Source organism: Bacillus sp. FSL R5-0593, assembly GCF_038603755.1.
GTDB lineage: Bacteria > Bacillota > Bacilli > Bacillales > Bacillaceae > Bacillus > Bacillus velezensis.
Genome location: NZ_CP152011.1, coordinates 2,736,981 through 2,852,323, shown reverse-complemented (window position 1 = coordinate 2,852,323; position 115,343 = coordinate 2,736,981). Strand labels below are relative to the sequence as shown.

The window sequence follows — 115,343 nt, the reverse complement described above, 5'->3', positions numbered from 1 at the left end:
TTATGATTTACGGAGATTACGATGCAGACGGCGTTACAAGCACGTCGGTGATGCTGACGGCACTGAGACAGCTGTCGGCGGACGTTGACTTTTATATTCCCGACCGTTTCACAGAAGGCTACGGCCCGAATGAACAAGCTTTCCGCTCCATAAAAGAGCGGGGATTTTCGCTGATCATTACAGTGGATACGGGAATCGCCGCCGTCCATGAAGCTGAAGTCGCAAAAGAGCTGGGCTTAGACGTCATTATTACCGACCACCATGAGCCGGGACCCGAGCTTCCTGACGTATTTGCGATCATCCACCCGAAGCAGCCGGGATGCGGCTATCCGTTTAAAGAATTGGCCGGCGTCGGTGTGGCGTTTAAGCTTGCCCACGCGCTTACGGGTTCTTTGCCGGAAGCTATGCTGGACTTGGCGGCAATCGGTACGGTTGCAGATCTGGTGCCTCTTCATGATGAAAACAGATTAATTGCGTCACTCGGAATCGAAAGGCTTCGGACGACAAATCGGCCGGGCCTCAAAGCCCTGATTAAGCTTTCCGGCGGAGATATCGGACAAGCTGATGAGGAAACGATCGGATTTCAGGTCGCGCCGAGGCTCAATGCCGTCGGAAGAATAGAACAGGCCGATCCCGCCGTCCATCTGCTGATGACCGAAGATCAGTTTGAAGCGGAGGAACTGGCTTCGGATATTGACCGGCTGAATAAAGAGCGGCAGAAAATGGTGAAAACCATGACCGAAGAGGCTGTTGAAATGGTTCAGCAGCAAGGCGGAAACCCGTCTGCCATTGTAGTGGCAAAAGCCGGCTGGAATCCGGGAGTCGTCGGTATTGTCGCATCGAAGCTGGCTGAACGTTTTTACCGTCCCGCTGTTGTGCTTGGGATAGATGAGGAGCAGGGAATCGCTAAAGGGTCGGCGCGAAGCATCAGAGGCTTCAACCTGTTTACGAGCCTTTCACAGTGCAGAGACATTCTTCCTCATTTCGGCGGGCATCCGATGGCGGCAGGAATGACATTGAAGGCTGAAGATGTGGCGGAATTAAGGGACAGGCTGAATCAAATGGCTGAAGAAACCCTTACGGAAGAGGATTTTATTCCCGTTCAGGAGGTTGATCTTGTCTGCGGCGTAGAAGACATAACCGTTGAAAGCATTACAGAATTAAATATGCTGTCGCCGTTCGGCATGCTTAACCCTAAACCGCATGTGATGGTGAAAAATGCCGTGCTTGATGATGTGCGCCTGATCGGAGCGAATAAAAATCACGTGAAAATGACGGTGAAAAGTGATTCCGCCGTCCTTGACTGCGTCGGCTTTAACAAAGGAGAGCTTGAAGCCGGAGTTGTCCCCGGATCAACGATTTCCATTGTCGGCGAGATGTCCATTAATGAATGGAACAACAGAAAGAAGCCCCAGCTGATGATTAAAGACGCTGCGGTGCCGGAATGGCAGCTTTTTGATATCAGGGGCAAGCGGACGTGGGAAGACACGGTCACCGCGCTGCCGAAGGAAAAACGGGTGCTCATCAGCTTTAACGAAAAAACCGCTCAGAAGCTCCGTGCAAAAGAGCTGTCGGGCGAGCTGGCCGGGATCACATCGGAATCCGAGGCGGAAGCTCTCCAGCTTGACGGAAAATATGCCGTTTTTCTGGATGTGCCGCCGTCAGCGGATCGCCTGCAGCATTTGCTTGACGGAAAGAAGCCGGAACGGATTTATTTTGTTTTTATCAATCATGAAGAACATTTCCTGTCCTCATTTCCATCTCGAAATGACTTCAAGTGGTTTTACGCATTTCTCTTGAAAAGGGGCGCTTTTGACTTCGGCAAGCATGGTTCAGAGCTTGCGAGACACAGAGGATGGTCAATTGACACAATCAATTTCATGACAAAGGTGTTTTTTGATCTCGGTTTTGTTAAAATAGAAGATGGTGTGCTGTCTGTCGTGAGCGGCGCGAAAAAACGCGACCTGGCAGATTCGCAAACCTATCAGGTAAAACAGCAGCTGATGGAATTAGACCAGAAGCTCAATTATTCCGCAGCCTATGAGCTGAAGGAATGGCTGAATAAGCTGATGAACCAAGGTTCAGAAGCTTATGAAAGTACGAGGAGGACATAGAACAGATGGATCTTAAAAAATACGTAACAATTGTGCCCGATTACCCGAAAGAAGGCGTACAATTTAAAGATATTACGACATTGATGGACAAAGGCGACGTATACCGTTACGCCACTGACCAAATTGTTGAATATGCAAAAGAAAAAGAAATTGATTTAGTTGTCGGGCCTGAAGCGCGCGGCTTTATTATCGGCTGTCCGGTTGCATACGCTCTCGGAGTGGGCTTTGCGCCGGTTCGGAAAGAAGGAAAACTTCCGCGTGAGGTCATTAAAGTCGATTACGGTTTGGAGTACGGAAAAGACGTACTGACGATTCATAAAGATGCGATTCTGCCGGGACAGCGCGTGCTGATTACTGATGACTTGCTTGCAACAGGCGGCACGATCGAAGCAACGATTAAGCTGGTCGAAGAACTGGGCGGCGTCGTAGCCGGTATTGCGTTCTTAATCGAGCTTTCTTACCTTGACGGCAGAGACAAGCTTGACGATTACGATATTTTAACATTAATGAAATATTAACCGCATATGGAAAAAAGCACTCGTGTCAGGGTGCTTTTTTCCTATTATTTCATCATCCTGACAGATTCTTTAGGTGTTTTGAACTTCTGCCCTTTACATCTCTCGTTTTTTTCTTGATAATAAACTAATACAGTTTACATTTAAAAAAGGTGATTCCATGGCGAACGAACAAGTATTGACTGCCGAGCAAGTAATAGATAAAGCGCGCACTTATCTGCCGGAGGAGCAGATTGCGTTTGTTGAGAAAGCTTACCTGTATGCGCAAAACGCGCATCGCGAACAGTACCGCAAATCAGGTGAGCCGTACATCATTCATCCGATTCAGGTGGCGGGGATCCTCGTCGATCTGGAAATGGACCCTTCCACAATTGCGGGCGGATTTCTGCATGACGTGGTAGAGGACACGGATGTCACCCTCGACGACCTGAAGGAAGCATTTTCTGAAGAAGTGGCGATGCTTGTCGACGGCGTGACGAAGCTCGGTAAAATTAAGTATAAATCTCAAGAGGAGCAGCAGGCGGAAAACCATCGAAAAATGTTTGTCGCTATGGCTCAGGATATCAGAGTCATATTGATCAAGCTGGCGGATCGCCTTCACAATATGCGGACGTTAAAGCATCTTCCGCAGGAAAAGCAGCGGAGAATTTCAAATGAGACGCTGGAAATTTTCGCTCCGCTGGCCCATCGGCTCGGGATTTCTAAAATCAAATGGGAGCTGGAAGACACCGCTCTCCGTTATTTGAATCCTCAGCAATATTACAGAATCGTCAACCTCATGAAGAAAAAGCGCGCGGAACGCGAACTTTATGTCGAAGAGGTTGTCAATGAAGTGAAAAAACGGGTCGAAGAAGTGAATATCAAAGCGGACTTTTCAGGACGTCCGAAGCACATCTACAGCATTTACCGCAAGATGGCGCTGCAAAATAAACAGTTCAATGAAATATATGATCTGCTCGCCGTCCGTATTCTTGTCGGAAGCATTAAAGACTGCTACGCCGTCCTCGGCATAATTCATACGTGCTGGAAGCCGATGCCGGGCAGATTCAAAGATTATATTGCGATGCCTAAGCCGAATATGTATCAGTCCCTGCATACGACCGTAATCGGGCCTAAAGGCGATCCGCTGGAAGTGCAGATCAGAACATTTGAGATGCATGAGATCGCTGAATACGGGGTGGCCGCACACTGGGCATATAAAGAAGGCAAGGCTGCAAACGAAGAAGCGACATTTGAGAAAAAACTGTCCTGGTTCCGTGAAATTCTGGAATTCCAAAACGAGTCTACCGATGCGGAAGAATTTATGGAATCGCTGAAAATCGATCTGTTTTCTGACATGGTATACGTATTTACGCCAAAAGGCGATGTCATTGAACTGCCGTCAGGCTCTGTGCCGATTGATTTTTCCTACAGGATCCACTCGGAGATCGGCAACAAAACAATCGGGGCGAAAGTGAACGGAAAAATGGTGACGCTTGACCATAAGCTCCGGACGGGCGACATCGTCGAGATTCTGACGTCCAAGCATTCATACGGTCCGAGTCAAGACTGGGTCAAACTGGCGCAGACGTCCCAGGCGAAACACAAAATCCGCCAATTCTTTAAGAAACAGCGCCGTGAAGAAAACGTCGAAAAAGGCCGTGAGCTTGTCGAGAAAGAAATTAAAAATCTTGATTTTGAAGTGAAAGATGTTTTAACACTCGAAAATCTTCAAAAAGTTGCCGACAAGTTCAATTTCTCAAATGAAGAGGATATGTACGCGGCGGTCGGGTATAACGGCATTACCGCTCTTCAGGTGGCCAACAGGCTCACCGAAAAAGAACGGAAGCTGCGTGACCAGGAAGAGCAGGAAAAAATCGTTCAGGAAGTCACTTCCGAGCCGAAACATTATCCGCAAGGGAGAAAACGGGAAGCGGGTGTGCGCGTAAAAGGCATTGACAACCTTCTCGTCCGCTTGTCGAAATGCTGCAACCCGGTGCCTGGCGACCATATTGTCGGTTTTATTACAAAAGGGCGCGGTGTATCCGTTCACCGGGATGACTGTCCGAACGTCAAAACGAATGAAGCGCAGGAACGTCTGATCCCCGTTGAATGGGAGCATGAATCACAGGTTCAAAGACGCAAAGAATATAACGTTGAGATTGAGATTTTGGGATATGACCGTCTCGGACTTTTAAATGAGGTGCTCCAAGCCGTAAATGAAACGAAAACCAACATCTCCTCTGTCTCCGGCAAATCCGACCGCAATAAAGTCGCTACGATTCATATGGCGATTTTTATTCAAAACATCAATCATCTGCACAAAGTGGTCGAGCGGATTAAGCAGATCAGAGACATCTATTCAGTCCGCCGGGTAATGAACTAAAAGGAGCGCTTGCTATGAAATTAGTTGTTCAGCGTGTAACAGAAGCGAGTGTGACGGTTGACGGCGCTGTTGCCGGCCGGATCGGACCCGGCATTATGGCGCTTGTCGGCATCACTCATGAAGATACAGAAGAAGATGCCGCTTACTTGGCGGATAAAATCGTGAATCTTCGGATTTTTGATGATGAAAGCGGCAAGATGAATTTATCGCTTTTGGATACGGGCGGGGAGATTTTATCCGTTTCACAGTTTACGCTTTACGGCGAAACGAAGAAAGGGAGACGCCCGAATTTTATGAATGCGGCTAAACCGGATCAGGCTGTGCTCCTTTATGAAAAGTGGAACGAACTCCTTCGGGAAAAAGGAGTCAAAGTGGAAACCGGAATATTCGGAGCCATGATGGATGTTCAGCTGACGAATTCCGGGCCGATTACATTGATTATGGATTCTAAACAATAAAAAAAGCTGCCGTTCGGCAGCTTTTTTTTTATGATTGAAAATAATGTTCCAATCCGCTTTCAATTCCGTCTGTCACTTTTTCCTGATAAGAGCCGCTATGTATGATTGTTTCTTCTTGCGGTTGACTGAGATAGCCGAGCTCATACAGCATGGCAGGCTGTTTATTTTCCCTCAGGACGTAATAATCGCCAAACAGAACGCCGCGATCCGGGATTGAGGAACGCTTCACTACTTCAGAATGGACGTCTGAGGCAAGCTGGCGATCCTTAGACGGACTGTAATAATAAGCCGTGCTTCCCCGTGTTGACGTATCGGCATAGCTGTCATAGTGAATGCTGATAAAGGCATCCGCATTCCGGTAATGAGAGGTTGAAACCCTAGCCTGCAGGCTGATAAAAGTATCATCCTGTCTGGTGATATACACGTTTGCACCGGCCGCCCGCAATTTTTGGGCCAGCAGCTTAGCGGTTTTAATGGTTACGTTTTTCTCAAACTTTCCGGAGTAGCCGATCGTTCCGCTGTCTTTTCCTCCGTGTCCGGGATCAACGACGATCGTTTTGTTTTTAAGTGAGCCGCTGCCGCCTGACGTGTCGGGAGAAGGTGCTTCACCTGTTTCCTCACCGCTTTTTGACGTTTGTACGACCCAGTTTGCCACATATGCGGTTTGTCCGTTTTCAAGCCGGACTTCATACCATTTGCCGCTTGAGCCGACAATCGGGTAGGCTGCGCCTTTATCTGCTCTTTTTACGATAGAAGCGGAAGTCGAGGCCGAGCTCCTTAAGTTGGTGCCGCCGTAAACAATATACGCTTTTTTCGAGGAGCCTGAGCCCGCAGAACCGTCCCCCGAGCCGGATGCGCTGTCCGATGAGTCAGAATCCTTTATGATGTAGTGGCTTGCTGCCCAGCCTTTTTGCCCGTTTGCTTCAATTTTCAGCCAGCCGTGGTCTTCACTTAAGATGGAAACCTTTGTTCCGCGTGATAATTTAGTCATAATCGCTGAATCATGTGACGCTGCACTTCTGACATTCAATGAAGAAACGCCGACAGTCCCGTTTTTTGACCCGCTTCGGGCGGAAGTGGCTTTCGTATCCGATCCGCCGCTGTCCGCGGTGACGTATTCGGAAGAAACCCATCCGGTTGTGCCTTGATAAGAAATGTTCACCCATCCGCTGTTCTTGTCCAGCACGGATGCATGTGCGCCTTGCGGAAGTTTGCCGATGACTTCATATGATGTCCCCGGGCCTTTTCTGATGCGGAGGTCAGGATCGGTGGAAGTGACCGTTCCGCTTGTTGCGGATGAATGGTCTGCTCCTCCGGCTGTTTTTGATATCAGCCAGGAAACGACCCATCCGGTTTTACCGGGGCTCAGCTGAAGCTGTACCCAGTCTCCCTCTTCTTTAGCGATCGGGTATCTTTCCCCTTTTTTTACTTCAGCCTTAATTCCGTAGCTCAGGCCGGGACCGCCTCTGACATTGATCTTGTCTGTCGCGATGACCGCTTCTCCCTCTGCGGCGATTGCGGTGTGGAATGACGGAAGAAGCGCTGTGATGATGACGCCGCATAAAATAAGAGCAAGAGTTCTCTTCTTCATGGCTGTCCTCCTTTCTGAACTAACTAAAATACATTCTTGTATAATATCGTATTTTCCTTGCTGAATGTTAAATAAAAATAAAATGGTTTGTTTATACTAGTCATAAATACAGCGAAAAGGTGTGCAAATCATGAAATATCAACCAAAAATGGGACGCGCGCTGCACGATGCGGAAGGAAATCTGCACTTCAGTGATCAGAGCGATAGAGAAAAGGCGGGTTTTCTTGAAGAGACGGCGACGGAGTTCGGTCTTTTATCGAAAGATGCGGTCGCAAGGAAAAACAGACGGAATAAAACTTGACAGGGGAGTGCAATCCCATTATTATAATAGAAATTGATGTACATAAGTCATGATAACGATTTTGAACCGATAATGGAGAAGAGTAGGTCAGAATGCATGGAGAAGAGAGGAACCGTCCCGGGCTGAAAGCGGATCCGCACTGCATCTTTCTCGAAACAACACTCCGGAGGTTCCCTGCTGAACGCTTTTGCAAGTCATTAGGCAGCGGACGTGAACCTGCGTTAAAGGTCAGAGCGGGGATGCTTCGGCATTCCAACTAGGGTGGCACCACGGGTATAACTCTCGTCCCTACTATACATGTATAGTAGGAGCGGGAGTTTTTTTATTTGAAGAAAGACATTAAGGAGGCCTGTAACATGGCATATCACATTCCAAGAGGCACACAGGACATACTGCCGGGTGAATCAGACAGATGGCAGTTCGTCGAACAAATTATGAGGGAGACGTGCCGCACTTATCAATATAAAGAAATCCGTACGCCGATTTTCGAGCATACGGAATTGTTCGCAAGAGGCGTCGGTGAGTCTACAGATATCGTGCAGAAAGAAATGTACACGTTTGAAGACCGTAAAGGGAGAAGCCTGACGCTTCGGCCGGAAGGAACAGCCGCCGCAGTCCGCGCGTTCAATGAAAATAAATTATTTGCGAACCCGGTGCAGCCGACGAAGCTTTATTATGTCGGACCGATGTTCCGTTACGAACGTCCGCAGACAGGGCGTTTCCGCCAATTCTATCAATTCGGAATTGAAGCGATCGGCTCCAAAGATCCGGCCGTGGATGCAGAAGTCATTGCGCTTGCGATGAGTATTTACCGTAAAGCCGGTTTGAAACATGTCAAGCTTGTGCTGAACAGCCTTGGTGACCAGGACAGCCGCAAATCCTACCGGGAAGCGCTCGTCAAACATTTTGAACCGCGCATCGGAGAGTTTTGCTCAGACTGCCAGTCGCGTCTGCACACAAACCCGCTCAGAATTCTTGACTGCAAGAAAGACAGAGAGCATGAACTGATGAAAACGGCTCCGTCCATTCTTGATTACTTAAATGAAGAATCAGCCGCCTATTTTGAGAAAGTAAAACAATACTTAAACGATCTCGGCATCCCGTTCGAAATAGATCCGAACCTTGTCAGAGGGCTTGATTATTATAACCATACCGCTTTTGAAATTATGAGCAATGCCGAAGGATTCGGAGCGATTACAACCCTTGCCGGCGGGGGCCGCTATGACGGGCTTGTTGAACAGATCGGCGGACCTGAAGCGCCGGGTATCGGATTTGCGATGAGCATCGAACGTCTGCTGGCAGCCATTGACGCTGAGAAAACAGAGCTTCCCGTCAATCAGGGGATTGACTGCTACATCGTGACGCTCGGAGAAAAAGCGAAGGATTATTCCGTTTCCCTCGTGTACAAACTGAGAGAAGCGGGCATCTCAAGTGAAATCGATTATGAAAATAAAAAGATGAAGGGCCAATTTAAAACAGCTGACCGTCTCGGCGCACGTTTTATTGCGATTTTAGGGGAAGATGAGCTTGCCCAAAATAAAATCAATGTAAAAGATGCGGAAACAGGAGAGCAGCGTGAAGTGGTGTTAGACGAGCTGATACAAGTGTTAAAGGCAGATCAAAAGCAGTGAAGGAGAGGAACGCTATGTTTGGAAGAACATATTATTGTGGTGAGATAACTGAAAAAGCGATTGGCGAAACCGTCAAACTGAAAGGGTGGGTGCAGAAGCGGCGCGATCTCGGCGGCTTGATTTTCATTGATTTGCGCGACCGCTCGGGTATTGTGCAAGTTGTGTTCAACCCTGACGTATCGAAGGAAGCCCTTGCCGCAGCGGAAGCAATCAGAAACGAATATGTGCTTGATATCGAAGGCACGGTTTCTGCCCGTGAAGAAGGCACGGTGAATCCCAACCTGAAAACCGGTAAAATTGAAATCAAAGCTGAAGCGGTGACGGTGCTCAGTACGGCGAAAACGCCTCCGTTTCCGATCAGTGACCAGGCGGCTGAGGTTTCTGAAGACGTCCGGTTAAAACACCGCTATTTGGATTTGCGCCGCCCGGCGATGTTTCAAACATTGCAAATGCGCCATCAAGTCACAAAATCTATCCGCCATTTCTTGGATGAAAACGGATTTCTTGATATTGAAACACCGATTTTAACAAAAAGCTCTCCCGAAGGCGCCCGTGATTACTTAGTGCCGAGCCGGGTGCATGAAGGAGAATTTTACGCCCTTCCGCAATCGCCGCAGATTTTTAAACAGCTTCTGATGGTGTCGGGCTTTGAACGGTATTATCAAGTGGCCCGCTGCTTCCGCGATGAAGACTTGCGTGCCGACCGCCAGCCGGAATTTACGCAGATTGATATCGAAATGTCCTTTATGAGTCAAGAGGACATCATGGCTCTGGCGGAAGAGATGATGGCGAAAGTCATGCTTGAAACAAAAGGTGTTGAAGTACCGCTGCCGCTTCCGCGAATGACATATGAAGAAGCGATGAACAGCTACGGTTCCGACAAGCCTGACACCCGCTTCGGCATGCTGCTGACGGACGTGTCAGACATAGTGAAAGATACTGAATTTAAGGTGTTCTCATCAGCCGTGGCAAACGGCGGCGTTGTAAAAGCGATCAATGTCAAAGGCGCTGCCGGCGACTATTCCAGAAAAGATATCGATGCGCTCGGCGTTTTTGCCGGAAATTACGGCGCGAAAGGTCTCGCTTGGGTGAAAGTTGAAGCTGACGGCGTAAAAGGCCCGATTGCGAAATTCTTTGATGAAGAGAAGCAGGCAAAACTGGCTGAAGCGCTTGATGCTTCTGAAGGCGATCTGCTCCTGTTCGGCGCTGATAAGTTTGAGGTTGTGGCTCAATCCCTCGGCGCGCTTCGCTTAAAGCTCGGCAAAGAACGCGGCCTGATTGACGAAAGCCTCTTCAACTTCCTGTGGGTTGTGGACTGGCCGTTACTGGAGCATGACGAGGAAGAAGGCCGTTTCTATGCGGCTCACCATCCGTTTACAATGCCTGTCCGTGAAGATCTTGACCTGATTGAAACGGCGCCTGAAGATATGAAAGCGCAGGCTTACGACCTTGTCTTAAACGGCTATGAACTCGGCGGAGGCTCAATCCGTATTTTTGAAAAAGACGTTCAGGAAAAAATGTTCGGGCTTCTCGGCTTTACAAAAGAAGAAGCGGAGGAGGAGTTCGGATACCTTCTGGAAGCCTTTGAATACGGCGCCCCTCCGCACGGCGGAATCGCGCTCGGCTTAGACCGGTTGGTTATGCTTCTTGCAGGCCGCACAAACTTAAGAGATACGATCGCTTTCCCGAAAACGGCAAGCGCAAGCTGCCTTCTTACGGAAGCGCCCGGCGAAGTGAGCGACGCCCAGCTTGAAGAACTTCACCTTTCTGTCAAAAGAAAAGTGAAACAGTAAAGATCAGCAGTTTGTTTCTTGAAAATCAAAATCTGCTGTGATATGATTTTGACAAGTTAAATAAAGTCCTGATGTGTTAGTTGTACACCTAGTTTTGACCGAACATTTTTTTGATTTGGGAGCCCGCATTTTTAAATGGCGTACATGCCTCTTTTCATTCGCTAAAGAGGACTTACAAGATTTAAAAAAGGGCACCCACCTGCTGAGAGCGGGTTCAAAACGAAGGAAAGCTGCAACGGCACAATTGGGACTTTATTTTTTGTGCGCTAAAACCAGCGGCTTTTTGACAAGCCGAGTTTATAAAACCAGAATGTGGAGTGAGGTTCTTGTTACATCAGTTTTCCAGAAATGAGCTAGCGATTGGAAAAGAAGGGCTGGACACGTTAAAAAACAGCACGGTGGCCGTTCTCGGCGTCGGCGGAGTCGGTTCATTCGCAGCCGAAGCATTGGCGAGGTCCGGAGTGGGGCGGATCGTGCTTGTCGATAAAGATGATGTTGACATTACAAACGTAAACCGCCAGCTGCATGCGCTCTTGTCGACGGTGGGACAGCCGAAAACAGACTTGATGAAAGCGCGGATCGCGGATATTAATCCGGATTGCGATGTCGTCGCCTTAAAAATGTTTTATACGGAAGAGACGTATGAGCAGTTCTTTGAGCATCCGCTCGATTACGTCATTGACGCGTCGGATACGATTCATTATAAAATTCATCTGATGAAAGAATGTCTGAAACGGAATGTTCCGCTGATTTCAAGCATGGGAGCGGCGAATAAAACAGACCCGACACGCTTTCAGATTGCTGATATTTCAAAAACCCATACCGATCCGATTGCCAAAGTCGTCCGCACAAGGCTTCGTAAAGAGGGCATTAAAAAAGGCGTACAGGTCATTTTTTCTGATGAAAGCCCGATCGTCATCCGTGAAGACGTCAGAAAAGAAGTCGGGAATGATGAAGCGAAAATCCGCAAAGCGCAAATGCCGCCGTCTTCCAACGCCTGGGTTCCGTCAGTGGCCGGTCTGATTATGGGCGGACATGTAGTCATGGAGCTCTTAAAGGACATCGACATTAAACGGGTTAAAGATAAATAAAAAGAAAAACAGCCTTCTTCAGGAAAGGCTGTTTTTTTATTTGAATCCGCCGTTTACACGAAAGATTTTGGCCGGTATCAAAAAAGACAAGAACACATAGGGTGTCCTTGTCCGGTTATTTTTTCTGCTTCATCAGTTTTTCATACACTTGCTTTATGGCGGCTTCAAATTTTCCCGTTTGTTTCGGTTTATAGTATTGCTTGTTTTTTAACGGATCAGGTAAATATTGCTGTTCGACCCATCCGTTCTCGAAATCATGAGGATATTGATAGCCGATCCCGCGTCCGAGCTCTTGGGCCCCTTTATAGTGGGCGTCTTTTAAATGTTTCGGCACATCGCCGATTTTACCCGTCCTGATGTCTTTGAGCGCCTCATCAACGGCTGAGATGGCGGAGTTTGATTTTGGCGAGAGGCATAATTCGATTACCGCATTGGCCAGCGGAATTCTCGCTTCCGGAAAGCCGATCCGTTCTGCGGTCTGAATCGCGCTCAGCACCCGGGGGCCTGCCTGCGGGCTTGCGAGGCCGATATCTTCATAGGCGATCACGAGAAGCCTTCTTGATATGCTTTCAAGGTCGCCGGCTTCGATCAGACGGGCCAGATAATGAAGGGCGGCGTTTGCGTCCGAGCCTCGGATCGATTTTTGGAAGGCGGATAAGACGTCATAATGCGCATCGCCGTTTTTATCATGAGTATAGCTTTTTTTCTGCAGACATTCTTCCGCCGTCTCCCGTGTAATCCGGATCGTGCCGTCGCTTGATTCCTTTGTGGAGAGCACGGCAAGCTCAAGTGCGTTCAAAGCGGAGCGGACGTCTCCTCCGCACCCTTGCGCGAAATGATCCATCGCGTCGTCGTCCACCGAAACGCTGTAGGAACCGAGCCCCCGGTGTTCATCTGTGAGCGCTCTTTCCAATGCCTGCTTGATCAGATCGGGTGTTAACGGTTCGAGCTCAAATATCTGGGTCCGGCTTCTGATGGCCGGATTAATGGCATGATAAGGATTGGCGGTCGTCGCGCCGATTAAAATAATCATGCCGTTTTCTAAATAGGGCAGCAGAAAATCCTGCTTTCCCTTATCAAGCCTGTGCACTTCGTCAAGGATTAAAATGACCTGGCCTGACATTTTCGCTTCCTGTACGACAATCTCCATGTCTTTTTTATTATGAATGACGGCATTCAATTTTCTGAATGCGATGCTTGTCGATCCTGCGATCGCTGTGGCGATGGACGTTTTTCCGATGCCCGGCGGTCCGTACAGGATCATGGATGATAAGTGCTTTGCACGCACCATTCTGCCGATGATTTTATCTTCTTTGACCAAATGTTCCTGGCCGATAATGTCTTCGATATTGGCAGGCCGCATCCGATACGCCAATGGTTTCATGAACATCTCTCCTTACATATACAGGGTAACGGAAAATGGACGATTAGAAAAGCGAATTGCGGCGGGCCCCGTGTTTCAATGAAAATTAGGATAAGTTATGTTATAATAACAGTTGGTCTATAAGATACTAAACAGATTATTCATATCCATTTACTTGTATAAATTAACAATTAGAATTGACTGGGGTGTTCATATTGAAAATATCGACAAAGGGAAGATACGGGCTCACCATTATGATTGAATTGGCGAAAAAGCACGGAGACGGTCCGACGTCGCTCAAAAGCATCGCCCAAACAAACAGCCTTTCTGAGCATTACTTGGAACAGCTTGTATCACCGCTGAGAAACGCCGGACTCGTAAAAAGCATCAGAGGCGCTTACGGGGGTTACGTGCTCGGGGGCCAGCCTGAAGAGATAACGGCCGGAGATATTATCAGAGTGCTGGAAGGGCCGATCAGCCCGGTAGAAGTGCTTGAGGATGAAGAGCCTGCCAAGCGGGAGTTATGGATCCGCATCCGCGACGCTGTAAAAGACGTGCTGGACAGCACGACGTTAGAAGACCTTGCGAGCTACACGGACGGCGAGCAGGAAGCTTATATGTTCTATATTTAAACCAGAGGTGTACAGACAATGGAACGGATTTATTTAGATCACGCCGCGACTTCCCCGATGGATGAGCGTGTGCTCGAAGAGATGAAGCCCCATTTCTTCGGCAGTTTCGGCAACCCGTCAAGCATTCATTCATTCGGGAGAGAATCCCGGAAATGGGTCGATGAAGCGAGAGCGGACATCGCGCGCGAAATCAGTGCGAAAGAACAGGAAATTATTTTCACAAGCGGCGGCACGGAGGCTGATAATTTAGCGATTTTCGGAACGGCTGCCGCCCGGAAGAATGAAGGAAAGCATATCATTACGACCGCTATTGAGCATCATGCTGTATTGCACGCCTGCGAAAAGCTGGAAGAAGACGGCTTTGAGGTGACATACCTCATCCCCGGCCCTTCAGGACGGATCAGTGCAAATCAGGTGAAAGAAGCGCTCCGTGATGATACAATCCTTGTTACCGTCATGTATGGCAATAACGAAGTCGGTACCATTCAGCCGATTGACGAAATCGGAGAGCTGTTAAGCGGGCATCAGGCCTATTTTCACACAGATGCCGTCCAGGCATTCGGTTATATGCCGATTGACGTGAAAAAAAGCAGAATTGACATGCTGTCTGTTTCCGGTCACAAGCTTAACGGGCCTAAAGGGACAGGCTTTTTATATGTAAATCAAGAGGTGAAGCTGTCACCGATTCTTCTCGGGGGAGAGCAGGAACGAAAGCGCCGCGCGGGGACGGAAAATGTACCGGGCATCGCCGGCTTAAAAGAAGCGGTCGTCCTTTCAAACCGTGAGAGGGAAGAGAAAACAGCGAAGTATAAGGAGTTTAAGAACATTATCATGAGCACGCTGGAAAAATCCGGCGTCACAGCGGAGGTGAACGGAGATGCCGAGAAATGCCTGCCTCATATTTTAAACCTTTACTTTCCCGGTGTGCCGGTGGAAGCGCTGCTGGTCAATCTTGACATGGAAGGCGTTGCCGTCTCCAGCGGATCTGCTTGTACGGCAGGATCCGTTCTTCCGTCCCATGTGCTTACGGCCATGTTCGGAAGTGAGAGCGGCAGGTTGACTTCGTCAATCCGCCTCAGCTTCGGCCTCGGCAATACGGCGGAACAAATCGAAACAGCCGCCGAAAAGCTTGCCGCCGTCGTTAAACGGCTTGCTTAAAACGGCGGACTTACGTTTTTAATGGAGTGAATGCAAATGGAAAAACGGCCGGAGGATACAAGAGTCGTAGTCGGCATGTCCGGCGGCGTGGACTCTTCCGTGGCGGCCCTTCTGCTGAAGGAGCAGGGCTACGATGTAATCGGAATCTTTATGAAAAACTGGGATGATACGGACGAAAACGGTTTTTGCACGGCGACGGAAGATTATGAAGACGTCATCCGGGTCTGCAACCAGATCGGAATTCCGTATTATGCCGTCAATTTTGAGAAGCAATATTGGGAAAAGGTATTTCAATATTTCCTTGATGAATATAAAGCCGGAAGAACCCCCAATCCGGATGTCATGTGCAATAAAGAAATTAAGTTTAAGGCTTTCTTGGATCATGCTCTGTCACTCGGCGCGGATTATCTTGCGACGGGCCATTACGCCCGCGTGGACAGAAGCGCAGGTACAGTGCGCATGCTCCGCGGTCTGGATGAAAACAAGGACCAGACTTATTTTCTGAATCAGCTCAATCAGGAACAGCTCAGCAAAGTCATGTTCCCGATCGGTGATCTGCAAAAAAGCCGCGTGCGGGAAATCGCCAAAGAAGCGAAACTTGCGACAGCTGCGAAAAAAGACAGCACGGGAATCTGCTTTATCGGCGAACGCAACTTCAAAACGTTTCTCAGCCAATATCTCCCCGCTCAGCCGGGCGATATGATGACAATGGACGGAGAAGTAAAAGGGCGTCATGACGGACTGATGTATTATACAATCGGACAGCGCCACGGTCTTGGAATCGGCGGAAGCGGCGAGCCGTGGTTCGCCGTCGGTAAAGATCTTGAAAAAAACATTCTGTATGTTGATCAAGGATTCCATAATCCGCTTCTGTATTCTGATAAGATCACGGCGACAAATGTCAGCTGGACGCGTTCCGGTCTGATGGACGGCGGCGAAATGACATGCACGGCGAAATTCCGCTACCGTCAGGAAGATCACAAAGTAACGGTGAAAATGACGGGTGATGATGAAGCGGAAGTCATTTTTGACGGGCAGGTACGCGCCGTTACGCCGGGACAAGCCGTCGTTTTTTATGACGGAGAAGAGTGCCTCGGCGGCGGAACGATAGATGACGTTTATAAAGACGGAACAAAACTGTGGTACGTATAACACATGTAAAAAACCTCAACTCGCATGTTGGGGTTTTTTAGCGAAAGGAAGTTAAAAATGGATTATAATAAAATCGGGATTGACGCCATGCAGGAGGGCGATTTTGAAAAAGCGGCAGAGGCTTTTACGAAAGCGATTGAGGAAAACGGCCAAGATCCGGTGCCGTATATCAACTTCGCAAATCTGCTTTCTTCTGTGAACGAACTCGAACGGGCGCTTGCATTCTATAACAGAGCGCTTGAATTGGACAATTCGGCGGCAGCCGCTTATTACGGTGCGGGAAACGTATATGTGATGAAAGAATCGTTTTCCGAAGCGAAGGATATGTTTGAAAAAGCGCTTCGCTCCGGAATGGAAAACGGAGATTTGTTTTATATGCTGGGGACCGTTCTCGTTAAATTAGAGCGGCCGAAGCTTGCACTGCCATATTTGCAGCGTGCCGTTGAATTAAATGAAAATGACACGGAAGCACGCTTCCAGTTCGGAATGTGCCTCGCAAACGAAGAAATGCTGGATGAAGCTCTGGCGCAGTTTGAGACGGTGATCGAGCAGGACCCAAGCCACGCGGACGCATTTTATAATGCCGGGGTCGCTTACGCGTACAAAGAAAATCGTGAAAAGGCGCTTGAGATGCTGGAAGGCGCAATCGGCATACAGCCTGATCATATGCTTGCGCTTCATGCGAAACAGCTTATCACCCAGTCATAACAAAAGGAGGGAAGGCTCGTGGATCAGCTGAACATCGAAGAACAGCCGTATGTAAAAGGCGTCATTCATACGGTCATTTATCATAATGACACCAACCTGTATACAGTGCTGAAAGTCAAGGTTGCAGAAACGTCTGAGGCGATCGAAGACAAGGTCGTATCCGTAACGGGCTACTTCCCTCTGCTGCAAGAAGATGAGACCTACACATTTTACGGAAAAACCGCCACGCATCCTAAGTTCGGCCTGCAATTTCAGGCTGAACACTTTAAAAAAGAAATTCCGACCACAAAAGAAGGGATCATTCACTATTTATCAAGTGATCTGTTTGAAGGAATCGGAAAAAAAACGGCGGAAGAAATCGTCAAAAAGCTCGGAGACGGCGCGCTCAATAAAATTCTGACGGATGCATCGGTGCTTTACGATGTGCCGAAAATGTCGAAAAAGAAAGCGGATAAGCTTGCCGGAGAGCTGCAGCGGCATCAGGGGCTTGAGCAGATTATGATCTCTCTGAACCAATACGGTTTCGGGCCCCAGCTATCCATGAAAATATATCAGGCCTACGAAACGGAAACACTGGAGAAAATTCAGGAAAATCCTTATCAGCTTGTAAAAGACGTTGAAGGCATCGGCTTTGTGAAAGCTGACGAGCTGGGCGGAAAAATGGGTCTGTCAGGAAACCACCCGGAGCGGATCAAAGCGGCTATCTTATATACAATTGAATCGACCTGTCTTTCAGAGGGCCATACGTACATAGAAACAAAGCAGCTGATAATCAATACGCAAACGCTCCTGAATCAGTCAGCTGAAGGCGGCCGCGTCACGGAAATGGATGCGGCTGACGGCATCATCGCCCTCGGGGAGAGTAAGGATATCGTCATAGAAGGAGAACGCTGCTATTTTCCGTCCTTGTATTACGCCGAACAAAATGTCGCAAAACGCGTTCTCGACATTGCGGCTCAGACGGAGTATGCCGATCAATTTCCTGAATCGGAATTTCTGCTTGCACTCGGTGAACTGGAAGAACGGATGAATGTTCAATACGCACCAAGCCAAAAGGATGCCATTCAAAAAGCGCTGTCTTCACCGATGCTTTTACTGACCGGAGGACCTGGGACGGGGAAAACGACCGTTATTAAAGGAATCGTGGAATTATACAGTGAACTGCACGGAGTATCGCTTGACCCCGGTGATTATAAAAAAGACGAGACGTTCCCGGTGCTGCTTGCCGCGCCGACGGGAAGAGCCGCAAAACGGATGAGCGAATCTACGGGTCTCCCGGCTGTTACGATACACAGGCTGCTCGGCTGGAATGGCGCTGAAGGCTTTACCTACAATGAAGATCAGCCGATAGAAGGGAAACTGATCATTATAGACGAAGCGAGTATGCTCGATATCTGGCTCGCCAGCCATTTGTTTAAGGCGCTTCCTAAGCACATTCAGCTCATTGTCGTCGGTGATGAAGACCAGCTTCCTTCAGTAGGACCGGGACAGGTGCTCAGAGACCTTTTGGCTTCTGAGGTGCTGCCGACCGTGCGCCTGACAGATATTTACCGTCAGGCTGAAGGATCATCCATTGTGGAACTTGCGCATGATATGAAAAAAGGACTGCTTCCAAAGGGGCTGACCGCGCCGACAAAGGACCGCTCATTTATCCGCTGTAATTCTTCACAGATTAAAGAAGTCGTAGATCAGGTCGTCTCGAACGCGTTAAAAAAGGGGTATACCTCCAGGGATATTCAAGTGCTGGCCCCGATGTACAGGGGAAAAGCGGGAATTAACGAGCTGAATATGCTTCTTCAAGACATCATGAATCCGCCGAAAGAAAAAAGGCGGGAGCTGAAATTCGGTGATGTCGTCTACAGGACGGGCGATAAAATATTACAGCTTGTCAACCAGCCGGAAAACAATGTGTTTAACGGCGATATCGGCGAAATCGTATCCATTTTTTATGCCAAAGAAAATACGGAAAAAGAAGACATGGTCGTCGTCTCGTTTGACGGCAATGAAATCACCTTTACGAAAAAGGATTTCAGCCAGTTTACCCACGCGTACTGCTGTTCCATTCATAAGTCGCAGGGGAGCGAATTCCCGATTGTCGTCCTGCCTGTCGTCAAAGGCTACTATCGAATGCTCAGGAGAAATCTGCTTTATACCGCCATAACAAGGGCGAAAAAATTTCTGATTCTTTGCGGAGAAGAAGAAGCGCTTGAATGGGGCGTCAAAAACAATGATGCCACCGTCAGACAGACGTCGCTTAGAAACAGGCTCACAGAGCAGACTGAAGAGATGGATGCAGAACTGGCCGCCCTGCAAAAAGAGCTGCCGTTCAGTGTATATGATGCGAACATCGGAATGGAAGGCATCACGCCGTTTGACTTTATGGAAGAAAAAGCGTAAATAAAACCCGGAGTATAAACATGCGCCGGGTTTTCGCCTGTGGAAGTCATTTCAAAGTATGCTGCCCGGCTTCTTGGCAAAACCTATACGTGTTCAACAAAAGGTGGTTGATCACACTTTGAGAACATGCCATGCAGCTGAAGGACGAACCGTATATGACGAAAACACCGGGCGCAGTCTCGGGATGATATCGGATGTATGTTTCTCTCTGGACGGCCGGTTTCTCGGTTTCGTGCTGGAGCAGAAACGCCTGTTTCACAACCGCCATCTTTTTTTAGAGGCAAGTGATATAAAAGAGATGGATCAAGAAGCCGTAGCTGCCGGTCATGCTCATTTGCAGCCTTTGCCGAAGAGCTGTTTCACCTTTGAACAGATTAAGATGCAGCCGGTGAAATCGCCTGATGGTGAAATGTTCGGTTTGCTGGAAGATGTATACTTTTGTTTGGACAGGGGCATAATCGTAGCATATGAACTCTCGGACGGCTTCTTTTCAGATCTGGCCGGCAGACGCCAAGTGCGCCGCGCCGCCGATACGCTTATTGAAGCGGGGAAAGAAGGCATCGTCCTGAACGGATAAGAGGTGTAGTCTGTGCTTGTATGTCCGAACTGCAAAAGTAAAGATATCGGCAAAATCGGCGTAAACCAATACTATTGCTGGGGCTGCTTCATTGAGCTGACGGTAGCCAAAGGCAAAATTGCGACACATCAAGTAGAGGAAGACGGCACGTTAAGCAGTCTTGATGATTTGTTTTCTGAAGACGAACGCAGTATCAATTTTTAAAGTTGAAAGGAGATACGCGCGATGGGCAGAACAATGACCTCTCTGTTGGCTTTAGGAGCTGGAGCCGTTATGTATCGTATGGCTTCTCAGTCCGATATGCTGAATAAAAAAGGTATGAAACGGATGAGAAGACGAGTCATGAAAATGTTTTAAGCAGAAAAAAGGATACTTCTCCGGAAGTATCCTTTTTACGTTTGTCTCGCTTCCAGCCGTCTGGCTGCGAGAGACAGGCTGTAATTGACCGCGAAATACATCAGGGCCGCCAGCAGAAAGATCGGGAAAAAATACCCTCCGTCAGCGCTTTGTCCGTTTAAGATCTGCGCGTTATGAATCAGTTCGGGCAGAGCGATGACGACCGCAAGTGACGTATCCTTTAATAAGGAGATAAACTGGCTCACGATCGGAGGAACCATACGCCTGAGCGCCTGCGGCATGACGACGAGAAAAAGAGTCTGCGTGTACGTCAGTCCTGAAGAACGCGCCGCTTCAATCTGTCCTTTGTCAACGGATTGCAAACCGCTTCTGATGATTTCTGACAGCATGGCCGATTCAAAAATCGTCAGCGCCGTGATGGCGGCCGCGGTAATTTCCAGCTTGATCCCGATTTCCGGAAGGGCAAAAAACGTAAAGAAAATGATTAATAACAGCGGCAGGTTGCGGATGGTTTCCACAATGGCCGCTATAATGCCCGAGACGATAGGAATTTTCGCATAGCGCAAAGTGCCGGCGGCAAGCCCGAAAATAAAACTCAGGACAATGGAGATCAGTGCAACATAAAGTGTGACCAAAAAGCCGTCCCATAAAAACAGCAGATGGTCAGGTGTATAGGCGCTGCTAAAATCCATGTTTTTCACTCTCCTTCTCTAATAACTCTTTCCGAGACGTCTTTCCAAATAGTGAACCCCGATGCTGAGCGGGATCGTTACTATCAAATAAAAAAGCGCGACGAAAATATAGACATCAAACACGACAAGAGTGCTTGAGGAAACGAGATCCGCCTGATACATCAAATCGAGTCCCGCCACCACTCCGAGTATTGATGAGTTTTTGACAAGGTTGAGAAATTGGTTTCCGAGCGGGGGAATCACGATTTTTACGGCCTGAGGAAGAATGATATATCTCATCGCCTGACTGTAGGTGAAGCCTGACGATCTGGCCGCTTCCATCTGCCCTTTGGAGACAGTCTGAATTCCGGCTCTGATGGCTTCTGCGATAAAGGCGGATGTGTAAATCGTCAGCGCAATCGTTCCCGCCTGAAAGCCGTCCAATCTCAGCCCGGCGTTCGGAAGTCCGAAATAAAAAACGAATGTGATGAGGAGAAGCGGGATGTTGCGGATAAATTCCACATACGCAGTGCCGATCCATTGAAGGGGTTTGAAAGCCGTGATTCTCATGACTGCGATCAGAACGCCCAGCGCAAAGCTGCCTGCCAGCGCGATGAAGCTCGCAAGCAATGTGTGCAGGAAACCGTCCATATACATATCGAAGTTTTCCGTTAAAATTGAAAAGTTCATCTATGTCACTCCTTATAAAACGGGGATGAGCATGCCTGCTCATCCCGCGGTCCTTTCTATTTTGCCGGTTCTTCTTTAATCCATTTTTTATAGATTTTTTCGTACCTGCCGTCGGCTTTCATTTTTTTCAAAGAGGCGTTGATTTCCTTGATGAGTTCGGATTGGCCTTTTTTGACGGCGATTCCGTAAGGTTCATCGGTGAAGGTTTCGCCTGTCAGCTGATATTGTTTATTTTCATCTGCCATGCCGTATAAAATCGCATTATCGGTTGTGAGCGCATCTCCCTGTCCCGCTTTAAGCGCAGTGAACGCTTCGGCGTAATTTTCAAATTCCAGCACTGAGGCGTCAGGCGCTTTTTCTCTGATGTTTTGTGAGGAAGTAGAGCCTTTTACCGCCAATACTTTTGAGCCTTTTCCCAGGTCTTTGGTGCTTTTGATGCTGCTTCCTTTTTTGACGAGCAGGGATTGCCCGGCTTCAAAATAAACATCTGAGAAATCAACTTCTTTTTTCCGCTCATCCGTTATCGTCATCGTGGCGGTGATAGCGTCGATATCGCCGTTTTGCAGCATCGGAATTCTCGTTTTTGACGTTACTTCTTTAAATTCCGCTTTCTTCTCATCCCCCAGAATATCTTTTGCGAGCTGTTTTGAGATATCAATATCGAAGCCTTCAATATCACCGGAGCTTGGGTTTTTCAGCCCGAATAACCTCGTGTCGGTTTTGACGCCGAAGATGATTTTGTCTCTGTCTTTAATAGAGGCTAACGTGTCTTTTCCCGTTCCTTTTGAATCTCCGGACGTTTCTTTCCCTCCGCAGGCGGCCAGCATAAAGACGGCCAGCAGTGATATCAATCCGAATGACAGCCATTTTGTTACGCGTGACATAAGCGCTCCTCCGTTTCTTTTCAGTGATTTAAAATACGGCTTAAGAATAAACGCGCCCTCTCTTCACGGGGGCTTTCGTAAAATTCAGCCGGTGCAGCTTCTTCTAAGATGGCTCCGCCGTCGATAAACACGATGCGGTCCGCCACTTCTTTTGCGAATCCCATTTCATGTGTGACGACTGCCATGGTCATGCCTTCCTTTGCGAGTGTTTTCATGACATCCAGCACTTCCCCGATCATTTCCGGATCAAGCGCAGATGTGGGTTCATCAAACAGCATAATTTCGGGCTTCATCGCAAGCCCCCTGGCGATGGCGACACGCTGCTGCTGGCCGCCGGAAAGCTGTGAAGGATAAGCGTCCGCTTTTTCCGGTATACCGACTTTTTTCAAATAGTATAAGGCCGTTTCTTTTGCTTCTTCTTTTGATTGCTTAAGTACTTTGATCGGTGCGAGCATGATGTTTTGCAGAACGGTTTTGTGCGGGTACAGATGAAAATGCTGAAACACCATGCCGATATTGCGGCGGACCTTATTTATATCCGTTTTCTTGTCATGGATGGAGACGCCGTTTACCGTTAAGGCGCCTCCATCAACTGTTTCCAGCTGATTAATGCAGCGGAGAAGCGTGCTTTTTCCCGATCCTGAAGGTCCGATGATAACGACGACTTCCCCTTTTTTAATGTGCAGATTAATGTTTTTCAGTACGTGGAAATGTCCGTAGTGCTTATTTACATCCTGAAATGAAATCATGGCCATCCTCCTTAAAAAACATGAGTCATATTGACTGGACAGTTTCTGAAATCCTTTAACATATTACAATGGTTATACAGATTTTTATGAATATTATTTAGATTATTTCGTAATTTCTGATAATTGTTTCCGTCAAGAGGTCTGCGTCATAAGGCGGAGTTTATGAAACGGGAATAATTCCGGCTTTCTGTCAAAAGATAAAGCAAGAGGTGAAACGTCATGCTTCAAAAACCGCTGCAGCTCTTAATGTGGACGGCTGTATGTCTGCTCGTTTTGTTAACAGTGTATGTCTTTTGCATGCTCGATATGTTATGGTCTCCCATTTGGCTTGTTATAAAATCTCTCTTTATTCCTATATTCATCGCAGTATTTATTGCTTATCTTTTACTTCCGATTACTGAATGGCTTCATAGAAAAGGGATGCCTAGAACTTTAAGCCTGCTTCTGATTTATTGCCTGTTTTTCGGCGGAATCGGCTGGGGGGTTTATAAAGGGGTTCCTGTTTTAATTGAACAGCTGCAGGATCTGTCTGAGAGCATTCCCGGTCTTGCCAAAAACTACAACAGCATGCTGAAGCATCTGCATAATCACACGGATCATTGGCCTGACGGCATGCACCATCGAATGGACAAAATGATTCAGCAGACAGAAACGTTTCTTGCCGGCACGATTGAAAGCACGATCAGAAGCATCCGTTTCGTGCTTGATTATATCCTGATCGCGGCGACGATTCCTTTTCTCGTGTTCTATATGGTGAAGGATATAGACGTCATGAAAAAGACAGTCTGGTATTTGACGCCGAAGTCCTGGAGAAAAAGGGGGAGTGAATTTCTGCGGGATGTGGACGACTCTCTCGGTGATTACATCCGCGGTCAGCTTCTCGTTTGTTTTTTGCTCGGGCTAATAGCCGGCGTTTCATTTTGGCTGTTCGGGCTTCCTTACCCGCTGATTTTGGGCCTTGCCATCGGGATTACGAATGTCATCCCGTATTTCGGTCCTTTTATCGGCGCTGTACCGGCGCTGCTCCTTTCGCTGGCGATTTCTGCTAAAGCTGTGATCATCGTAATCGTCACGATTTTTATTCTGCAATTTATAGAAGGAAACATTTTGAGCCCGCTTATTGTCGGGCGCAGTCTCAGAATGCACCCCGTCGTGATCATGCTGGCGCTCCTTGCCGGAGGAGAGCTCGCTGGCATTCCCGGCATGATTCTCGCTGTTCCGGCGGCAGCCGTTTTAAAAGTGACGGCCATACACTTTTTGCGGATCAGGACGGAACATTGACATTCGGGTTCTGCTTGTCTATAATTTCGAGTAGAATACATACGAATCTCGAGTGACGGATATGAGTACGCCGAAGCCCTGTTTAAGAGAGAAGCTCCGATACGCTGAAAGGAGCTTCAGCAGAAGATCGGCCGAAGCTAATCCTGAGTGCAGTTAAAGGCTGCCGCAGTCCTGCGTTACGGGATGAAAGGTGACAGGCCTTTTTCGGCCTGTAATCAGGGTGGTACCGCGAGACAGCTCTCGTCCCTGTGTGAACGCATGGTTTGCATAGGGAGAGAGCTTTTTTGCTGTCGCAAAAGAGAATTTCGGGTAGTGATAAGGAGGAATATAGATGAAACACTTAACTTCTGCTGAAGTGCGTCAAATGTTTTTAGATTTCTTTAAAGAAAAAGGCCATGCCATTGAACCGAGCGCCTCATTGGTTCCGCATGAAGATCCGTCTTTATTATGGATCAACAGCGGCGTTGCGACGCTGAAAAAATACTTTGACGGCCGCGTTGTGCCGGAGAATCCGAGAATTGTAAACGCGCAAAAATCAATCCGAACAAATGATATTGAAAATGTGGGGAAAACGGCGCGCCACCACACGTTCTTTGAGATGCTCGGAAACTTTTCCATCGGTGATTATTTTAAAGAAGAAGCGATCACATGGGCATGGGAGTTTTTAACGAGCGAAAAGTGGATCGGCTTTGATCCGGAGCTGCTGTCTGTAACGGTTCACCCTGAGGATGAAGAAGCTTATACGCTATGGGCGGAAAAAATCGGCGTTCCGGAAGAAAGAATCATCCGTCTGGAAGGGAACTTCTGGGATATCGGCGAAGGCCCGAGCGGACCGAATACGGAAATTTTCTATGACCGCGGCGAGAAATACGGCAATGACCCGTCAGATTCTGAATTGTATCCGGGCGGCGAAAATGATCGTTATCTTGAAGTATGGAACCTGGTATTCTCAGAGTTCAACCACAACCCGGACGGCACGTACACACCGCTTCCGAAGAAAAACATTGATACGGGCATGGGGCTTGAACGGATGGTCTCCGTGATTCAGGATGTCCCGACAAACTTTGACACTGATTTGTTTATGCCGATTATTGAAGCAACAGAGCGCATTTCCGGAGATGTTTACGGAAAGGATGCAGTGAAGGATACGGCCTTTAAAGTAATCGCCGATCATATCAGAACGGTCGCATTTGCGGTAAGCGACGGAGCTCTGCCGTCAAATGAAGGGCGCGGGTATGTACTGAGACGCCTCTTGCGCCGGGCAGTGCGATACGCGAAAACCGTCGGTATCAGCCGTCCGTTTATGTACGAGTTAGTACCGACTGTTGCAGGAATTATGGACGCTTTCTATCCGGAGGTGAAAGAAAAGCAAGAGTTTATTGCCAAAGTCATCAAAACGGAGGAAGAGCGCTTCCATGAAACATTGAACGAAGGTCTTGCCATTTTATCTGACGTGATAAAGAAAGAAAAGGAAAAAGGCAGCGGCATCATCTCCGGAAAAGACGTATTCAAACTGTACGATACGTACGGATTCCCGGTTGAATTGACGGGGGAATACGCGGAAGATGAGCAAATGACGGTTGACCATAAAGGCTTTGAAGCCGAAATGGAAAAACAGCGTGAACGGGCGAGAAATGCGCGCCAAGATGTAGGAAGCATGCAGGTTCAGGGCGGCGCATTGCGCGACATTACCGCAGAAAGCACATTTGTCGGCTACAGTGCCGTAAAAGCTGAAGCGAAGGTAATCGAGCTTCTTCATGACGGGCAATTAATCAGTGAGGCGCATGAAGGGGATACCGTCCAAATCCTTCTTGACAAAACGCCTTTCTATGCTGAAAGCGGCGGACAGATCGGTGACAGAGGAGTGCTGAGAAGCGAGCAGGCTGTCGTAACCATTAAAGACGTGAAAAAAGCTCCGAACGGTCAGCATGTACACGAAGGCACGGTGGCTAGCGGCACGATTCAAAAAGGCGCAAGCGTGACGGCTGAAGTTGAAGATCAAATGAGAAGCGGCGTGGTGAAAAACCATACGGCTACCCACCTTCTGCACCAGGCGCTGAAAGACGTTCTCGGCACACATGTCAACCAAGCGGGTTCACTCGTTACCGAAAACCGTCTGCGTTTTGACTTCTCTCATTTCGGTCAAGTGACGAAAGAAGAACTTGAACGCATTGAAGGAATCGTCAACGAAAAAATCTGGGAGAGCATTCCGGTAGCGATTGATTTAAAACCGATCAATGAAGCGAAAGAAATGGGCGCGATGGCCCTGTTCGGCGAGAAATACGGCGATATCGTCCGCGTCGTACAAGTCGGAGATTACAGCCTTGAGCTTTGCGGCGGATGCCATGTCACGAATACGGCTGAAATCGGCCTGTTTAAAATCGTATCCGAATCAGGGATCGGCGCAGGGACGCGAAGAATTGAAGCCGTAACAGGAAAAGGCGCTTATCAGGAAATGAACAGCCAGCTCAGCCTTCTGCAGCACGCTGCGGACGAGCTGAAATCAAACGTAAAAGACGTACCGAAGCGAATTCAGTCTCTTCAAGCGGAGCTGAAGGAAGCGCAAAGAGAAAATGAATCATTGCTCAGCAAACTCGGCAATGTGGAAGCCGGAGCCATTCTGTCTAAAGTAAAAGACATCGGCGGCGTAAAAGTGCTGGCTGAAAAAGTAAATGCGAAAGACATGAACCACCTTCGCACTATGGTGGATGATCTGAAAGCGAAGCTCGGTTCTGCAGTCATCATTCTCGGCGCCGTGCAAAATGAGAAAGTCAACCTTTCAGCAGGCGTGACGAAAGACCTGATTGAAAAAGGCCTTCACGCCGGCAAAATGGTCAAACAAGCGGCTGAAGTCTGCGGAGGCGGAGGCGGAGGCCGTCCGGACATGGCGCAGGCCGGCGGAAAGCAGCCTGAAAAATTGGAAGAGGCGCTCGCATCTGCGGAAGATTGGATAAAATCCGTTTTATAATCCTTTCAACTAGTGTAGAATGATGATAAGATGAGGACCTCAGGCTGAACTTTGCCTGCGAATTTGGGAAAGAGGTGCAAAACGGTGAGCTCGTTTGATAAAACGATGAAATTTAATTTCTCCGATGATTCTGCTGAAACAAACGTCGAAGAAGTGCTGATTACGGTATATGATGCGCTTCAGGAAAAGGGGTACAATCCTATCAACCAGATTGTCGGATACTTGCTGTCTGGAGATCCTGCATACATTCCTAGGCATCGCGACGCCCGGAACTTAATTCGCAAACTGGAACGTGACGAATTAATCGAGGAATTGGTAAAATCCTATCTAGAACAGCATAAAGAGGCGTAAATACATTCATGAGAATATTGGGACTTGATCTTGGAACGAAAACACTCGGCGTAGCTTTAAGCGATGAAATGGGCTGGACCGCTCAAGGCATTGAGACGATAAAAATAAACGAGGCTGAAGGAGATTACGGTCTGGACCGTTTATCCGAGCTGATGAAAGACTATAATGTAGAGAAGATCGTGCTCGGTTTTCCGAAAAACATGAACGGGACGATCGGTCCGAGAGGCGAAGCCAGCCAAACATTTGCGAAACTGCTTGAAACAGCGTACAATGTCCCTGTTGTGCTGTGGGACGAGCGTCTGACGACGATGGCGGCTGAAAAAATGCTGATCGCGGCTGACGTCAGCAGGCAAAAACGAAAAAAAGTCATTGATAAAATGGCGGCTGTCATGATCCTTCAAGGATATCTGGACAGTTTAAACTAAGAGGTGAAAAAAATGGAACACGGCGAAAAACACATTACAATTGTCGATGATCAAGGCAACGAACAGCTTTGCGAAGTGCTGTTCACATTTGAAAACGACACATTCAACAAATCTTACGTACTTTATTATCCGATTGATGCTCAAGACGATGATGAAATCGAAATTCACGCTTCAAGCTTCGAACCGAACGAAAACGGTGAAGACGGCGAATTGATGCCGATTGAAACCGATGAAGAGTGGGAAATGATCGAAGAAACGCTCAACACGTTTTTAGCGGAAGAAGACGAAGAATAAAATGAACGGAAAAAGCCGTAGCGCATATGCGCTTCGGCTTTTTTTTGTAATAAATTGCCGAATGCACATGAATCATGTAGTATAAGAGCTGTTGGGAGGAAAATACTTGTATGAATATCAATCAGACTAAACATTCATTTCCGCGTAAAAACAAAAAAACGACGATAATACTGTCCTCCGTGATCGCTCTGCTTATCATCATTTGCGGTGCTTTTTTCTATGGAAAATCTCTGCTGTCTCCGGTTGACAAAGGCAGCAAAACGGCAGTCAATATTAATATTCCGAGCGGTTCTTCCGTTTCGGCAATCGCTGAAATTCTTGAGGATCAGCATGTCATCAAAAGCAAAAAAGCATTTCAGCTGTATGTGAAGTATAAGGGCGCTTCCGGGTTTCAGGCGGGATTTTACCACCTGAATAAAGGAATGGATGCGGATGCGATTATCAAAAAACTGACCGCGGGATCAACGGGATATGCCTTTCAGATCTCCGTTCCTGAAGGAAAACAGCTTACACAGATTGCAGAGGCGATCGCAAAAGAAACATCATATTCTAAAGAAGAGATCATGGCGAAACTGGATGACAAAACATTCATCGGCAAACTGAAGAAACAGTTTCCTGATACGATAACGGACGCACTTTCAAACAAGAAGCTCAAGCATCCGCTCGAAGGCTATCTGTATCCGGCCACATATCCGTTTAATGATCCGGATGCATCGCTTGACACGATTTTGACGGCAATGGTTCAGGAAACAAACACCCGTATCGAAACGTATAAATCTGAACTGGAAAAAAAGAAACTTTCCGTCCATAACGCGCTGACAATGGCATCGCTAATTGAAGAAGAAGCCACCGCCAAAGCTGACCGTCACAAAATCGCCAGCGTTTTTTACAACAGGCTCGAAGAAAAAATGCCGCTGCAGACTGATCCGACGGTATTATATGCGGCCGGTAAGCATAAAAGCCGGGTCTACTACAAAGACCTGAAAATTGATTCTCCGTTTAATACGTATAAACATAAGGGGCTGCCGCCGGGACCGATTGCAAATGCCGGTGATTCATCATGGGAAGCGGCTCTCCGCCCTGACAAAACGGATTATCTCTATTTCCTTGCAAAATCAAACGGCGAGGTTGTTTTCACCAAAACATTAAAAGACCATAATAAAGCGAAGGAAAAGTATATTTCCAAAAAAGACAGCGAATAAAAGGAGGGCAAAAGCTCTCCTTTTATTCCATTCTGAAAGGTTTTATGATAAAATATATCGGGTTGTTTACTTATGGATAAAGAAGTGTCTTAAGAGAGTGTCCCCGCGGATTCGTCAGGGGCACTCCTTTTTAGAACGGAGGCTGTTTGCCGTGAATGATCGGTATGAACAAATAAACGAGTATATAAACGCGATGCTGAAGCCTCGGCCTGATAAAGTGAAAAAGCTTGAAGCCTATGCAAAAGAGCACCATGTTCCGATTATGGAAGAAGCGGGCATTGAAGTGCTGCTTCAAATGCTGTCGATTCAACAGGCGAAAAACATTTTGGAAATCGGCGCGGCAATCGGATATTCCGCCATACGGATGGCGCTTGAGCTTCCGGATGCGAATATTTACACGATTGAACGGGACGACAAACGCTATGAAGAAGCTGTGAACAATATAAAAGACTTTGAAATGGAAAACCGGATTCACGTAATGCACGGGGATGCGCTGGAACTTTCTGAGTCTGTCCGTGTCACGGCTCCTTATGATGCCATTTTTATCGACGCGGCCAAAGGCCAGTACACGAACTTTTTTGAGCTCTATGAACCGATGCTTGCGCCGGATGGAGTCATTTTTACGGACAATGTTCTGTTTAAAGGGCTGGTGGCACAAAATCACTCGGACATTGAGCCGAAAAGAAGACGGAAGCTTGTTGAAAAAATTGATCAATATAACCAATGGCTGATGGACCGGCCTGACTATCAAACGGTCATACTGCCGGTCGGAGACGGCATCGCCATCAGTAAAAAGAAGAGGTGAAGGATCATGAAAAAACCTGAACTTTTGGTGACTCCGACTTCTGTACAGGATATTCTTCCGCTCATTCAAGCGGGCGCAACGGCCCTGTTGGTCGGAGAACAGAGATACGGCCTGAGACTGGCCGGTGAATTTTCAAGAGAAGATATAAAAGAAGCCGTAAAGACAGCTCATCAGGAAGGCGCGAAAGTGTACGCCGCCGTCAATGCTATTTTTCACAACGAAAAAGTGGACGAGCTGAACGGCTATCTTGCCTTTTTGCAGGAGGCCGGCGTTGATGCGGCTGTTTTCGGTGATCCGGCCGTTTTAATGGCGGCGCGTGAAGCGGCTCCCGAGCTTAAACTGCACTGGAGCACGGAAACAACGGGAACCAACTACTATTCCTGCAATTACTGGGGACGCAAAGGCGCACGGCGGGCAGTGCTGGCTAAGGAATTAAATATGGACAGCATCATTGACATAAAAGAAAACGCCGAAGTGGAAATTGAAATTCAAATCCACGGCATGACGTGCATGTTCCAATCGAAGCGTTCTTTAGTGGGCCATTACTTCGAATACCAGGGTAAAGTCATGGACATCGAACAGAAGAAAAAAGAAGCGGGGATGTTTCTGCATGACAAGGAACGGGGCAATAAATACCCGATTTTTGAAGATGAAAACGGCACGCACATCATGAGCCCGAACGATGTGTGCATGATTGATGAACTAGAGGACCTGATGGACGCCGGCATCGATTCTTTCAAAATCGACGGAGTTTTGAAGTCTCCTGAATACTTAACTGAAGTGACCCGCATGTACAGAGAAGCAATCGATTTGTGCTTCGAAAGCCGAGAGACATACGAAGAGAAAAAAGAGAGCTGGATAGAGCGGATTGAAAGCATTCAGCCTGTGAACAGAAGCATCGACACAGGATTCTTCTTTAAAGAAACGGTCTATTAAAAAGGAGGGTGCAACGGATGACAGCCGTAAATCAAACCATTTCCAAAGTCGTAAACGGAAAACGCGTCATTACGAAAAAACCTGAACTCCTTGCTCCGGCAGGAAACCTTGAAAAATTAAAAATTGCCGTTCATTACGGAGCGGACGCGGTTTTTATCGGAGGACAGGAATACGGACTCCGCTCAAATGCGGATAACTTCTCAATAGAAGAAATCGCAGAGGGCGTAGAATTTGCCAAAAAATACGGGGCAAAAATATATGTGACAACAAACATTTTCGCCCATAATGAAAATATGGACGGTCTGGAAGAATACTTAAAAGCGTTGGGAGACGCAAAAGTTGCCGGAATTATCGTCGCTGATCCGCTGATTATTGAAACATGCCGGAGAGTGGCCCCGGACGTAGAAATTCACCTCAGCACACAGCAGTCCCTTTCCAACTGGAAAGCGGTGCAGTTCTGGAAAGAAGAAGGGCTTGACCGCGTGGTGCTTGCCCGTGAAACGAGCGGACTGGAAATTAAAGAAATGAAGGAAAAGGTGGATATTGAAATTGAAACCTTTATCCACGGCGCCATGTGTATCGCTTATTCAGGCCGATGCGTGCTGAGCAATCACATGACGGCCCGGGATTCTAACCGCGGCGGCTGCTGTCAGTCCTGCCGCTGGGATTATGACCTGTATCAGACAGACGGTGCAAACGCGGTCGCACTCTATGACGAAGAAGACGCTCCGTTTGCGATGAGCCCGAAAGATTTAAAATTGATTGAATCCATTCCGCAAATGATCGAGATGGGCATAGACAGCCTGAAAATTGAAGGCCGTATGAAATCAATTCATTACGTTGCGACGGTTGTCAGCGTGTATCGCAAAGTCATCGACGCATACTGCGCTGATCCTGAAAACTTTGTCATTCAAAAAGAATGGCTGGATGAGCTGGACAAATGTGCAAACCGGGATACCGCGCCTGCTTTCTTTGAAGGCACGCCCGGGTATGAAGAGCAGATGTTCGGTGAACACGGAAAGAAAACAACATTTGATTTTGCCGGTCTCGTGCTCGCGTATAACGAGGAAACTCAAATGGTGACGCTCCAGCAGCGCAATTTCTTTAAACGAGGTGACGAAGTGGAATTTTTCGGTCCTGAAATCGACAATTTCACATTCACAATCGGCACTATTTGGGACGAAGACGGAAACGAGCTTGATGCTGCCCGCCATCCCCTGCAAATCGTTACATTTAAAGTAGACAAAAAGATTTATCCGAGCAACATGATGAGAAAGGGGAAGTAATCACCAATGGGTAAGAGTCCTGTAGTTATAGGCATCGCAGGAGGTTCCGGATCAGGAAAAACAAGCGTCACCCGTTCCATCTATGAACAGTTTAAAGGACACTCGATTTTAATGATCCAGCAAGACCTTTATTATAAAGACCAAAGCCATCTTCCGTTTGAAGAAAGGCTGAACACAAACTATGATCACCCGCTCGCATTTGATAATGACTATTTAATTGAGCATATTCAGGAGCTTTTGAATTACCGGCCGATAGAAAAGCCGATTTATGATTATAAACTGCATACGCGTTCTGAGGAAACCATTCCGGTTGAGCCGAAGGATGTCATTATTCTGGAAGGCATTCTCGTTCTCGAAGATAAAAGACTTCGCGACCTCATGGATATGAAACTTTATGTCGACACGGACGCGGATCTCCGTATCATCAGACGGATTATGAGAGATATTAACGAAAGAGGCCGTTCAATCGATTCTGTCATTGAGCAGTATGTGTCCGTCGTCAGACCGATGCACAATCAGTTTGTTGAACCGACGAAACGCTACGCGGACATCATTATTCCGGAAGGCGGACAAAACCACGTCGCAATTGATCTGATGGTCACGAAGATTCAAACGATCCTTGAACAAAATGCAATTTTGTAATACCATAGCATAGACATAAATAACTCAGACCATATTATGTATAGGCTGGAAGGGAATGAGACAGTTCCCTTCTTTCCCTGTTTATAAACCGAAACATTTGCAGAAAACACACATTCAGTTTAAGATAAACAGTACCTATATGGGAGAGAAGAACGAGGACTGCCCTGTGTTCTCATTCTTGATTTTTTCGTTTATGCTCTCATACATAATCACACGTTATTGTTGAGGGACAACCACCAAGGAGTGAAGGAACATGGCACAAGAAAAAGTTTTTCCGATGACTCACGAAGGAAAACAAAAACTAGAACAAGAATTAGAGCAATTGAAAACGGTTAAACGTAAAGAAGTAGTAGAACGAATTAAAATCGCAAGAAGCTTCGGAGATCTGTCAGAGAACTCTGAGTATGATTCTGCAAAAGAAGAACAGGCATTTGTGGAAGGGCGCATCACGACGCTTGAAAACATGATCCGCAATGCGAAAATCATCGAGGACGACGGCGGTTCAAATGTAGTCGGTTTGGGAAAAACCGTATCATTCATCGAATTGCCGGACGGTGAAGAAGAATCTTACACGATTGTCGGAAGCGCTGAAGCCGATCCGTTTGAAGGGAAAATTTCAAACGACTCGCCAATCGCCAAAAGCCTGCTCGGCAGAAAAGTGGACGAAGAAGTGACAGTTCAGACGCCGGGCGGAGAAATGCTCGTGAAAATTGTGAAAATTTCATAAGATCCGTTTAACAATGAAACACCTCGTCCAAAATGTGGATGAGGTGTTTTTTATGATCGTATCAAAAAGGCTGAAAACGGCCGTGATTTGTTTTCTGCTTGTGTTTTTCTTTCTGCTTGCGAGGCTGGCTGAAATTCAGCTGTTTTTTACAGAATCTTTTTCAAAATCCAATATTAATCTGATTCAGGAAAGCGTCAAGCAGCGGACGGAAGAAGTCCTTATTTCAGATGGACGCGGCTCTTTTCTTGATCGGAACGGCAAAGAACTGACCGGAAAAAAGCAGCCTGCCGTCATACTGTTTCCCTTTCTCGTGACGCAGGATTGGCCGGTTGACCGGGTATCAGACATTCTCGGAATGAAACAGGGGGAGCTCAGGCAGCTGCTCACGGAAGCGAAAAAACCGGTGGTCCTGAACAGCAGAAAAATAAAACATTTGACGAAACAATCCGTGTCAAATATCAATTCTTTGAAATATCCCGGCATTTACGGCGTATATATGAAAGACAGCAAAGAAACAAACATAGCCGCTCATCTGTTGGGCGCGACAAACCAGGACCCTGAGCTTTTGAAAAAGAAATACCCCGGCAGGAAGGAACTGCCGATCACGGCAAAGATCGGGACAAGCGGGATGGAGCGGACGTTTGATGAGTTTTTACTGGCGGATCAGGACACAAAACTTTTGTATCATGTCGACGGAAGGGGAAACCCTTTATTCGGAATGGACGTCAAATATACGGCTGAAGCAAACGCGTTTTATCCGCTGCAAGTCAAAACCTCCATCGACCGCAATATTCAAAAAGCAATGGAAGATGTATTGAAAGACCGCGGGTTAAAAAAGGGGGGAGCCGTCCTTTTAGACATTGAAAAAAGCAGTGTGCTCGGAATGGTATCAAAGCCTGACGCCGACATGTCAAAGCAGCAGACACTGCAAAATTACATGCTGACGCCGATTTATCCGGGATCAGTATTTAAAACGGTGATCGCCGCAGCCGCAATAGAACAAAACGAAGTGAAGCCGGGCACATCCTTTAACTGCAATCTCAACCTGTACGGAGAGCCGGGGGATGACAAAGGCACGCTCAGTTTTGGAGAAAGCTTTGCCCAAAGCTGCAATTATACGTTTACAAGCCTTGCGGAAAAATTGATCAAAAAAGATGATTCCGTTATTGAAAACATGGCGGAAAAACTTGGTCTCACCCAGCGGGCGGGCTGGGAAGGCAAGCTGTACCGGGAAGACGGATTCAGGCAGCTGTATAATGAAAAAAGCGGGGTCATTTGGGGAGATGACAAAGACAAAACCGTAAAAAAAGCCGTCGCACAGACGGCGATCGGGCAAAAAAACGTGAAAGTCACGCCTCTTGAAGTCGCCAATATGATGGCGGCGATCGCGCGCGGCGGTGAAAAAAAACAAGTCAAAATCGCGGACAAAATTGAATACAAAAACAAAACGACGATGGCGTCATTCAAAGATCAGCCGTTAAAAGGGGAAAACATCGACAAATATACGGCGCAGCAGCTTCAAAAAATTCTCAGAGAAGTCGTCACCTCACCGAAAGGAACCGGCCGAAGGTTTCAGGATCTGCCGTATGAGATAGCAGGCAAATCGGGAACGGCCCAGACGGGAATGTTCACAAAAGAAAAACAGACGCTTTACCACAAATGGTTTGCGGGATACTTTCCCGCGGACAAGCCGAAATATGCTCTCGTGGTGCTGCACATGGACACGCCGGGGGATAAGGCTCTGACAAATACAGTGTTTTATGATATTGTTAAAAAGGTACATGAAAATGAAATAAATCAGACATAGAACAACCGCTCAGCCCATGTTAAAATATATGCTGAGCAAGAGGGATAAAGGAGTGCAGAATGATTGAGCAATAAACAATCTCGTTTTGAAAACCGTGATAAGCGCAGAAAAGCAAATATGGTGCTTAACATTTTAATTGCTATCGTATCTATTCTTATTGTCGTCGTTGCCGTCAGCCTCTTCATCAACAGTCCGTCGGGCGAAGTGAGCGAAAAAGCGGACACGAGCCAGAAGCAGGAAACACCTGCATCAGGCAAGACGAAGCAGACATCGGATGAAGACATAAAAGACAGCAAAAAAGATACGGCATCAGACGATGACAAAAAAGATAAACAGGATAAGGACACATCTGATTCATCTTCAGACTCTGACAGCAAAAAAGACGATGATTCATCGAAAAGTGATGACAGCAGCAAAAAAGACTCTGATTCAAGCGATCCTTTTAAAGGCGCAAAAATAACAGAGGGCGGCTCATCAAGCGATGTCGAGAAAACAATTGTTAACCCAAAATGGAAAGCGGTCGGCACAAAGCAGACGGGAGAACATGCGGCGACGTATGACTCAAGCTCTGAAGACTGGTCCGAAATGCTTGACGCCATCTCTTACGCAACAGGCGTGTCAAAAGATCACATGACAGTGCTGTGGCTCGGAAACAATGGAAGCCCGCAAGATGCGAAGGGGAAAGTTTTAGACAAAACGAACGGCAAAAAGTATCAGGTTACCATCACTTGGAAAGACAAAAAAGGCTGGAAGCCGACAAAAGTAGAAACCTTAAAATAACCGCAAAAAAGCAGCTGATTATTCAGCTGCTTTTTTCTGTCATACGTCAGCTGAAAAATGCACCGACGCGCTGTAAAGGATTCTGCCGTCAACGGCCGTCACCTGATGGGATACGGAACGGACGCGAAGCATAATCGCCTGGTTGTTTTCAATCTGAACGTTTATTTTCTTTTCAAGCTCCTGCAAAGATGCCGCTTCGAAAAATTCTACTTTATCTTTGATTAAATCCAATTGAAAATTCATCAGTACAGATCCTCCTGATTTTTCTTCTGAGTCAATGAAAGTATAAGCCTTTCTGCCGTAATTGCGCAATAATCCCAAAGTATTTTAGTACCCTTCCATTCTTTTTTGTGATAGGATAGGAACTGTTCCACGATTAATCCATACTATACTCATAGGAATTATAAATTATGGAGAGTGAAAAATATGGGCCGTGAATTTATTCCATTATTTGAAGATTGGGCAGCGACTTATGATGCCACAGTGCACGGGGCTGACAAACAATATGCCGCAGTTTTTAAAGGATATGACAACATTCTTGACAGCATCGTCGCACTTTCAGGTTCAAACGTTTTAGAGTTCGGACCGGGAACGGGGAATTTAACGGCGAAATTAGCCGCCGCGAACAAAAAGGTGTTTGGTGTAGAACCGTCTCCGTCAATGAGAAAACTGGCGGCTGACAAGCTTTCTGACAAAGCCGTGTTCAGTGACGGAGATTTTCTGGAGTTTCCCGCTCCGCCTTTTCAAATAGATACCATCGTCAGCTCGTACGCCTTTCATCATTTAACCGATGAAGAAAAGCGAACGGCTGTAAAGCAGTATGGCGCAATCCTTCAGAAGCATGATAAAATAGTGTTTGCCGATACAGTCTTTAAAGATCATGAAGCTTATGATGAAGCCATTAAAAAAGCAATCCGAAACGGCTATCATCAATTAGCGGATGATTTAAAGACGGAACATTATCCGACACTCGGGACAATGAAAAACATCTTTTCAGAAGAGGGATTTGCCGCGCAGTTTACGCAGCAAAATGACTTTGTCTGGATAATGGAGGCGATTAAACGGTAAATCGAAGGGATTGTGTATAAATGAAACTGGCAGTCATCGGAGCAATGGAAGAGGAAGTTACGATTTTAAGAAGCAAACTGAAAGACGCAAAACAAGAGATGATCGCTCACTGTGAGTTTACAACTGGCAGCTATGAAGGCGTCGAAGTCATCTTGCTGAAATCAGGTATCGGGAAAGTCAACGCGGCGATCAGCACGACGCTTCTGCTTGACCGTTTCAAACCTGATTATGTGATTAACACAGGCTCAGCGGGCGGTTTTCATCATACATTGAATGTAGGCGACGTCGTCATCTCAACAGATGTCCGCCATCATGACGTGGATGTGACGGCGTTTGACTATGAATACGGACAGGTGCCGGGTCTTCCGGCAGCATACAAAGCTGATGAAAAGCTTATCAGTATTACTGAGGAAGCGGTTTCTGAACTGAACGGCATTCAAGTCGCCAAAGGCACAATCGCAACGGGAGATTCTTTTATGAATGATCCGAAGCGGGTTGAAGACGTACGCGCCAAATTTGCGGATTTGTACGCGGTTGAAATGGAAGCTGCGGCTGTCGCACAGGTGTGCCACCAGTTCAAAACGCCTTTTGTTGTCATCAGAGCTTTATCTGATATTGCCGGAAAAGAATCTGACGTTTCATTTGATAAATTTTTAGAACAGGCTGCCGTTCATTCAACTGAGCTTGTCCTGAATGTCATCAAACGAATTCACTAAGCGGGGGATTCTCGTTCTCCTCCGCTTTTCCAGGAGGAGGACATATATTGAACGTGATAACAGATATTACAGAACTGATCGGAAATACACCGCTGCTCCGTCTCAAGCATTTTGATCTACCGGAGGGAACAGCGGTTTATGCTAAGCTTGAGATGATGAATCCGGGCGGAAGCATTAAAGACAGGCTGGGCGGGATGCTCATTGAAGATGCGCTTCGCACGGGAAAGGTGAAACCGGGCGGCGTTATCATTGAGGCGACTGCCGGAAACACCGGGATCGGACTCGCTCTGTGCGCCAGAAAGCATCAGCTTCGCGCCGTTTTTTGCGTCCCGGAGCATTTCAGCAGAGAAAAGCAGCAAATTATGAAAGCTCTCGGAGCGGACATCGTGCATACGCCGAGAGAAGAAGGCATGCAGGGAGCCATCCGAAAAGCGCTTGAACTGGAGAGAGAAATTAATAATTCTTATGCCGTTCTGCAATTTAAAAACCGAGTAAATCCATTGACTTACTACAAAACGATCGGACCTGAAATATGGAACGCGCTCGGCGGGGATATCCACGCTTTTGTCGCAGGAGCGGGTTCCGGCGGCACCTTTGCCGGTACGGCAGCTTATTTAAAAGAGAAAAATCCTGCTGTCAAAACGGTGATCGTTGAACCGGAAGGCTCGATCCTGAATGGCGGAGAGCCGCATGCCCATAAAACGGAAGGCATCGGCATGGAGTTTATCCCGGATTATATGGACGAGAACCATTTTGACGCCATTTACACGGTGGAAGACGATATGGCGTTTTCGCTAGTCAGAGAAGCGGCCGAGAAAGAAGGCCTCTTAATCGGAAGCTCTTCAGGGGCGGCTCTTTATGCAGCGCTTGAAGAAGCGAAAAAAGCGCCCGCCGGATCAAATATCGTCACCATTTTCCCTGACGGCAGCGATCGATATATAAGCAAAAACATTTTTCAAGGAGGTCAGTAAGATGAAGAAAAAAACGCTGATGGTGCACGGAGGAATTACGGGAGATGAAAAAACAGGAGCGGTTTCCGTACCGATTTATCAAGTAAGCACGTACCGGCAGCCGAAAGCGGGCGAGCACACGGGTTATGAATATTCAAGAACGGCCAATCCGACGCGGACGGCGCTTGAAAGCTTAATTGCAGAGCTTGAAGGCGGCGCGGCGGGATATGCGTTCGGCTCAGGCATGGCTGCGATTACTGCCGTCATGATGCTGTTTGACAGCGGCGATCATGTTATTTTGACGGATGATGTATACGGCGGCACTTACCGGGTGATGACAGGCGTGCTGAACCGCTTCGGCATTGAAGCGGACTTTGTCGATACGAGCAGTGAAGAAAAAGTCAAAAAGGCCATTCGCCCGAATACGAAAGCCATTTATATCGAAACACCGACAAACCCGCTATTGAAAGTGACTGACCTCAAACTGATGTCTGACATCGCAAAAGAAGCGGGCGTATTGCTTATCGTCGATAATACGTTTTACACGCCGTATTTCCAGCAGCCGCTCAGCTTCGGCGCTGACATCGTGCTGCACAGCGCGACAAAATATCTCGGCGGCCACAGCGATGTCGTCGGCGGCTTAGTCGTCACGGCTGATAAAGAACTGGGCGAAAAGCTTCATTATGTGCAAAACTCAACAGGCGGCGTTTTAGGACCGCAGGATTCATGGCTTTTGATGAGAGGCATTAAAACACTGGGACTCAGAATGGATGCCATCAATCACAGCGCCGGAAAAATCGCCGGGCTGCTTGAAGCGCATGATGCCGTTCAGACGCTTTACTATCCGGGATCAGCGAAACATCCGGGCCATGAGCTGACAAAAGCGCAAAGCTCCGGTTTCGGCGGAATGATTTCCTTTGATGTCGGCAGTAGCGAACGCGTCGACGCGTTTTTAGAAAAATTGAACCTGTTTACGATCGCGGAAAGTTTAGGAGCGGTTGAAAGCTTAATCTCCGTGCCGTCCAGAATGACGCACGCTTCGATCCCGCGCGACCGCCGGCTTGCGCTTGGCATTACCGACGGGCTCGTGCGGATCTCAGTCGGTATTGAGGATACTGAGGATTTAACGGCGGATGTGAAACAGGCGCTTGATTCACTTTTATAAAGAATGGATAGATTTACATTCTCTGTCGGCTGTCAGCTTGTATTATAATGTTGGTAGACTATAAAACTGGCAGGTGACCTTATATGGAGAAGAAAAGACTGAAATCATTAATAGAAGATTTTAAGCATTACGCATTTATTCTGCTTGCAGTCAGCACCTTCATTTATATCGGCGCGGTTCTTCCCGGACAAGGGCTGACTGCGGGCCAGAAAATGCTGATGTTTGTAACGGATTGTGTATTTTTAGCGGGCGCTTATTTCTGCGTTGACCGTTCACTTATTTATAAAAAGAGGCTGGAAGAGGCCGAAGAATAAAAAAAAGCCATTGTCTTTTGACAATGGCTTTTTCGTTTCTTATTCAGACGGGGTTTCGCGTAATTCTTTTCCCATTCCTTTTAAAAACTGCAGCCCGAAGCCGAGCGCGCGGTTAATATCAGGATCACCGAGGGCTTTCATCAGTTCAAACATACTGACTTTCCTGTCCTCTTTTAAAAATCTTTGCGCCTGATCCGTCCCGGCCATGGCGCTTTCTAAAAGTCTGCCCATAAATTCGGGATCAGCTTTTGACAGCGCGCCTCCCGCGGCCATCATCGTATTCAGGAGATTGGTGACAGGTTCCCGGGAAATCTGTCCGAGTGCGATTTTGGCAATCTCCTCTTTTGCCTGGAGCATATAGCCGGCGGCATCAAAAATGCCCAAGCTATTCAGCTCTGCCATGATGGACATCGTTTTCGCGACGGCTTCTTCATTTTCTGCGAGAAGCGTCTTCAGCTCTTCCAGTTTTTCAGCTTTCAGCTGTTCCTCTGTTTTCGTTTCTTTTTGAATTTCAGTAATTGGGCTTGCCATAATGTTTCCTCCTTTCCTTAATCAGTTAAGTGCACATAGCCCGGACGGTTCCATTTTCGCTGAGCTTCCACACCGTTTTGCGGATGACGTTTTTTGTTCCGCGGATTCGTTTTCGGAAGCGGCGGAGTATCACAGGAACCAAGCACTTCCATGCGGACTTTTGTCTGCTTATAGGCAGGTGTATGTGTCCGTGAATCATACGCAGGCCCGGTCAGGAAATTAATCGCAGAATCTTTATCTGTAGAGTTCATCGGCAGATAAAGCTCATTTGCGCGGACGCGGTCTGTCACAAGCGCGTTCAATTTAACCGCCCCAAAAGGAGAGACGAGCCGGATCATTGTCCCGTCGCAAATTCCGCGTTCAGCCGCGAGCTCCGGCGATACTTCAACAAATACATCCGGAACTTTAGACTGAATGCCTTTTGACTTGTTTGTCATGTTTCCTTCGTGGAAATGTTCAAGCATCCGTCCGTTGTTAATATGCAGGTCATATTCTTCAGGGAATACAGCAGGCTCCACCCAATCGCTCAGCGCAAAACGGGCTTTTTTGTCCGGGAAGTTAAAGCCGTCTTCATAAAGAAGCGGAGTGCTTTCTCCCGTAAAGCTTCCCCATAGGAAGCTGTTCCAGCCGCTAAGAACGTCGTAGCTTGCTTTTCCGAACAGCGGAGAAAGGCTCGCCATTTCTGAGAAAATGTCGCTAGGATGCGTGTAATTCCAATCAGCGCCTAAACGATTGGCGACTTCCTGAATAATCCACCAGTCGGGTTTTGCATCGCCGAGTGTCGGAAGCGCCTGATACAATCTTTGCACACGCCGCTCTGTGTTTGTAAATGTTCCGTCTTTTTCAAGAGATGGAACCGCAGGCAGGATGACATCCGCGTATTGCGCCGTTCTTGAAAGGAAAATATCCTGCACAACAAAGAAATCTAGGCTGGATAAAATGTCATGAACATGGTTGGCGTTTGAATCAACGAGCGCCATATCTTCACCGACGAGATACATGGCTTTCATGTTTCCTTCTTCAATCGCATGGAGCATTTCGATATTATCAAGACCCGGCTTGCCGTCAATTTCAACACCGTAAGCTTTTTCGAATTTAGCGCGTGCCGCATCATCGGTAATATGCTGATACCCCGGAAGCCAGCCTGGAAGAGTTCCCATATCGCAAGCGCCTTGAACGTTGTTATGTCCCCGCAGCGGATAGGCTCCGGCGCCCGGACGGCGGTAGTTTCCTGTGGCAAGCAGCAGGTTGGAAATCGCCGCTGATGTATCAGAGCCGCCTGTATTCTGGGTAACGCCCATGCCCCAAAGAACACAAGTGCCGTCTGCATCACGAATCATTTCGGCAATGCGGATGATCGTATCCTGAGAAAGTCCGGTGATGCGCTCCGCATATTCCAATGTGTATTTTTCCAGCGTTTCTTTATAATCATCAAAGTAGTTGACATTTTCATCAATAAACGCTTGATCGTGCCAGCCTTGGTCAATCATATATTTCGTTACTGCCATGAGCCAGACCTGGTCAGTTCCTTGTTTCGGGCTGATAAAGAGGTCGGACCGTTCAGCCATTTCATTTCTGCGCAGATCGGCAACAATCAGTTTTTGGCCGTGCAGTTTATGGGCGCGTTTCACGCGTGTGGCCAGAACCGGATGTCCTTCCGCCGGATTGGCGCCGACGATGAGCACGAGGCCCGCTTTTGCGATATCTTTAATTGTGCCAGCGTCTCCGCCCATACCGACGGTGCGGAATAAGCCGTCCGTTGCCGGTGACTGGCAGTAGCGTGAGCAGTTATCCACGTTGTTGGTTTCAAATACTTGGCGTGCCAATTTTTGAATGACGTAGTTGTCTTCATTCGTAATTTTAGAAGAAGAAATAAAACCGACAGAACCATTTCCATGTTCGGTCTTGATCGAACCGAGTCTTGAAGCGACAAGATCAAGAGCTTCTTCCCATGACGATTCAACAAATGCGCCGTTTTTCCGGATAAGCGGTTTTGTAATCCGTTCTTCCGAATTCACGAAGTCCCAGCCGAATTTCCCTTTCACACAAGTGGAAATCGCATTAACCGGAGCATCGGAAACAGGCTGAATTTTAAGGATGTCACGGCCTTTTGTCCATACTTCAAAAGAGCATCCGACGCCGCAGAACGTGCAGACTGTTTTTGTTTTTTTCGTCCGTTTATCGCGCATAGCCGCTTCCACTTCAGACACGGCGAAGATGCTTGTATAGTCGGGTTCAACATTTTTCACTAAATCAATCATCGGTTCCATGACATCTTCTTTTATTCCTGTCATAAATCCGGCTTGGCCGAGCATTGATTTTTCCATCAGTGCGTTACAAGGACAGACAGTGACACACTGGCCGCAGCTGACGCAGGAAGATTCATTAATGGCGACGCCTTCATCCCAAATGACCCGCGGGCGGTCGCGCTCCCAATCAATTGAAAGGGTCTCATTCACCTGAAGGTTTTGACACACTTCCACACATTGGCCGCAGGCGATGCATTGGTTCGGATCATAGCGGTAAAACGGGTGAGACATATCAACCGCGCACTTTGAATCATCTTTCGGCGTATACGGATATTTCTGATGCTCAATTCCCATCATTTCCGCTGTATTATGCAGTGTGCAGTTGCCGTTGTTGTTATCGCATACCGTACAGTAAAGCAGGTGATTCTCGAGCAGGCGGTCCATGGCCTCTGTCTGAGCCTCTTTTACCCTTCCCGACGTAAGCGAGATGGACATCCCGTTTTCTGCAGCCGTGGAACAAGAGCGCTGCAATTTTCCGTTTACTTCAACAATACAAGTGTCACATGTTTGAATCGGATCTACTTCCGGTACATGGCAAATTTGCGGAATCTCAATTCCGTTTTGATTTAAAATATCTAAAATCTTAGACCCCTCTGGTGCTTCATACTCCGTGCCGTCAATTGTGACACGGATAGACTGAACGTCTGTCACTTCCAATTCCCCTCCATCTTTTAAACTCGAAAAAAGCCATGCACATAGATACCGGCCTCCAGTCCGGAGATCGGTATAAATACGCATGGCGGAATAGTTCACTAGCAAGTCTTACTAACAGACCAATCCTATTTGTATAAAACGATAGACTCATAACACGTTTCCTATTACAAATCCATCTTCACTGCTTTTATTATAAGGTGATATTTATTATAATACAATACGAAAGGAAAACTTTAACCAAGTGAAATGTCACAAAGGGGAACCGGGAATGTCTTTCATAGGCTAAAATCGGAGGGGTCAATATGTCTAAAAAAATTCATGAATTTAACGATATTATCCGGAAATTGCGCAAAGAATTATTTGGAAAGGGGCCTGAACGAATTCACACCGTTTTTGTGGATAACATGGCGGTATCTACGCTTTACGGAAATCTAAGCGCAAGTGAGCAGTTTATCGCACGCACGCCTGAAGGAAGAGAAATGGTTCATGCGGCGCGAACCAGCTTAATTCAGGAGCTGTATTCAAAACAAACGCCTGACGGAATGGAAGAGCTCATCGGAGCAAAGCTTGTACATCTGTTTTCAGATATTAAAATAGAGGAAAATATTGCTGTATCGGTGTTTGTCTTTGACCGCTCAATTGAAGAGCATAAAGAAGAAATCAAAAGTTGACAATATTCAATTGACACGAAATTGTCACATTTGATATGATATGAACTGCCAGCAGTGGCCTAAGGACGATTTTTTATGGAATGTGTGCATGATCTGTACATATTCTATACCGCATATTTTCATTCTGCTTGATATTGTTGTATGGGTATGCATACAAGTTAGGCAGCATTCAAACCCCGTTTTTTCAGACGGGTTAGTTGAATGCTGCCTTTTTTGTTAGGCGTCTTTGGAAACTGCGGGCTGAAATGATAAATGGAGGGGTTATTATGGCTTTTCGTAAACCGGACGAAATAGCGGAGCTTGCGGTCGAATCAGGGGTAAAAAAGGTGCATTCACCGCTTTCAGCACTGATTGTATTAGGATTTTTGGGAGGAGCGTTTATCGCACTCGGTTATTTGCTTGATATCCGTGTCATCGGCGACCTTCCGAAAGAATGGGGAAGCCTGTCGAGTTTAATCGGGGCGTCCGTGTTTCCCATCGGATTGGTGCTCGTCATTCTTGCCGGAGCGGAGCTGATTACGGGAAATATGATGTCGGTATCCATGGCGCTGTTTTCCAGAAGAATATCCGCCGGTGCATTGGTGAAAAATTGGGTGATCGTGACGTTGATGAATCTTGTCGGCGCACTGTTTGTCGCTTACTTTTTCGGACATGTTGTCGGATTAACCGAAACAGGACCTTACTTGGAAAAAACAATTGCGGTCGCACAAGGCAAATTGGATATGCCGTTTGGAAAAGTCATTGTTTCGGCGATCGGCTGTAACTGGCTTGTCTGTTTGGCCGTCTGGCTTTCTTTCGGCGCAGAAGACGGAGCCGGAAAAATCGCGGGTATATGGTTTCCGATTATGGCGTTTGTCGCAATTGGTTTTCAGCACGTTGTAGCCAATATGTTTATCATCCCGGCTGCGATATTTGCAGGCTCTTTTTCGTGGGGTGATCTGATTGGCAATCTCATTCCGGCCTTTATCGGGAATGTCATCGGCGGGGCAGTGTTTGTCAGCCTTATTTATTTTATTGCATATTCAAAAAAAGATCAGAAAAAGCAAGGGATGAAAAGAGTTTCCTGAGGTAAGAAAGATGCCGGAAAACACGGACAATTGAAGCGGAATGCCAGCACATTTTCCGTCCAAATCTTGAAAAAAATGTTTACAAAATGGAAGCTGATGGATATACTTACAAAGTAAGAAAAAAGCAAAGGGAGGTTGAATCACATGACGACGTTAAACGGCAATCAAAATCTACAATTGAACCGATTCAGCCTGTGGAAGAGTTCGTGTCCTTCCTTAACCTCTGCCCGTCAAGCACGTTAATTTCGGAGTATCAGGACATTCGCAGCTCCCCGCAGGGAAAGAAGCACAGTCTTCTTTTGTCTGCGGATTTAGTCTGCCCGCAGCGCATATGAACTTTGCTGCGGGTTATTTTCGCTTGTGCGGATATTGAAAGGGGGTGAGCGATAATGACCATTAATCTTTTCTTTTTAACACTGACCATTTCAAAGCGTTTTAAAAGTGCGGAAGAGTATGAACGAGAACAGCAGGTCGAAGAGTTTTATAATGAAGCGAAAGAACGCCAGCTGAAACATTTTTATATGAACTAACGGACACGAAGGGCCAAAACGGAGGAGAAGGAGGAGATCATCATGTTCAGAATTGAACTGCTGAATTATTACACAATGGAGAAGGACCAGGTTTAGCGAGGATGTTGCTGTCACGTCGCAGACGGCCTGCATACCATGGTAAAGAAAGAAAAATTGGTAAGCGGGTGATAGCATGCAAGGCGGTCAGAACAGAATTCCATCCATCGGGCACGGGTATGCGTCAATGCCCCATTCATTTAAACACGGCTACGGCAACCCGTATCGCCGGCAGAGAATGGCGGCTCTTTCCCGGCAGACAAGATATATAGCACCGTATTATTGGTACTAGAGCAGGCGGAAAACCTACGTTTTCCGTCTTTTTTTTATGAAAACAAATATAAATTTCAAATAAATCGAAACGTTCATGAAGAGAAGTGCGTCTAGTTAGTACCTCATACTAATACGAGGTAATATTATTTCTGAATAATAAATCACAGGAATGGAAAAGCGGGTGTTATACAATGTTGCAACATACATCTTCAGCATTAAAACGAATGCGCGCGAAATACTTTGCTGCATCAGAACCGGCAGAGTCAGTCATTCAGCAAATCTTGATGGACATACAGGAATACGACCGCATTTTGGAAATCGGGACCGGAAACGGCTCAATGTTTAAACAAATCATCGGACAGCTTGAAAAGGGCAGTCTTAAAAGCATAGAAACATCGAAACGTAAAATACGGAAAACACAGCGCGCAAACCGTTCGGTTATAAAAGCCGGGCTCGGAAACATTCAGCAGGGGAGGCCGGAAAGCATACCGTTCCGCGACCGCAGTTTTCATAAAGTCTTCTCGTTACATACTGCTGAAACAGTCAGCGATTACCGGACGGCATGTAAAGAAGTGTACCGCGTTCTTCAAATTGACGGGTGTTTCTATATGGTTTTGAAACCTTCGCGGATGAGTGAAAAGGATGTGATTGAGGTGCTCTATGATCAGCATTTCAGAGACATTTCAGTTGTCAGCAGAGATTCATTCCATTTTATTACTGCCATTAAATAGAATATTTCTTGGGAAATAAAAAGAGCTGCTTAAGTCACTGCAGCTCTTTTTGTGAAATTGGGCATATTTCCTTATTTTTGGTTATTTCACATATATTTTATATTAAAAAAAGTTTTTTTCTTATACAATGGTAATCAGATGACCGTACATTTTAAATATTTTGAACAAACGGAATGAATATTCATTCCGCGTTTAGAAAGGGGGATGAAATGACAGCTTCAAATAAGGTTGAACTCATTATGAAAGCGTCGCTTACTTTGTTTACAGATAGAGGATTTGACGCCACGACGATTCCGATGATTGCCGCTCAGGCCGATGTCGGAACCGGCACAATTTACCGTTACTTTGACAGTAAAGAGACACTTGTGAACGTACTGTATCAGGAAAGTGCGCAGCGTTTTATGAAAAAAGTCAAAACGGACTTTCAGGGGATATCTGTAAGAGAAGGGTTTCATCACCTGTTTTATTGTCTGATTGATTTTACGAAGGAAAGTGAGTATGCATTGTTTTTTCTTGAAACGAATAAGGACGCCTACTTTCTGAATGAAACGAGCCGTAAGCTTCTTGATGAAATAACACAGATGCTTGACGTCTTTTTTCAGCGCGGCAAGTCTGAAGGCGTGCTCCGCAATCTGCCGTCCAATGTGCTGATGGCGCTGCTGCTCGGGGCATATCTCAAACTCTATCAGCTTGTCCGGACGGGAAGCGTCGAAATAACAAAACCGTTTTTGAAAGAATTGGAGCAATGTTCTTGGGATGCCATCAGAACTCATTAATTATTCGCCGAAGGAAGGAAGATCGATATGAAACAGCTAAGCGCTATACCGCAGCCGAAAACATACGGACCTCTGAAAAATCTCCCTCACTTGGAAAAAGAAAAACTGTCACAATCGCTATGGAAAATTGCCGAAGAATACGGCCCGATCTTTCGTTTTGAATTTCCGAGCTCTGTCGGGGTCTTCGTCTCAGGCCGCGAGCTCGCGGCAGAAGTCTGTGATGAAAAGCGATTTGACAAAAATCTCAGCAAAGCTTTGCTGAAGGTCCGTGAGTTTGGCGGTGACGGACTATTTACGAGCTGGACTCACGAAAAGAACTGGCAGAAAGCGCATCGGATTTTATTGCCGAGCTTCAGCCAGAAGGCGATGAAAGGCTATCATTCAATGATGCTGGATATTGCCATGCAGCTCGTGCAGAAGTGGAGCAGATTAAATCCGAATGAAGAAATTGACGTTGCCGAAGATATGACGCGCCTGACGCTGGATACAATCGGCCTGTGCGGATTTCATTACCGCTTTAACAGCTTTTACCGCGACACACAGCATCCTTTTATCACAAGTATGCTTCGTGCGCTGCAGGAGGCAATGCGCCAATCGCAGAGACACAGCCTGCAGGACAAGCTGATGATCAAAACGAGACATCAGTTCCAGCAGGATATTGAAGAGATGAATTCGCTTGTAGACCGGATCATCGCTGAGCGGAGGGAAAATCCGGATGAGAATCTGTCTGACCTTTTAGCATTGATGCTTGAAGCGAAAGACCCTGTAACGGGGGAAAGGCTGGATGATGAAAATATCCGTTATCAAATCATTACCTTTTTGATCGCTGGGCATGAAACCACAAGCGGGCTGCTTTCTTTTGCGATATACTGCCTGCTGAAAAATAAAGATAAATTGAAAAAAGCCGTTCAGGAAGCCGAGCGGGTGCTGACGGGAGAGACCCCTGAATATAAGCAGATTCAGCAGCTGACATATATCCGCATGGTGCTAAACGAGACTTTGCGGCTGTATCCGACTGCCCCGGCATTTTCTCTGTACGCGAAAGAAGATACGGTTCTCGGCGGGAAATATCCGATTGCGAAGGGACAGCCGGTGACGATTCTGACTCCGCAGCTGCACCGGGATAAAAGCGCGTGGGGAGAAGATGCCGAGTCATTCCGTCCGGAAAGGTTCAGTGATCCCGCGGCCATTCCGGCAGATGCGTATAAGCCGTTCGGAAACGGACAGCGCGCATGCATCGGGATGCAGTTTGCCCTGCAGGAAGCGACAATGGTGCTCGGCCTTGTCCTGAAACACTTTGAACTGATTGATCATACTGATTATGAGCTTACGATTAAAGAAGCTCTAACCATTAAGCCCGGTGATTTTAAAATCCGTGTGAAAAACAAGGACGTGTCCAATCATCAGCCCGTACAAAACCATAAAGCTGAAGGAAGCGGCCACAAAGAAGAAACGAAAGAAATCCCGTCCCACGGAACGCCGCTTCTCATTCTTTACGGATCAAATTTAGGAACTGCGGAAGGAATCGCGGAAGAGCTGGCTGATATCGGAAGAAGCAAAGGATTTTCAACTGAAACCGGCCCGCTCGATGATTATGCCGGGAAACTGCCTGTAAAAGGCGCGGTCGTTATTGTTACGGCTTCTTATAACGGGGCGCCGCCTGATAATGCGGCGGGTTTTGTGAAATGGATGGAAACCCTTGAAGATCAGGAATTAAAGGGTGTTTCTTACGCCGTCTTCGGCTGCGGAGACCGCAACTGGGCCGCCACTTACCAAAGGATCCCCCGCCTGATAGACAAAGTGCTTGAAGAAAAAGGGGCAAAACGGCTGACCTCTATCGGGGAGGGCGACAATGCCGATGATTTTGAGTACAGTCAGGAAGTCTGGGAAGACTCATTCTGGAAGGACATCATGAAAGCTTTTCATATAGAGTCCGCTCCAAAACAGACAAACAAATCACAGTTATCAATCGAATACGTAAGTGAAGCAGCCGAGACGCCGATTGCCAAAACGTACAAAGCATTTGAGGCGGAGGTCATTACGAACAAAGAGCTTCATACCGAAAGCAGCAAGCGCTCAGTCCGGCATATTGAGCTGCGTCTCCCCGAAACAGAAACGTATCAGGAAGGAGATCATCTCGGGGTGCTTCCGCAAAACAGCGGGGAACTGATCAGCCGTGTCATTCGCCGATTCGGTCTTGATCCGAACCAGCACTTTAAGATCAAGGGCCGGCAGCTGCCTCATCTGCCGATGGACCGGCCGGTTAATGCACCGGAGCTTTTGGCGTCCTATGTAGAGCTGCAGGAGCCGGCAACGAGAGCCCAGCTTCGCGAACTTGCCGCACATACCGTGTGCCCGCCGCACCAAAAAGAATTGGAGCATCTTTATTCTGATGATGCGGCATATAAAGAAAACGTGCTGAAAAAACGAATGACCATGCTGGACCTGCTGGAAGATTATCCCGCATGTGAACTGCCGTTTGAGCGCTTTTTAGAACTTCTGCCGTCCTTAAAGGCGCGCTATTATTCAATCTCAAGCTCACCGAAGGCAGCCAGCGGGGAGCTCAGTATCACGGTCGGCGTTGTGACGGCTCCGGCATGGAGCGGCCGTGGGGAATACCGGGGCGTGGCTTCGAACTATTTAGCCGGATTACAAAAAGGCGATTCTGCCGTCTGTTTCATCCGCTCGCCGCAGTCGGGTTTCGCATTGCCTGAAAATCCGACAACGCCTCTCATTATGGTCGGAGCAGGCACAGGAATTGCGCCGTTCAGGGGATTTATCCAGGCGCGGGCTGCCGAAAAAATGTCCGGTAACAGCCTGGGCGAAGCTCATTTATACTTCGGCTGCAGGCATCCTGAAGAAGACGATCTGTACAAAGATGAATTCGACCATGCGGAGAAAAACGGCCTTGTCACCGTGCATCGGGCGTATTCCAGGTTAAATCAGGACTGTAAAGTATATGTACAGGATGTTCTGCTTCGCGAGGCTGCACAAATTATTGCCCTTCTTGACCAAGGGGGCCATCTCTATATATGCGGTGACGGAAGCAAAATGGCTCCGGCTGTCGAAAATGTACTGCTTCAGGCGTATGAAAAGGTGCATAACACTGATTCAAAAGTTTCCTTGGAGTGGCTTGAACAGCTGCAGGCGGAAGGAAGATATGCGAAAGATGTTTGGGCAGGTATGTAACAGAAGAGTGAGACAACTGAAGAATGTTTTTTAATTGAAGAAAGCCGGCACGATATTTGAAATCTACTGAATCAAAAGGAATAGTTATAGGGAGTATCGTGCCGGCCTTATCTTTAGTATCGGACAAAAGACACAAATCTTTAATGTTTTTATTGATTTACATGCAGGCGGCTATGTCCCTTTTTTCTGAATTCCGCCAGAAATAAAACCGGATAAGACAGCAATAGCAAAACCGAAATAAATGAAATGATACCGATCCAATGAAAATGCGTCCAAAAGAAACCGCCGCAAGACCCTGCCACGCTTGAACCGATATAGTATGCAAGCAGATATAATGAAGAGGCTTGCGCACGATGATCACCGGCTGCGCGGCCGACCCAGGCGCTTGCGATCGAATGCGCGCCGAAAAAGCCGAAGGTAAAGACGGCAATCCCCGCGATTTTGAGCGCAAGCTGGGGCAAAAGTGTCACCGCTGCGCCGGCAAGCATAACAAAAATCGCAATCTTAATCATTTTCGCGCTTCCGAAAAGATCTGCTTTTTTCCCCATATAGACCGAGCTGAACGTTCCCGCGAGATAGACAATAAAAATAAAACCGATCACAGTCTGCGACAAATGATAAGGAGCCGCCATTAAATGAAAGCCGATATAATTATATAATGTCACAAAACTCCCCATTAATATAAATCCCAGAGATATTAACAAAAGCAGCCGTTTGCGGTGCAGGACCGCTCCGTATTCCTTACATGCCGCTTTTACGCCCGCATGCCGCTGAGATGAATGGCGCGGAGCCGGAAGAAAACGCCAAAACAAATAGCTTAATACAATAGAAAGAATGCCGATGATGGCAAGCGCCGGCCGCCAGCCGAATACATCGGTCAGAAGCCCCGTTAACAGCCTGCCGCTCATTCCCCCGATGCTTGTGCCGCTGATATACAAGCCCATCATTTTCCCGAGGCCCTTCGGATCAAACTCCTCGCCTACATATGTCATAGCGACAGCCGGAACGCCTGCCAGGAAAATACCGAGCAGCGCTCTCATCGCCAAAAGCGCGGGAAAAGCCGGACTGAACGCTGTTAATAGACCTAAAACAGAAGTAGCTGTTAACGACAGCACCATTAATTTTTTTCTGCCGAATCCGTCAGACAACGAAGCGGCGGCCAATAATGAAAATGCCAAAACGGCTGTTGAGATGGATAAAGTTAAGCTGGCAGCCGCAGCGGAAATATGAAACTCTTCCGAAAACAAAGGCATAAGCGGCTGTGTCGTGTAAAGCGTGGCGAAGGTCACAAAGCCGCTGATAAACAGAGCCAAGCTGGCCTTTCTGTAAGCCTTTGTATGAGGCTGAATAAACGTCATGAATGTCCCTCTTTTCTCACTGTTGGTTATATATGTATCGTACGCTTTTCATTTCAATGTGTCTAATTTATAATAACTATAGAATTAATGCGTGTAGGTTATGAAGAAAGGGGAGAAGGAGAAAATGGAGCTTCATCAAATTGACAACTTCATTGCGGCGGCAACTCATCAGCATTTCACAAATGCGGCAAAAGAAAGAATGATTTCTCAGCCGGCATTAAGCCGATCGATTATCAGGCTCGAAGAAGAATTAGGCGCGCCGTTATTTTACAGAGAGACAAAAGCCGTCCGGCTGACAAGGCACGGAGAGCAGTTCTTAATAAAAGCAAAACAAGCGAGACGAGCTTTAAATGAAGGCGTTGAACAAGTGAAAAAGAATATGAGCCTGGAGCACGGCGAAATATCTGTATCTTTTCTTCATACACTCGGGCTGCGCTTAATGCCTCAGCTGATTGCCGAATTTAAAAAGCTATACCCAAACGTGACCTTCCGGCTTTATCAAGGCGCAAATGAAACGCTTCGCAAAATGGTGGAAACGGGAGATGCGGATATCTGTCTCAGCTCCCCGCCGCTTCCCAGCGAGCTTTTACAATGGACAGTGCTGGAGAAAGAGCCTCTTTATGCGGTGCTACCTGAGAACCACCCGCTTGCAGGAAATAAAAGCATTCAAATGAAAGAGATGCAGGACGAGGATTTTGTGGGTTTTAAACCGGGATACGGGCTGAGGTATATGTTTGATCTGATGTGCCGGGATTTGAATATACACCCGCATCTCGCATTTGAAGGAGAGGAAGTGTCAACCATATTAGGGCTGACCGCCGCGGGTCTGGGGGCTGCAGTGCTGCCGAAAACCGCGGAGCATTCATACTTTCCGGTCGTTTTTCTTCCGGTTGCAGATTACCAATGCGAACGCACCATAGCGTTAGCCCAGCTGAAAAACCATGCTCTCTCTCCCGCTGCTGAGCGTTTTAAACAGTTTGCACTTGAGTATTACAAAGCACGCAACTGAGCGGTCATTTTATTAAAATCGAAGTTGAAAATAAAGCAGAAAGAAATACAAAAACGGAGGAAAACCATGGCGAAAAAAACAGTGAAAACAAATGCTGTCCGTATCATTGAGCAGCAAAACATTCCCTATGAGCTATTAGGTTACAAAACAGAAGGGGGACAGCCCGCAGACGGTCTTTCCGTTTCACAAAAAATCGGATACGCTGCCGAATATGTTTATAAAACCTTAGTGGCATCTGCAGGAACTGATCGTTATTACGTCTTTGTCGTTCCCGTTGCAAAAGAACTGAATCTGAAAAAAGCTGCGAAGGCGGCAGGTGAGAAGAAAATAGAAATGATTGCCACGAAGGACCTTTTGGGAGTAACCGGCTATATGCGCGGCGGCTGCTCTCCGATCGGCATGAAAAAAAGGTTTCCGACTTTTATTGATAGATCCGCTGAAACACTGGAGTTTATGATTGTCAGTGCGGGGAAAATCGGAATGCAGCTGAAAGCAGCGCCTCAAGATTTGGCCAAAGCAAGCGGGGCGGTATTTACAGACATTGTATAAATGTCCGATGAATCTAATGGAACACGTGTCAAGGGAGAATGATAATGAAAAAAAGATATGAAAACTTGAATGGCGTGAAGAATGAACATGGATTCAGGGACATGTGGAAATGGATGAAAGAACGAAGAGAAAAAAGTAAAGACTTAAGCGAGAACATTCCGAAAGCGGTCACAAGGGATGTCCGTGATGTTGCCGTCAATCGGACGGAAACCGCCATAACTTGGATCGGCCATTCTTCATTTCTGATCCAAATACAGGGGCTTAACATAATGACCGACCCTGTATGGGCGCGGCGGATGGGTTTTCAAAAACGGCTGACAGAGCCGGGATATGAATTGAGCGAACTGCCTGACATTGATGCCGTGCTCATTTCACACGGGCATTATGACCATCTTGATTTTCCGAGTATAAAAAAACTGAGAGGAAACCCGGATTTTTACGTGCCTGCGGGATTGAAAAAGCTGTTCAACAAAAAAGGCCGCAAAAACGTTCATGAAATGAATTGGTGGGATCGTTTTGAGATGCGGGGGGTGAATATATCATTTGTTCCGGCCCAGCACTGGACACGGAGAACGCTTTGGGATACCGATACCTCTCATTGGGGAGGCTGGGTCATAGAAAGCAAAAACGGCGAGTCCATCTATTTTGCAGGAGATACAGGCTATTTTGAAGGCTTTAAAGAAATCGGAGAGAGGTTTCGTATTAAGGCGGCTCTGATGCCGATCGGAGCATACGAACCGGAATGGTTTATGCAAGTGTCACATATCAATCCGGAAGACGCCGTAAAAGCGTTTTTGGAGCTGAAGGCTGACAGCTTCATTCCCATGCATTACGGGGCATTCCGGCTTGCTGATGATACAGGCCCGGAAGCATTAAGCAGACTGCACGGCGAGTGGGATCGGCTTGCATTACCTCCTGAAAACCTGAAAGCATTAGCGCTTGGCGAAACATTTTGGCTGTAACAGCAGGTTTTCGCTGCCGACACCAATCGTTTAAAAACGGTTGGTGTTTTGACGTCAATCAAAGGTGAATTGTCTCTGTATAAAACATGATTTTTCCGGAACATGCGGTAAAAAACAAAACTTTTTACTCTTTTGTTTCACTATAAAATGAAAACGGTTTCGTATGCGCAGTATATTTAACCTATCACAATTGCTCCAGCAGAAACGGACAGGAAGGATAGAAAAACAGATGAAATACATGAATTCAAGGCAGAAAAAGATTTTGTATCTGTTGTTATCTGAACCTGATGACTACTTAGTTGTGCAAGATTTCGCAGACAGGGTCCGCTGTTCTGAAAAAACGATCAGGAATGATTTGAAAACGATTGAAGATTTCCTGAATGAACATGCTCAAGCTCAGCTGATCCGCAAACCGGGATTAGGCGTCTATTTACATATATCTGAACAGGAAAGGTCACGGTTAAGCCGGCAAATTTATAATGAGCACTTTACGTGCGGGCACAAGACCGATGAAGAAAGAATACTTCACATCGCTTATGATTTATTAATGAATTCAAAGCCCGTTTCCGCAAAAGAAATTGCCGCACAGCATTTTGTAAACAGAGCTTCCATTAAAAAGGATGTAAGTGCGGTTGAGGAGTGGCTGAAGCGATTTGATCTCATACTGGTTTCTAAACAGCGGCTTGGCTTAAAGATTGAAGGGGACGAAAAAAACAAAAGAAAAGCATTGGCGCGAATTTCAGATTTGATTGATAATACGGAGTTTACAAGCCAATTTATAAAAAGTAAGTTTTTAAGTCATGAAGCGGACTTTGTGAGAAAAGAAATCAAGTTATTACAAAAAAACCATTCTATCTATTTTACGGATGAAACATTTGAAAGTTTGCTGCTGCATACATTGCTGACTATCCGCCGTATCAAAATGAAACAGCCGGTCGCCATTTCTGCAAGACAGCTGGACGCGGTAAAAAAGAAGAAAGAATATGAATGGACACTGGCTTGTTTAAAACGGCTTGAGCCGGTATTTGCCATCCGGTTTCCTGAGGAAGAAGCCGTCTATTTAACTTTACATATAATAGGCGGGAAAGTCCGCTATCCATCGCAGCAAGAAAAGAAGCTTGATCTTGAAGATTCTGAGCTTTCCAAAGTCGTCAGGCATTTGATCAATCGTGTTTCAGAACTGCAAATGCTGGATTTTCATAAAGACCAGGAACTAATCAACGGATTGAACATTCATCTCGATCCGGTGTTGAAGCGGCTGAGCTATGATCTCTCTGTTTCAAACCCCATGCTTCACGACATCAAAAAAATGTACCCTTATTTGTTTCATCTTATCATTGACGTTTTAGAAGACATCAATCAAACATTTGATCTTTATATTCCTGAAGAAGAGGCGGCCTATTTGACGCTGCATTTTCAGGCAGCGATCGAACGGCTGCGCCGAAACAGTCATAACCCTAAAAGGACGATCATCGTCTGCCATATGGGCATTGGCATGTCGCAATTGCTGCGGACTAAAATTGAACGCAAATTTCATCACATTACGGTAAAAGACTGTATCGCAAAAGCGGAGCTGACAGAGTATATCAAAAAGCATAAAGATATAGATTTCGTCATTTCTACGATAGGGCTTGGAAATGTAACGATCCCTCATATTGTCGTATCACCGCTTTTGGAGTCTGCTGATGAAAAGAAGCTCAGCGCATTTATGCAACAGCTTGATACATCACATCGCCGGGAGCAAAAAACGTTTAAAATGCTGAACGACACGACTCCGTTTCTCGTTTTTTTACAGCAAGAGACAGAGCACCGTTATCAGGTCATTGAAAAGCTGGCGCAGGCTTTGTATGAAAAAGGCTATGTAGAAAAAGAGTATGGCATTCATGCAGTAATGAGAGAAAAAATGTCGGCGACAAATATCGGGGCGGGTATTGCCATCCCTCACGCGAACTCTAAATATATCAAACAATCAGCCATTGCAATCGCCACCTTAAAAGAGCCGATTGAATGGGGGACAGAAAAGGTGTCGCTCGTTTTTATGCTTGCCGTCAAACACGAAGATCAAAACAAGGTAAAGCAATTATTCAGTGAGCTTTCCTATCTTAGCGAGCAGCCGGCATTTATTCAAAAACTGACGGAAGAAAAAAATGTGATGACGTTTTTATCGTATTTAAACTATTAAAAGCAGGGAATGGCTCCCTGCTTTTTTTCTGTTTATAGGGAAAAATGCCGTTATTTCCGGAACTTATGGTAAAAAAACGCGCTTATCACAGGCTGATTTCAGTATAAAGTTGAGACAAGATCTTGAAATTCAGACTGCAAAGGAGGATTTATATGAAACTGTTAGCGATTACATCATGTCCGAACGGCATTGCCCATACGTATATGGCTGCTGAAAATTTACAAAAAGCAGCCGGCAGATTAGGCGTTGAGATCAAAGTGGAAACCCAGGGCGGAATCGGGGTGGAAAATAGGCTGACCGAAGAGGAAATCCGGGAAGCAGACGCAATCATTATCGCGGCGGACCGCTCGGTGAACAAAGACCGATTCGCGGGAAAAAAGCTGCTGGCCGTCGGGGTTCAGGAAGGCATCCGCAAACCGGAAGAATTAATTCAAAAAGCGCTTAGCAGTGAAGTGCCGGTCTATCAATCTGCTTCAAAAGCTGAATCCGCAAGTCAGCAGGGCAAAAAACAAAACCCGATTTACCGTCATTTAATGAACGGCGTTTCTTTTATGGTTCCTTTCATTGTCGTCGGCGGATTATTGATAGCGGTTGCATTGACGCTTGGAGGAGAAAAAACACCAAAGGGCTTAGTCATTCCGGACGAGTCTTTTTGGAAGATGATTGAACAGATCGGCAGTGCTTCTTTTTCATTCATGATCCCGATTTTAGCCGGGTACATCGCGTTCAGCATCGCTGATAAGCCGGGTCTTGTCCCCGGAATGATCGGCGGATATATTGCGGCATCCGGCAGCTTTTACGACAGTGCAAGCGGCGCAGGATTTCTTGGAGGAATCATTGCGGGATTTTTGGCGGGATATGCGGCGCTTGGAATCAAAAAATGTAAAGTTCCTAAAGCAATACAGCCGATTATGCCGATCATTATTATTCCGGTGTTTGCCTCACTGATCGTCGGTTTGGCGTTTGTATTTCTGATCGGCGCCCCCGTCGCTCATATTTTCGCATCATTAACGGTTTGGCTTGCGGGAATGAAAGGTTCGAGTTCAATTCTTCTGGCATTGATTTTAGGAGCGATGATCTCCTTTGATATGGGAGGACCCGTAAACAAGGTGGCCTTTCTTTTCGGATCGGCAATGATCGGAGAAGGAAATTATGAAATCATGGGCCCGATTGCCGTTTCCATTTGTATACCGCCGATAGGGCTTGGGATTGCAACGTTTTTAGGAAAAAGAAAATTCGCCGCCGCAGAAAAAGAAATGGGAAAAGCATCATTTACGATGGGCCTTTTCGGTATCACGGAAGGAGCCATTCCATTTGCGGCCCAAGACCCCCTTCGTGTGATCCCGAGTATTATGGCGGGTTCTATGACCGGATCGGTGATAGCGATGATCGGCCATGTGGGGGACAGAGTGGCACACGGCGGCCCCATCGTTGCTGTACTTGGAGCAGTAGATCATGTACTGATGTTTTTTATCGCTGTAACAGCAGGTTCTCTTGTCACCGCTCTGTTGGTTAATGTACTGAAGAAAGATATGGCGAAATCCCCCGCGCCCGGCGAGGTGCTGCCGTCTGCCGCACCAAATGAAGCTGCAGCGGCAAAAGAAACAAAGGAACCATCTCAGGCTGACAGCCGAAAAGCCGGGATGACCGAAATCAAAAAACTGACTGACATTATCAGTACGGACTTGATTGAACCGCATTTATCCGGCGAAACGAGGGATGACATTATCGATGAAATGATCGAGAAAATGTCCCGTAAAGGTATGCTGCTGTCTGACAGCGGATTTAAGCAGGCCATTTTGAGCCGGGAACAGCAGGGAACCACGGCGATAGGTATGAATATCGCCATTCCGCACGGAAAGTCTGAAGCCGTCAAAACGCCGGGTGTCGCATTCGGAATAAGACGTTCGGGTGTTGACTGGAACAGCCTTGATGGTTCTGATGCAAAACTGATTTTTATGATTGCCGTACCGAAGGAAAGCGGCGGAAATCAGCATCTGAAAATATTGCAGATGTTATCCCGAAAACTGATGGATGACAGCTATCGGGAAAGGCTGCTCTCCGTTCAGACAAAAGAAGAGGCGTATGAGCTTCTGGAAGAAATCGAATAAAGCGGGGGATGATCATGTCTACTGAACCGATATTTTTCAATCCGGTTTTCAAAGAAAGAATCTGGGGAGGCGCCGCCCTGCGTGATTTTCACTATAATATTCCGTCCGAGCGGACAGGGGAGTGCTGGGCCTTCGCCGCTCATCAAAATGGACAGAGCACAGTTCGAAACGGCATGTATAAAGGATGTACGCTCGGTGAATTGTGGGAGCATCACAGAGATTTATTCGGAAACCTTGAAGGAGACCGTTTTCCTCTTCTTACAAAAATTTTGGACGCGGACCAAGACCTGTCCGTTCAGGTGCATCCGAATGATGACTTTGCCAAAATGCATGAAAACGGGGAACTTGGAAAAACCGAATGCTGGTATATCATTGATTGTGAAAAAGATGCGGAGATCATTTTCGGCCACAACGCAACAACAAAAGAAGAACTGATGTCCATGATTGAGCGGGGAGAATGGGACGGGCTCCTGAACAGAGTTAAGGTAATGCCGGGAGATTTCTTCTTTGTCCCAAGCGGCACCGTACACGCGATTGGAAAGGGCACACTTATTTTAGAGACGCAGCAAAATTCAGATACGACTTACAGATTGTATGACTACGGAAGAAAAGATGCGGACGGCAGGATGCGCGAGCTCCATTTGAAAAAAAGTATAGAAGTGATAGACGTTCCATCTGTCCGTGAACGGCCGACCGTTCAATATAAACAAACAGATGATTTGCTGGCAGCTGTTTTAATAGAATGTCCTTATTTTTCAGTCGAAAAGTGGGTTGTAAAAGGTGAAGCAAATCTATTCCAGCATCATCCCTTCCTTCTTGTCAGCGTGATCGAAGGAGACGGAATAATGATTGCAGGCGGGCATGAATATCCCTTTAGAAAAGGAGATCATATTCTCCTGCCTTCCGGTTTGGGAGAATATAAACTGGCAGGCCATGCAAATTGTATTGTGTCTCATCTGTGATCCTCAAAACCCTTCTCTGGCATCAGAGAAGGGTTTTACAAAAAGGGCGAAATCTCCAGTGTATCAGTGTTTTCGTTCCTGAATTTATTCTCTCAATTTGTATATCTCCCGAGCCATTGATTCAAGTATGTACATAGCGGGGATTTGGGTGGTGATATTCGCATTTTCAACCCATTCTTCCGTCACGTAATATGAAATATTCACATCGGACATTTTGGCAATGGTTGAATGTTTATGATTTGTAATACTGATGACCCGGCTGCCTTCTTGTTTCAGCTGATTCAGATGAGTCACCGTAGAATCTCCTTCACCTGAAACCGATAATGCGATTGTGATGCTGTTATGGCGGAAATGGGAATGGGCCGGAAAGTAAGGATCTTTAATATACATTGAAAGTTTCCCTAAGCACGAAAAATATCTGGCTCCGTATTCGGCGAGAATTCCTGAACTTCCCACTCCGATAAAAATAACGCTTTCTGCATCCGCCGCAAGGGCTGCTGCTTCCTTCAGCTTTTCTTCCATCCCTCCGCTTACTGTTCTTTCAAAAAATTCGGCAACGGAATGATGGGGACTCTTTAAAATCGTTTTTTTATTTGCCTCCGTATACATTTTCAGCTTCACCTTAAACTCCGAAAACCCTTCACAGTTTATTTTTTTGCAGAAACGTAAAATAGAAGCCGTAGATACATGGGTTTCATTTGCCAATTCACGGATTCGCATATAGACGACTTTCTCGCTGTTTTGGGAGATGTAGTTGTATAAAGAAGTTTCAAGCTCGTTAAATGAAGCAATCATTTCGTGTGTGAACATGCAGGGGGATTCTCCTTTTTATGAGAATGGTGAATGTACATCTAATCGTAACATATCATTTTTAAAAGAAACATAGTGTTATATTTATGTGACAAATCACTTTTTGTGTCATTCAAAACAAGACGTCAGCCAATGATTTACGGCGCAAAACAACTGCGGATATAATTCGTTCATACGCTTTATGCATGATCTCTTCAAGGGTCTCTGACAAAAGCGGCCGAAAAAAGGAGGACAATATGAGTATCAAACTGATAGCGGTTGATATGGACGGAACGTTTTTGAATGATGAAATGGCATATAACAAAGAGCGTTTTATGAATCAGTATCGTGAATTAAAATCGCGGGGAATTAAATTTGCCGTAGCAAGCGGAAACCAGTATGCGCAGCTTACATCCTTCTTTCCGGAAATCAAAAGTGAAATCGCTTTCGTTGCCGAGAATGGCGCTTTCGTCGTGAATGCCGGAGAAGAATTATTCGCGGGCAGGATGTCTGAAGACACTATAAAAGCAGTGATCCGTGCTTTAAAGCAGTATGAGGTGAAAAACGTCATTGCCTGCGGAAAAAAAAGCGCGTATATTCATGAAAATGCCGGTGAAGATGAATATCTGCATGCCAGTAAGTATTATTATGTGTTAAAAAGGGTGCCGCATTTTGAAAACATCGATGATGACATTTTGAAATTTTCCATCAGCTTTCCCGCCGAACATTGTTCCGCACTTCTGAGCCGTTTAAAAAACGCCATCGGGTCTTTCGTCACGCCTGTATCAAGCGGGCACGGTGACATAGATCTGATCATACCGGGGCTTCATAAAGCAAGCGGGATTAAGCTCCTCCAGAAACAATGGGGGATGGGCGATGAAGAGTGTGCGGCCTTCGGAGACAGCGGCAATGATTTGGAGATGGTGTCTGCCGTGAAATATGGAGTCGCCATGGATAATGCACATGAAAGCATTAAACAGGCTGCGGCGCATATCACGCAATCAAACAATGAAGAAGGGGTCTTAAATGCGATTGATTCCATCCTCAAATGTGAAAAACCCTTTGTCTGAAAAAGACGTTTTAACTGCGGAGGTGCTGAACGATGATTAAATTAGTGATTACGGATTTAGACGGTACATTTTTAAATAATCAAGGCGATTTTGACAGAACGTTATTTGAAAAAACAAAACGAGTAATGGAGGAACAGCATGTCGCTTTCGCCATCTGCACCGGGAAGCAGTGTGAAAGGGTGGAAGCTTTATTCGGAGAAGATGCGAACGATTTTTGGATTTTAGGAGACAGTGCCACACGTATAAAAAAGAACGGCAAGTTCGTATATGAATCTTTGATCAGCAATGAAGCGGGACTGTCAATTATAGGCGCTTTAGAAAAAATCAGCTGCGGGCATAGCATTATCGCATGCACAAAAAATGGCGCGATCGTAAAAGAAAATCTGTCTGAAAGTGAAATGAAATATGTAAATGCCTCTTATGCACATGTAACGAAAATAACTGATTTTACTGAGATAAAAGACGATTTTATCAAGATTACGGTTCATGACCCCGACGCCAACTGTCCGGAAACGAGAGAAAAGCTGCATGAATTTTTTCACCAATTATATATCGTAGCATCAGAGGATACCTGGATGGACATATCAAATATCGGAATACATAAAGGAACAACAGTACAAGAACTGCAGCGATTATTAGGGGTTTCGGCTGATGAAACAATGGCGTTCGGAGACGGCCGCAATGACAAAGAATTGATGGAAGCGGCATCCTACAGCTTTGCGGTTAAGAACGCCATTGACGAAATAAAAGATGCGGCGCACTTTGTCATCAAATCAAATGAGGAAAGCAGCGTCATGCACACGATTTTGAGAATATTAGCGCTGCAAAAACAATGATGGGCTAAAATCAATGCGGCAGGGCTTACTAGGGATAGAAAAAGCGGGCTATCCTCAGACTTTAATTCACTTCTGGTTTTTCTAAAATATGTTAAAAATGAATAAATATCTATATTTGACTCGATGGTATTGGTATAATATGTATAAAATGAATGAAGCGGTGTAATATCAAGATGAAAAAAATCACTTCATATCAGACAAAAAGTCGGAACTGCCTCGTTTTGAAATTGGGAGGTGTTTGTATTAGCCCGCTGTTGAGCCCCGCGTATATCATTCTTATTTTTCTTCCGGCAGCTTCTTTTCTGTTAGGGATTTTAGGATATTTCATCTTTAAAAAAGTATGGATGATGGTTGTTATTGTCTTCATTTTGTCCTTGATATTCATGTTTATTGTAATAGGCGCCGAACCGACATTTTTCATTTGGGTGGCTATGATGACGGGGAGCTGTTTTGTCTCCGGTTCAATTACTAAGACGATATGGACTTTCGCAAAGCGAAAGTATTAGACAGAAGAATCCTGTTTGAACAGCTATCCTTTTTTTGTCGATTGAAGAAAAAGAAGTATAGAGTTATCCGTTATGTTCTTATATTTTGTCTGTTGTTGTCAGATCGGGCTTTCTGTTGAAAATGTCTGTCTATCGTTTTGTTCTTTTTTAACTAAACGGAGCACTATAATTGAACTGTAGATACATAGAAAAACAAAAAAGGATAAGGAGGATTTTTATGTTTCAAACCTTAGACCATTTTTTGAAATCTTGGGAATTCGAAGCCGATGCGACACAAAAACTGCTGAATCATCTGACTGATGAATCACTTAAACAAGAAATCACTTCTGAACATTGGACTTTAGGCCGTATTGCTTGGCATACTGTCGCTGCCATTCACATCATTACCTCAAACACAGATTTAACGTTTCACGCTCCGGCCGAAGATTATCCTGTTCCTGCATCGGCGCGGTTTATTGCTGAGAGTTATCATCAAGCCAGTAATGCATTTGTACAGGCGTTAAAAACGCAATGGACTGACGATACACTTCAAGAATGTGTCAACTTTATTGGTCAGCAATTGCCAAATGGTTCACTTTTGATGTTTTTAATTCAACATCAAAACCATCATCGAGGACAAATGACTGTCCTTATGAGACAAGCAGGTTTACCTGTTCCGGGTATTTACGGTCCGGCAAAAGAGGAATGGATTAAATTCGGTTTGGAAGCTCCGAAATAGGATATTGTTGTAAGGGCTCGAATGAATAGATGATACCAATCGATGTTGGTATCTTTTTTGTTTTAGTCTTAGAGTGATTAAACCGGTATCCATGACATGCAGACGAATCAACAGTTCAATAGATGTAAATTAAGGTCAATAAATGCAGAAAGGTGATTATGATGATAACTAAAATGACGCGATTCAATATGAAAGACTTCAATAAACCAAACGAACCTTTCGTAGTTTCAGGGAGAATCATCCCTTCATTTGAGGACAATGTTTGGACATATACAGAGGAGAAATTTGCTGAGCCTTATGTCAAAAAATATGACGATGAAGACATTGATGTCAGTTATATTGAAGAAGAGGATAAAGTTGTCTTTTTTTATTACGCAGAGAACGACTGTGTCGGCCGGAGTAAGCTTCGTTCTAATTGGAATGGATACGCACTGATTGAAGACATTGCCGTTGCAGAAGATTATAGAAAAAATGGTGTCGGGACGGCTTTATTGCATAAAGCGATTGAGTGGGCAAAGGAGAATCATTTATGCGGTCTTATGCTTGAAACACAAGATATTAATGTTTCAGCTTGTCATTTTTATGCCAAAAATAACTTTGTCATAGGAGCGGTCGATACAATGCTTTATTCCAATTTTTCAACAGCAAATGAAATTGCGGTTTTTTGGTACTGTAAATTTTAGATGTTTCGTCATTTAGCGGGTGTGTGTCGCGAAGTATTCAAAACATCTGCTTGAGGATTTATAATAAGGTATATCAATCAATGCAGGGGGAGTTATGGATGAAGTGCAAAAAAATGAACAGGGTACAATTAAAAGAGGGAAGCGTATCAATGGCCCTATAAACTGCGTCTGCCCTCATTAATGGAGGGAAAGTTGTGAATACGCCTTATTCACAGTCAGCGTTACGGCACAACCAAGTGTTCATTTGGCTTTGTGTTCTGTCATTTTTCAGCGTATTAAATGAAATGGTTTTGAACGTCTCGTTACCTGATATCGCCAACGATTTTCATAAACTGCCGGCGAGTGCAAACTGGGTGAACACGGCCTTTATGTTAACCTTTTCCATCGGAACTGCTCTGTATGGGAAGTTATCAGATCAGCTGGGCATCAAAAAGCTGCTCCTATTTGGAATTATGGTAAATGGCTTCGGGTCGATCATTGGATTTGTCGGACACTCTTTCTTTCCTGTAATCATTCTGGCCCGATTTATTCAAGGGGCTGGTGCAGCCGCATTCCCGGCCCTTGTGATGGTTGCAGTAGTACGCTATATTCCGAAAGAAAACAGGGGTAAAGCATTTGGTCTGATCGGGTCGCTGGTGGCAATGGGGGAAGGCGCCGGACCAGCTATTGGAGGAATGATCGCTCATTATATTCATTGGTCATATTTGCTGCTTATTCCGACAGCAACAGTTATCACCGTTCCATTCTTGATGAAACTGCTGGAAAAGGAAGAAAGAATCAGCGGGCGCTTTGATATGGCGGGAATTATATTAATATCTGCAGGCATCGTATTTTTTCTGCTGTTTACAACGTCATATAGACTATCTTTTCTGATCATCAGTATTCTAGCTTTCCTGATATTTGTGAAACATATTAGGAAAACTCAAGATCCCTTTGTTGACCCTGCACTGGGGAAAAATGTCTTATTTATGATGGGCGTCCTTTGCGGAGGCCTGATATTCGGCACTGCTGCAGGATTTGTGTCTATGGTTCCTTATATGATGAAAGATGTTCACCATTTAAGTACTGCGGCAATTGGAAGCGGGATTATGTTTCCCGGAACGATGAGCGTCATCATCTTCGGTTACATTGGAGGATGGCTTGTTGATCGGAAAGGTTCTTTATATGTGCTGACCATTGGGATTGCATTGATGTCTTTCAGCTTTTTAATCGCTGCCTTTTTTATAGATGCGACACCATGGCTCATGACCGTTATCATCGTTTTTGTTTTTGGGGGGCTCTCCTTCACAAAAACGGTTATATCTACAATTGTGTCTGGCAGTTTGAAACAAAAGGAAGCCGGCGCCGGAATGAGTCTGCTTAATTTTACGAGCTTTTTATCAGAGGGAACGGGTATTTCGATTGCAGGCGGTTTATTATCGACCCGCTTGCTGAATCAAAGGCTGCTGCCTGTTAACGCTGATCATTCCGCTTATTTGTACAGTAATATGCTCATTCTTTTTGCAGGAATCATCGTTTTGAGCTGGCTGGTAAACATGAATGTCTATAAACGTTCGCAAAGAAATGACTAAAAAGGGAAAAGGATCAAACTTGATAAAAGTTTTGATCCTTTTTTTGAGGAGCTTCCTTATTCCGAAACCTTTTGTCGATCAATGAAAGGGGAGTTAAAGTGAATTACATTTATAAGAAAAAGGAAAAGAAAAATGGAAATTGTATCATTTCAATCAGAGATAAATGGGAGAATGCACTTATTGAGTTTGAACAAAAAAATAATCAAATTGAGATCATGATCAATTATCGTAACGAGAAAACAACCAAGTTTTCACTGCCAATCGAGACTTTTGAGAAAGTGTATGAGGATATTAAAATAGGCCGGGGAGAAAGTTAATCATTCTTTTTGAAAATGACCATGATGTTCGTAAGCAGTATGGTTTTAACACGCATTTGGATTTCCCTGGCAAAATAAAGGTTTTTGGGGATTTATGTTAAAATAATAGTAAGAACCTTGGGCAGCGGACAGGGAGTTTCGTTGCTTCATAAGGAGAGGGAACTATGAATAATATTCACATACTGGGAGCCTCCGGAGTCGGAACTTCAACACTGGGTGTTGCATTATCAAAGCATTTGCCTCATACGCATCTTGATACCGATGATTACTATTGGACAGATAAATTCACTAAGAAAAGAGAAATTCCTGAAAGAAGAAAGTTGCTTGAAAAAGACTTGACAATAAATGAGAAATGGATTCTTTCTGGCGCAGTGTGCGGCTGGGGCGATGATCTAAAAAGTTATTTTGACCTTGTCATCTTCTTATGGATTCCGCAAGATATACGGCTTGAGAGATTAAGGCATAGGGAATTTCAGCGTTATGGAAACGAAGTGTTAGCCGGCGGCAGTAAATATGAACAATCAAAAACATTTTTAGAGTGGGCTTCTTTATATGATAATGCCGGAATGGAAGTTCGAAGCAAAGCTTTACACGAACATTGGATGGCGGATTTATCTTGTCCATTGCTGAAAATTGAAGGAGATTACTCAGTCAATGAAAGAGTTGATCGTGTCTTGGATTATCTGAATTTTAATTAAACTAACGGATGGTGATAACTGAAAAACCAAAATTCAAAGACAGTTCCGGCCATTTTAACGGAGCTGTTTTTTTATACCGCTTTCAGTTTCTCTGTTGTGAAGTGATTTATTTTCGGCAGCATCCCACAATAGAGAAGTGATTTGTTCTTCATTAAGTTCTCCGTTGGAGTATTTCTCTAAAATTCGTATAAATCGTTCATCACCTAATCAATTATTTCTTTGTTTATTTTTATTCTCCATCTCATTTTCAGACTGAATTAAAGCCCTCTCATAACGAGAAGGGCTTTCCACAATATATTTTTAGAATTTTTTCGATCCAAACAAATATCTATAAAAAAGATACCGGCAACTTTCTGCGGCATCTCGCAGTGTTCAATTGTTTAGTGCTTTTTTTTCATAATCTTTACAAATCTGAAAAAGTCATCATCCGGCAGGGGCTTGTCATCTTCGCGTCCATTGCGATGCATATGCGGATCAGAGTGATGTTCATTGTAGAACTCTACGATATGGAATCCGCACTTATTCACATAGAAGTTGATATTTCGCTTTTCGAAATAAGGTGTCACGGTTTCCCAAAGCACAGTATCCGGATACTGTGCTTCTATGGCTTTCCAAGCAGAAAGACCAATCCCCTGGCTGTGATGTTCTGGAGATACATAGAATAAATCTAGCGAATTATGATGTGTTTCGCTGTTGATACGTACTACTGCACCACCTACCTTCTTACCATCCCGAAGAATATGATAAACGACTGCTCCGGGAGCGTCGAAAGATTCCTGAACATCATTGTCCGATGGAATCGGTCCATCTTCGCAATCACCGAACGTTTCAATCACGGCGATCGCAAAGGCTTCTTGTAATTTTTTTTGGAATTCTGGCAGATCAGATTCCTTTGCTGGTTCCAGAATAACTTTTGGTTCCTTTTTTGTGTTCATGATTGCTCACTCCTTCAGTTGCTGAAATAACGAGTTCAGTCGTTCAGTAAAACATTCCAGCTGCTCTGCCGCTTTTTCTTCCGCGGTAAATTTGGCGTTAAAATACTTGCTGCAAAGGTTTAGTTATTATTCTCGAATTTTTCCTATCACAAAATCGCATAAAATAGTCGAATGTGTTGCCCTTGACTATAGGCATGCGCAAAAGATTCATTTTAGATTCGATCACGAGCTATGCACATTGAGTAAACTCTGGTGAATTTTCTGTCAGAGTTAGCCCAAAGAAGCACTAAATAATATAAAAGTTTAATACCCACTTCCGTCAACAACTAATTTGAAGTCATGCAATCTGTGCAAAGGGGTTATTTCGGAATTGATTTTTCCGAATGCAGCGGAGTCGCTTTGGGACTTCCGTTTACTTTGCCGTACGTCAGCTTGCGCCATATCAATTCCATCGGACCGTACTTAAACCGTTTCAACCACAATGTACTAAAGCTCATAAGCACGAAGTACACGGCCAGACTGAACATGAACGTGCCGGCGGATTGAATATGATCCGCAAGCCCGAATCCGTACCGGAGGAACAAAACTGTTCCAATGATAGAGTGAAGCAGATAGCAGGTCAATGACATCCGTCCGACTTTGGTGAATATCATCATAGGGCCTCGCAGCTGAGGAACGTACAGAAACAGCATTGCAAAAGTGCTCATATAAAACATACTTCCGGTTAAGCCGCCATTTTGACCCACGACAGAGGAAATGTCCTTCCACAGCATATTCTCAGAAAGATTAGACATGTCTAGTAATATACTGCTTTGTGTTATTAGAAAAGCGATTGTGCTAATGATCCAGATACGCTTCCATATGAACTTTTTCGCTTCCATGTCTTTGAAAAATTCCATCTTAACAAAGTACACGCCCAGCAGAAACATGAGAAACATGGAATAGATCATAGAGAAAGAGCTAGCCGCCATCGTGACCATATCTGTCCACCGGGTGCTGATGGATTCCATGTAGGTAAGGCTTGTGTGGCTAAACAAAGTAAACTCTGAAAAATTCGGGTTTTTTGACCCTGCAGTATTGATGACATTGTACAACATTGTGAAAACAGGAGTCAGGAATTGAAACACGATAAGTGCGATAATCCATCTAAGAACCGTTTTGGCCGTGCGTTTATAGAAAGCGAGTAACAGGAAGCCGCTTACGGCGTAAAAGGTCAATATGTCACCGACCCAAACAAATGTAATGTGCAAAATGCCAAACCCCAACAGGATAGATAACCTGCGGGCAAACAGCTTGTTGGGACTATCTACCTTCTGCGCGGCTCGATCCATAAAGATCATAAACCCAACTCCGAACAAGAAGGAGAATAATGTAACGAATTTCCCTTCGGCAAACCAGGAAACCAGATTGTGCAGGAGGTCACCGGAGGCCATTTCGAATCCCTTTACTGAATCTACGATCAGAAAATAGTTGACAATAATAATGCCAAGCAAGGCAAATCCACGTACGATATCCAGAAAATGAACCCGTTCCCGCAGACTCACTGGTTGCCCGCGTTCTTCTTTTTGTACAATCATATCAATACTCCTTTCCCATTTACCATTGCAATGTGCAGTGCGGATCTGAAAAACTCGAGCCTTACAATGGATAAATATAAAGACAGAATCTTAACAATTTATGAAGGTTCATCATTTTTTTTTAAATGTGACAAAATTGTGGCGGACATCAGCTTTCATAAACTGTTAAGATTTACGTAGTATCTTATAACGTACGTTACTTATGAATGATATATAGTAAGGTGACAGAAATAACATCAAGAATCATGAGGTGAAAAAGGCATGACCCATCGAATATTAGTCGTAGAGGATGATCGGGATATTGGTGATCTTTTGAAGGAATCCCTTACGCGTTCAGGCTACGAGGTGCTAAGAGCCAAGGATGGAAAGCGAGCATTGCAACTTGTGAATGATTCGCTTGATTTGGTTATTTTGGATATTATGATGCCAGGCATTTCTGGAATCGAAACCTGTCAGCACATTAGGAAAACCTCTAACGTCCCAATTCTGTTTCTGACGGCCAGATCGAGTACACTCGATAAAACTGAGGGATTACTCGCCGGCGGCGATGATTATATGACTAAACCCTTCTCGGAAGAGGAACTTCACGCTAGAGTGATTGCCCAATTACGCAGATATACAATCTATCAGGAAAAGAAGGAACAGGAAGAAACATTTCTTATCGGGGGCAAACTGAGAGTGAGCGAAGAATTTAATGAGGTTTGGAAAGAGGAGCAGCAAATCAAGCTGTCAGATCTGGAATATCGTATCCTGAAACTGCTGATGAGCAAACGCAACAAAATATTTTCTGCTCAAAATATATATGAGAGTGTGTGGGGACAGCCTTACTTTTACTGTTCTAACAATACGGTGATGGTGCATATTCGGAAACTGCGCTCCAAAATTGAGGATGATCCGGCACGTCCGGTTTATATAAAAACTGAATGGGGAAGAGGATATCGATTTGGCACATCGTAAATTCACGCTAACCAAAAAACTGGCTTTGCTGATCATGGTTGCTGCGATTGTGAGCGGTGTAATCTTTCTGACGTTGCAAAAGATTACAGATGATCTGATCGAGGGATATCTGAGTTCGGATGAGTATTATCACAAGGAGTCAGCGAGATACATTCAAAAATTCAGTCAGTACGTTTCAGAAAATGGGTTGTCTACATCGGATAGAAAAGCGTTTGGCGAGTGGGTCAAAAAAGAAAATTACATTAACCTCACCATATTTAAGGATCAGGAGCTGCAATATGATTCCGTTTATTCCGAATCGGATTATGGAAAGGAAAAGCTGACTCAGTACGCTCAAAATCATTCACATCCTGTCAAGTTCAGCGATGGTGAAGGACGAGTCATTATCGACGGTTTCTACTCTTCCCGATATTATGATCTGGCCTTTACATTGGATTTGCTCGGTGCAACCCTCATCTTTTTAATCATTGTTCTCTTGGGCATCCGTCAAAGTCTTCGCTACCTTAAAACGCTTCACCAAGAGATTCATATTCTTGAAGGGGGCCAGCTGGACTACGAGATGACGATAAAAGGGCATGATGAATTAGCGATGATTGCAAAGAGCATTGAGGATCTGCGGAAAGCTTTCTTGGACAAACTTAAAGCGATCGAGGAATTGCAAGCAGAGAGCCGCAGCCTGGTTACCGAAATGTCGCACGATATGCGCACACCGCTGACGTCGCTGATCATGAATCTGGAGTTTGCCAAAAAAGAAGGAGGCGAAGCGGGTACAAGCAAAGATCGTTATGTAGCCAATGCTTATGGTAAAGCACTGCAATTAAAAAACTTGTCTGACAATCTGTTTGCGTATTTCCTGCTGAATAAGGAACATGGGGCCGACCTGGAGACCGTTGCAGTGAAAGAAGTGATCTACGATCTAATATCAGATCAGATTGCTATCCTTCATCAGGAGCATTTCCGGGTCCATATTTCAGGCGAGCTGCCGGAAACCTATATTAACGTGAATTTGGAGGAGCTTGGTCGTGTATTTGATAATGTGATGTCAAACTTATTTAAATACGCAGATCCGGAAGAAGAAATCAGCATCACGTTTGTATCGGATCAAGAAATATTTGAGATTCATATCAGCAATACGATTAAACTTGCGGATGTAACACCGGAAAGCAACGGACTCGGTGAAAGAAGCATTGCGCGAATGATGTCCCGCATGCAGGGGCAGTTTCACAGTATACAAAAGAATTCCAAGTACTGCATCGTGCTGCGATTTTGGAACAGAAAGATGTAGGCTGCGGATCAAAACGACGAAAATATTGAAATAGGAGACAACAAGATGAGATTTTCCAACAATTTTAAAAAGGCGCCTTACCTGTTACAAGCGCTTCTCAATGTCTGCCTGTTCTTCCTGGCGATAGCCTTAAGCGGACTTCTGATCAGCGAGACATGGTACATTGTGCAATTCGTATACAAGTCACTGTTCAACAAAGTGGACAGCTATTATGAGATGCTTGGGGAACTGCTTATATTCTTCATGTATTTTGAGTTCATTGCTTTGATTATCAAATACTTCAAATCAGACTTTCATTTCCCGCTTCGCTACTTTATTTATATTGGCATCACGGCTGTCATTCGTTTGATAATCATCGATCATGATCAGGCGATCTCAACGTTCTGGTGGGCGATGGCCATTCTTGCAATGATTTGTGCATTCTTTATTGTCAATAGACGAAATTCTGTTGTTGAACATTAATAAATTAGTTCACTTTATACCGATACGCCACTGAAATGTCCTAATTGTGAATGAGAGTTGGAGCAGAATAAAAGAATTGATGAACTTGTCCCAAGGACATGACATGAACTGCCTGGAAATGAGATTGCTTCTTTATTTTACAAGGAAGAGATTAAAATTTTAATAAATAAGATGAAACAGTTAGGACGGACGTTTATTGTTTTTTCCTCATCATTTATAAATAGAAATGATGGCAAATGAATAAAAGGAGTGTAATGAAAATAACTTTATCAGGACAAACGGCTGTTACATAGCATTACCCAAGGGGTGATGCTGCTTGAACATCAGACTTTGAATCTTAATGATGGATGAAAACTCAAGTTATCTGCAATGACTGAACTTATCATTAGTGATGATTAGTCGAATTTCATTGACAGACAGTATGGATCAAGTAGCATCTTACCTTTTACTCACTTTGTTGATGCAGACAGTGCTTCAAATGTCGGTTTCAAAATGGCAGGAGATCAAGTTAGGGCTAAAGGAAGGGAAAACCCCTTCCTTTTTTACTTGGACAGACTGAAAACAGTGCCCTTTTTCTGGCCAAAATGAATATAAAATGATGTAAATGAGCGGAAGGTGTCCGTAAGTAATCATTGTAAAAGAAATAACTATGTCCTATACAAACTGTAAAATCTCCCGTTCTTGTTTATACATCCAAGCTTGGGTGAGAAATTCTTAAAATCGTAATTTGTCTTGAGAATTAGTAGCGGATTTCTTTAATTGACGCATCCAAATAAAGTGTCGGATCAAATAAAAAGCAGTTATAAGGGCAATCATTAATAAAATCCATATTGATGAGAAAGAAAGGATAATCAAAAAGCTGATAATAAGCATTAATGATAAACTCTTTGAAAACTTACCAGGTAGCAGTTTATATGCAGACAAAATACCGCAAATCGCATTACTAATAAAGAAAGCATTTGCTATGCCGACAATTTGTTCAACATTAATGAAATTTATAAATAAAAGAATAAAAACGATTGCATGAATTAATGTTAATAAGCCTAGGGCTCCAATTGGTATGTTTGTTTTGGAGCGGAAAGAAATCAAGGTTATTTTTTTATTCTCTGAGGCTATTAGACGTGATACTCCGCCAGTAACCAATAAATATGTGCTCATACATAATATTGTTGTGATGAAAGCCATTGTCGGTGAAGCAAACGTTCCAAGCAATGGAATTAAAATAATCGTTAATGTGTGCGCCTGATGTAAATTAATCCATTGATAAGAAGCAGCTACAATGATACAAACCGTTGTGATGACCACTGAGCTTATTACTATTGCTTGGGGAATCGTTCTTTTTCTATTTTTGACATCCAAACTATAATTCCCTATAATTTCCCAACCAACTAGAGCCCAAAAAAGCAAAAGAATACTATAACCAAAATCATCAAGATGAAATGGTGTTTTAATAAAAGCTTTATCCCTCATAAAGGGGATTGAACTAATTCCTCCACTTAACAATACTACTGTGGCAACTGTGGAGAACATAAATGACACTTTTCCTACAGAAGAGATATTCAATAAAAGAACGAATAAACAAATCATCATCAGAATGATTCCATATGTCTCTAGCGGCCAACCATTACTTTTAAACAAAGCCTTTAGATATTGACTGGCTGTCATGAGAACGGCAACTGGCCCCACACTGCCCGCAATAATAAAAAATACAGAAGTTAATTGTTTTATATGTTGTCCAAATGCAAGTTCGACTGTATGCGCAACACCAGATTCATTCGGAAATAAAACACTCAATTTTCCAAACAATGAAGCAAATAGAAAACTCATGATCATCATCATAAACCATGCTAATATGGCATAATCTCCAGTCTTACCATAAATGATTGGTGGAAGCAATATAATTCCCGATCCTAAAATAGGACCAACAATTAATCCGCTTAAAAGCACGGGGCCGAGTTTTCTTTCTCTCACTTTACTTTCCATCCTTTCCTAAACGTGTTTTACGATCATATTCCAATTGTAATTTGTTTCCTTTCATCGGTAAAATAGATATATATGAACTTTTCCATCGGGATTAGTGATGTTCAAAGGGGGAGACATGATGGAATTACGGCACTTAAAAACATTTATAACAATTGTAGAAAAGGGAGGATTTACAAAGGCAGCTGAATATTTGGGTTATGCCCAATCGACCATAACTTCACATATTAAAGATATTGAGCAAGAAATAGGAAAACCGTTATTTAATCGTTTTGGGAAGAAAATGCTGTTAACTGAAGCGGGGGAACTTTTGTTTCCTTATGCAAACGAAATGATCAGGATTTCCGAAAAAGTAAAACAAATACAATCAAACGATGAACCGATCGGTACTCTCGTTATTGGTGCTCCGGAATCTTTAACGGTTTACCGTTTACCTCCAATTATTCACGAATTCAAAAAGCTCTTTCCTAAAGTGAAAATAACATTAAAATCATCGACATGCTGGGAATTAAAAAATGACCTCCGAAATGGGAAGGTGGATTTAGCGTTTCTTTTGGGGTACGAACAAGAGGAAGCTGATTTATATATAGAAAAACTGATAACTGAGCCAATGATATTGATATTCCCTGAACATCATAAGTTGAAAAATATTCCATTTGATGATTTTTATTTTTCATCTGATGAAGTGATTCTATATACAGAACATGGGTGCAGCTACCGTACTTACTTTGAAGAGTATATGAAACACCAAGGACTGGTTTCGGAGAATACCTTTGAATTCTGGAGTGTTGAGGCAATTAAGCAGTGTGTGATGTGCGGATTAGGAATTTCGTTATTACCGTTGATCACTGTACAAAAAGAGTTGAAAGAAAACAAATTAAGTGGATTGATTTTGAATGAAACACGTATTTTAATGCAGGTGGCTTATCATAAAAAAAGATGGTATTCCTTAGCGATGGCTGAATTTATAAATATCGTAAAAAAACATGCGGAATTATGGAAAAGAACTCAGACTTTATAGTCAATGCTCATTAAAGTCTTCGAGTCGGTGCAAAAAGAGGAAGGGATGAGACCCCTTCCTTAAAACCTTTAATTCCTCTAATTTCATTGTAAGATATATTACTTTTTTGAAATGGGTATCCAAATTTCACTTTTAAAAGATGGCGATGTTACATCCTTATGTTCGTTCCACAGGATTTCTGGGCCTTCAATTTGTTCATAATGTGATGATGGAAACCATTCGGAATAAATCCGTCCCCATACTTCCTGCAGTGCATCCGGAAAGATCCGGCTGCTTCGAATACAGCCCACGTTGAGGCAGGGACTTCAAGCTGTGATAGATGATCTGGGCAATGTCTCGTTGTGGCTGCGCCAATATAGTGATTAGCTCTCCGTTTTCCTCTGTCCGGCCTTCAGAAAAGTTCGTGGATGCACTGATGAGTCCTACAGGCGCTACATTAGAAAGCTCTTTTAGTTGATTGATTGCTGTTTCATCTAAACTTTCCCACATCGATGCAATGTCAGGATTCACGCCTTTACAAAATAGGGACTCTTTTTTTAATGCCGACGATGCGAAATGCCTCTTTTTCTTCAATGCGATAGTTCATTTCATTTCCTCCTTTGATTGATAACTGGAAGGTCATTCGCGGATAAGCTTTAAGTGAATGGCCATTATGTTTAGCTTCTGATGGTCTTATGCCATGCAGATTTTGAAATGCTCGTGCAAAAGAATCTGGTGAGTGATAACCGTATTTTATTGCAAGATCAATCACCTTTACGCGGCTGTCTTTAAGTTCAAAAGCTGCAAGAGTAAGACGTCGTCGACGAATATATTCCGATAATGAAATACCTGTAAGGAAGGAAAACATCCTTTTAAAATGATATTCAGAGCAGAAAGCAAGCCTTGCTGCTTCTTTGAAATCAATATCGTTCGTGAGGTTTTCTTCAATATACGTTAATGCGCTGTTCATCCTTTTAAGCGAATCCATTTATTTGACCTCCTTTAACAAAAGAATAACAGGAGCGAAATGTATCTACCCGACATTTCGTGCACAGTTTTGCAGGATAACTTATATGTAATAAATTAAGTGATTCACCTGTATTTGTACAGATAAAGAAAACACCTAATAACTGATTGGGTTTCATAAGATGAAAGAAAGTTATCATTGTTTTATATTGAATAGAAAAAGCCGGGATGTCAGATCGGGCTTTTAAGCTCATTTCCCCTTCGACTTCTTCCGCTTCTCTTTCTCCGCCCGGTAAAACTCATGGAACATTTTCATCAATGCGCGTTTTTAATCCGTGACACATAACTCCTTGAAATGCCGAGCTTATCGAGATGGTATTTATAGACTGAAAGAGCAACATAAAACTTTATTAAAATAAGAGAAGACCCTCTATAGGGGCCTTAACATTAATAAATTTGACATTTTTTATTTGCGTGCCCATTCATTCCATAAAGGTTCTAAGCTGTTTTTTAGGTCTATGAATATCCATGGGTAGAGGGAGAAAAAAATAAGAATAATAACAAAAATATAAGAAGAAAGTTAATGAATTATTAAACATTAATCAATATTCCTCTGCTATTTTTAGAACCTTGAATGCCAAGGACACTCAGAGTTATGTTCGAAAATTTCAGAACTATAGTCAAAAAACTTAATGTTGTTCTTCAAGCTTGTCCATTAAGTCTGTAAATGAATCACAAACATAGCTAATGGAACTTCCCTTATCTTCATTAGCGATCTCATGATCCCAAAAAACAATTACGGGTTCTTGAGAAGACAATCTATAATCAAAACAAAAGAGGTTTCCCCCTGCATCTGTAGCAAAAGGTATGATCTTATCAACTAACCGATCTTTAACATTATCAAGTGTACTAAGGAGATCAATTGGTCGAGTTGGATCTCCTATACTCAGTAAATTGTTTATTGATTCTCGAGAATTTTGGAATGAAACAACCTTTTTATCTATAGGAGAGCATCCATTATGGTCTTTAATGAACTCTCTGTAATCTGTCGGGAACTTGATTTTTAATTTTTCTTCTACCTCTTCGATCTGACTGTTTGTCGCCTCTTTAAAAGTGCTTCGTTTTCTCCATTTAATACTTTGCATTGATTAACCTCCTATTTCTCATCTTTTCCCCAAATTTTATATCCGCCAGTGTGACCAGTTTTAGCATGAATGACTCGATCTACTAGCTCCATTTTTCCAGGAGTTTGATGGTGGTGCCATGTGTATTTCTCTGGTGTTATTCCATCTTGAAGATCAAGTAAATCATCTTCGTTCAAATCAAGCTTCTTAATCAATGATGGATCTTCTTCAGTCTGCTTATATAATTGTTTATTTAATTTGTCAAAATGCTGGTCTCTACTTTTTTTAAAGTCGGCTTTATCAAGTGTGAGTGTATGTTTTGATTCGAATATTGGAAATCCGTCTTTATCATAGGGAACTTTTGTTACTGGATGGACATCATTTTTCAAATGACCCATTCTTAAGTTAATGGTCGTTGTTTTGCCCGCACTGTTTTCGTACGTGTATGGTGCAGCTTTAACAAATTGATCATGTTTGGATTGTATTGCTTTTTTTAATATAGACGTATTCTTTACATTATGCGTATTCTCAATATCTTGTGCTATACCTACAAGTGCTAGATCATCTTTATTTCTAGATAAAGAATTTATGTAGTTTTTCCCTACGGTAATCCCTTTGTTTACATGTCTAGTAGCTGCTTTTTCTCCAGCTCCAATCACTTTATCTACTTTGGCAGCACCGGCTTTACCAAGTTTGCTTGTTACTTTCACAGCAGAGCCAACGCCCTTTAGTCCAACAAGGCTCCCGACCACATAGGTAATATAATGAGATCGTGAGTATGCATCTCCGTTAACCATTTTATCATTCCATGAATCCGCTATGTTTGTCCATATGATTTTTGCATAGGAAGGTGTCTTCAATACAGCTGAAATTGTTTTGGCTAATTTTTGTTCTTCGGAGAGCTGGGAAAACTCCCAAGTCCCGACAGCTAAATCTTTAACGCCAGTCACAGTATCCTTAGCGACATCGTAGAGACCGACTCCAACTCCTTTCAGGACTTCCCATGTGGTTTCACCAACTTCTTCGAGCTGTTGTGCTTGTTCAAGCTGAATCACATATTGCTGCTGGGAAGGTTCAAGGTTTTCATAGCCGATCTTCTTCGCAATTTCCAAATATTCATCCGGATCGGTCACACCGTCGGCGAGTTTTTTCTTCAGATCCTTGATTTCCCGCTCTTTCGCCTCTTCCTTCTTAATTGTCAGGTAAGCGTCTGAGTGTCTTGCAATCTCGCCTTTTTTCTTATGTATGTCACTTTCTCTGTACGCCTTGGCGTTATAATGAAGCGGAGTGGCGTTTTTTCCTTTGCCCGTAGCGTTTTGGAGCTGTTGAAAGTCTGCCTGAATGAAATGTTCATTTGCCTCGGTTTCTGCGTATTCTTTCGTTAGATCGTGATCAAGCTTTCCGAGTTTATGTATGGTATCGTTCCTTTTTTTATCTGCTGACTCAAGCTTTTGATCGACATCTTCTGTAGAGAAAACATCAAGATGAATGATATCGCTGATTTCATCAAGGATACCTTTCATTTCATTGCGCTGCTCTTGCATGATGGCTTGTGATTTATTCTTCGCATGAATCAACTCATGTTCTAAAAATGACTCTTCCACAAACGAATCGGCCAATCCCGCATCAGTTACTTTTCCAGAAAGACTGTTAAGAAAAGCAATCTTCATATCGATCAGATCAAGCCAGCTGTCTGTGACACTAGCGTGATCTTGAAAGAATGCTTTGATGTTATCAGCACCTTTGCCCGAAAACTCATTGTCATCTAAGTCAGCCATTCCCTGAAAAGCTTTCCTGAGATTGATAAATTGTTCTCTAATCTGATCATATTCTTTTGCTCGCTTTTCCGCTGCTGAGATTAACGAGGATGCTTCAAATACTTTCATATCTGTCTCCTTCCCACTTAATCTTATCTAAATTTTACCACATCATATTACATGTAAGAAGCTTCTTCCTTTTGTTAAAGATACTTTCTTAGGAGATTTGAACTTTAACAAAATCTTAAAATAGGATTAATTCAGTTGATGAAAAATTGAAGAAATGGTTAGGCATTGGTGCATTATCTCTAAGCTTTTCTTTGGCTGCATGTGGGTCTGAATCTGCTTCTACAGATAAAACAGATTCAGATAAAGCTAAAACAACAGGGCAAGCAGCAGTTCAGCGGAAGATGGAGAAAAATCAGTTGACTTACTTGAATACTGAATAGGTGTAAAAAGCGGTTATTCATACGGATTGAAAAAGAAGAACACGCAGCAGATTCACTTGCTCTTGTTTGGGGCAAGTGTTGACAACCCCATTACTGGTTTAATTAAAGAAGGGGTATAAAACCTGTATCAATGATGTTACGAGATATCTGCGACACAGGTTTTATATGCAGGTAACTAATATTCCTATATATGTAACATTGCATTTTTTGTGATGCAATAGTTCACTCTATTTCTGCTTTCAATTTTTCGAACCACTCTAAATTAACCAAGTGATGTGAACGGGAATTTTCATTCATGCGGCGAAAGTAATTGATTGTGCCGGGAATTTCTTGAGTGATGGACAGGTATTTATCAAGGAGCTCGATTCGAGTTTTAGTCTGATCGATTTGTGATTGGATCAGATCCAGTAATTTATTTTTGTCGAATTCATCGGCAAAGAGTAACGCCCCATAAAATTGCAGGTTCACATATTCCGATTTGGTGCCGTATTTGATCATTAATTTTTCGAATTCTGCCCTTCCCGAATCTGTGACTTTAAAGTTGCGGATTTCACGCCCGCCGGTTGAGGGTTTCTGCTGAATCTGTTCAATCAAACACTTTTCTTCAAGTTGCTGCAGATTGTAATAAAATGAACCTTTCGTGAAGTTAACGATGTACTTGTAATGACGTTTTTCCATTAAGGCCAGAAGTTCATAGCCGTGAGCTCCGGGGTTTTGGATGAGCAAGCCAAGGATAAGTAAGGGAATCATGGTTTCATCACCTTCGCCATCCGCGCTTCAAATTCCGCGTACGTGATTTTACCCGAAGCCAAATCCATACTATGAAGGTAAATCTGTTCTGTTTTAGAATAGTCACCATTCACTTTCAGTGATTGCTCCTCTCCCGAAATGGGTTTCAGGATATGGTACTTTTTCGAAAAAGCCTCGAAATAACGGTAACCGAATTTGCGTTGTGAAGCTGCGTCTAAATGAATGCCATCAGGATTCGCAGTCAAACCTGCCGCAGTAACAAAATAACAATTCTGTTGTTCATCAGCAAAACGCAGCAATTGTTCATTAACCTGTCGAAATTCAGTCGCGTGCTGTCCAAAACCGGTCTTCCCAAGAAAGTCACCAAGCCCTCCAATAATCAACGGTACCTCATCTAATTCCAACTCGTTTCTTAGCGTCCCGATGATAAGAATTAATTTCTCGTAATAAGTTTCATGCAGCGAACGATAACTGTCACTCTCACCTTGATGCCAAAGAATTCCGCAAATTTGACTGGATCGGAGGGCGAAGCGGGCTTCGGACAAAGCATGCTGAAAAAGGATGCCTTCCGGATGCCAGTCATTCAATGAACTGCCACCTTCCGCACACGGGATCAAGCCAATTTCTTCATCGGGATGAGCTTTCGACCATGCATCTGCAAAAGATGCCGCCAGGCCAACGCCGGAAACCGGACGGTCGTAATTAATCGGCTCTGTCATCATCTGCCACTGTCCATTGCGCAGCATTTTTATTTTTTCATTATAGATAGGGTCTACTTCATTCAAAAATCCACGGCCCGCCATATTCGACTGCCCCAACATTAAAAAAGACTTTATCATCTAATTTTTCACTTCTTTACATCAATATTTTAGTCTAATTAGACTATAGTCAATTCAGCTTGTCTTGTAAAGTTTCAACTAGGTTTTATTAGTATGTATGAAAAGCGTTCCTGTGGCAGCTACACTCGACCTGCCTATACATAAAAACTTAGGGTTATGCCTGGATAGGCTCAATTCCAGCTTGGGTACAAAGGGTACATACAGCCTGCTTTGCGAACAGGCCAATATAAGTCTATCAATTGCATACCGATTCATGAAGGCGAATTGCAGAAGTGGAATCCGCTGATTGAGGAGACGAGATCGATTTTGAAAAGCGTGAATTCAGACGTAGTGATTGGTTATGCAGCTTATTTTGAGTTGATAAATGGCTTCCGAAAAACAGTGTACTGGACAAAGGTACAAGTAGAAAAGCACAAAAAGAAATTCAGTAAGTCTGATGTTGGATGGAAAAATGACTGGGATGCGATGGCAACTAAGTTTTCGAGCCTTCAAACAAAGAAAATACAGAAAACCAAGCGTGCGAGAAGCCGATCCTTTTGACGGCAAGCCTGTTCAAGCTTCAACTTTTATTCGAATGGTTCAAGACATGCCAACGATTTTAAGAGTTGCGCTGACTAAGGATCAAAAGTCTGTTCCATCAATTAGTACAGTTAACTTAAGCACAAAAGAAGTAATTGCTGAAGTTAACATTACCTATGACACACTTGAAAACAACATCGAACAAGAAGTCGCATCTGTATGCGACTTCTATCATTTTCTAATTAATAGAAAGTAACCATAAGAAAAAATTTAAGGACTTGCAGCCCTATGGCCGTATAAACAAATTTAATCCCTCATAATATGTCATCAAACTTAGCAATATGGATTCTAATTTAGGAGTTTAAGAGCGATTGATGTGTTCATAAATGTCTTTCACATCTACCGGACAGTGGGTGAGTAAAATACGTCACTATGCATATGCTGTATTTTTTCCCAGTTGGCGGGATTCGTTGTATCAAAAGAGCGGTGCTCCATAATGGCCTGATATAGGGCGGTTTTTTGTTCCAAATGTGCAATGTGCTGTTTGGCTTCTTCGAGCTGGGCGAGCGCATCTTCTTTATGCTCCATCATGAGTGTGTACCGTTGTGGAATGGTCGAATCTCCTTCAAGACAGAGATTCACGTACGTTTTAATGACTTCAATCGGCATACCGGATTGCCTGAGGCATTTGACGCCAAACAGCCAGTTGATTGATTCTTCATCGAACAAACGGATATTGTTTTTATTGCGCTGTACGCTCGGCACCAGGCCTTTATCCGTGTAAAAGCGCACCGCATGCTCAGTGAGTCCGGTTATCATCGCTGCTTCTTTGACTGTATGCATGGGTAATCCTCCTTTAAAAATTTTTTAAAAAAGTGCTTGCCTTCGTGTTACACGAAGATAATAAGCTTATTATAACGCAAACCAGCCGCAGCGGAATTCATTCTGCAGTGCCCGATTTTCGGGATGCGTGCCGTTTGTCGTTCTACATTTGAACAATAGGAGGAATTACAATGCAAACCGTAACATTAAACAATGGAGTGAAAATGCCAATTATCGGCTTCGGTGTATACCAAGTCCCCGATGCTCAAGAATGTGAAAACGCAGTATATGAAGCACTGATGGCCGGTTATCGCCTGATTGACACTGCTTCCGGTTACCTAAATGAGGAGGCAGTCGGACGTGCAATCAAGCGGAGCGGCGTATCGCGTGAGGAGCTGTTCATTACGACCAAGCTCTGGATTCAGGATGCCGGCTATGAAAGAGCCAAGGCGGCATTTTCCAAATCTTTAAATAAGCTGCAGCTGGATTATCTTGATTTATACCTTATTCATCAGCCATACGGCGATTACTACGGCGCTTGGCGCGCGATGGAGGATCTGTACCGCGAAGGAAAAATCAGGGCAATCGGAGTCAGTAACTTCCATCCCGACCGTCTAATGGATCTGATCATGCATAATGAAATCGTGCCAGCCGTCAATCAAGTCGAAACGCATCCATTCTGCCAGCAAAAAGAAAGTGCTGCTTTTATGAAAGAGCAGGGAGTTCAACACGAGTCATGGGCACCGTTCGCTGAAGGACGCAATAACATGTTCAGCAACGACGTGTTGTCTTCCATTGCGGAAAAACACAATAAATCCGTCGCCCAGGTCGTGCTGCGTTGGCTTGTTCAGCGTGAAGTCGTTACGATTCCAAAATCGGTGCGCAAAGAACGGATTGTCGAAAACTTTGACATTTTTGATTTTGAGTTAAGTTTAGAGGATATTGAAAAAATTTCCACGCTTGATAAAGGAGAAAGTCTTTTCGGGTCGCACCAAGATCCGGAAATTGTAAAATCGATAGGCGCCATGAAATTCGATCTGTAAGCTTTGTCTAATAAAACAGTTAAGTTTAATGAACTTAAAAGGTTAATCCCATGGATTACACAGAGGATATCGATACTACAACTTAGGGATTAGAACCTTATCGGGTATGAATATTATTCGAAAATTTCCAAGTTTGTTCATAAGGAAGGGTTAATGCTAAAAAGACTGCGTGCAACTTACATTTTAACGGAAGAACAATTTGATGAGATGGTTAAACCAGAAAATCTGAAACCTAATATTTGAATCTTTTAAGATAAAAACTAGTTACTAATCAGTAACTAGTTTTTCTTTCAGCCAGATCGAGATCTGCATAAAGAAAGCAGGGACTGAAGTATGCCTGTGAAGGATTTTCTGAGGAGCTTTTTAGAGCGTCCGGCGTTGAATCGTTTGAGAGAGGACGCAAGTTAAGGACTTATAAGTCAAGTCATTTGATACCAAAATGCAGTAACGAATGAGAAAAATGATTTTCATAACTGTCACATCTCTTTTTCTATATTCTGACTTTATTGATTCTGAGTCACCGGTGGATATTATGCCGGCTGAAGTGATTTCCGTTTCATCTATTGAAATAAGGCATAATGGAAATGACAAATTAATAATACCTGCTGATTTGATTATTATTCCTAAACGGTGGCGCTCTGGAGAAGATGAAGGACTGAAAATGGGTGGGAATTTGATGGTTGTCTCCTTAAAGGGCGGGCAATCATTTTTTATTCTCGATAAAATTTATGATAATAATCCTGAAAAAATAAATAATTGTAAAGACCTAATCTATGCTATAGAATAACTATAATATTTTGAAAATTTCATCCGAGGTGGGTTATGAAAACTATTGGTCTTATTGGCGGAATGAGTTGGGAATCTTCAGCTGAGTATTATCGAATTATCAATGAAGAAATAAAAAAGAAGTTAGGAGGGCTTCACTCGGCAAAATGCCTTTTATACAGTGTTGATTTTAAGGAAATTGAACATTATCAATCCATAGGAGCTTGGGATAAAGCAGGTGAAGCTTTAGGTCAAGTTGCAAGATCATTAGAAAAAGCAGGTGCAGATTTTATTGTAATATGTACAAATACTATGCATAAAGTTCTTGGATATATCCAAGAAATGATCACTATACCTATTTTGCATATTGCCGATGCAACTGCAGAACAAATTATTAGACAAGACATTCGCTCAGTAGGATTGCTAGGTACTAAATATACGATGGAACAAGATTTTTATAAATCACGTATTGCGTCTCATGATATTAATGTCATTGTTCCTGATGATGATGAAAGAGAATTGATAAATAATATTATTTATCAAGAACTGTGTCTGGGTGAAATTAAACAGTCTTCCAAAAACATTTATAAGAAGATCATAAATAATTTGGTGGATAGAGGAGCAGAAGGAATCATTCTTGGATGCACTGAAATTGGACTATTAGTAAAGGTAGAGGATTCAGAGGTGCCATTATTTGATACGACTTTAATCCATGCTCAAAAAGCAGTAAATAAATCCCTTTCAATTTTTTCTTAGAATGATTACTTCCTATATGTTAAAACCGTTCTTTAGGAGCGGTTTTTATTATGGTTCATTCAATCAATAAATGGAGGAACGTTATAGGAGTGATCTTATCATGACCCTTTCCTCAGAAATTGAATTTGATGATATTGAAGATGACAGCGAAGTCATAGGGACCTCTCAAACCTACAAAATAGATTTTGAAAATGGCCGTATCACAAATGAATTCATCACAGGCCTTGACGCGATTAAACAGTTTGTATATTTGTCCCTTCATACTGAGCGCTACGCATATTCTGTTTATAGTCATGATTGAAAAAATAAAATAGAAAAAGCCGGGATGTCAGATCCGGCTTTTCGCTCACTTTCCCTTCTTCTTCCGCTTCTCCTTCTCCGCCCGATAAAACTCATGAAACATCTTCATCAATGCGCGTTTTTCAATCCGCGACACATAACTCCTTGAAATGCCGAGCTCCTTTGCGATCTCGCGCTGCGTTTTTTCTTTTTTTAAATCAAGCCCGAAGCGGCCGACGATGACTTCTTTTTCGCGGTCGTCTAAAATATCGATATATTTTTTGACCTTTTCAAGTTCCATGTTGAGCTGAATGGTGTCGATCACATCTTCGCTTTCCGACTTGAGGACATCGATCAGGCTTATTTCATTCCCTTCTTTATCCTGGCCGATCGGATCATGAAGGGAGACGTCTTTTTTCGTTTTTTTCAATGCGCGCAGATGCATTAAAATCTCATTTTCGATACATCGTGCGGCATATGTGGCAAGCTTCGTGCCTTTTCCGGCTGAGTAGCTTTCAATTCCTTTAATCAGCCCGATTGTACCGATGGAGATCAGATCTTCTGCGTCCTCTCCCGTGTTTTCGAATTTTTTCACAATATGGGCGACTAAACGGAGATTATGTTCGATCAGCATGTTGCGGGCGTGTTCATCTCCTTCAGCCATAAGGTCTAAGTATTTTTTCTCCTCATTATTTGAGAGCGGTTGTGGAAAGGCATTATTTTTCACGTATGATACTAAGAACACAAGTTCTTTCACAATAAACCCGAGCGCTGCAAAAACACCTGTCACCGTCCTCACCTCCACAAAGTTATGTAGGCAAAAGCCTATATGTAACTGTATGTGGCAGTCAGGCTGTTTGTGTCTGTACAGGGAAATTAATCAAAGGCAGGTTTTATTTCTTACAGCCTCTTGATTTTTGCTGATTGAGCCTGTATATTGTTAAAAAAAGTAAGGGTGAAAAGAATATAACGAAAAGCGCTGAAGAGACGAGTAGACAGATATCATTCATGACAGAGAGCTCCGGGAGCTGTGAAGGAGTATGAATGGATGTGTTGAAACAAACCTCTTAGCTTCGCATCGGAATCATGAAACACGAGGATGATGCGGCGGATACTCCTGTTACCGAGTAAGCTTTGTACCCGGCTTAGGCCGGCACCAAACCGAATTGAGGTGGCATAGCGGGCTGTTTCCCGTCCTCAAGACTTTATTGTCTTGAGGGCGTTTTTTATTTTTAAGGGAGGGATAAGATGAAAAACCTGAAGTCTTGGCGGTACCCGATGCTTCTGTTAACCGGAATCGGGATAGCAAATATTGGTGAATGGATCTATTTTTTGTCTCTTAATCTTATTGTCTTAAAAGAAACGGGGTCTGCTTTTGCGGTTTCCATCCTTTATTTAATCAGGCCTGCGGCTGTTTTGATGACAAATGGGTGGGCGGGCAGCATCATCGACCGGTGTAACAAACGGAATATGATGATGTCGCTTGATTTCACCCGGGCTGCATTCATTGCCGTTCTGCCGCTGATGGTTACTGCACGGTCTTTATTTTCCGTTTATTGTATCGTATTTTTGATTCAAATGGCCAATGCGATGTTTCGTCCGTGTTCCATGGCGTATGTGACGATGCTTATTCCGGCTGAAAGGAGAAAACGATTCAATTCACTAAGGGCTTTGTCGGAATCAGGGGCTTTTCTCCTCGGGCCGGCTGCGGCCGGGCTGCTTTTTATCGCCGGCACGCCGATTTTTGCGATTTGGGTGAATGCGGCGGCTTTAGTGCTGTCCGGTTTCATTACGATGATGCTGCCGAACCTTGAAAATGAGCCCCACGTACATTCTCCCGCACAGAAGCTTTCTTTGGCAGTGTACAAAGAAGATTGGAAGCTCGTCTATCGCTTCAGCCGCACGGCGCGAAACGTCATGATCATTTATTTTTTATTCAGTCTGGTCATGACCGTTATGCCATCCGCGCTTGATTCGCTTGAAGCCGCTTTTGCAAAAGAGGTTCTTCAGCTGACTGATGCCGATTACGGTTTTCTTGTCAGTGTCTCAGGGGCAGGCATTATTGCGGGGGCGCTTGTCAATGTGTTCTTTAATAAAAAAATGCCGGCTTCTTTATTGATGGGAATGGGCTCTTTATTCACAGCGGCCGGATATATGATTTATGCGTTTTCTGACGTTTTTTGGACGGCTGCTTTCGGATTTTTCCTTCTCGCTTTTTTTCTGGCGTTTGCCAATACAGGCTTTCTGACGTTTTATCAAAAGAATGTTCCGGTGGACATCATGGGGAGAGTGGGGAGCTTTTATTCATTAGTCGAAGCCGTCTTCATTATAGTGGTAACGGCGGCTTTCGGAGCGGCGGCTGTCAGTTCTTCCGTCCGCGGCATCGTCATCGCAGGGGCTGCTGTTATGCTGGCGTTGGCAGCCGTTTTATGCTCGTTCTTATTTGCGGCCTCAAAAAAGAGGACTCCCGATGTATTTCAAGCGGATCAATGTAAACAAACATAAAGAGACGGCCGTTTCATTTCGTGAGGATTCGTTTTTCGTCAGCTTTGGCACGGCGGATCATTTTAATAAGGATGAATATCTCAGGTGGCTGTCATCCCAAATCAAATACTCACCCGACAATTTTAAGCTGCTTCTTCATAACGGGCAGCCGATCGGACAGCTTGAAGCTTCCATCAAATTTTACCGCAGCCAAAAAACCGGTTATATGCACCTTTACTATATGACTGAGCAGCAGAGGGGAAGGGGGTGCGGAACAAAACTGTATCAATACGCGAATCAGTTTTTCAGAGCGAACGGTGTTTCGGAATATCACCTGAGAGTTTCGCCGGGCAATGAAGCGGCTCTGTCATTTTACAGAAAGAAAAACATGGAAGTGATCGGTTCAGAATGTAACGGAAAAGTTCTCAGAATGAGAGGAGCCGTACCGCCGGAATAGGGGGCGGTACGCGCTTCATTTTTTCGTTGTTTTTAAAAGGCCGGGAAACTTCTTATAAATGACCGCCATTAAGACGAGCATATACATTCCGTAAATCCCGAAAGACAGCAGTTTGTTGCTTGTAAATGAAGCGCCTGCGACGGTCACGATCACAATGTTCGGAATTTTGCCGAGCACCGACGCAGAAAAAAAGATCGGCCATCGGATATTACTCAGCCCGCAGACGGTATTCATGGCAAGCGACGGTATAATCGGAATCAGCCGCCCGAAAAGCACCGCCGTAAACGCGTGCTGATGAAATGAATCTTCATATTGGGCCGCTGCCGGGTAAGCCAGCAGCTTTTTTCTGGCCCAGTCTCTGAATCCGTACCGGACGAGAAAAAACAATGCCATTGTTCCGAGCATCGCGCCTGACAATGTAATCCACACCCCGTTTACAATCCCGAAAACCGCTCCGTTTAAGGCCGCGATAATGGCGAATGGAACAATCGGAAAAAATACGTCAGCTGCGACCAGAAGGATACTCATAAGCACGGCGTACATGCCGCCCGCGCGAATCATGCTGAGCCAGACGTCTTTTTGCATAAAGCCGATCATCACGACAGCAATGATGACGGCAAGACTGAATCCCTTTTTTATCATCTGCACGTTCACCTCTTGTCAATTAGTATACAGCACAAATCTATCTCCTTCTATTAAAATAAGCTGTCCGATAAGCGTATTTGATTTATCAGCATTTGCCGTTTGATGAGAAACGGCTGGCACCCGGGTTTGGACAAAAACAAGCGGGAAGCGGGTGATGTGCATCATTTGATGCAGAGAATGATTTTTATAAAAGGGGACACGTTAACAGTAGTGTTTACTGGAGGTGTAAACGTTGAGATGCTTTCATCTGATCATCATGATATGCGTCCTCACGAGTCTCACTGCCGTGTCCGCCGATGCGAAATCTTTAAAAAGAAGTGACATGGAGAAGACGGGAAACGTGTACTGGGATATAAGGTCTGAAAAAAAGAAACTATCTTTAACCTTCGATGACGGCCCCCATCCTGTCTATACGGAGGCTGTGTTAGACGTGCTGAAACAGCACAATGTTAAAGCAACCTTTTTTTGTGTCGGGAGCCGTATAGACAAATACCCCATAACGGCAAAACGCATCGTTGAAGAAGGGCATGAAATCGGCAACCATACGATGAACCATGTTTATTTTCACCGACTGAAACGCAAAGACATTTTACAAGAGCTTCACAGCTCCGCGCATCATATCACATCGCTTCAGCCGGAAGGGGACAAGTTATTCCGCCCGCCGGGAGGGTCGCTGAATCGTACGGCTTTCAAAAGCATCTTAAAAGAGGGCTATCATATCATCATGTGGTCATGGAACCAAGACCCGAGAGACTGGAAAAGGCCCGGGAAAGGAAAAATCGTCAGGCACGTTGTTTCACATGCCAGAGATGGAGATATCGTTCTTCTGCATGATGGCGGAGGAAACCGGCGCCAGACGGTTGAGGCTTTGAAAGAAATCATTCCCAAGCTGAAAAAGCAGGGCTACACGTTTGTTAAGGTTTCGGATTTGATCGGACAGGATTCCGGTCCTTTTCATATCCAGTAAAGAGAGCGCCGCGTTGAAAGCCGCCAAAGAGATGTGTACCATAGGAGGTAAGGTTTGGGGGGAGAGAAAATGAAGTTTGCTGTTCTTTTTATTACGATAATCTGTCTGTTATCAGGATGCGCTGCGGGCAAAGAAAAAAGTGTTGTCGCGTTCGGCGACAGCAATACGCGCGGTTCCAACTGGGATTATCGTGATTATCCGAAGGCGCAGCAGTGGGTAAACATTTTAAAAACAGCGGAACGCGGCCGTCTTACGGTTATAAATGCGGGAATAGGCGGCCAGACGACTGAGGATGCGCGCCTGCGCTTTCAAAGCGACGTGCTGGACCGTAAGCCCCAATATTTATTTATCATGTTCGGAACAAATGATGCGGGCATTTTGACGGGCGATCAGCCGCGGGTATCAAAGAAACGGTTTAAAGAAAACCTGACTTATTTCATAAACGAAAGCAGAAATCACGGCATAAAGCCGATTTTAATGACGTGCATCCCGGTTATAGAAGGAAACGGAACGCATCATCTCTATTACTATTCGAGATATAAAGCCTCAGCCTTTAAAGAAAAAGGCGGCGCGAGAAAATGGCATAATTCCTATAACGGCGTTACGAGGCAGGTTGCAGCTGAGTTGAAAGTGCCGCTGGTGGATAACTGGAAACACTTTATACGCGCGGACGGCGGCAAAGATACAGACCGGGCGCTGATCCAATCCGGACTGATAGATCCCTCCGGAAATCATATGACGCCAAAAGGCGCCAGAATCTTAATTGAAGGCATAAAAAATGGGCGGGTTTTGGAACGCTGACGCCGTCAGCTGCCTAAACCGTTTTGCTTCTGCTTCATAGGCTGTAGAAAAACATCTCTTTGGAGGCGATTGCTATGAACCGCGGTTTCCCTCCGCAATATCCTGTATGCCCGCCTCCTCGGGTGAATGCGGGGTACTGGTACGCATTTTTTGTTGTGCTGCTCGTCGTCATTCTCGTCCTGGGCGGTCTGTATTGGTTCAATATATAGCAGCCGTCCTCTTAAACACCTCTATTTTAGGGGTGTTTTTTGTTGAAAGTGGTAGTAATGCGCATAACCGAAGTGATATAATATCAGTCATCTGAGTAAAAAAAGGAAATTCGCCCGGGAATTTTTTTCTGTTTAAGAAGAAACGGAAATAATGTGTCCGAGCGATCTTCTTTTGATTTCGTTTTCAATTAACTCGATAAATTCACGGCTCAAATTCATTTCATTGGCTTTGAAATAAGATTCTATTAGTAATTCATCAGAAAGCTTTCTCATGCCGGGGACCCAATTAATGGGAGTGGCACCTCCTTACAATTGTAATCAATCATCAGACGCAAGCATATGATGGAAGGTTGCGTTTCAATCATGGTGAGGTTATCTTTAATCTACCATGAAATACAAATAAGAACAATCGTTCTGTTATCCACACTCGTAAGTGGATAACTTGTTAGTATCTTGTTTATAATCTGGATAAATCCGGATGTAATAAGAGTGGATAATGTGTGTAATTTTATCCACAACTGGTGAAGAAACCCAATTTTTGTCGAAATTTTTTTACTGAGTCCGACTTTGTTTTTAAATCTGACAGGTTTCGACATATAGATGATAGAAAGAAAAGGAAGGGTGCGGGTTTTGTTAAAAAAGTTTTTTTTACCTGACGAATTTGTGAAAAATATATTTCATATCACACCGGAAAAGCTCAAAGAACGCAATGTGAAAGGGATTATTACAGACCTTGACAACACGCTTGTGGAGTGGGACAGACCGAGTGCGACACCTCGATTAATCGAGTGGTTTGAAGAAATGAAGGAGCACGGCATTAAAGTCACGATCGTCTCCAATAATAATGAACGAAGAGTGAAATTATTCTCGGAGCCGCTTGGCATACCGTTTATTTATAAGGCAAGAAAACCGATGGGGCGCGCCTTTAAAAGAGCCGTCAGCAGCATGGATCTGAAAAAAGAAGACTGTGTGGTCATCGGCGATCAGCTGCTTACTGATGTTCTCGGCGGAAACAGAAACGGGTATCATACGATCCTCGTCGTGCCTGTCGCTTCCTCTGACGGAGTCATGACGCGCTTTAACCGCCGGATTGAACGGAGAATATTGAGTTCTTTGAAACGTAAAGGCCATATTCAGTGGGAGGATTAGAAATGGAAAAGGTTGTTTGCATCGGCTGCGGAGTAACGATCCAGACCGAGGATAAACAAGGTCTCGGATACGCGCCAAAGGCATCGCTCACGAAAGAGAATGTCATCTGCCAGCGCTGCTTCAGACTGAAAAATTACAATGAAATTCAAGATGTTTCATTAACGGATGATGACTTTTTAAATATCTTGCACACAATCGGCGATACTGACTCTCTAATTGTCAAAGTCGTTGATATTTTTGATTTTAACGGAAGCTGGATAAACGGGCTGAACCGCTTTGTCGGCGGTAATCCGATCATTCTTGTCGGTAATAAGGCCGATATCCTGCCGAAATCCGTAAAACGGGAACGGCTCGTTCAATGGATGAAACGCGAAGCGAAAGAATACGGCTTAAAACCCCTTGATGTCTTTTTAATCAGCGCTTCCCGCGGACAAGGGATGAAAGAAGTCATTGACGCCATTGAACATTACCGCGAAGGGCGCGATGTGTATGTGGTGGGCTGTACCAATGTCGGCAAATCCACATTTATCAACCGGATTATTAAAGAGGTCTCAGGGGAAGAGAATATTATTACCACCTCTCAATTTCCGGGCACGACACTTGACGCGATTGAAATCCCGCTCGATGACGGATCTGCGCTTTATGATACGCCGGGAATCATTAACCATCACCAGATGGCGCATTACGTGGACAAGCGTGACTTAAAGGTGCTGACACCGAAAAAAGAACTGAAGCCGCGCACTTTTCAGCTGAATGAAAAACAAACGCTTTATTTCGGCGGGCTTGCCCGGTTTGACTATGTATCAGGCGATAAAACGGCGTTTGTCTGCTATATGCCGAATGAATTGATGATTCACAGAACAAAGCTTGAAAATGCTGATGCCTTATACGAAAAGCATGCGGGAGAACTGCTTACCCCGCCCGGAAAAGATCATTTGGATGAATTTCCGGAGCTTACACCCCATACGTTTTCGATTAAAGAAGGAAAGACGGATATCGTTTTTTCCGGTCTCGGCTGGGTCACGGTGCAGCAAGCAGATAAAAAAATAACGGCATACGCTCCGAAAGGCGTACACGTATTTGTCCGCCGTTCATTAATATAGAGAGAAGGGGAGAGGGAGCATGAAACAATTGTACGGAGTAATCGGAAATCCGATCGGACATTCAATGTCACCCGATATTCATAACGCGGCTTTGCAAGATAAGAACATCAACGGGCAGTATTTTGCGTTTCAGGTGGAACCTCATCATCTCAAGGACGCCGTTAACGGAATCAAGGCGCTTGGCATCTGCGGAGTGAACGTCACAGTCCCGCATAAAGTCGCGATCATGGAGCATCTGGATGAAATACATGAAAGCGCGAAAGTACTCGGGGCCGTAAATACCGTCAAAAGAGAGGGAGACAGGCTCATCGGGTATAATACTGACGGAGATGGGTTTTATAAATCCTTAGTCAAAGTATTGGACAAACCGATATCAGAGCTCTCCATCCTCATGATTGGGGCGGGAGGAGCGGCAAGAGCGATTTTTACGACGATCGTCCGCGGAGAGCCGAAACAATTTGACGTTTGCAACCGCACGCCGGAAAAAGCAGAAAATCTGATTGCGGCTGCTCCCTCTTTTCAGCAGAAACGCGCCCTTACTTTAAAAGAAGCTGAAAATCAGCTTGAACAATATGACGTCATTATTCATACAACATCTGTCGGCATGTATCCGAAAACGGATGCCGTGCCGCTCTCATTGGAACGGGCCAAAACGGGCGCCATCGTTTGTGATATCGTATACAACCCGATTCAAACGGCGTTCTTAAAAGAAGCTGAAAAAAGAGGTTTAACAACCCTTGACGGTGTCGGCATGTTTGTGGAACAAGCCGCACTGTCTTTCAAGCTGTGGACGGAACAAGAGCCTGACAGCGGCTTAATGAGAGCAATTGTTGAAGGAAAACTAGGAGGAACACAATGTTAACAGGAAAACAAAAACGGTTTTTGCGTTCAAAAGCGCATCATTTAACGCCTATTTTTCAAGTGGGAAAAGGCGGAGTCAACGAAAACATGGTGAAACAGATTGCCGAGGCTTTAGAAGCAAGAGAGCTGATTAAAGTCAGCGTGCTTCAAAACTGCGAAGACGATAAAAATGATGTCGCAGAAGCCCTTGTGAAAGGCACCCGCTCACAATTGGTACAAACGATCGGAAATACGATCGTACTGTATAAGGAATCAAAGGAAAATAAACAAATCGAGCTTCCGTAAGGTGGTTGACATGAAGAAAATCGGAATATTCGGGGGCACATTTGACCCTCCGCACAACGGACATCTTCTGATGGCTAATGAAGTCCTTCATCAGGCGGAGCTCGATGAGATTTGGTTTATGCCCAATAAAATCCCTCCGCATAAGCAGAATGAAGATTTTACAGACAGCCGGCACCGGGTGGAGATGCTGAAGCTTGCCATCAGCTCAAATTCCGGCTTTAAGCTTGAGCTTGCGGAAATGGACCGGAAAGGCCCTTCTTATACCTATGATACCGTCCGTTTACTGAAGGAGCGGCACCCGAACGACAAGCTTTTCTTTATTATCGGGGCGGATATGATTGAATATCTGCCGAAATGGTACAAACTGGACGAACTTCTCACGCTCATTCAATTTATCGGAGTGCGGCGCCCGGGGTATCATATTGAGACCCCGTACCCGCTGCTTTTTGCCGACGTTCCGGAATTTGACGTTTCGTCAACGATGCTGAGAGAACGTCTCAAAGCAAAAAAGCCGACGCAATACTTAATGCCGGATAAAGTGAGGCAGTATATAGAGGAGAATGATTTATATGAATCGTGAGGAAGCACTTGCCTGCGTCAAAGAGCAGCTGACCGAGCATCGCTACATCCACACAATCGGCGTGACAGATACGGCGGTTATTCTCGCAGGCCGGTTCGGAGCAGACCCGAAAAAAGCGGAAATGGCGGCTATTTTTCATGATTATGCGAAATTCCGGCCGAAAGAAGAAATGAAGCAGATCATCGTGCGGGAAAAAATGCCGGCTGAGCTCTTGGATTACAATGCCGAGCTGTGGCATGCCCCTGTGGGAGCGTATTTGGCTGAGAAAGAAGCGGGGATCACTGATCCTGAGATCTTGGATGCAATCCGCTATCACACGTCAGGGCGTCCCGGGATGACCCTTTTAGACAAAGTCATTTACGTTGCGGATTACATTGAACCCGGACGCCATTTTCCCGGAGTGGAAGAGGTGCGCCGTCTGGCGGAAACAGATCTGAACGATGCGCTCATACAAGCAATGAAAAATACAATGATATTTCTGATGAAAAAAAACCAGCCAGTCTTTCCGGAGACGTTTGCAACCTATAATTGGCTGGTGTCTCAAAATTGACAGGAGGAATTTAAAGAATGAATCAAGCTTCCGTATTAAAAATCGCGGCAAAAGCATGCGACGATAAACGTGCAGAAGATATTTTAGCGCTGGACATGGAAGGAATCTCACTTATAGCGGATTACTTTTTAATCTGCCACGGGAATTCTGATAAGCAGGTTCAGGCAATTGCGCGTGAAATTAAAGATCAGGCAGAAGAAAACGGCATTGATGTCAAAAAGATGGAAGGGTTTGATGAGGCCCGCTGGATTTTAGTTGATCTCGGCGACGTCATTGTCCACGTTTTCCATAAAGATGAAAGAAGCTACTACAATCTTGAAAAGCTATGGGGCGACGCGCCGCTCGCAGAGCTTGAACTCGGCTTGAACTCATGATTTACCAAGGCTTCGCCGGCGTATATGACGAGTTAATGTCACATGCGCCGTATGATGAATGGGCGGGCTGGATCGAAGCGTCTCTTCCGGAAAAGGGAAGGGTGCTTGATCTTGCCTGCGGAACCGGAGAAATATCCATCAGGCTTGCTGAAAAAGGCTGCGAAGTCACGGGGATTGATTTGAGTGAAGATATGCTGAGCTGTGCCCAGCAGAAAAAAACGGGAAAGCCGATTCTTTTTCTCCAACAGGATATGAGAGAGCTTTCCGGTTTTGAAGAACAGTTTGATGCCGTTGTCATCTGCTGTGATTCCCTAAATTACTTAAAAACGAAAAATGATGTCTTAAGCACCTTCAAAAGTGTTTTTCAAGTTTTGAAGGAGGGCGGCCTGCTTCTGTTTGACGTCCATTCCCCATTTAAAATGACGGAGCTTTTTCCGGACAGCACCCATGCGGATCAGGATGAGCAGATCAGCTATATCTGGCAAAGCTTTGCCGGCGATGAAGAGCTTTCTGTCATCCATGATATGTCCTTTTTTGTATGGAACGGACAATCTTATGACCGTTATGACGAGACGCATGAGCAAAAAACATTTTACATTGAAGAATATGAACAAATGCTTGCAGAGACCGGATTTGAACTGAAGAAAGTGACGGCCGATTTTACAGACCGGCCTCCTTCAACAGAGTCTGAACGTCTTTTCTTTACGGCAGGCAAACCAAAAACCATCGTTTAAACGGAACGATGGTTTTTAAAATGCATTTTTTGCGATTGGCGCGATAAAGCACTTTATGGCATACTCAGTTACACGTGAAATTGCTTCTTCACTAACGATATATCTTCATCGTATTTGTTATGTGTACGCTGAAAGACACGGTTGAACATATCCTGAACACCGCTTTCGAGAGCCTTCAGTCCTTCTCCGGTGACGCCGCCTTTTACGCATACTTTTTCCTGCAAGGCGGGAAGTGTGTAATGCCCTGTTTCCAGAAGCTTTCCGAGACCGACAAGCATTTCCGTCGACATAATCACGGCTTCTTCTTTGGTGATGTCCGTTTCTTCCACTGCCGCGTCAATAAAGCGCTGAACGAGATAACTCATAAAAGCGGGCCCGCAGCTGACAATGTCTGACGCCGCTCTTGTAATGCCGCTGCTGATTTCCACAGGTTTTGAAATATGAGTGAACAGCGTTTGAATATCCGCTTTTGCCGACTCGTTGCAGCTTTTGCCGAACGTAACAAGCGAGACGCCGGCCAAGGCGCGGTTCGTAATGCTCGGAATGACGCGGGCCGTCTGACACGGAACCGTATGTTCAATCTGATCCGTCTGAACGGGGCTGGTAATGGAGATTAAAATGTGGTCTTTCCGTAAATGCGGTGTGAGTTTTTTCAGCAAAGGATATATATCCAGCGGCTTTACACAAATGAATATTATTTCATTATCCTGTACGAGCTTTTCCTGATCCTCGGTGACATGGATGCCGCTGAAACGTTCTTTTAGTTTTAATGCTTTTTCGATTGTTCTGTTTGTGATGGTGATATGTGAGGGATCGGCAGCGTTTGATTCGATAAACGATTCAATCAGGATCGTTCCCATGTTTCCGGTGCCGATAAAGCCTATTTTCAATGAATTCCCCTCCTTTTTCCCTTAATCCTCTAAACCTTATGCGGGGAGGCAATGCAATATGACGAAAGCGATGATGACGGAGCGGCTGCGGCGGAACCTGAAAATCCTGGTCGCTTGTCTTGCGGCAGGGGCGATTTTTATCTGCATTTGGCTGTTTCGTTCTGAAAAGGAAGAGCCGGTCAAACAGCAGTCCGTGCTTGGCCAAACAGCCTCAGTATCCGTCGCGGACAAAAAAGACACCGCAGCCGATAAGATTATGATTGATGTGAAAGGCGCGGTCCGAAATCCCGGCGTGTATGAAATGAAAGCGGGAGACAGGGTGACGCAAGCCATTGAAAAAGCCGGCGGCCTGAAGAAAAAGGCGGATGAATTGAATGTTAATTTAGCAGAGCAGCTGCAGGACGGGACGATTGTTTATATTCCGAGTGAAGGCGAAGAGGAGAATCGCCCGAAAACAGCAGCGGGTGAAAAGGAGAATGCAGCTGTCAATATCAATACGGCATCTCTGGACGAACTTCAGGCGATTTCCGGGGTGGGGCAGAAAAAAGCGGAAGCGATTATCGCCTACCGAGAAGAAAACGGACGGTTTCAGACTGCTGAAGATTTGATGAATGTATCAGGCTTTGGAGAAAAGTCATTTGAGCGGATAAAAACTTCCATTACGGTAAAGTGAATTGACGGTTCTGCTTAAATCTATGTAAACTTAGAAAAGCAACAAGACTTTTTGGAGGGAACACTTGTGGAACGAATCTCATGGAATCAATATTTTATGGCGCAAAGCCATTTGCTGGCGCTGAGAAGCACATGTCCGAGACTGTCAGTCGGGGCAACCGTAGTCAGAGATAAGCGGATGATTGCCGGCGGATACAACGGCTCAATCGCCGGCGGCGTCCATTGCGCTGATGAAGGATGCCTTTTAATAGATAATCATTGCCAGAGGACCATACATGCAGAGATGAATGCGATTCTGCAATGTTCTAAGTTCGGTGTTCCGACGGAGGGCGCCGAAATTTATGTGACGCATTATCCTTGTATTCAATGCTGCAAATCAATTATCCAGGCAGGCATCAAAACGGTCTATTATGCCGAAGATTACAAAACACAGCCTTATGCAAAAGAGCTGTTCAGCCAAGCCGGAGTCAAGGTGGAGCAGGTCGAACTTGATGAAATGATCATCGATCTGAAAAACCGCGAAAAATTGTCTTTTGTCGCAGGTCTGATTCAGCAATTATCTGATGCGGGAGTTAAGGCAGATGAACTGAAAAAAATTCATGAACAGGCCAATGAGCTGTTTACCAGTTACGTATAAATGAAATATAAATACCTTCTTCTGCCTCTGGCGGCGGTTTCTGCAACTGCGGGAATTGCCGCCGCTCATGTCTTCTGGGTTCTGCTCCTTTTTCTTCTGTATCTTCTCTTTATTATTGTAAAAACAAAGCACCATGCTCCGGTTATCGTCTGCCTCGTTTCTTTTTGTCTTTATTTCTATCTTTATACGGTTTGTGACGCTGCGAATGTAACGCGCTATCAGGCCGGCAGTTATACTGAACAGGCCGTCATCACTAATATTCCGAAGGTTGACGGAGCGAAAATGTCAGCTGTTATCCGTACACATGACAAGGAAAAATGGGCGGCTTCGTACAAAATCCGTTCTCTTGAGGAAAAAAGACTCATTGAACAGCTTGAACCGGGGATGCGCTGCACGTTTACAGGCTCTCTGGAACAGCCTGCACATGCGACGGTTCCCGGAGGTTTTGATTATAAGGAATATCTTTACTCTCAGCAGATTCACTGGTTATTTTCCGTGACTTCCATTGAGCAGTGTGAAAAATCCAAACAGCCGCTGTTTAAACTGCTGAACATCAGAAAAAATTTGATTTCGATCATTCGGAATCACGTGCCTGAATCTTCCGCCGGAATTGTTGAAGCGCTGACCTTAGGTGAAAGATTTTCTATAGAGGACGATATACTGAGTGCATATCAAAATTTGGGAGTCGTTCATTTAATGGCGATTTCCGGAATGCATGTCGGTCTTATTACGGCGGGATTATTTTATGCTCTGATCAGAATCGGGCTGACAAGAGAAAAGGCGGGAATTTTGCTGCTGCTGTTTTTGCCGGTGTATACGCTGCTGAGCGGTGCCGCCCCATCCGTATTGCGCGCATCCCTCATGCTGGGATTTTATATCGCCGGAACTCTTGTTAAACGCGGCATTCATTCCTCTGCTGCATTGTCCTTGTCTTATCTGCTGCTTCTGCTGTTTAATCCTTACTTCCTTTGGCAGGCGGGCTTCCAGCTTTCCTTTGCGGTAAGCGCCTCTTTAATTCTGTCATCCTCCATTTTAAAGAAAGCAGGGGAAAGCAGACTTGCCGGGCTTGCGATGGCTTCATTCATTGCGGAGCTCAGCTCACTTCCGTTTCTTCTCTATCATTTTCAGCAGATTTCACTTGTCAGTTTTCCGATGAATATGGTGATGGTGCCTTTTTATACGTTATTTGTCATTCCGGTTTCTGTCATCGGTTTCCTTCTTCTTTTACTCTCAAGGCAGATGGGAGAATGTTTGTTTGGTATGTTTGACCTTGTGATGAAGCCTGTGCATGATTTCATTACATATGCGGCATCCGTTGATTTATTTACTATGATTGTGTCAAAGCCTGACTTTGTTTCCCTTCTTCTGCTTGCGGTTTCCGTTTTTACGCTTTTTGCGGCTTTGGAAAAGGGAGGTTTTTTAAAACTCAGGAAATCGGCTCTTTTTTTCTGCGCGGTTTTGGCTTATTTAATATGCCGTCCGTATTTCAGTCCATGGGGAGAAGCGGATATGCTTGATATCGGGCAGGGAGACTCACTGTTTATAAGCGCGCCGCACCGCAAAGGGACCGTAATGGTTGATACAGGGGGAGTGATTGCTTATCCCGGAGAATCATGGAAAGAAAAACGCCACCCATATTCTATCGGCGAGAAGGTTTTGATTCCATTTTTAAACGGAAAAGGGGTGAAAAAGCTGGATGCGCTGATTTTAACCCATGCGGATCAAGATCACATCGGGGAAGCCGGAGTGTTAATCAAAAATCATAGAGTCAAACGGTTAATTGTCCCCGTAGGATTCGTAAAAGAACCGAAAGATCAGAACATATTAAATATGGCGAAAGAAAACAACATTCCCGTTGCCGAAGCAAAGCGGGGCGACACCATTACAGCCGGGGATCTTCAGTTTCAGGTGCTGTCTCCGGAGTCGTCTGACGGAAGGAGTAAAAATGATTCGTCACTGGTGCTTTGGACGGTTTTTGGCGGAGTGAGCTGGCTTTTGACGGGAGATTTAGAATCGGACGGCGAAACGGAAGTGCTGAAAACGTATCCGAATCTGAAGGCTGATATATTGAAGGCGGGTCATCACGGCAGCAAAAGCTCAACGAGTGAAGCCTTTTTGAAGCAGCTTCAGCCGGAAGCAGCGCTGATTTCAGCAGGAAAAGAGAATCGATACCATCATCCGCATGAAGAAGTGCTGGATCGTTTGAAGGCGTACTCTGTCAATGTGCTTCGCACCGATGTCAGCGGAACGATTCAATACAGATTTAAAAAAGGCGCCGGAACGTTTTCCGTCTTCCCTCCATATGATATAGAAGAAACCAGGGCGCAAGAAGTAAAAAAGACTGCCGATTGACAGCAGCCCGGAATGCGGCTAAGAGCCGATAAGATGGATGGCTGTTGCCATCACGAACAAAAAGGCGAAAAATCCGAAGGACACGACAAAACCGACAGCTGAGTCAACAGCATCATTTCGTTTGCTTTGAACGTTTTTTTCAAAATCATTCAATTTCATCCCTCCTGACTTCCCTAAGTATACTGGAATTGTTTTGAAAAATCTAGAAGTGATGGTAACGTTTTCTGTTCTTGTGATTATCGCCTTTTTACAAGCAGACCCGGGAGCTTGTGAATCAGGCGTTTATTATAAATGAGGAAGCTGTCCTTAAAGCTTCCTCTTTACTATTTGCCGAACTCAATTTAGGATAGAAGGGGATCAAGAAAGAGAGGAAGTCATACGATCATGGTATTTGATGTTTGGAAAGCCCTGAAAAAAGGGGATGTCCGCTCCGTTTATTGCTTATACGGAAAAGAAACGTATCTGCTCCAAGAAACTGTCAGCCGGATCAGACAAGCTGTCGTTGATGAGGAGACAAAGGATTTTAACCTGTCTGTTTTTGATCTTGAAGAGGATCCGCTTGACCAGGCCGTAACCGATGCGGAAACGTTTCCGTTTATGGGAGAGAAGCGGCTGGTCATCGTAAAAAATCCGTCTTTTTTAACAGGGGAAAAAAAGAAAGAAAAAATAGAGCATAATACAGCCGCTCTGGAGACTTATCTGAAGGAGCCTGCACCTTACACGGTCTTTGTGATTGTGGCTCCGTATGAGAAGCTGGACGAACGGAAAAAGCTGACGAAAGCGCTGAAGCAAAAAGCCCTTATGATTGAAGCTAAGGAGCTGAATGCAAAGGAGACGACTGATTTTACGATTAATCTGGCGAAATCCGAAAATAAAATGATCGATACAGAAGCTGCCGAGCATTTGGTTCTGCTTGCAAACGGCCATCTGTCATCCATATATCAGGAAATACAAAAACTCTCCGCCTACACCGGTGACAGACATGAGATCACACTTGAAGATGTCCGGGAGCTCGTCGCAAGAAGTTTGGAGCAGAATATTTTTGAGCTGATCAACAAAATCGTGAACCGAAAACGGACGGAAAGTCTTCAAATATTTTATGATCTTTTAAAACAAAACGAAGAACCGATCAAAATTATGGCGCTGATCGCCAACCAATTCCGTCTGATTATGCAGACGAAGTATTTTGCGGGACAAGGATACGGCCAAAAGCAAATCGCTTCCAACTTAAAGGTGCACCCCTTCCGGGTAAAGCTGGCGATGGATCAGGCGAGGCTTTTTTCTGAAGAAGAGCTGCGGCGTATTATAGAAAGACTCGCAGTGATGGATTATGAAATGAAAACGGGGAAAAAGGACAAGCAGCTCTTGCTGGAGCTCTTTCTCCTTGAGCTTCTCCGGACTGAATGAAAAAAACGATCCCCGTTAAAGGGATCGTTTTTGTATTATGCAGAAAGTCCGTTCACTTGTTTCGCAAGTCTAGATTTGTATCGAGCTGCGGCATTTTTGTGTACAAGACCTGTTTTCACTGCTTTATCAATGCGTTTCGCTGCTTCAGAAAGAGCAGTTTTCGCTTTATCCGCTTCGTTGTTAGCAACAGAAGCTTCAACTTGTTTGATTGCAGTACGCATAGCAGATTTGATTGTCGCGTTATGAGCGCGGCGTTCGTTGTTTGTTTTTGTACGTTTAATCGCTGATTTAATGTTTGGCATGTGTTTCACCTCCTAAGATACAACCTGTAGCACAGTGTCTTAAGGTTAAATCTTCTTCACAATAGAACAAATTGTATTCTATCAAACAGAACTTTAGATTGCAATATAAATGTAAAGTATTTTTCGTTGATGGGTAAATTCGCATGATTCGTTTTGTAAATGGCCACACTATGTACCACGATGATTGAAGGAGGTCTTCCCTGTGAAAAACAACGAACTGGATGTCAATCAATTTCTGATACGGACGGATTTAGCGGTAGAAACGAAACAGGCGGTAAAAGACGGACAAGCCGGTCAGAAAAAAGAAATAAACGGGTTTATTGAAAAAGAACGCGACAAGGGCGGCATTAAAGTCAGAACCGTCGATATTACCAAAGAAGGCGCCGAGCTATCGGGGAAAAAGCAGGGACGCTATGTCACGATCGAGGCTCAAGGGGTTCGGGAACACGACTCTGACATGCAGGAAAAAGTAACGGAAGTGTTTGCCGAGGAATTTTCCGCCTATCTGTCGGCATTAAAGATTCCAAAGGATGCAAGCTGTTTGATCGTCGGTCTCGGCAACTGGAATGTGACGCCGGATGCGCTCGGCCCTCTCGTGACCGAAAACCTTCTTGTGACAAGGCATCTGTTCAGGCTTCAGCCGGAAAACGTGCAGGAAGGGTACAGGCCGGTCAGCGCGCTTGCTCCCGGTGTGATGGGATTAACGGGAATTGAAACGAGCGATATTATTCAAGGTGTGATCAAAGAATCAAAGCCGGATTTTGTGATCGCGGTAGACGCTCTTGCGGCCAGAGCCGTTGAAAGGGTGAACACGACCATCCAATTTTCTGATACGGGCATTCACCCGGGATCAGGCGTCGGCAATAAGAGAAAAGAATTAAGCAAGGAAACGCTCGGCATTCCCGTCATCGCAATCGGGGTACCGACTGTCGTTGATGCGGTTACGATCGCAAGCGATACGGTGGATTATATATTAAAACATTTCGGAAGAGAGATGAAAGATGACAGCCCGTCAAGATCTCTGGTGCCCGCCGGAATGAACTTCGGCAAAAAGAAGGTGCTGACAGACGAAGACCTTCCCGGAGAAAAAGAACGCCAATCCTTTCTCGGTATTGTCGGCACGCTGGACGAAAACGAAAAACGCCAGCTGATTCACGAAGTGCTTTCTCCGCTCGGCCATAATCTGATGGTCACGCCGAAGGAGATTGACACCTTTATTGATGATATGGCGAACGTGCTTGCAAACGGGTTAAACACCGCCCTTCATGAAAAAGTGTCACAAGATAACAAAGGTTCTTATAATCATTAAAATGGTTCTACCTCCTCTAGCTTGTTCATAGAGTAATTACTAGACAAGCGCTGGAGGGATTCAAATCATGAGAAAAAAACGCAGAAACCGTCAAATTGTCGTTGCAGTAAACGGTGGAAATGCGCTCAAGGGCATGTTTTTGTTTATGACAAGCCTTATCGTAATTTTCGTATTATCGGGTGTGCTCACATCGCTTCGCCCTGAACTGAGGCTTTCTTCGGATTCTCTTCACGGAATTGCCGGAGAACTTCCGGGTGACGCGTTTGCACACCTCCTCGGCATGGAAAATCATTATTTCGCCTCAGAGCTTCCTGAAAAAGACTCTTTTCAGCTGTCCCGGCTTTCCTTAAAACTGGCGACAAGCATTAATATGGAAGACCCGCGGAGTTTCTTGGGACGTGAGCTGCCGGGATTTGCCCAATACGATACGGAGATCCTTCTGGCGGGGCAGGGGACGGATTATACGAATATGCCGGCTGAATCTCCGCCGCCGTCAAAGGTGATGGAAAAAGAAAAAGAAGTGAACCTGGCAGAAATCGAAAACAAAACGAAAAAAGAAGAAACGGCGCCGCCAAAACATTCAACAGGCAGCAAAAAAGTCGTTTTTATTTACCACACTCATAATACCGAATCCTATCTTCCTCTGTTAAAGGGGGAAACAAATCCGGATAACGCCCGCCATTCGAAGGCCAATGTCACGCTTGTCGGAGATATGTTCGGAAAAGCGCTTGAAGCGCAAGGTGTAGGAGCGACCGTAGATAAAACCGACATTCAGGCCCGCCTGAACAAAGACGGCTTAAATTATGCGCGAAGCTACGACGAATCAAGGCCGGTCGTAAAAAGCGCGCTCGCCAAAAATAAAAACCTGCAATATACCATAGACATTCACCGGGATTCCCGCCGCAAGAAAAATACGACAGCCGACATCAAAGGAAAAAGCTATGCCAGAGTCGCCATCGTCGTCGGCAAAAAAAGCGCTAATTTTGAAGAAAACTATAAACTCGCAAGTGAACTTCATAAGCTGATGGAGAAAAAATACCCCGGCTTAAGCGTCGGTGTTTTATCAAAAGGCTCTCCGGGAGATAATGGAGTATACAACCAAGATTTAAACGACCGGTCGCTTCTGCTGGAATTCGGGGGCGTGGATAACAATCTTGAAGAACTGAGGCGCGCATCAGATGCCGTGGCCGATGTGTTCAGCGAACTGTACTGGGATGCAGAAAAGGTCAGCTCGCAATCAGGAGAGAAGAAAAAACAATAGAAATCAGGTGATTCGAATGATCCGTTTTACCGGCAAATGCCTGCTGATCGCCATTGTCATGTTTTTCGGCGTATTGTTCGGTATGCAGCAGGCAAACAGCGGAATGCTTGATATGAAAGGATACAAAGACCCTTCCTTAAAAGGAGCATTCACGCTCGGCGGCGGAGAAGGACAGGAAAAAGAAGCTTCCATTTTGGGGCAAACCGTTACGGCGAAAGATCTGGAAGAAAAACAAAAACAGCTGGAACAGGCGGAAACCTTCAACCTGTTTTCAAAAGCCGGAGAAACCCTTTCAAATACCGTGACGGACTCGGCGCAGGCGATGTATGAGTGGGTTTCGAAACTGAACCGTTAGCATTGATGAAGAGAAAAGCGGATGATTCCTTAAAGGAAGCTTTTCTCTTTCTTGTTTTAATTGAATGTTTACAATCCTATTGATATAATCTAAGCTAGTGTATTTTGCGTTTAATAGTAGGAGTGATAGATTGTGACAGATAAAGAAAAGCGTTTAGAGAGGCAGTCAAGAATCCGGAATTTCTCCATCATCGCCCACATAGACCACGGCAAATCGACCTTGGCGGATCGGATTTTAGAAAAAACATCGGCGATCACCCAGCGGGAAATGAAAGAACAATTGCTTGATTCAATGGACCTTGAACGCGAACGGGGAATTACCATCAAATTAAATTCCGTTCAGCTGAAATACAAAGCAAAAGACGGAGAAGAATATATATTTCATCTCATCGACACGCCCGGACACGTCGACTTTACATATGAAGTATCGCGAAGCCTGGCTGCCTGTGAAGGCGCGATTCTCGTTGTTGATGCGGCTCAGGGAATAGAAGCGCAGACATTGGCGAACGTCTATCTGGCGCTTGATAATGATCTTGAGATTCTTCCTGTCATTAATAAAATCGATCTCCCGAGCGCAGAGCCAGAACGTGTGCGTCAAGAGGTTGAGGACGTTATCGGCCTTGACGCTTCAGACGCCGTCCTCGCTTCAGCGAAAGCGGGCATCGGCATCGAAGACATTTTAGAACAGATCGTAGAAAAAGTGCCGGCTCCCGCGGGAGATCCGGAAGCTCCGCTGAAAGCGCTCATCTTTGACTCGCTTTATGACGCGTACCGCGGAGTCGTCGCGTATATCAGAGTCGTAGAAGGAACGGTCAAACCGGGCCAGAAAATTAAAATGATGGCAACCGGAAAAGAGTTTGAAGTGACAGAAGTCGGTGTGTTCACGCCGAAAGCAACTCCGACAGATGAACTGACTGTCGGCGATGTAGGCTTTTTAACTGCTGCGATCAAAAATGTCGGTGACACACGCGTCGGTGACACGATAACAAGCGCGGCCAATCAGGCTGCCGAAGCATTGCCTGGGTATCGCAAGCTGAACCCGATGGTGTATTGCGGTTTGTATCCGATCGATACGGCCAAATACAATGATTTAAGGGAAGCTCTTGAGAAGCTTGAACTGAATGACTCATCGCTTCAATATGAAGCAGAGACATCCCAAGCGCTCGGATTCGGTTTCCGCTGCGGATTTTTAGGTATGCTTCACATGGAAATCATTCAGGAGCGGATTGAGCGTGAGTTTAAAATCGACCTGATCACGACCGCGCCGAGCGTTATTTATGACGTTTATATGACGGACGGCGAAAAGGTTGTTGTTGACAACCCGTCCAACATGCCTGACCCACAAAAGATCGAAAGAATCGAGGAGCCGTATGTAAAAGCGACAATGATGGTGCCGAACGATTATGTCGGTGCGGTGATGGAGCTTTGCCAAGGAAAACGCGGCAATTTTATCGACATGCAATATTTAGACGCAAATCGTGTCAGCATTGTCTATGACATGCCATTAGCGGAAATCGTATATGAATTTTTTGATCAGCTGAAATCAAGCACAAAAGGCTACGCGTCCTTTGATTACGAACTGATCGGCTACAAACCGTCTAAACTCGTCAAGATGGACATTATGCTGAACGGAGAAAAAATCGACGCCCTTTCATTTATCGTGCATCGCGATTACGCGTACGAACGCGGAAAAGTAATTGTAGAAAAACTGAAAGAGCTCATTCCGCGCCAGCACTTTGAAGTACCGATTCAAGCGGCGATCGGCCAGAAAATCGTGGCCCGCTCTACCATTAAAGCGATGCGTAAAAACGTATTGGCTAAATGTTACGGCGGAGACATCTCGCGGAAACGGAAGCTTCTTGAAAAACAAAAAGAAGGAAAACGCCGGATGAAGCAGGTCGGCTCAGTAGAAGTGCCGCAGGAAGCGTTTATGGCCGTTCTTAAAATGGATGACAGCCCGAAAAAATAACGGAAGCCGCCGCAGCCCCGCGCTGCGGCTTCTTTCTGTAAAGAAGAAGGTGTTTCAAAATGAAATCAGCTTATATTCATATTCCGTTTTGTGAGCATATCTGCCACTATTGCGATTTCAATAAATATTTTATTCAGAGCCAGCCTGTCGATGAGTACTTAAACTCACTCGAAAAGGAAATGATAAATACAATAGAACGGACGGGACGCCCTGATCTCCGCACGATTTTTATCGGGGGAGGCACGCCGACATCGCTCTCACCCGTCCAGCTGGAAAAATTGATGGATTCCATTCACCGCGTGCTGAAGCCTTCTGACGGACTCATAGAATTTGCCGCGGAAGCGAATCCGGATGATTTGTCTCCGGAAAAATTAAAAATCCTGAAAAATGCCGGTGTCAACCGGCTGAGCTTCGGTGTTCAAACCTTTGAAGATGAGCTTTTACAAAAAATCGGCAGAGTGCATAAACAAAAGGACGTATTCACTTCCTTTGAACGTGCGAGGGCTCTCGGCTTCGACAACATCAGTCTCGATTTGATGTTCGGCCTGCCGGGTCAGACGCTGGCTGATCTTGACAATTCCGTCAAAACAGCTTTGTCTCTTGATGCGGAGCACTACTCCGTTTACTCGCTGATCGTAGAGCCGAAAACGGTGTTTTATAATTTAATGCAAAAAGGCCGCCTGCATCTCCCGGCGCAAGAACAAGAGGCCGAGATGTATGAAACGGTCATGAGGCAGATGAGTGAAGCGGGCATCCGTCAATACGAGATCAGTAACTTTGCAAAGCCCGGATACGAGTCCCAGCATAATCTGACGTATTGGAGCAATGAAGAGTATTTCGGTTTTGGCGCAGGCGCTCACGGATATATCAGCGGCACGCGCACCGTCAACGCCGGGCCTGTGAAACATTACATGCAGCTCATCGAAGAAAAGGGGCTGCCTTACCGTGACACGCACGAGGTGACACGTGAGGAGCAGATTGAAGAAGAAATGTTCCTCGGTCTCAGAAAAATGTCCGGCGTACAAAAGCAAGCTTTTCTCGATAAATTCGGACGCTCGGTCGACGAACTGTTTCCCGATGTTCTCAAAGATTTAACCGAAAAAGGCCTGATCTGTGACACGGAAGAATCGGTTGCATTAACGCATGAGGGCAAATTATTAGGAAATGAGGTTTTTGGCGCTTTTTTGGGTGAGTTATAATTGACATTTTTCTTTTGGTTTGTTACTTTTGATATAGAATTAGCACTCGCTGACCTTGAGTGCTAACAGGGGTGATGATGATGTTAACAAATCGTCAGCTGTTGATCCTGCAAGTGATTATTAATGATTTTATACAATCAGCGCAGCCTGTAGGATCAAGAACTCTTTCAAAAAAAGACGAGATTACATTCAGCTCTGCAACGATCAGAAACGAGATGGCTGACTTGGAGGAATTGGGCTTTATTGAAAAAACCCATTCATCCTCAGGACGGATTCCGTCGGAAAAAGGGTACAGGTATTATGTCGATCATTTGCTGTCACCCGTCAAGCTGACAAAAACCGATCTGGATTTAATTCACTCGATATTTAAAGAAAAAATCTTCGAGCTGGAAAAAACAGTCCAAAAATCAGCGCAAATCCTGTCCGACCTGACAAACTACACATCGATTGTCCTCGGGCCGACGCTGAGCGAGAACTATCTTAAACAGATTCAAATCGTTCCGATCCAGCCGGATAAGGCGGTCGCCATCCTCGTCACGAACACGGGGCATGTCGAAAACCGCACCATCAATTTCCCGGCTAAAGTGGATTTGGCCGATATTGAAAAACTGGTCAATATACTAAACGATCGATTAGCGGGCGTGCCGATGGACGAACTGAATGAGCGCATTTTCAAAGAGGTTGTCACATATTTAAGGCAGCATATCGCCAACTATGACAGCATACTTGAATCGCTCCGCTCCACATTCCATCCGGCGGCCCACGTTGAGAAATTGTTTTTCGGCGGAAAGATCAACATGCTGAATCAGCCGGAGTTCCATGATATTGAAAGGGTCCGCTCGCTCTTATCTTTAATTGAAAAAGAGCAGGATGTTCTGAAGCTGTTTCAGTCATCAAAAGCCGGGATTTCAATCAAAATCGGGAAAGAAAACGACTACGAAGAAATGGAAAACTGCAGCTTAATCACGGCCACCTATACAGTTGATACGAAGCAGATCGGATCAATCGCGATTATCGGGCCGACGCGCATGAATTATTCAAGAGTCGTCAGCCTGCTGCAGCATGTGACTTCGGACTTGTCAAAAGCATTCACAAGTTTGTATGATGAATAAGGGAATTTTGGCAATCATTTTCAGTCATCTTTTTACAGCATTTGAGGGAGGTGAACACAATGTCAGAAGAAAAACAAACCGCAGAACAGGTTGAAGCAGCAGAACAAGAAGAAGTGACAGAACAGGCAGAACAAGCCGCTTCACAAGAGCAGCATGAAGAAACGGCAGGTCAGGAAGAAGCCCTTCAGCACCAAATTGATGAATTGCAGGGTTTGCTTGATGAAAAAGAAAACAAGCTTTTGCGTGTTCAAGCAGACTTTGAAAACTATAAACGACGCAGCCGCCTTGAAATGGAAGCTGCTCAGAAATACCGTTCTCAAAACGTCGTAACGGAAATCCTTCCGGCGCTCGACAACTTTGAACGGGCGTTACAGGTAGAAGCTGAAAGCGAGCAGACAAAAAGCTTGCTGCAAGGTATGGAAATGGTCCGCCGCCAGCTGATGGACGCACTTGAAAAAGAAGGCGTTGAAGCCATCGAAGCTGTCGGTCAGGAATTTGATCCGAACCTTCACCAAGCCGTCATGCAGGTGGAAGATGAAAACTTCGGCAGCAATATTGTTATCGAAGAATTGCAAAAAGGCTACAAACTGAAGGATCGCGTCATCCGTCCTTCAATGGTAAAAGTGAATCAATAACTACATAGCAGGAGGTAATTCAAAGTGAGTAAAGTAATCGGAATTGACTTGGGTACGACAAACTCATGTGTGGCAGTGCTTGAAGGCGGAGAGCCTACAGTTATCGCCAACGCTGAAGGAAACCGTACGACTCCGTCAGTCGTTGCATTTAAAAACGGCGAGCGCCAAGTAGGGGAAGTGGCGAAACGCCAATCCATCACAAACCCTAACACAATCATGTCTGTCAAACGCCATATGGGTACTGACTATAAAGTGGAAATCGAAGGAAAAGACTACACGCCTCAAGAGGTGTCAGCTATTATCCTTCAGCATCTGAAAGCATATGCTGAAAGCTACCTCGGCGAAACAGTTTCAAAAGCCGTTATCACGGTTCCTGCATACTTCAACGATGCGGAGCGCCAAGCGACAAAAGATGCCGGTAAAATCGCCGGTCTTGAAGTAGAACGTATTATCAACGAGCCGACTGCAGCAGCGCTTGCATACGGACTTGATAAAACGGACGAAGACCAAACGATTCTTGTTTACGACCTTGGCGGCGGTACGTTTGACGTATCTGTTCTTGAACTTGGCGACGGCGTGTTTGAAGTCCGTTCAACTGCCGGTGACAACCGTCTTGGCGGGGACGACTTTGACCAAGTCATCATCGATCATCTCGTAGCAGAATTCAAAAAAGAAAACGGCATTGATCTTTCAAAAGACAAAATGGCGCTTCAGCGTTTGAAAGATGCGGCTGAGAAAGCGAAAAAAGATCTTTCCGGCGTTGCATCTACACAAATTTCTTTACCATTTATCACAGCGGGAGAAGCAGGTCCTCTTCACCTTGAGCTGACACTGACCCGCGCTAAATTCGAAGAGCTTTCCGCTCACCTTGTTGAGCGCACAATGGCTCCTGTCCGTCAGGCTCTTCAAGATGCGGATCTTTCTGCGAGCGAAATCGACAAAGTTATCCTTGTCGGCGGATCAACACGTATTCCAGCCGTACAGGAAGCAATCAAAAAAGAAACGGGTAAAGAAGCGCATAAAGGCGTAAACCCTGATGAAGTTGTAGCGCTGGGTGCAGCGATTCAAGGCGGCGTCATCACGGGAGACGTAAAAGACGTTGTTCTTCTTGACGTTACACCGCTTTCTCTTGGTATTGAAACAATGGGCGGCGTGTTCACAAAACTGATCGACCGCAACACGACAATTCCGACGAGCAAGTCTCAAGTATTCTCAACTGCAGCTGACAACCAAACGGCTGTTGACATTCACGTGCTTCAAGGTGAGCGCCCGATGTCTGCCGACAACAAAACGCTCGGCCGCTTCCAGCTTACTGATATCCCGCCTGCACCGCGCGGCGTACCGCAAATCGAAGTTTCTTTCGATATTGACAAAAACGGTATCGTAAACGTAAGAGCGAAAGATTTAGGCACAGGAAAAGAACAAAACATTACTATCAAATCTTCTTCAGGTCTTTCTGATGATGAGATCGAACGCATGGTAAAAGAAGCGGAAGAAAACGCTGACGCTGATGCGAAGAGAAAAGAAGAAATCGAAGTCCGCAACGAAGCTGACCAGCTTGTGTTCCAAACGGAAAAAACATTAAAAGATCTGGAAGGCAAAGTGGACGAAGAGCAAGTGAAAAAAGCAAACGACGCGAAAGACGCGCTGAAAGCCGCTATCGAGAAAAACGAAATTGAAGACATCAAAGCGAAAAAAGATGAGCTTCAAACAATCGTTCAAGAGCTTTCTATGAAGCTTTACGAAGAAGCGGCGAAAGCGCAGCAGGCTGAAGGCGGAGCAAACGCTGAAGGCAAAAAAGCGGACGACAACGTTGTCGATGCGGAATACGAAGAAGTAAAAGACGACGAAACGAAAAAATAAGTTCTTTCCCGCATGGCTATAGGCGGAAGAACACACAGCATATTCTGATTCAACAGACAGAAAGTCAAAGTCAGGCATCTCTTGGCTTTGACTTTTTTTCTTGCCCGGGATAAAAGGAATTGAAAAAACATAATTCAAAATGATACAATCTAATTTATGTGAGAAATTCGGGAGAGTGAAGCGAGATGAGTAAGCGTGATTACTATGAAGTGCTTGGGGTAAGTAAGAGCGCTTCAAAGGATGAAATCAAAAAAGCCTATCGGAAGCTTTCAAAAAAATATCATCCTGATATCAATAAAGAATCCGGAGCAGATGAAAAATTCAAAGAGGTAAAAGAAGCGTACGAAGCGCTCTCAGACGACCAAAAACGCGCTCAATATGACCAATTCGGCCATACAGACCCTAACCAGGGATTCGGCGGCGGTTTCGGAGGCGGCGGAGACTTCGGCGGCTTCGGTTTCGATGACATCTTCTCAAGCATCTTCGGAGGCGGCACGAGACGCCGTGACCCGAATGCGCCGCGGCAAGGCGCGGATCTGCAGTATACAATGACCCTGTCATTTGAAGACGCGGCATTCGGGAAAGAAACGATCATTGAAATTCCGCGCGAAGAGAATTGCGAAACATGTAAAGGATCTGGCGCGAAGCCGGGAACAAAGCCGGATACGTGCTCGCACTGCGGAGGTTCAGGCCAGCTGAACGTCGAACAGAACACGCCGTTTGGCAAAGTGGTTAACCGAAGAGTCTGTCACCACTGTGAAGGAACAGGAAAAATCATCAAAAACAAGTGTTCTGACTGCGGCGGCACGGGCAAAGTGAAAAAACGGAAAAAAATCAATGTCACGATTCCTGCCGGTGTGGATGACGGACAGCAGCTGCGCGTTCCGGGCCAAGGTGAACCGGGCGTAAACGGAGGGCCTGCGGGAGATCTGTTTGTCGTATTCCATGTGCGCGCCCACGAGTTCTTTGAGCGCGACGGAGACGATATTTATTGCGAAATGCCGTTAACGTTTGCGCAAGCGGCACTCGGAGACGAAGTGGAAGTGCCGACGCTTCACGGAAAAGTGAAATTGAAAATACCTGCCGGCACACAAACAGGCACGAAATTCAGATTAAGAGGCAAAGGCGTTCAGAACGTCCGGGGCTACGGACAAGGCGACCAGCACATTGTCGTCCGCGTCGTCACACCGACGAATCTGACAGACAAACAAAAAGACATCATCCGCGAGTTCGCTGAAGTCAGCGGAAACCTGCCGGATGAACAAGAAATGAGTTTCTTTGACAAAGTAAAACGCGCATTTAAAGGCGAGTAATGATTGGATAGGAGTTGGTAGTTTTGAAATGGTCCGAAATCAGCATTCACACAACACATGAAGCGGTCGAACCCATCTCAAATATTTTGCATGAAGCTGGTGCGAGCGGGGTTGTCATCGAAGATCCGCTTGATTTAATGAAAGAGCGTGAGAATGTTTACGGGGAAATCTACCAGCTCGACCCCAATGATTACCCCGATGAGGGTGTCATTGTCAAAGCGTATCTGCCGATCAACAGTTTCCTCGGCGAAACGGTGGACGGCATTAAAGAGACGATTAATAATCTGCTTTTGTACGACATTGATTTGGGCAGAAACACAATCACCATTTCTGAAGTTAATGAAGAAGAATGGGCGACAGCTTGGAAAAAGTATTATCATCCTGTGAAAATTTCTGAAAAGTTCACGATCGTTCCCACTTGGGAAACGTACACACCTGTTCATACAGATGAACTGATTATCGAAATGGATCCGGGTATGGCATTCGGTACGGGAACGCATCCGACAACCGTTCTGTGCATTCAGGCGCTTGAGCGTATCGTTCAAAAAGGCGACCGTGTCATTGATGTCGGCACCGGTTCAGGAATTTTAAGCATCGCGGCC

The 115,343-nt window shown here is 45.0% G+C and carries 112 protein-coding genes, 1 other RNA gene, 12 pseudogenes and 3 other annotated features (2 of these 128 cut by a window edge); of the genes and pseudogenes, 97 read left to right on the top strand and 28 right to left on the bottom strand.

Going from position 1 to position 115,343, the window contains the following annotated elements:
* The 4 genes from recJ to dtd form a co-directional block, all read left to right on the top strand.
* Positions 1-2,114: the 3' portion of a single-stranded-DNA-specific exonuclease RecJ gene (gene recJ / locus NYE36_RS14075; RefSeq protein WP_094032217.1), read on the top strand. 247 nt of this gene lie to the left of the window's left edge; only the last 2,114 of its 2,361 coding nucleotides appear in the window; the start codon falls outside the window, past its left edge; it ends in the stop codon at positions 2,112-2,114.
* Between the two features lie 5 nt (positions 2,115-2,119).
* On the top strand, positions 2,120-2,632 hold the full coding sequence (locus tag NYE36_RS14070; RefSeq protein ID WP_003152714.1) for an adenine phosphoribosyltransferase: 513 nt from the start codon (positions 2,120-2,122) through the stop codon (positions 2,630-2,632).
* 157 nt (positions 2,633-2,789) lie between these two features.
* Positions 2,790-4,994: a GTP diphosphokinase gene (relA, locus tag NYE36_RS14065; RefSeq protein WP_003152716.1), complete on the top strand. Its 2,205-nt coding sequence runs from the start codon at positions 2,790-2,792 to the stop codon at positions 4,992-4,994.
* 14 nt (positions 4,995-5,008) lie between these two features.
* A complete protein-coding gene (gene dtd, locus NYE36_RS14060; protein ID WP_007408194.1) occupies positions 5,009-5,452 on the top strand; it encodes a D-aminoacyl-tRNA deacylase in 444 nt (147 codons plus the stop codon).
* A 28-nt stretch (positions 5,453-5,480) separates the two neighbouring features.
* Here dtd and NYE36_RS14055 read toward each other — a convergent pair whose 3' ends face one another.
* A complete protein-coding gene (locus tag NYE36_RS14055; protein ID WP_032866628.1) occupies positions 5,481-7,043 on the bottom strand; it encodes an SH3 domain-containing protein in 1,563 nt (520 codons plus the stop codon).
* A 130-nt stretch (positions 7,044-7,173) separates the two neighbouring features.
* Here NYE36_RS14055 and NYE36_RS14050 point away from each other — a divergent pair, with 130 nt between their 5' ends.
* From NYE36_RS14050 to NYE36_RS14030, 5 genes are all read left to right on the top strand, one after another.
* Entirely contained in the window at positions 7,174-7,344 is a 171-nt protein-coding gene (locus NYE36_RS14050) for a YrzK family protein (RefSeq protein WP_020956141.1), read from the top strand.
* Between the two features lie 60 nt (positions 7,345-7,404).
* Positions 7,405-7,637 (top strand) — a binding site (T-box leader).
* Between the two features lie 63 nt (positions 7,638-7,700).
* A complete protein-coding gene (gene hisS, locus NYE36_RS14045) occupies positions 7,701-8,975 on the top strand; it encodes a histidine--tRNA ligase (protein ID WP_012118082.1) in 1,275 nt (424 codons plus the stop codon).
* Positions 8,976-8,989: 14 nt separating this feature from the next.
* A complete protein-coding gene (gene aspS / locus NYE36_RS14040) occupies positions 8,990-10,768 on the top strand; it encodes an aspartate--tRNA ligase (protein ID WP_020956140.1) in 1,779 nt (592 codons plus the stop codon).
* 62 nt (positions 10,769-10,830) lie between these two features.
* A non-coding RNA gene (ssrS, locus tag NYE36_RS14035) (6S RNA) lies at positions 10,831-11,023 on the top strand.
* Between the two features lie 71 nt (positions 11,024-11,094).
* The gene (locus tag NYE36_RS14030; protein WP_015240289.1) at positions 11,095-11,859 is read left to right on the top strand and encodes a tRNA threonylcarbamoyladenosine dehydratase; all 765 of its coding nucleotides are present in this window, start codon (positions 11,095-11,097) and stop codon (positions 11,857-11,859) included.
* Positions 11,860-11,974: 115 nt separating this feature from the next.
* Here NYE36_RS14030 and NYE36_RS14025 read toward each other — a convergent pair whose 3' ends face one another.
* Positions 11,975-13,243: a replication-associated recombination protein A gene (locus NYE36_RS14025; protein WP_015240288.1), complete on the bottom strand. Its 1,269-nt coding sequence runs from the start codon at positions 13,241-13,243 to the stop codon at positions 11,975-11,977.
* Between the two features lie 194 nt (positions 13,244-13,437).
* On the opposite strand from NYE36_RS14025, the gene cymR reads away from it, so the two are divergent.
* The 8 genes from cymR to NYE36_RS13985 all read left to right on the top strand — a co-directional run bounded on the left by cymR (position 13,438) and on the right by NYE36_RS13985 (position 20,203).
* The gene (cymR, locus tag NYE36_RS14020) at positions 13,438-13,854 is read left to right on the top strand and encodes a cysteine metabolism transcriptional regulator CymR (RefSeq protein WP_003152730.1); all 417 of its coding nucleotides are present in this window, start codon (positions 13,438-13,440) and stop codon (positions 13,852-13,854) included.
* 18 nt (positions 13,855-13,872) lie between these two features.
* Positions 13,873-15,012 carry a cysteine desulfurase family protein gene (locus NYE36_RS14015; protein WP_012118078.1) on the top strand — a complete coding sequence of 380 codons (1,140 nt, stop codon included), beginning with the start codon at positions 13,873-13,875 and terminating at the stop codon, positions 15,010-15,012.
* Between the two features lie 36 nt (positions 15,013-15,048).
* Entirely contained in the window at positions 15,049-16,164 is a 1,116-nt protein-coding gene (gene mnmA / locus NYE36_RS14010) for a tRNA 2-thiouridine(34) synthase MnmA (protein ID WP_094032218.1), read from the top strand.
* Between the two features lie 57 nt (positions 16,165-16,221).
* Positions 16,222-16,872, top strand: a complete 651-nt coding sequence (locus NYE36_RS14005) for a tetratricopeptide repeat protein (RefSeq protein WP_007408203.1) — start codon at positions 16,222-16,224, stop codon at positions 16,870-16,872.
* An 18-nt stretch (positions 16,873-16,890) separates the two neighbouring features.
* On the top strand, positions 16,891-19,269 hold the full coding sequence (locus NYE36_RS14000; protein ID WP_061860750.1) for an ATP-dependent RecD-like DNA helicase: 2,379 nt from the start codon (positions 16,891-16,893) through the stop codon (positions 19,267-19,269).
* 118 nt (positions 19,270-19,387) lie between these two features.
* Positions 19,388-19,846 carry a PRC-barrel domain-containing protein gene (locus NYE36_RS13995; RefSeq protein ID WP_007408205.1) on the top strand — a complete coding sequence of 153 codons (459 nt, stop codon included), beginning with the start codon at positions 19,388-19,390 and terminating at the stop codon, positions 19,844-19,846.
* 12 nt (positions 19,847-19,858) lie between these two features.
* Complete coding sequence (locus NYE36_RS13990; protein ID WP_003152738.1) at positions 19,859-20,050, top strand: hypothetical protein; 192 nt, start codon at positions 19,859-19,861, stop codon at positions 20,048-20,050.
* Between the two features lie 21 nt (positions 20,051-20,071).
* Complete coding sequence (locus NYE36_RS13985; RefSeq protein WP_003152741.1) at positions 20,072-20,203, top strand: YrzQ family protein; 132 nt, start codon at positions 20,072-20,074, stop codon at positions 20,201-20,203.
* A 35-nt stretch (positions 20,204-20,238) separates the two neighbouring features.
* Here NYE36_RS13985 and NYE36_RS13980 read toward each other — a convergent pair whose 3' ends face one another.
* Genes NYE36_RS13980 through NYE36_RS13965 form a run of 4 tightly spaced genes read right to left on the bottom strand, consistent with a single transcriptional unit; the run spans position 20,239 to position 23,197 of the window.
* On the bottom strand, positions 20,239-20,895 hold the full coding sequence (locus tag NYE36_RS13980) for an amino acid ABC transporter permease (protein WP_064115691.1): 657 nt from the start codon (positions 20,893-20,895) through the stop codon (positions 20,239-20,241).
* An 18-nt stretch (positions 20,896-20,913) separates the two neighbouring features.
* Positions 20,914-21,564: an amino acid ABC transporter permease gene (locus NYE36_RS13975; protein WP_015417902.1), complete on the bottom strand. Its 651-nt coding sequence runs from the start codon at positions 21,562-21,564 to the stop codon at positions 20,914-20,916.
* A gap of 56 nt (positions 21,565-21,620) precedes the next feature.
* Positions 21,621-22,448 (bottom strand): transporter substrate-binding domain-containing protein, encoded by an 828-nt coding sequence (locus NYE36_RS13970; protein WP_064115692.1) that lies wholly within the window; start codon positions 22,446-22,448, stop codon positions 21,621-21,623.
* 20 nt (positions 22,449-22,468) lie between these two features.
* On the bottom strand, positions 22,469-23,197 hold the full coding sequence (locus NYE36_RS13965; RefSeq protein WP_007408209.1) for an amino acid ABC transporter ATP-binding protein: 729 nt from the start codon (positions 23,195-23,197) through the stop codon (positions 22,469-22,471).
* A 219-nt stretch (positions 23,198-23,416) separates the two neighbouring features.
* On the opposite strand from NYE36_RS13965, the gene NYE36_RS13960 reads away from it, so the two are divergent.
* The 13 genes from NYE36_RS13960 to NYE36_RS13900 all read left to right on the top strand — a co-directional run bounded on the left by NYE36_RS13960 (position 23,417) and on the right by NYE36_RS13900 (position 36,701).
* The gene (locus tag NYE36_RS13960; protein ID WP_007612803.1) at positions 23,417-24,478 is read left to right on the top strand and encodes an AI-2E family transporter; all 1,062 of its coding nucleotides are present in this window, start codon (positions 23,417-23,419) and stop codon (positions 24,476-24,478) included.
* 43 nt (positions 24,479-24,521) lie between these two features.
* Positions 24,522-24,729 (top strand) — a binding site (T-box leader).
* A gap of 80 nt (positions 24,730-24,809) precedes the next feature.
* On the top strand, positions 24,810-27,446 hold the full coding sequence (alaS, locus tag NYE36_RS13955; protein ID WP_064115693.1) for an alanine--tRNA ligase: 2,637 nt from the start codon (positions 24,810-24,812) through the stop codon (positions 27,444-27,446).
* A gap of 84 nt (positions 27,447-27,530) precedes the next feature.
* A complete protein-coding gene (locus tag NYE36_RS13950) occupies positions 27,531-27,797 on the top strand; it encodes an IreB family regulatory phosphoprotein (protein WP_003152749.1) in 267 nt (88 codons plus the stop codon).
* A gap of 8 nt (positions 27,798-27,805) precedes the next feature.
* Complete coding sequence (gene ruvX / locus NYE36_RS13945; protein WP_003152750.1) at positions 27,806-28,222, top strand: Holliday junction resolvase RuvX; 417 nt, start codon at positions 27,806-27,808, stop codon at positions 28,220-28,222.
* A 12-nt stretch (positions 28,223-28,234) separates the two neighbouring features.
* Positions 28,235-28,516 carry a DUF1292 domain-containing protein gene (locus NYE36_RS13940; RefSeq protein WP_003152751.1) on the top strand — a complete coding sequence of 94 codons (282 nt, stop codon included), beginning with the start codon at positions 28,235-28,237 and terminating at the stop codon, positions 28,514-28,516.
* A 110-nt stretch (positions 28,517-28,626) separates the two neighbouring features.
* On the top strand, positions 28,627-29,718 hold the full coding sequence (gene mltG / locus NYE36_RS13935) for an endolytic transglycosylase MltG (protein WP_012118069.1): 1,092 nt from the start codon (positions 28,627-28,629) through the stop codon (positions 29,716-29,718).
* Positions 29,719-29,869: 151 nt separating this feature from the next.
* On the top strand, positions 29,870-30,523 hold the full coding sequence (locus tag NYE36_RS13930; protein ID WP_007612793.1) for an O-methyltransferase: 654 nt from the start codon (positions 29,870-29,872) through the stop codon (positions 30,521-30,523).
* 6 nt (positions 30,524-30,529) lie between these two features.
* Positions 30,530-31,459 carry a peptidase U32 family protein gene (locus NYE36_RS13925; protein ID WP_007408214.1) on the top strand — a complete coding sequence of 310 codons (930 nt, stop codon included), beginning with the start codon at positions 30,530-30,532 and terminating at the stop codon, positions 31,457-31,459.
* Between the two features lie 17 nt (positions 31,460-31,476).
* Positions 31,477-32,745, top strand: coding sequence for a U32 family peptidase (locus NYE36_RS13920; RefSeq protein WP_076425026.1), 1,269 nt, complete (start codon positions 31,477-31,479; stop codon positions 32,743-32,745).
* 6 nt (positions 32,746-32,751) lie between these two features.
* On the top strand, positions 32,752-33,387 hold the full coding sequence (udk, locus tag NYE36_RS13915; RefSeq protein ID WP_003152763.1) for a uridine kinase: 636 nt from the start codon (positions 32,752-32,754) through the stop codon (positions 33,385-33,387).
* A 253-nt stretch (positions 33,388-33,640) separates the two neighbouring features.
* Positions 33,641-34,114 carry a transcription elongation factor GreA gene (gene greA / locus NYE36_RS13910; RefSeq protein ID WP_003152766.1) on the top strand — a complete coding sequence of 158 codons (474 nt, stop codon included), beginning with the start codon at positions 33,641-33,643 and terminating at the stop codon, positions 34,112-34,114.
* Positions 34,115-34,166: 52 nt separating this feature from the next.
* The gene (locus NYE36_RS13905; RefSeq protein WP_015417895.1) at positions 34,167-35,921 is read left to right on the top strand and encodes a penicillin-binding protein 2; all 1,755 of its coding nucleotides are present in this window, start codon (positions 34,167-34,169) and stop codon (positions 35,919-35,921) included.
* Positions 35,922-35,984: 63 nt separating this feature from the next.
* A complete protein-coding gene (locus NYE36_RS13900) occupies positions 35,985-36,701 on the top strand; it encodes a DUF1510 family protein (protein ID WP_094032219.1) in 717 nt (238 codons plus the stop codon).
* Positions 36,702-36,740: 39 nt separating this feature from the next.
* Here the strand turns inward: NYE36_RS13900 and NYE36_RS13895 are convergent, their stop codons facing one another.
* On the bottom strand, positions 36,741-36,944 hold the full coding sequence (locus tag NYE36_RS13895; protein ID WP_003152771.1) for a YrzA family protein: 204 nt from the start codon (positions 36,942-36,944) through the stop codon (positions 36,741-36,743).
* Positions 36,945-37,127: 183 nt separating this feature from the next.
* On the opposite strand from NYE36_RS13895, the gene NYE36_RS13890 reads away from it, so the two are divergent.
* The 5 genes from NYE36_RS13890 to NYE36_RS13870 all read left to right on the top strand — a co-directional run bounded on the left by NYE36_RS13890 (position 37,128) and on the right by NYE36_RS13870 (position 40,914).
* Positions 37,128-37,769, top strand: a complete 642-nt coding sequence (locus tag NYE36_RS13890) for a class I SAM-dependent methyltransferase (protein WP_094032220.1) — start codon at positions 37,128-37,130, stop codon at positions 37,767-37,769.
* Between the two features lie 20 nt (positions 37,770-37,789).
* Positions 37,790-38,485 (top strand): 5'-methylthioadenosine/S-adenosylhomocysteine nucleosidase, encoded by a 696-nt coding sequence (gene mtnN, locus NYE36_RS13885; protein ID WP_003152774.1) that lies wholly within the window; start codon positions 37,790-37,792, stop codon positions 38,483-38,485.
* A 47-nt stretch (positions 38,486-38,532) separates the two neighbouring features.
* Entirely contained in the window at positions 38,533-39,456 is a 924-nt protein-coding gene (locus NYE36_RS13880) for an O-acetylserine dependent cystathionine beta-synthase (RefSeq protein WP_094032221.1), read from the top strand.
* Between the two features lies 1 nt (position 39,457).
* A complete protein-coding gene (locus tag NYE36_RS13875; protein WP_007408221.1) occupies positions 39,458-40,600 on the top strand; it encodes a bifunctional cystathionine gamma-lyase/homocysteine desulfhydrase in 1,143 nt (380 codons plus the stop codon).
* A gap of 83 nt (positions 40,601-40,683) precedes the next feature.
* Positions 40,684-40,914, top strand: a complete 231-nt coding sequence (locus NYE36_RS13870; RefSeq protein WP_007408222.1) for a YrhC family protein — start codon at positions 40,684-40,686, stop codon at positions 40,912-40,914.
* 39 nt (positions 40,915-40,953) lie between these two features.
* On the opposite strand, the gene NYE36_RS13865 is transcribed toward NYE36_RS13870, so the two are convergent.
* Together NYE36_RS13865 and fdhF are read right to left on the bottom strand one after the other, a co-directional pair.
* The gene (locus NYE36_RS13865; RefSeq protein ID WP_053103962.1) at positions 40,954-41,445 is read right to left on the bottom strand and encodes a DUF1641 domain-containing protein; all 492 of its coding nucleotides are present in this window, start codon (positions 41,443-41,445) and stop codon (positions 40,954-40,956) included.
* 17 nt (positions 41,446-41,462) lie between these two features.
* On the bottom strand, positions 41,463-44,405 hold the full coding sequence (fdhF, locus tag NYE36_RS13860; RefSeq protein WP_094032319.1) for a formate dehydrogenase subunit alpha: 2,943 nt from the start codon (positions 44,403-44,405) through the stop codon (positions 41,463-41,465).
* A 305-nt stretch (positions 44,406-44,710) separates the two neighbouring features.
* Between fdhF and NYE36_RS13855 the strand changes: the two genes are divergently transcribed.
* The 7 genes from NYE36_RS13855 (at position 44,711) to NYE36_RS13825 (ending at position 51,681) form a co-directional block, all read left to right on the top strand.
* Complete coding sequence (locus NYE36_RS13855; protein WP_007408224.1) at positions 44,711-45,079, top strand: DUF2294 domain-containing protein; 369 nt, start codon at positions 44,711-44,713, stop codon at positions 45,077-45,079.
* A 266-nt stretch (positions 45,080-45,345) separates the two neighbouring features.
* Positions 45,346-46,146: a formate/nitrite transporter family protein gene (locus NYE36_RS13850; protein ID WP_094032222.1), complete on the top strand. Its 801-nt coding sequence runs from the start codon at positions 45,346-45,348 to the stop codon at positions 46,144-46,146.
* 389 nt (positions 46,147-46,535) lie between these two features.
* Positions 46,536-46,676: a YrzI family small protein gene (locus NYE36_RS13845; RefSeq protein WP_003152787.1), complete on the top strand. Its 141-nt coding sequence runs from the start codon at positions 46,536-46,538 to the stop codon at positions 46,674-46,676.
* A gap of 172 nt (positions 46,677-46,848) precedes the next feature.
* Positions 46,849-47,004, top strand: coding sequence for a hypothetical protein (locus NYE36_RS13840; RefSeq protein ID WP_007408227.1), 156 nt, complete (start codon positions 46,849-46,851; stop codon positions 47,002-47,004).
* 172 nt (positions 47,005-47,176) lie between these two features.
* Positions 47,177-47,716, top strand: a complete 540-nt coding sequence (locus tag NYE36_RS13835; protein ID WP_007408228.1) for a methyltransferase domain-containing protein — start codon at positions 47,177-47,179, stop codon at positions 47,714-47,716.
* A gap of 209 nt (positions 47,717-47,925) precedes the next feature.
* Positions 47,926-48,492 (top strand): TetR/AcrR family transcriptional regulator, encoded by a 567-nt coding sequence (locus NYE36_RS13830; RefSeq protein ID WP_014418456.1) that lies wholly within the window; start codon positions 47,926-47,928, stop codon positions 48,490-48,492.
* A gap of 27 nt (positions 48,493-48,519) precedes the next feature.
* Positions 48,520-51,681 (top strand): bifunctional cytochrome P450/NADPH--P450 reductase, encoded by a 3,162-nt coding sequence (locus tag NYE36_RS13825; protein ID WP_094032223.1) that lies wholly within the window; start codon positions 48,520-48,522, stop codon positions 51,679-51,681.
* Positions 51,682-51,830: 149 nt separating this feature from the next.
* On the opposite strand, the gene NYE36_RS13820 is transcribed toward NYE36_RS13825, so the two are convergent.
* Entirely contained in the window at positions 51,831-53,039 is a 1,209-nt protein-coding gene (locus NYE36_RS13820) for an MFS transporter (RefSeq protein ID WP_043021668.1), read from the bottom strand.
* A 124-nt stretch (positions 53,040-53,163) separates the two neighbouring features.
* On the opposite strand from NYE36_RS13820, the gene NYE36_RS13815 reads away from it, so the two are divergent.
* The 6 genes from NYE36_RS13815 to manA all read left to right on the top strand — a co-directional run bounded on the left by NYE36_RS13815 (position 53,164) and on the right by manA (position 60,814).
* Complete coding sequence (locus tag NYE36_RS13815; RefSeq protein WP_007408231.1) at positions 53,164-54,048, top strand: LysR family transcriptional regulator; 885 nt, start codon at positions 53,164-53,166, stop codon at positions 54,046-54,048.
* Positions 54,049-54,114: 66 nt separating this feature from the next.
* On the top strand, positions 54,115-54,597 hold the full coding sequence (gene ybaK / locus NYE36_RS13810; RefSeq protein WP_060674684.1) for a Cys-tRNA(Pro) deacylase: 483 nt from the start codon (positions 54,115-54,117) through the stop codon (positions 54,595-54,597).
* A 44-nt stretch (positions 54,598-54,641) separates the two neighbouring features.
* Positions 54,642-55,559, top strand: a complete 918-nt coding sequence (locus NYE36_RS13805) for an MBL fold metallo-hydrolase (protein WP_015240268.1) — start codon at positions 54,642-54,644, stop codon at positions 55,557-55,559.
* A gap of 229 nt (positions 55,560-55,788) precedes the next feature.
* Positions 55,789-57,741, top strand: a complete 1,953-nt coding sequence (locus NYE36_RS13800) for a BglG family transcription antiterminator (protein ID WP_015240267.1) — start codon at positions 55,789-55,791, stop codon at positions 57,739-57,741.
* Positions 57,742-57,893: 152 nt separating this feature from the next.
* On the top strand, positions 57,894-59,852 hold the full coding sequence (locus NYE36_RS13795) for a fructose-specific PTS transporter subunit EIIC (protein WP_342496860.1): 1,959 nt from the start codon (positions 57,894-57,896) through the stop codon (positions 59,850-59,852).
* A gap of 14 nt (positions 59,853-59,866) precedes the next feature.
* Positions 59,867-60,814 carry a mannose-6-phosphate isomerase, class I gene (manA, locus tag NYE36_RS13790; RefSeq protein ID WP_015240265.1) on the top strand — a complete coding sequence of 316 codons (948 nt, stop codon included), beginning with the start codon at positions 59,867-59,869 and terminating at the stop codon, positions 60,812-60,814.
* 84 nt (positions 60,815-60,898) lie between these two features.
* Here manA and NYE36_RS13785 read toward each other — a convergent pair whose 3' ends face one another.
* Positions 60,899-61,624 (bottom strand): MurR/RpiR family transcriptional regulator, encoded by a 726-nt coding sequence (locus tag NYE36_RS13785; protein WP_025285032.1) that lies wholly within the window; start codon positions 61,622-61,624, stop codon positions 60,899-60,901.
* Between the two features lie 236 nt (positions 61,625-61,860).
* Between NYE36_RS13785 and NYE36_RS13780 the strand changes: the two genes are divergently transcribed.
* From NYE36_RS13780 to NYE36_RS13745, 8 genes are all read left to right on the top strand, one after another.
* Positions 61,861-62,673: a Cof-type HAD-IIB family hydrolase gene (locus NYE36_RS13780; RefSeq protein WP_060674672.1), complete on the top strand. Its 813-nt coding sequence runs from the start codon at positions 61,861-61,863 to the stop codon at positions 62,671-62,673.
* 32 nt (positions 62,674-62,705) lie between these two features.
* Entirely contained in the window at positions 62,706-63,509 is an 804-nt protein-coding gene (locus tag NYE36_RS13775; protein ID WP_061890734.1) for an HAD-IIB family hydrolase, read from the top strand.
* A gap of 152 nt (positions 63,510-63,661) precedes the next feature.
* Positions 63,662-64,015, top strand: a complete 354-nt coding sequence (locus NYE36_RS13770) for a DUF2651 family protein (protein WP_307772235.1) — start codon at positions 63,662-63,664, stop codon at positions 64,013-64,015.
* 217 nt (positions 64,016-64,232) lie between these two features.
* Complete coding sequence (locus NYE36_RS13765; protein WP_007408241.1) at positions 64,233-64,733, top strand: DinB family protein; 501 nt, start codon at positions 64,233-64,235, stop codon at positions 64,731-64,733.
* A gap of 161 nt (positions 64,734-64,894) precedes the next feature.
* Complete coding sequence (satA, locus tag NYE36_RS13760; protein ID WP_033574159.1) at positions 64,895-65,416, top strand: streptothricin N-acetyltransferase SatA; 522 nt, start codon at positions 64,895-64,897, stop codon at positions 65,414-65,416.
* A gap of 194 nt (positions 65,417-65,610) precedes the next feature.
* Positions 65,611-66,987: a Tet(L)/Tet(K)/Tet(45) family tetracycline efflux MFS transporter gene (gene tet, locus NYE36_RS13755; RefSeq protein ID WP_094032226.1), complete on the top strand. Its 1,377-nt coding sequence runs from the start codon at positions 65,611-65,613 to the stop codon at positions 66,985-66,987.
* A 98-nt stretch (positions 66,988-67,085) separates the two neighbouring features.
* Positions 67,086-67,304, top strand: coding sequence for a hypothetical protein (locus NYE36_RS13750; RefSeq protein ID WP_033574158.1), 219 nt, complete (start codon positions 67,086-67,088; stop codon positions 67,302-67,304).
* A gap of 164 nt (positions 67,305-67,468) precedes the next feature.
* A complete protein-coding gene (locus tag NYE36_RS13745; protein WP_033574157.1) occupies positions 67,469-68,002 on the top strand; it encodes an AAA family ATPase in 534 nt (177 codons plus the stop codon).
* Positions 68,003-68,382: 380 nt separating this feature from the next.
* Here NYE36_RS13745 and NYE36_RS13740 read toward each other — a convergent pair whose 3' ends face one another.
* From NYE36_RS13740 to NYE36_RS13730, 3 genes and pseudogenes are all read right to left on the bottom strand, one after another.
* Positions 68,383-68,937 carry a GNAT family N-acetyltransferase gene (locus NYE36_RS13740; RefSeq protein ID WP_094032227.1) on the bottom strand — a complete coding sequence of 185 codons (555 nt, stop codon included), beginning with the start codon at positions 68,935-68,937 and terminating at the stop codon, positions 68,383-68,385.
* A gap of 212 nt (positions 68,938-69,149) precedes the next feature.
* A pseudogene (locus NYE36_RS13735) lies at positions 69,150-69,378 on the bottom strand (hypothetical protein).
* Positions 69,297-70,514 (bottom strand): DUF418 domain-containing protein, encoded by a 1,218-nt coding sequence (locus NYE36_RS13730; RefSeq protein ID WP_094032228.1) that lies wholly within the window; start codon positions 70,512-70,514, stop codon positions 69,297-69,299. The pseudogene NYE36_RS13735 and the gene NYE36_RS13730 overlap by 82 nt, the downstream one beginning before the upstream one ends.
* 261 nt (positions 70,515-70,775) lie before the next feature.
* Between NYE36_RS13730 and yrkP the strand changes: the two genes are divergently transcribed.
* The 3 genes from yrkP to psiE are packed head-to-tail and all read left to right on the top strand — an operon-like array spanning position 70,776 to position 73,218.
* Positions 70,776-71,471 (top strand): two-component response regulator YrkP, encoded by a 696-nt coding sequence (gene yrkP, locus NYE36_RS13725; RefSeq protein WP_094031855.1) that lies wholly within the window; start codon positions 70,776-70,778, stop codon positions 71,469-71,471.
* A complete protein-coding gene (gene yrkQ, locus NYE36_RS13720; protein ID WP_015417874.1) occupies positions 71,458-72,756 on the top strand; it encodes a two-component system sensor histidine kinase YrkQ in 1,299 nt (432 codons plus the stop codon). The genes yrkP and yrkQ overlap by 14 nt, the downstream gene beginning before the upstream one ends.
* Positions 72,757-72,801: 45 nt before the next feature.
* Positions 72,802-73,218: a phosphate-starvation-inducible protein PsiE gene (gene psiE, locus NYE36_RS13715; protein WP_012118039.1), complete on the top strand. Its 417-nt coding sequence runs from the start codon at positions 72,802-72,804 to the stop codon at positions 73,216-73,218.
* 714 nt (positions 73,219-73,932) lie between these two features.
* On the opposite strand, the gene NYE36_RS13710 is transcribed toward psiE, so the two are convergent.
* Positions 73,933-75,189 carry an amino acid permease gene (locus tag NYE36_RS13710; RefSeq protein WP_031378926.1) on the bottom strand — a complete coding sequence of 419 codons (1,257 nt, stop codon included), beginning with the start codon at positions 75,187-75,189 and terminating at the stop codon, positions 73,933-73,935.
* A gap of 130 nt (positions 75,190-75,319) precedes the next feature.
* Here NYE36_RS13710 and NYE36_RS13705 point away from each other — a divergent pair, with 130 nt between their 5' ends.
* Positions 75,320-76,219 (top strand): LysR family transcriptional regulator, encoded by a 900-nt coding sequence (locus NYE36_RS13705; RefSeq protein WP_094032229.1) that lies wholly within the window; start codon positions 75,320-75,322, stop codon positions 76,217-76,219.
* 98 nt (positions 76,220-76,317) lie between these two features.
* Here the strand turns inward: NYE36_RS13705 and NYE36_RS13700 are convergent.
* The 4 genes and pseudogenes from NYE36_RS13700 to NYE36_RS13685 all read right to left on the bottom strand — a co-directional run bounded on the left by NYE36_RS13700 (position 76,318) and on the right by NYE36_RS13685 (position 80,174).
* Positions 76,318-77,186: pseudogene (locus NYE36_RS13700) on the bottom strand (AraC family transcriptional regulator).
* Between the two features lie 228 nt (positions 77,187-77,414).
* Positions 77,415-77,530: pseudogene (locus NYE36_RS13695) on the bottom strand (RNA polymerase subunit sigma-70); the annotation flags it as partial.
* 323 nt (positions 77,531-77,853) lie between these two features.
* Entirely contained in the window at positions 77,854-78,309 is a 456-nt protein-coding gene (locus NYE36_RS13690) for an SMI1/KNR4 family protein (protein ID WP_003152829.1), read from the bottom strand.
* A gap of 11 nt (positions 78,310-78,320) precedes the next feature.
* A complete protein-coding gene (locus tag NYE36_RS13685; protein ID WP_015417871.1) occupies positions 78,321-80,174 on the bottom strand; it encodes a T7SS effector LXG polymorphic toxin in 1,854 nt (617 codons plus the stop codon).
* 146 nt (positions 80,175-80,320) lie between these two features.
* Between NYE36_RS13685 and NYE36_RS13680 the strand changes: the two are divergent.
* Positions 80,321-80,437 (top strand): annotated as a pseudogene (locus NYE36_RS13680) (endonuclease); the annotation flags it as partial.
* Positions 80,438-80,716: 279 nt separating this feature from the next.
* Here the strand turns inward: NYE36_RS13680 and NYE36_RS13675 are convergent.
* Both NYE36_RS13675 and NYE36_RS13670 read right to left on the bottom strand, forming a co-directional pair.
* Entirely contained in the window at positions 80,717-81,244 is a 528-nt protein-coding gene (locus NYE36_RS13675; RefSeq protein ID WP_094032231.1) for a PadR family transcriptional regulator, read from the bottom strand.
* Complete coding sequence (locus tag NYE36_RS13670; protein WP_094032232.1) at positions 81,241-82,083, bottom strand: sialate O-acetylesterase; 843 nt, start codon at positions 82,081-82,083, stop codon at positions 81,241-81,243. Before NYE36_RS13670 ends, NYE36_RS13675 begins: the two co-directional genes overlap by 4 nt.
* A gap of 112 nt (positions 82,084-82,195) precedes the next feature.
* Between NYE36_RS13670 and NYE36_RS13665 the strand changes: the two are divergent.
* Both NYE36_RS13665 and NYE36_RS13660 read left to right on the top strand, forming a co-directional pair.
* Positions 82,196-82,636 (top strand): annotated as a pseudogene (locus NYE36_RS13665) (recombinase RecT); the annotation flags it as partial.
* A pseudogene (locus tag NYE36_RS13660) lies at positions 82,631-82,810 on the top strand (phage major capsid protein); the annotation flags it as partial. The pseudogenes NYE36_RS13665 and NYE36_RS13660, both read left to right, overlap by 6 nt.
* Before the next feature lie 191 nt (positions 82,811-83,001).
* Here NYE36_RS13660 and NYE36_RS13655 read toward each other — a convergent pair.
* The gene (locus tag NYE36_RS13655; RefSeq protein ID WP_015417867.1) at positions 83,002-83,445 is read right to left on the bottom strand and encodes a MerR family transcriptional regulator; all 444 of its coding nucleotides are present in this window, start codon (positions 83,443-83,445) and stop codon (positions 83,002-83,004) included.
* A 170-nt stretch (positions 83,446-83,615) separates the two neighbouring features.
* Between NYE36_RS13655 and NYE36_RS13650 the strand changes: the two genes are divergently transcribed.
* The 6 genes and pseudogenes from NYE36_RS13650 to NYE36_RS13625 all read left to right on the top strand — a co-directional run.
* Entirely contained in the window at positions 83,616-84,467 is an 852-nt protein-coding gene (locus NYE36_RS13650; RefSeq protein WP_015417866.1) for an aldo/keto reductase, read from the top strand.
* Positions 84,468-84,566: 99 nt separating this feature from the next.
* Positions 84,567-84,710 (top strand): annotated as a pseudogene (locus tag NYE36_RS13645) (class II fumarate hydratase); the annotation flags it as partial.
* Between the two features lie 49 nt (positions 84,711-84,759).
* Positions 84,760-84,872: pseudogene (locus NYE36_RS13640) on the top strand (recombinase); the annotation flags it as partial.
* Between the two features lie 55 nt (positions 84,873-84,927).
* A pseudogene (locus NYE36_RS13635) lies at positions 84,928-85,194 on the top strand (phage portal protein); the annotation flags it as partial.
* Positions 85,195-85,289: 95 nt separating this feature from the next.
* Positions 85,290-85,988 carry an aspartate/glutamate racemase family protein gene (locus NYE36_RS13630; RefSeq protein ID WP_265451165.1) on the top strand — a complete coding sequence of 233 codons (699 nt, stop codon included), beginning with the start codon at positions 85,290-85,292 and terminating at the stop codon, positions 85,986-85,988.
* 100 nt (positions 85,989-86,088) lie between these two features.
* A pseudogene (locus tag NYE36_RS13625) lies at positions 86,089-86,286 on the top strand (DUF2634 domain-containing protein); the annotation flags it as partial.
* Positions 86,287-86,334: 48 nt separating this feature from the next.
* Here NYE36_RS13625 and sigK read toward each other — a convergent pair.
* Complete coding sequence (sigK, locus tag NYE36_RS13620) at positions 86,335-87,057, bottom strand: RNA polymerase sporulation sigma factor SigK (RefSeq protein WP_007408248.1); 723 nt, start codon at positions 87,055-87,057, stop codon at positions 86,335-86,337.
* A 180-nt stretch (positions 87,058-87,237) separates the two neighbouring features.
* Positions 87,238-87,469 (top strand) — a binding site (T-box leader).
* Between the two features lie 46 nt (positions 87,470-87,515).
* Here sigK and NYE36_RS13615 point away from each other — a divergent pair.
* Together NYE36_RS13615 and NYE36_RS13610 are read left to right on the top strand one after the other, a co-directional pair.
* Positions 87,516-88,772 (top strand): MFS transporter, encoded by a 1,257-nt coding sequence (locus tag NYE36_RS13615; RefSeq protein WP_265451202.1) that lies wholly within the window; start codon positions 87,516-87,518, stop codon positions 88,770-88,772.
* Positions 88,738-89,208 carry a GNAT family N-acetyltransferase gene (locus tag NYE36_RS13610; protein ID WP_015417861.1) on the top strand — a complete coding sequence of 157 codons (471 nt, stop codon included), beginning with the start codon at positions 88,738-88,740 and terminating at the stop codon, positions 89,206-89,208. The genes NYE36_RS13615 and NYE36_RS13610 overlap by 35 nt, the downstream gene beginning before the upstream one ends.
* Before the next feature lie 15 nt (positions 89,209-89,223).
* Here NYE36_RS13610 and NYE36_RS13605 read toward each other — a convergent pair whose 3' ends face one another.
* Complete coding sequence (locus NYE36_RS13605) at positions 89,224-89,850, bottom strand: TVP38/TMEM64 family protein (protein ID WP_012118035.1); 627 nt, start codon at positions 89,848-89,850, stop codon at positions 89,224-89,226.
* A gap of 235 nt (positions 89,851-90,085) precedes the next feature.
* Between NYE36_RS13605 and NYE36_RS13600 the strand changes: the two genes are divergently transcribed.
* The 3 genes from NYE36_RS13600 (at position 90,086) to NYE36_RS13590 (ending at position 91,830) form a co-directional block, all read left to right on the top strand.
* Positions 90,086-90,820: a polysaccharide deacetylase family protein gene (locus NYE36_RS13600; protein WP_053573179.1), complete on the top strand. Its 735-nt coding sequence runs from the start codon at positions 90,086-90,088 to the stop codon at positions 90,818-90,820.
* A gap of 69 nt (positions 90,821-90,889) precedes the next feature.
* Complete coding sequence (locus NYE36_RS13595) at positions 90,890-91,621, top strand: SGNH/GDSL hydrolase family protein (RefSeq protein ID WP_007408253.1); 732 nt, start codon at positions 90,890-90,892, stop codon at positions 91,619-91,621.
* A 74-nt stretch (positions 91,622-91,695) separates the two neighbouring features.
* Entirely contained in the window at positions 91,696-91,830 is a 135-nt protein-coding gene (locus tag NYE36_RS13590; protein WP_003152848.1) for a hypothetical protein, read from the top strand.
* A gap of 132 nt (positions 91,831-91,962) precedes the next feature.
* Here NYE36_RS13590 and NYE36_RS13585 read toward each other — a convergent pair whose 3' ends face one another.
* Positions 91,963-92,103 (bottom strand): sporulation histidine kinase inhibitor Sda, encoded by a 141-nt coding sequence (locus NYE36_RS13585; RefSeq protein ID WP_003152850.1) that lies wholly within the window; start codon positions 92,101-92,103, stop codon positions 91,963-91,965.
* A gap of 357 nt (positions 92,104-92,460) precedes the next feature.
* On the opposite strand from NYE36_RS13585, the gene NYE36_RS13580 reads away from it, so the two are divergent.
* Genes NYE36_RS13580 through NYE36_RS13545 form a run of 8 tightly spaced genes read left to right on the top strand, consistent with a single transcriptional unit; the run spans position 92,461 to position 97,466 of the window.
* Positions 92,461-92,979: a YqeG family HAD IIIA-type phosphatase gene (locus NYE36_RS13580; RefSeq protein ID WP_007408254.1), complete on the top strand. Its 519-nt coding sequence runs from the start codon at positions 92,461-92,463 to the stop codon at positions 92,977-92,979.
* A 2-nt stretch (positions 92,980-92,981) separates the two neighbouring features.
* Entirely contained in the window at positions 92,982-94,082 is a 1,101-nt protein-coding gene (gene yqeH, locus NYE36_RS13575; RefSeq protein ID WP_033574151.1) for a ribosome biogenesis GTPase YqeH, read from the top strand.
* Positions 94,083-94,101: 19 nt separating this feature from the next.
* The gene (aroE, locus tag NYE36_RS13570; RefSeq protein ID WP_033574150.1) at positions 94,102-94,944 is read left to right on the top strand and encodes a shikimate dehydrogenase; all 843 of its coding nucleotides are present in this window, start codon (positions 94,102-94,104) and stop codon (positions 94,942-94,944) included.
* Complete coding sequence (gene yhbY / locus NYE36_RS13565; protein WP_007408257.1) at positions 94,938-95,228, top strand: ribosome assembly RNA-binding protein YhbY; 291 nt, start codon at positions 94,938-94,940, stop codon at positions 95,226-95,228. The genes aroE and yhbY overlap by 7 nt, the downstream gene beginning before the upstream one ends.
* 10 nt (positions 95,229-95,238) lie before the next feature.
* A complete protein-coding gene (locus NYE36_RS13560) occupies positions 95,239-95,808 on the top strand; it encodes a nicotinate-nucleotide adenylyltransferase (protein WP_007408258.1) in 570 nt (189 codons plus the stop codon).
* Entirely contained in the window at positions 95,798-96,358 is a 561-nt protein-coding gene (gene yqeK / locus NYE36_RS13555; RefSeq protein WP_007408259.1) for a bis(5'-nucleosyl)-tetraphosphatase (symmetrical) YqeK, read from the top strand. The genes NYE36_RS13560 and yqeK overlap by 11 nt, the downstream gene beginning before the upstream one ends.
* A 17-nt stretch (positions 96,359-96,375) precedes the next feature.
* Complete coding sequence (gene rsfS / locus NYE36_RS13550) at positions 96,376-96,732, top strand: ribosome silencing factor (RefSeq protein ID WP_007408260.1); 357 nt, start codon at positions 96,376-96,378, stop codon at positions 96,730-96,732.
* Entirely contained in the window at positions 96,729-97,466 is a 738-nt protein-coding gene (locus tag NYE36_RS13545; RefSeq protein ID WP_015417856.1) for a class I SAM-dependent methyltransferase, read from the top strand. The genes rsfS and NYE36_RS13545 overlap by 4 nt, the downstream gene beginning before the upstream one ends.
* A gap of 68 nt (positions 97,467-97,534) precedes the next feature.
* Here NYE36_RS13545 and comER read toward each other — a convergent pair whose 3' ends face one another.
* A complete protein-coding gene (comER, locus tag NYE36_RS13540; RefSeq protein ID WP_064107158.1) occupies positions 97,535-98,356 on the bottom strand; it encodes a late competence protein ComER in 822 nt (273 codons plus the stop codon).
* 58 nt (positions 98,357-98,414) lie between these two features.
* Here comER and NYE36_RS13535 point away from each other — a divergent pair, with 58 nt between their 5' ends.
* From NYE36_RS13535 to NYE36_RS13525, 3 genes are all read left to right on the top strand, one after another.
* Positions 98,415-99,029, top strand: a complete 615-nt coding sequence (locus NYE36_RS13535; protein WP_064107157.1) for a helix-hairpin-helix domain-containing protein — start codon at positions 98,415-98,417, stop codon at positions 99,027-99,029.
* Between the two features lie 66 nt (positions 99,030-99,095).
* A complete protein-coding gene (locus NYE36_RS13530) occupies positions 99,096-99,665 on the top strand; it encodes a ComE operon protein 2 (RefSeq protein WP_003152868.1) in 570 nt (189 codons plus the stop codon).
* Positions 99,666-102,017, top strand: coding sequence for a DNA internalization-related competence protein ComEC/Rec2 (locus NYE36_RS13525; RefSeq protein ID WP_060674655.1), 2,352 nt, complete (start codon positions 99,666-99,668; stop codon positions 102,015-102,017).
* 18 nt (positions 102,018-102,035) lie between these two features.
* Here NYE36_RS13525 and NYE36_RS13520 read toward each other — a convergent pair whose 3' ends face one another.
* Positions 102,036-102,170, bottom strand: a complete 135-nt coding sequence (locus tag NYE36_RS13520) for a YqzM family protein (RefSeq protein ID WP_003152870.1) — start codon at positions 102,168-102,170, stop codon at positions 102,036-102,038.
* A gap of 40 nt (positions 102,171-102,210) precedes the next feature.
* On the opposite strand from NYE36_RS13520, the pseudogene NYE36_RS13515 reads away from it, so the two are divergent.
* Positions 102,211-102,362: pseudogene (locus NYE36_RS13515) on the top strand (hypothetical protein).
* 39 nt (positions 102,363-102,401) lie between these two features.
* A pseudogene (gene holA / locus NYE36_RS13510) lies at positions 102,402-103,443 on the top strand (DNA polymerase III subunit delta).
* 16 nt (positions 103,444-103,459) lie between these two features.
* On the opposite strand, the gene rpsT reads toward holA, so the two are convergent.
* Positions 103,460-103,726: a 30S ribosomal protein S20 gene (rpsT, locus tag NYE36_RS13505; RefSeq protein ID WP_003152876.1), complete on the bottom strand. Its 267-nt coding sequence runs from the start codon at positions 103,724-103,726 to the stop codon at positions 103,460-103,462.
* A gap of 202 nt (positions 103,727-103,928) precedes the next feature.
* On the opposite strand from rpsT, the gene gpr reads away from it, so the two are divergent.
* The 10 genes from gpr to prmA form a co-directional block, all read left to right on the top strand.
* A complete protein-coding gene (gpr, locus tag NYE36_RS13500) occupies positions 103,929-105,035 on the top strand; it encodes a GPR endopeptidase (RefSeq protein ID WP_007408268.1) in 1,107 nt (368 codons plus the stop codon).
* A 67-nt stretch (positions 105,036-105,102) separates the two neighbouring features.
* Positions 105,103-106,296, top strand: coding sequence for a stage II sporulation protein P (locus tag NYE36_RS13495; RefSeq protein WP_007612673.1), 1,194 nt, complete (start codon positions 105,103-105,105; stop codon positions 106,294-106,296).
* Between the two features lie 16 nt (positions 106,297-106,312).
* Positions 106,313-106,651, top strand: coding sequence for a YqxA family protein (locus NYE36_RS13490; RefSeq protein ID WP_007408270.1), 339 nt, complete (start codon positions 106,313-106,315; stop codon positions 106,649-106,651).
* 132 nt (positions 106,652-106,783) lie between these two features.
* A complete protein-coding gene (gene lepA, locus NYE36_RS13485) occupies positions 106,784-108,619 on the top strand; it encodes a translation elongation factor 4 (protein WP_014418416.1) in 1,836 nt (611 codons plus the stop codon).
* Between the two features lie 59 nt (positions 108,620-108,678).
* A complete protein-coding gene (hemW, locus tag NYE36_RS13480; protein ID WP_007408272.1) occupies positions 108,679-109,818 on the top strand; it encodes a radical SAM family heme chaperone HemW in 1,140 nt (379 codons plus the stop codon).
* An 80-nt stretch (positions 109,819-109,898) separates the two neighbouring features.
* Entirely contained in the window at positions 109,899-110,930 is a 1,032-nt protein-coding gene (hrcA, locus tag NYE36_RS13475; protein ID WP_003152889.1) for a heat-inducible transcriptional repressor HrcA, read from the top strand.
* Positions 110,931-110,989: 59 nt separating this feature from the next.
* A complete protein-coding gene (gene grpE / locus NYE36_RS13470; RefSeq protein ID WP_003152892.1) occupies positions 110,990-111,565 on the top strand; it encodes a nucleotide exchange factor GrpE in 576 nt (191 codons plus the stop codon).
* Between the two features lie 24 nt (positions 111,566-111,589).
* Entirely contained in the window at positions 111,590-113,428 is a 1,839-nt protein-coding gene (gene dnaK, locus NYE36_RS13465; protein WP_094032235.1) for a molecular chaperone DnaK, read from the top strand.
* A gap of 185 nt (positions 113,429-113,613) precedes the next feature.
* On the top strand, positions 113,614-114,741 hold the full coding sequence (dnaJ, locus tag NYE36_RS13460) for a molecular chaperone DnaJ (RefSeq protein ID WP_003152895.1): 1,128 nt from the start codon (positions 113,614-113,616) through the stop codon (positions 114,739-114,741).
* A gap of 23 nt (positions 114,742-114,764) precedes the next feature.
* Positions 114,765-115,343: the 5' portion of a 50S ribosomal protein L11 methyltransferase gene (prmA, locus tag NYE36_RS13455; protein WP_053573184.1), read on the top strand. The gene runs 357 nt beyond the window's last position; only the first 579 of its 936 coding nucleotides appear in the window; the start codon lies at positions 114,765-114,767; the stop codon falls past the right edge of the window.

Excerpts from the sequence above, each read along its gene's own strand:
- yqeH (WP_033574151.1), top strand. The coding sequence starts at position 92,982 with ATGGAAAAGGTTGTTTGCATCGGCTGCGGAGTAACGATCCAGACCGAG.
- NYE36_RS13630 (WP_265451165.1), top strand. The coding sequence starts at position 85,290 with ATGAAAACTATTGGTCTTATTGGCGGAATGAGTTGGGAATCTTCAGCT.
- aroE (WP_033574150.1), top strand. The coding sequence starts at position 94,102 with ATGAAACAATTGTACGGAGTAATCGGAAATCCGATCGGACATTCAATG.
- NYE36_RS13960 (WP_007612803.1), top strand. The coding sequence starts at position 23,417 with ATGCTTCAAAAACCGCTGCAGCTCTTAATGTGGACGGCTGTATGTCTG.
- NYE36_RS13800 (WP_015240267.1), top strand. The coding sequence starts at position 55,789 with ATGAAATACATGAATTCAAGGCAGAAAAAGATTTTGTATCTGTTGTTA.
- satA (WP_033574159.1), top strand. The coding sequence starts at position 64,895 with ATGATAACTAAAATGACGCGATTCAATATGAAAGACTTCAATAAACCA.
- grpE (WP_003152892.1), top strand. The coding sequence starts at position 110,990 with ATGTCAGAAGAAAAACAAACCGCAGAACAGGTTGAAGCAGCAGAACAA.
- mltG (WP_012118069.1), top strand. The coding sequence starts at position 28,627 with ATGAATATCAATCAGACTAAACATTCATTTCCGCGTAAAAACAAAAAA.
- dtd (WP_007408194.1), top strand. The coding sequence starts at position 5,009 with ATGAAATTAGTTGTTCAGCGTGTAACAGAAGCGAGTGTGACGGTTGAC.
- NYE36_RS14055 (WP_032866628.1), bottom strand. The coding sequence starts at position 7,043 with ATGAAGAAGAGAACTCTTGCTCTTATTTTATGCGGCGTCATCATCACA.
- rpsT (WP_003152876.1), bottom strand. The coding sequence starts at position 103,726 with ATGCCAAACATTAAATCAGCGATTAAACGTACAAAAACAAACAACGAA.
- NYE36_RS13610 (WP_015417861.1), top strand. The coding sequence starts at position 88,738 with ATGTATTTCAAGCGGATCAATGTAAACAAACATAAAGAGACGGCCGTT.
- NYE36_RS13525 (WP_060674655.1), top strand. The coding sequence starts at position 99,666 with ATGAAATATAAATACCTTCTTCTGCCTCTGGCGGCGGTTTCTGCAACT.
- NYE36_RS13785 (WP_025285032.1), bottom strand. The coding sequence starts at position 61,624 with ATGTTCACACACGAAATGATTGCTTCATTTAACGAGCTTGAAACTTCT.
- NYE36_RS13855 (WP_007408224.1), top strand. The coding sequence starts at position 44,711 with ATGTCTAAAAAAATTCATGAATTTAACGATATTATCCGGAAATTGCGC.
- NYE36_RS14015 (WP_012118078.1), top strand. The coding sequence starts at position 13,873 with ATGGAACGGATTTATTTAGATCACGCCGCGACTTCCCCGATGGATGAG.
- NYE36_RS13685 (WP_015417871.1), bottom strand. The coding sequence starts at position 80,174 with ATGAAAGTATTTGAAGCATCCTCGTTAATCTCAGCAGCGGAAAAGCGA.
- NYE36_RS13895 (WP_003152771.1), bottom strand. The coding sequence starts at position 36,944 with ATGAATTTTCAATTGGATTTAATCAAAGATAAAGTAGAATTTTTCGAA.
- NYE36_RS13730 (WP_094032228.1), bottom strand. The coding sequence starts at position 70,514 with ATGATTGTACAAAAAGAAGAACGCGGGCAACCAGTGAGTCTGCGGGAA.
- NYE36_RS13780 (WP_060674672.1), top strand. The coding sequence starts at position 61,861 with ATGAGTATCAAACTGATAGCGGTTGATATGGACGGAACGTTTTTGAAT.
- NYE36_RS13655 (WP_015417867.1), bottom strand. The coding sequence starts at position 83,445 with ATGCATACAGTCAAAGAAGCAGCGATGATAACCGGACTCACTGAGCAT.
- NYE36_RS13925 (WP_007408214.1), top strand. The coding sequence starts at position 30,530 with ATGAAAAAACCTGAACTTTTGGTGACTCCGACTTCTGTACAGGATATT.
- NYE36_RS13740 (WP_094032227.1), bottom strand. The coding sequence starts at position 68,937 with ATGAACACAAAAAAGGAACCAAAAGTTATTCTGGAACCAGCAAAGGAA.
- rsfS (WP_007408260.1), top strand. The coding sequence starts at position 96,376 with ATGAATCAAGCTTCCGTATTAAAAATCGCGGCAAAAGCATGCGACGAT.
- NYE36_RS13890 (WP_094032220.1), top strand. The coding sequence starts at position 37,128 with ATGGGCCGTGAATTTATTCCATTATTTGAAGATTGGGCAGCGACTTAT.
- ybaK (WP_060674684.1), top strand. The coding sequence starts at position 54,115 with ATGGCGAAAAAAACAGTGAAAACAAATGCTGTCCGTATCATTGAGCAG.
- NYE36_RS13690 (WP_003152829.1), bottom strand. The coding sequence starts at position 78,309 with ATGCAAAGTATTAAATGGAGAAAACGAAGCACTTTTAAAGAGGCGACA.
- NYE36_RS13795 (WP_342496860.1), top strand. The coding sequence starts at position 57,894 with ATGAAACTGTTAGCGATTACATCATGTCCGAACGGCATTGCCCATACG.
- NYE36_RS13980 (WP_064115691.1), bottom strand. The coding sequence starts at position 20,895 with ATGGATTTTAGCAGCGCCTATACACCTGACCATCTGCTGTTTTTATGG.
- yrkP (WP_094031855.1), top strand. The coding sequence starts at position 70,776 with ATGACCCATCGAATATTAGTCGTAGAGGATGATCGGGATATTGGTGAT.
- NYE36_RS13840 (WP_007408227.1), top strand. The coding sequence starts at position 46,849 with ATGCAAGGCGGTCAGAACAGAATTCCATCCATCGGGCACGGGTATGCG.
- NYE36_RS13805 (WP_015240268.1), top strand. The coding sequence starts at position 54,642 with ATGAAAAAAAGATATGAAAACTTGAATGGCGTGAAGAATGAACATGGA.
- NYE36_RS13985 (WP_003152741.1), top strand. The coding sequence starts at position 20,072 with ATGGGCAGAACAATGACCTCTCTGTTGGCTTTAGGAGCTGGAGCCGTT.
- NYE36_RS13875 (WP_007408221.1), top strand. The coding sequence starts at position 39,458 with ATGAAGAAAAAAACGCTGATGGTGCACGGAGGAATTACGGGAGATGAA.
- dnaJ (WP_003152895.1), top strand. The coding sequence starts at position 113,614 with ATGAGTAAGCGTGATTACTATGAAGTGCTTGGGGTAAGTAAGAGCGCT.
- NYE36_RS13865 (WP_053103962.1), bottom strand. The coding sequence starts at position 41,445 with ATGGCAAGCCCAATTACTGAAATTCAAAAAGAAACGAAAACAGAGGAA.
- aspS (WP_020956140.1), top strand. The coding sequence starts at position 8,990 with ATGTTTGGAAGAACATATTATTGTGGTGAGATAACTGAAAAAGCGATT.
- NYE36_RS13495 (WP_007612673.1), top strand. The coding sequence starts at position 105,103 with ATGAGAAAAAAACGCAGAAACCGTCAAATTGTCGTTGCAGTAAACGGT.
- NYE36_RS14025 (WP_015240288.1), bottom strand. The coding sequence starts at position 13,243 with ATGAAACCATTGGCGTATCGGATGCGGCCTGCCAATATCGAAGACATT.
- NYE36_RS13820 (WP_043021668.1), bottom strand. The coding sequence starts at position 53,039 with ATGACGTTTATTCAGCCTCATACAAAGGCTTACAGAAAGGCCAGCTTG.
- manA (WP_015240265.1), top strand. The coding sequence starts at position 59,867 with ATGTCTACTGAACCGATATTTTTCAATCCGGTTTTCAAAGAAAGAATC.
- NYE36_RS13940 (WP_003152751.1), top strand. The coding sequence starts at position 28,235 with ATGGAACACGGCGAAAAACACATTACAATTGTCGATGATCAAGGCAAC.
- NYE36_RS13815 (WP_007408231.1), top strand. The coding sequence starts at position 53,164 with ATGGAGCTTCATCAAATTGACAACTTCATTGCGGCGGCAACTCATCAG.
- NYE36_RS14050 (WP_020956141.1), top strand. The coding sequence starts at position 7,174 with ATGAAATATCAACCAAAAATGGGACGCGCGCTGCACGATGCGGAAGGA.
- NYE36_RS13920 (WP_076425026.1), top strand. The coding sequence starts at position 31,477 with ATGACAGCCGTAAATCAAACCATTTCCAAAGTCGTAAACGGAAAACGC.
- NYE36_RS13775 (WP_061890734.1), top strand. The coding sequence starts at position 62,706 with ATGATTAAATTAGTGATTACGGATTTAGACGGTACATTTTTAAATAAT.
- NYE36_RS13830 (WP_014418456.1), top strand. The coding sequence starts at position 47,926 with ATGACAGCTTCAAATAAGGTTGAACTCATTATGAAAGCGTCGCTTACT.
- NYE36_RS13595 (WP_007408253.1), top strand. The coding sequence starts at position 90,890 with ATGAAGTTTGCTGTTCTTTTTATTACGATAATCTGTCTGTTATCAGGA.
- NYE36_RS13590 (WP_003152848.1), top strand. The coding sequence starts at position 91,696 with ATGAACCGCGGTTTCCCTCCGCAATATCCTGTATGCCCGCCTCCTCGG.
- NYE36_RS13850 (WP_094032222.1), top strand. The coding sequence starts at position 45,346 with ATGGCTTTTCGTAAACCGGACGAAATAGCGGAGCTTGCGGTCGAATCA.
- NYE36_RS13975 (WP_015417902.1), bottom strand. The coding sequence starts at position 21,564 with ATGAACTTTTCAATTTTAACGGAAAACTTCGATATGTATATGGACGGT.
- NYE36_RS13905 (WP_015417895.1), top strand. The coding sequence starts at position 34,167 with ATGATCGTATCAAAAAGGCTGAAAACGGCCGTGATTTGTTTTCTGCTT.
- NYE36_RS13585 (WP_003152850.1), bottom strand. The coding sequence starts at position 92,103 with ATGAGAAAGCTTTCTGATGAATTACTAATAGAATCTTATTTCAAAGCC.
- NYE36_RS13770 (WP_307772235.1), top strand. The coding sequence starts at position 63,662 with ATGAAGCGGTGTAATATCAAGATGAAAAAAATCACTTCATATCAGACA.
- mnmA (WP_094032218.1), top strand. The coding sequence starts at position 15,049 with ATGGAAAAACGGCCGGAGGATACAAGAGTCGTAGTCGGCATGTCCGGC.
- hrcA (WP_003152889.1), top strand. The coding sequence starts at position 109,899 with ATGTTAACAAATCGTCAGCTGTTGATCCTGCAAGTGATTATTAATGAT.
- udk (WP_003152763.1), top strand. The coding sequence starts at position 32,752 with ATGGGTAAGAGTCCTGTAGTTATAGGCATCGCAGGAGGTTCCGGATCA.
- NYE36_RS14005 (WP_007408203.1), top strand. The coding sequence starts at position 16,222 with ATGGATTATAATAAAATCGGGATTGACGCCATGCAGGAGGGCGATTTT.
- yqeK (WP_007408259.1), top strand. The coding sequence starts at position 95,798 with ATGAATCGTGAGGAAGCACTTGCCTGCGTCAAAGAGCAGCTGACCGAG.
- NYE36_RS13615 (WP_265451202.1), top strand. The coding sequence starts at position 87,516 with ATGAAAAACCTGAAGTCTTGGCGGTACCCGATGCTTCTGTTAACCGGA.
- hemW (WP_007408272.1), top strand. The coding sequence starts at position 108,679 with ATGAAATCAGCTTATATTCATATTCCGTTTTGTGAGCATATCTGCCAC.
- NYE36_RS13670 (WP_094032232.1), bottom strand. The coding sequence starts at position 82,083 with ATGATAAAGTCTTTTTTAATGTTGGGGCAGTCGAATATGGCGGGCCGT.
- yhbY (WP_007408257.1), top strand. The coding sequence starts at position 94,938 with ATGTTAACAGGAAAACAAAAACGGTTTTTGCGTTCAAAAGCGCATCAT.
- NYE36_RS13675 (WP_094032231.1), bottom strand. The coding sequence starts at position 81,244 with ATGATTCCCTTACTTATCCTTGGCTTGCTCATCCAAAACCCCGGAGCT.
- NYE36_RS13545 (WP_015417856.1), top strand. The coding sequence starts at position 96,729 with ATGATTTACCAAGGCTTCGCCGGCGTATATGACGAGTTAATGTCACAT.
- NYE36_RS13535 (WP_064107157.1), top strand. The coding sequence starts at position 98,415 with ATGACGAAAGCGATGATGACGGAGCGGCTGCGGCGGAACCTGAAAATC.
- NYE36_RS13765 (WP_007408241.1), top strand. The coding sequence starts at position 64,233 with ATGTTTCAAACCTTAGACCATTTTTTGAAATCTTGGGAATTCGAAGCC.
- NYE36_RS13705 (WP_094032229.1), top strand. The coding sequence starts at position 75,320 with ATGGAATTACGGCACTTAAAAACATTTATAACAATTGTAGAAAAGGGA.
- NYE36_RS14070 (WP_003152714.1), top strand. The coding sequence starts at position 2,120 with ATGGATCTTAAAAAATACGTAACAATTGTGCCCGATTACCCGAAAGAA.
- psiE (WP_012118039.1), top strand. The coding sequence starts at position 72,802 with ATGAGATTTTCCAACAATTTTAAAAAGGCGCCTTACCTGTTACAAGCG.
- NYE36_RS13965 (WP_007408209.1), bottom strand. The coding sequence starts at position 23,197 with ATGATTTCATTTCAGGATGTAAATAAGCACTACGGACATTTCCACGTA.
- NYE36_RS13490 (WP_007408270.1), top strand. The coding sequence starts at position 106,313 with ATGATCCGTTTTACCGGCAAATGCCTGCTGATCGCCATTGTCATGTTT.
- NYE36_RS13835 (WP_007408228.1), top strand. The coding sequence starts at position 47,177 with ATGTTGCAACATACATCTTCAGCATTAAAACGAATGCGCGCGAAATAC.
- NYE36_RS13870 (WP_007408222.1), top strand. The coding sequence starts at position 40,684 with ATGGAGAAGAAAAGACTGAAATCATTAATAGAAGATTTTAAGCATTAC.
- NYE36_RS13845 (WP_003152787.1), top strand. The coding sequence starts at position 46,536 with ATGACCATTAATCTTTTCTTTTTAACACTGACCATTTCAAAGCGTTTT.
- NYE36_RS13825 (WP_094032223.1), top strand. The coding sequence starts at position 48,520 with ATGAAACAGCTAAGCGCTATACCGCAGCCGAAAACATACGGACCTCTG.
- NYE36_RS13745 (WP_033574157.1), top strand. The coding sequence starts at position 67,469 with ATGAATAATATTCACATACTGGGAGCCTCCGGAGTCGGAACTTCAACA.
- relA (WP_003152716.1), top strand. The coding sequence starts at position 2,790 with ATGGCGAACGAACAAGTATTGACTGCCGAGCAAGTAATAGATAAAGCG.
- ruvX (WP_003152750.1), top strand. The coding sequence starts at position 27,806 with ATGAGAATATTGGGACTTGATCTTGGAACGAAAACACTCGGCGTAGCT.
- NYE36_RS13970 (WP_064115692.1), bottom strand. The coding sequence starts at position 22,448 with ATGTCACGCGTAACAAAATGGCTGTCATTCGGATTGATATCACTGCTG.
- NYE36_RS13650 (WP_015417866.1), top strand. The coding sequence starts at position 83,616 with ATGCAAACCGTAACATTAAACAATGGAGTGAAAATGCCAATTATCGGC.
- hisS (WP_012118082.1), top strand. The coding sequence starts at position 7,701 with ATGGCATATCACATTCCAAGAGGCACACAGGACATACTGCCGGGTGAA.
- NYE36_RS13560 (WP_007408258.1), top strand. The coding sequence starts at position 95,239 with ATGAAGAAAATCGGAATATTCGGGGGCACATTTGACCCTCCGCACAAC.
- greA (WP_003152766.1), top strand. The coding sequence starts at position 33,641 with ATGGCACAAGAAAAAGTTTTTCCGATGACTCACGAAGGAAAACAAAAA.
- mtnN (WP_003152774.1), top strand. The coding sequence starts at position 37,790 with ATGAAACTGGCAGTCATCGGAGCAATGGAAGAGGAAGTTACGATTTTA.
- NYE36_RS13605 (WP_012118035.1), bottom strand. The coding sequence starts at position 89,850 with ATGATAAAAAAGGGATTCAGTCTTGCCGTCATCATTGCTGTCGTGATG.
- alaS (WP_064115693.1), top strand. The coding sequence starts at position 24,810 with ATGAAACACTTAACTTCTGCTGAAGTGCGTCAAATGTTTTTAGATTTC.